The organism is Nocardioides sp. (genome assembly GCF_964229035.1).
In the GTDB taxonomy this organism is placed as follows: domain Bacteria; phylum Actinomycetota; class Actinomycetes; order Propionibacteriales; family Nocardioidaceae; genus Nocardioides.
The window spans coordinates 1-84200 of the sequence record NZ_CAXRAZ010000055.1; the positions used below are offsets into that span (position 1 = coordinate 1).

General features: G+C 73.4%; 71 protein-coding genes, 2 tRNA genes, 1 other RNA gene and 1 pseudogene. 48 read left to right on the top strand and 27 right to left on the bottom strand.

What is annotated here, in order from left to right; translation table 11 throughout:
- From ACERUN_RS16605 to ACERUN_RS16620, 4 genes and pseudogenes are all read left to right on the top strand, one after another.
- A pseudogene (locus ACERUN_RS16605) lies at positions 1–892 on the top strand (type VII secretion integral membrane protein EccD); the annotation flags it as partial.
- On the top strand, positions 892–2328 hold the full coding sequence (gene eccB / locus ACERUN_RS16610; RefSeq protein ID WP_370291153.1) for a type VII secretion protein EccB: 1437 nt from the start codon (positions 892–894) through the stop codon (positions 2326–2328). The pseudogene ACERUN_RS16605 and the gene eccB, both read left to right, overlap by 1 nt.
- Complete coding sequence (locus ACERUN_RS16615) at positions 2325–3623, top strand: S8 family serine peptidase (protein WP_370291154.1); 1299 nt, start codon at positions 2325–2327, stop codon at positions 3621–3623. Before eccB ends, ACERUN_RS16615 begins: the two co-directional genes overlap by 4 nt.
- 12 nt (positions 3624–3635) lie before the next feature.
- Complete coding sequence (locus ACERUN_RS16620; RefSeq protein ID WP_370291155.1) at positions 3636–5429, top strand: acyl-CoA dehydrogenase; 1794 nt, start codon at positions 3636–3638, stop codon at positions 5427–5429.
- Between the two features lie 149 nt (positions 5430–5578).
- On the opposite strand, the gene ACERUN_RS16625 is transcribed toward ACERUN_RS16620, so the two are convergent.
- Positions 5579–6772, bottom strand: a complete 1194-nt coding sequence (locus ACERUN_RS16625; RefSeq protein ID WP_370291156.1) for a zinc-binding dehydrogenase — start codon at positions 6770–6772, stop codon at positions 5579–5581.
- Positions 6773–6874: 102 nt separating this feature from the next.
- On the opposite strand from ACERUN_RS16625, the gene ACERUN_RS16630 reads away from it, so the two are divergent.
- Positions 6875–7780 (top strand): alpha/beta fold hydrolase, encoded by a 906-nt coding sequence (locus tag ACERUN_RS16630; protein ID WP_370291157.1) that lies wholly within the window; start codon positions 6875–6877, stop codon positions 7778–7780.
- 72 nt (positions 7781–7852) lie between these two features.
- Here the strand turns inward: ACERUN_RS16630 and ACERUN_RS16635 are convergent.
- Positions 7853–7941, bottom strand: a tRNA-Ser gene (locus ACERUN_RS16635).
- A 139-nt stretch (positions 7942–8080) separates the two neighbouring features.
- Between ACERUN_RS16635 and ffs the strand changes: the two genes are divergently transcribed.
- The 7 genes from ffs to ACERUN_RS16670 all read left to right on the top strand — a co-directional run bounded on the left by ffs (position 8081) and on the right by ACERUN_RS16670 (position 14835).
- An RNA gene (gene ffs, locus ACERUN_RS16640) (signal recognition particle sRNA small type) lies at positions 8081–8171 on the top strand.
- Between the two features lie 87 nt (positions 8172–8258).
- Positions 8259–10571, top strand: a complete 2313-nt coding sequence (locus ACERUN_RS16645) for a DNA polymerase III subunit gamma and tau (RefSeq protein WP_370291158.1) — start codon at positions 8259–8261, stop codon at positions 10569–10571.
- 86 nt (positions 10572–10657) lie between these two features.
- The gene (locus ACERUN_RS16650) at positions 10658–11089 is read left to right on the top strand and encodes a YbaB/EbfC family nucleoid-associated protein (RefSeq protein WP_370291159.1); all 432 of its coding nucleotides are present in this window, start codon (positions 10658–10660) and stop codon (positions 11087–11089) included.
- A gap of 1 nt (position 11090) precedes the next feature.
- Positions 11091–11687: a recombination mediator RecR gene (gene recR, locus ACERUN_RS16655; RefSeq protein ID WP_370291160.1), complete on the top strand. Its 597-nt coding sequence runs from the start codon at positions 11091–11093 to the stop codon at positions 11685–11687.
- Positions 11684–12373: a DUF5063 domain-containing protein gene (locus tag ACERUN_RS16660; RefSeq protein ID WP_370291161.1), complete on the top strand. Its 690-nt coding sequence runs from the start codon at positions 11684–11686 to the stop codon at positions 12371–12373. Before recR ends, ACERUN_RS16660 begins: the two co-directional genes overlap by 4 nt.
- A gap of 119 nt (positions 12374–12492) precedes the next feature.
- Positions 12493–13785 (top strand): aspartate kinase, encoded by a 1293-nt coding sequence (locus tag ACERUN_RS16665; protein ID WP_370291162.1) that lies wholly within the window; start codon positions 12493–12495, stop codon positions 13783–13785.
- Positions 13786–13788: 3 nt separating this feature from the next.
- On the top strand, positions 13789–14835 hold the full coding sequence (locus ACERUN_RS16670; protein ID WP_370291163.1) for an aspartate-semialdehyde dehydrogenase: 1047 nt from the start codon (positions 13789–13791) through the stop codon (positions 14833–14835).
- A gap of 135 nt (positions 14836–14970) precedes the next feature.
- Here ACERUN_RS16670 and ACERUN_RS16675 read toward each other — a convergent pair whose 3' ends face one another.
- The 3 genes from ACERUN_RS16675 to ACERUN_RS16685 all read right to left on the bottom strand — a co-directional run bounded on the left by ACERUN_RS16675 (position 14971) and on the right by ACERUN_RS16685 (position 17411).
- Positions 14971–15576: a hypothetical protein gene (locus ACERUN_RS16675; RefSeq protein ID WP_370291164.1), complete on the bottom strand. Its 606-nt coding sequence runs from the start codon at positions 15574–15576 to the stop codon at positions 14971–14973.
- 700 nt (positions 15577–16276) lie between these two features.
- Positions 16277–16350, bottom strand: a tRNA-Pro gene (locus ACERUN_RS16680).
- 122 nt (positions 16351–16472) lie between these two features.
- Complete coding sequence (locus ACERUN_RS16685; protein WP_370291165.1) at positions 16473–17411, bottom strand: metallophosphoesterase; 939 nt, start codon at positions 17409–17411, stop codon at positions 16473–16475.
- 37 nt (positions 17412–17448) lie between these two features.
- Between ACERUN_RS16685 and ACERUN_RS16690 the strand changes: the two genes are divergently transcribed.
- Together ACERUN_RS16690 and ACERUN_RS16695 are read left to right on the top strand one after the other, a co-directional pair.
- Complete coding sequence (locus ACERUN_RS16690; RefSeq protein WP_370291166.1) at positions 17449–17907, top strand: GatB/YqeY domain-containing protein; 459 nt, start codon at positions 17449–17451, stop codon at positions 17905–17907.
- A gap of 15 nt (positions 17908–17922) precedes the next feature.
- Positions 17923–18051, top strand: coding sequence for a hypothetical protein (locus ACERUN_RS16695; RefSeq protein ID WP_370291167.1), 129 nt, complete (start codon positions 17923–17925; stop codon positions 18049–18051).
- A 41-nt stretch (positions 18052–18092) separates the two neighbouring features.
- On the opposite strand, the gene ACERUN_RS16700 is transcribed toward ACERUN_RS16695, so the two are convergent.
- Positions 18093–20489, bottom strand: coding sequence for a transglycosylase domain-containing protein (locus ACERUN_RS16700; RefSeq protein WP_370291168.1), 2397 nt, complete (start codon positions 20487–20489; stop codon positions 18093–18095).
- Positions 20490–20832: 343 nt separating this feature from the next.
- Here ACERUN_RS16700 and ACERUN_RS16705 point away from each other — a divergent pair, with 343 nt between their 5' ends.
- Positions 20833–21114 (top strand): WhiB family transcriptional regulator, encoded by a 282-nt coding sequence (locus ACERUN_RS16705; RefSeq protein ID WP_370291169.1) that lies wholly within the window; start codon positions 20833–20835, stop codon positions 21112–21114.
- 162 nt (positions 21115–21276) lie between these two features.
- Here the strand turns inward: ACERUN_RS16705 and ACERUN_RS16710 are convergent, their stop codons facing one another.
- Together ACERUN_RS16710 and ACERUN_RS16715 are read right to left on the bottom strand one after the other, a co-directional pair.
- Positions 21277–22551, bottom strand: coding sequence for an ArsA family ATPase (locus tag ACERUN_RS16710; protein WP_370291170.1), 1275 nt, complete (start codon positions 22549–22551; stop codon positions 21277–21279).
- A gap of 2 nt (positions 22552–22553) precedes the next feature.
- Positions 22554–23552 (bottom strand): ArsA-related P-loop ATPase, encoded by a 999-nt coding sequence (locus tag ACERUN_RS16715; RefSeq protein ID WP_370291171.1) that lies wholly within the window; start codon positions 23550–23552, stop codon positions 22554–22556.
- Positions 23553–23630: 78 nt separating this feature from the next.
- Between ACERUN_RS16715 and ACERUN_RS16720 the strand changes: the two genes are divergently transcribed.
- From ACERUN_RS16720 to ACERUN_RS16740, 5 genes are read left to right on the top strand one after another with little or no spacing between them, the layout of a single operon-like run.
- Positions 23631–24107 carry an SRPBCC family protein gene (locus ACERUN_RS16720; RefSeq protein WP_370291172.1) on the top strand — a complete coding sequence of 159 codons (477 nt, stop codon included), beginning with the start codon at positions 23631–23633 and terminating at the stop codon, positions 24105–24107.
- A gap of 9 nt (positions 24108–24116) precedes the next feature.
- Positions 24117–24278, top strand: coding sequence for a hypothetical protein (locus ACERUN_RS16725; RefSeq protein ID WP_370291173.1), 162 nt, complete (start codon positions 24117–24119; stop codon positions 24276–24278).
- 4 nt (positions 24279–24282) lie between these two features.
- Positions 24283–24762: a RidA family protein gene (locus tag ACERUN_RS16730; RefSeq protein ID WP_370291174.1), complete on the top strand. Its 480-nt coding sequence runs from the start codon at positions 24283–24285 to the stop codon at positions 24760–24762.
- Positions 24762–25649: an NUDIX hydrolase gene (locus ACERUN_RS16735; RefSeq protein WP_370291175.1), complete on the top strand. Its 888-nt coding sequence runs from the start codon at positions 24762–24764 to the stop codon at positions 25647–25649. Before ACERUN_RS16730 ends, ACERUN_RS16735 begins: the two co-directional genes overlap by 1 nt.
- Positions 25646–26506, top strand: coding sequence for an MBL fold metallo-hydrolase (locus ACERUN_RS16740; RefSeq protein WP_370291176.1), 861 nt, complete (start codon positions 25646–25648; stop codon positions 26504–26506). Before ACERUN_RS16735 ends, ACERUN_RS16740 begins: the two co-directional genes overlap by 4 nt.
- Positions 26507–26611: 105 nt before the next feature.
- Here ACERUN_RS16740 and ACERUN_RS16745 read toward each other — a convergent pair whose 3' ends face one another.
- The 5 genes from ACERUN_RS16745 to hppD are packed head-to-tail and all read right to left on the bottom strand — an operon-like array spanning position 26612 to position 32469.
- Positions 26612–27859 carry a Glu/Leu/Phe/Val dehydrogenase dimerization domain-containing protein gene (locus ACERUN_RS16745; protein ID WP_370291177.1) on the bottom strand — a complete coding sequence of 416 codons (1248 nt, stop codon included), beginning with the start codon at positions 27857–27859 and terminating at the stop codon, positions 26612–26614.
- Positions 27856–29133 carry a fumarylacetoacetase gene (gene fahA / locus ACERUN_RS16750; RefSeq protein ID WP_370291178.1) on the bottom strand — a complete coding sequence of 426 codons (1278 nt, stop codon included), beginning with the start codon at positions 29131–29133 and terminating at the stop codon, positions 27856–27858. The genes ACERUN_RS16745 and fahA overlap by 4 nt, the downstream gene beginning before the upstream one ends.
- Positions 29130–30047 (bottom strand): hypothetical protein, encoded by a 918-nt coding sequence (locus tag ACERUN_RS16755; RefSeq protein ID WP_370291179.1) that lies wholly within the window; start codon positions 30045–30047, stop codon positions 29130–29132. The genes fahA and ACERUN_RS16755 overlap by 4 nt, the downstream gene beginning before the upstream one ends.
- Complete coding sequence (locus tag ACERUN_RS16760) at positions 30044–31249, bottom strand: homogentisate 1,2-dioxygenase (RefSeq protein WP_370291180.1); 1206 nt, start codon at positions 31247–31249, stop codon at positions 30044–30046. Before ACERUN_RS16760 ends, ACERUN_RS16755 begins: the two co-directional genes overlap by 4 nt.
- On the bottom strand, positions 31249–32469 hold the full coding sequence (hppD, locus tag ACERUN_RS16765; RefSeq protein WP_370291181.1) for a 4-hydroxyphenylpyruvate dioxygenase: 1221 nt from the start codon (positions 32467–32469) through the stop codon (positions 31249–31251). Before hppD ends, ACERUN_RS16760 begins: the two co-directional genes overlap by 1 nt.
- Positions 32470–32623: 154 nt before the next feature.
- Between hppD and ACERUN_RS16770 the strand changes: the two genes are divergently transcribed.
- The 4 genes from ACERUN_RS16770 (at position 32624) to ACERUN_RS16785 (ending at position 39300) form a co-directional block, all read left to right on the top strand.
- Positions 32624–33136 (top strand): Lrp/AsnC family transcriptional regulator, encoded by a 513-nt coding sequence (locus ACERUN_RS16770; protein ID WP_370291182.1) that lies wholly within the window; start codon positions 32624–32626, stop codon positions 33134–33136.
- Between the two features lie 398 nt (positions 33137–33534).
- Entirely contained in the window at positions 33535–35358 is a 1824-nt protein-coding gene (locus tag ACERUN_RS16775; protein WP_370291222.1) for a phosphoenolpyruvate carboxykinase (GTP), read from the top strand.
- Positions 35359–35647: 289 nt separating this feature from the next.
- Positions 35648–38713, top strand: a complete 3066-nt coding sequence (locus ACERUN_RS16780) for an MMPL family transporter (RefSeq protein ID WP_370291183.1) — start codon at positions 35648–35650, stop codon at positions 38711–38713.
- Positions 38710–39300 (top strand): TetR/AcrR family transcriptional regulator, encoded by a 591-nt coding sequence (locus ACERUN_RS16785; protein ID WP_370291184.1) that lies wholly within the window; start codon positions 38710–38712, stop codon positions 39298–39300. The genes ACERUN_RS16780 and ACERUN_RS16785 overlap by 4 nt, the downstream gene beginning before the upstream one ends.
- Positions 39301–39323: 23 nt before the next feature.
- Here the strand turns inward: ACERUN_RS16785 and ACERUN_RS16790 are convergent, their stop codons facing one another.
- A complete protein-coding gene (locus ACERUN_RS16790; protein ID WP_370291185.1) occupies positions 39324–40901 on the bottom strand; it encodes an adenylate/guanylate cyclase domain-containing protein in 1578 nt (525 codons plus the stop codon).
- 240 nt (positions 40902–41141) lie between these two features.
- On the opposite strand from ACERUN_RS16790, the gene ACERUN_RS16795 reads away from it, so the two are divergent.
- From ACERUN_RS16795 to ACERUN_RS16820, 6 genes are all read left to right on the top strand, one after another.
- The gene (locus ACERUN_RS16795; protein ID WP_370291186.1) at positions 41142–41636 is read left to right on the top strand and encodes a PGPGW domain-containing protein; all 495 of its coding nucleotides are present in this window, start codon (positions 41142–41144) and stop codon (positions 41634–41636) included.
- A 15-nt stretch (positions 41637–41651) separates the two neighbouring features.
- A complete protein-coding gene (locus tag ACERUN_RS16800) occupies positions 41652–42251 on the top strand; it encodes a sugar O-acetyltransferase (RefSeq protein WP_370291187.1) in 600 nt (199 codons plus the stop codon).
- Positions 42252–42324: 73 nt separating this feature from the next.
- Positions 42325–45783 (top strand): exodeoxyribonuclease V subunit gamma, encoded by a 3459-nt coding sequence (gene recC / locus ACERUN_RS16805; RefSeq protein ID WP_370291188.1) that lies wholly within the window; start codon positions 42325–42327, stop codon positions 45781–45783.
- Positions 45780–49211 carry a UvrD-helicase domain-containing protein gene (locus ACERUN_RS16810; RefSeq protein ID WP_370291189.1) on the top strand — a complete coding sequence of 1144 codons (3432 nt, stop codon included), beginning with the start codon at positions 45780–45782 and terminating at the stop codon, positions 49209–49211. The genes recC and ACERUN_RS16810 overlap by 4 nt, the downstream gene beginning before the upstream one ends.
- Positions 49208–51136: an exodeoxyribonuclease V subunit alpha gene (gene recD, locus ACERUN_RS16815; protein ID WP_370291190.1), complete on the top strand. Its 1929-nt coding sequence runs from the start codon at positions 49208–49210 to the stop codon at positions 51134–51136. Before ACERUN_RS16810 ends, recD begins: the two co-directional genes overlap by 4 nt.
- A 53-nt stretch (positions 51137–51189) precedes the next feature.
- Positions 51190–51798, top strand: a complete 609-nt coding sequence (locus tag ACERUN_RS16820; RefSeq protein ID WP_370291191.1) for an ACT domain-containing protein — start codon at positions 51190–51192, stop codon at positions 51796–51798.
- Between the two features lie 85 nt (positions 51799–51883).
- Here ACERUN_RS16820 and ACERUN_RS16825 read toward each other — a convergent pair whose 3' ends face one another.
- Positions 51884–52330, bottom strand: a complete 447-nt coding sequence (locus tag ACERUN_RS16825; protein ID WP_370291192.1) for a nitroreductase family deazaflavin-dependent oxidoreductase — start codon at positions 52328–52330, stop codon at positions 51884–51886.
- A 62-nt stretch (positions 52331–52392) separates the two neighbouring features.
- Between ACERUN_RS16825 and ACERUN_RS16830 the strand changes: the two genes are divergently transcribed.
- The 4 genes from ACERUN_RS16830 to cobB all read left to right on the top strand — a co-directional run bounded on the left by ACERUN_RS16830 (position 52393) and on the right by cobB (position 55486).
- On the top strand, positions 52393–53337 hold the full coding sequence (locus tag ACERUN_RS16830) for a 1,4-dihydroxy-2-naphthoyl-CoA synthase (RefSeq protein WP_370291193.1): 945 nt from the start codon (positions 52393–52395) through the stop codon (positions 53335–53337).
- Between the two features lie 86 nt (positions 53338–53423).
- Positions 53424–53780 (top strand): hypothetical protein, encoded by a 357-nt coding sequence (locus ACERUN_RS16835; protein ID WP_370291194.1) that lies wholly within the window; start codon positions 53424–53426, stop codon positions 53778–53780.
- Between the two features lie 136 nt (positions 53781–53916).
- Entirely contained in the window at positions 53917–54666 is a 750-nt protein-coding gene (locus ACERUN_RS16840) for a ZIP family metal transporter (protein WP_370291195.1), read from the top strand.
- 127 nt (positions 54667–54793) lie between these two features.
- Positions 54794–55486, top strand: coding sequence for a Sir2 family NAD+-dependent deacetylase (gene cobB, locus ACERUN_RS16845; protein WP_370291196.1), 693 nt, complete (start codon positions 54794–54796; stop codon positions 55484–55486).
- A 4-nt stretch (positions 55487–55490) separates the two neighbouring features.
- Here cobB and ACERUN_RS16850 read toward each other — a convergent pair whose 3' ends face one another.
- Positions 55491–56267, bottom strand: a complete 777-nt coding sequence (locus ACERUN_RS16850; RefSeq protein WP_370291197.1) for a TetR/AcrR family transcriptional regulator — start codon at positions 56265–56267, stop codon at positions 55491–55493.
- Positions 56268–56393: 126 nt separating this feature from the next.
- Between ACERUN_RS16850 and ACERUN_RS16855 the strand changes: the two genes are divergently transcribed.
- Both ACERUN_RS16855 and ACERUN_RS16860 read left to right on the top strand, forming a co-directional pair.
- Entirely contained in the window at positions 56394–58586 is a 2193-nt protein-coding gene (locus tag ACERUN_RS16855) for an MMPL family transporter (RefSeq protein WP_370291198.1), read from the top strand.
- Between the two features lie 169 nt (positions 58587–58755).
- On the top strand, positions 58756–59391 hold the full coding sequence (locus ACERUN_RS16860; protein ID WP_370291199.1) for a response regulator: 636 nt from the start codon (positions 58756–58758) through the stop codon (positions 59389–59391).
- A gap of 6 nt (positions 59392–59397) precedes the next feature.
- Here ACERUN_RS16860 and ACERUN_RS16865 read toward each other — a convergent pair whose 3' ends face one another.
- Positions 59398–61644, bottom strand: coding sequence for a sensor histidine kinase (locus ACERUN_RS16865; protein WP_370291200.1), 2247 nt, complete (start codon positions 61642–61644; stop codon positions 59398–59400).
- Positions 61645–61791: 147 nt separating this feature from the next.
- Here ACERUN_RS16865 and ACERUN_RS16870 point away from each other — a divergent pair, with 147 nt between their 5' ends.
- The 4 genes from ACERUN_RS16870 to thpR all read left to right on the top strand — a co-directional run bounded on the left by ACERUN_RS16870 (position 61792) and on the right by thpR (position 66258).
- Positions 61792–63327 (top strand): MDR family MFS transporter, encoded by a 1536-nt coding sequence (locus ACERUN_RS16870; protein ID WP_370291201.1) that lies wholly within the window; start codon positions 61792–61794, stop codon positions 63325–63327.
- Positions 63328–63337: 10 nt separating this feature from the next.
- Positions 63338–64483: an acyl-CoA dehydrogenase family protein gene (locus ACERUN_RS16875; protein ID WP_370291202.1), complete on the top strand. Its 1146-nt coding sequence runs from the start codon at positions 63338–63340 to the stop codon at positions 64481–64483.
- Between the two features lie 435 nt (positions 64484–64918).
- Positions 64919–65701, top strand: a complete 783-nt coding sequence (locus ACERUN_RS16880; protein ID WP_370291203.1) for a VIT family protein — start codon at positions 64919–64921, stop codon at positions 65699–65701.
- 5 nt (positions 65702–65706) lie between these two features.
- Positions 65707–66258 carry an RNA 2',3'-cyclic phosphodiesterase gene (gene thpR / locus ACERUN_RS16885; RefSeq protein ID WP_370291204.1) on the top strand — a complete coding sequence of 184 codons (552 nt, stop codon included), beginning with the start codon at positions 65707–65709 and terminating at the stop codon, positions 66256–66258.
- A 70-nt stretch (positions 66259–66328) separates the two neighbouring features.
- Here the strand turns inward: thpR and pntB are convergent, their stop codons facing one another.
- The 5 genes from pntB to ACERUN_RS16910 all read right to left on the bottom strand — a co-directional run bounded on the left by pntB (position 66329) and on the right by ACERUN_RS16910 (position 71940).
- Positions 66329–67759 carry a Re/Si-specific NAD(P)(+) transhydrogenase subunit beta gene (gene pntB, locus ACERUN_RS16890; RefSeq protein WP_370291223.1) on the bottom strand — a complete coding sequence of 477 codons (1431 nt, stop codon included), beginning with the start codon at positions 67757–67759 and terminating at the stop codon, positions 66329–66331.
- The gene (locus ACERUN_RS16895) at positions 67756–69291 is read right to left on the bottom strand and encodes a Re/Si-specific NAD(P)(+) transhydrogenase subunit alpha (protein ID WP_370291205.1); all 1536 of its coding nucleotides are present in this window, start codon (positions 69289–69291) and stop codon (positions 67756–67758) included. The genes pntB and ACERUN_RS16895 overlap by 4 nt, the downstream gene beginning before the upstream one ends.
- Positions 69292–69430: 139 nt before the next feature.
- Positions 69431–70570, bottom strand: a complete 1140-nt coding sequence (locus ACERUN_RS16900) for a hypothetical protein (protein WP_370291206.1) — start codon at positions 70568–70570, stop codon at positions 69431–69433.
- A gap of 140 nt (positions 70571–70710) precedes the next feature.
- Positions 70711–71355: a uracil phosphoribosyltransferase gene (gene upp, locus ACERUN_RS16905; protein ID WP_370291207.1), complete on the bottom strand. Its 645-nt coding sequence runs from the start codon at positions 71353–71355 to the stop codon at positions 70711–70713.
- 33 nt (positions 71356–71388) lie between these two features.
- A complete protein-coding gene (locus ACERUN_RS16910) occupies positions 71389–71940 on the bottom strand; it encodes a hypothetical protein (protein ID WP_370291208.1) in 552 nt (183 codons plus the stop codon).
- A gap of 104 nt (positions 71941–72044) precedes the next feature.
- Between ACERUN_RS16910 and ACERUN_RS16915 the strand changes: the two genes are divergently transcribed.
- The 7 genes from ACERUN_RS16915 to ACERUN_RS16945 all read left to right on the top strand — a co-directional run bounded on the left by ACERUN_RS16915 (position 72045) and on the right by ACERUN_RS16945 (position 77817).
- The gene (locus tag ACERUN_RS16915; RefSeq protein WP_370291209.1) at positions 72045–72542 is read left to right on the top strand and encodes a tRNA adenosine deaminase-associated protein; all 498 of its coding nucleotides are present in this window, start codon (positions 72045–72047) and stop codon (positions 72540–72542) included.
- A 45-nt stretch (positions 72543–72587) separates the two neighbouring features.
- The gene (gene tadA / locus ACERUN_RS16920) at positions 72588–73019 is read left to right on the top strand and encodes a tRNA adenosine(34) deaminase TadA (RefSeq protein WP_370291210.1); all 432 of its coding nucleotides are present in this window, start codon (positions 72588–72590) and stop codon (positions 73017–73019) included.
- A gap of 253 nt (positions 73020–73272) precedes the next feature.
- Positions 73273–74205: an amidohydrolase gene (locus tag ACERUN_RS16925; protein WP_370291211.1), complete on the top strand. Its 933-nt coding sequence runs from the start codon at positions 73273–73275 to the stop codon at positions 74203–74205.
- Positions 74206–74305: 100 nt separating this feature from the next.
- The gene (locus ACERUN_RS16930) at positions 74306–75418 is read left to right on the top strand and encodes an ABC transporter ATP-binding protein (RefSeq protein WP_370291212.1); all 1113 of its coding nucleotides are present in this window, start codon (positions 74306–74308) and stop codon (positions 75416–75418) included.
- Positions 75415–76083: an ABC transporter permease gene (locus ACERUN_RS16935; protein WP_370291213.1), complete on the top strand. Its 669-nt coding sequence runs from the start codon at positions 75415–75417 to the stop codon at positions 76081–76083. The genes ACERUN_RS16930 and ACERUN_RS16935 overlap by 4 nt, the downstream gene beginning before the upstream one ends.
- Positions 76080–76826, top strand: coding sequence for an ABC transporter permease (locus tag ACERUN_RS16940; protein WP_370291214.1), 747 nt, complete (start codon positions 76080–76082; stop codon positions 76824–76826). The genes ACERUN_RS16935 and ACERUN_RS16940 overlap by 4 nt, the downstream gene beginning before the upstream one ends.
- A 61-nt stretch (positions 76827–76887) precedes the next feature.
- On the top strand, positions 76888–77817 hold the full coding sequence (locus ACERUN_RS16945; RefSeq protein ID WP_370291215.1) for an ABC transporter substrate-binding protein: 930 nt from the start codon (positions 76888–76890) through the stop codon (positions 77815–77817).
- A gap of 84 nt (positions 77818–77901) precedes the next feature.
- Here ACERUN_RS16945 and ACERUN_RS16950 read toward each other — a convergent pair whose 3' ends face one another.
- From ACERUN_RS16950 to zwf, 5 genes are all read right to left on the bottom strand, one after another.
- Positions 77902–78315, bottom strand: a complete 414-nt coding sequence (locus ACERUN_RS16950) for a type II toxin-antitoxin system VapC family toxin (protein ID WP_370291216.1) — start codon at positions 78313–78315, stop codon at positions 77902–77904.
- Positions 78312–78539, bottom strand: coding sequence for a plasmid stabilization protein (locus ACERUN_RS16955; protein WP_370291218.1), 228 nt, complete (start codon positions 78537–78539; stop codon positions 78312–78314). Before ACERUN_RS16955 ends, ACERUN_RS16950 begins: the two co-directional genes overlap by 4 nt.
- A gap of 83 nt (positions 78540–78622) precedes the next feature.
- Positions 78623–79282: a bifunctional 4-hydroxy-2-oxoglutarate aldolase/2-dehydro-3-deoxy-phosphogluconate aldolase gene (gene eda / locus ACERUN_RS16960; protein ID WP_370291219.1), complete on the bottom strand. Its 660-nt coding sequence runs from the start codon at positions 79280–79282 to the stop codon at positions 78623–78625.
- The gene (gene edd / locus ACERUN_RS16965; RefSeq protein WP_370291224.1) at positions 79275–81173 is read right to left on the bottom strand and encodes a phosphogluconate dehydratase; all 1899 of its coding nucleotides are present in this window, start codon (positions 81171–81173) and stop codon (positions 79275–79277) included. The genes eda and edd overlap by 8 nt, the downstream gene beginning before the upstream one ends.
- Before the next feature lie 35 nt (positions 81174–81208).
- Entirely contained in the window at positions 81209–82720 is a 1512-nt protein-coding gene (gene zwf, locus ACERUN_RS16970) for a glucose-6-phosphate dehydrogenase (protein WP_370291220.1), read from the bottom strand.
- Between the two features lie 104 nt (positions 82721–82824).
- Here zwf and ACERUN_RS16975 point away from each other — a divergent pair, with 104 nt between their 5' ends.
- Positions 82825–84114: an ROK family protein gene (locus ACERUN_RS16975; RefSeq protein WP_370291221.1), complete on the top strand. Its 1290-nt coding sequence runs from the start codon at positions 82825–82827 to the stop codon at positions 84112–84114.
- The last annotated feature ends 86 nt before the right edge of the window (positions 84115–84200 follow it).

Consider the following 84200-nt stretch of genomic DNA (forward strand, 5'->3'; position numbering starts at 1 on the left):
GGCCGCGGGCGTCGTCCTCTCGCGGGCGCAGCGCGAGGCGGAGGCGGCGGTGGGCGTGGCGTGGCTCGGCGCCGCCTACGCCGCCGTCGCCGGATTCATGCTCGCCCCCGAGGCCAGCGGCGAGGCGCTGCTCGCCGAGCCCCTCGCCTACGCCGGAGCCGGTGCCGCCCTCGCGGGCGCCATCGGCCTCGTGGGGCTCGGTGCCGGGCGCACCCTGGTGTTCCCGCCGCTGGTGGTCGGCGTGCTCGCGCTGGGCGCGGGCCTCGTGGTGCGCGGCACCGACGCCGCGCCGGCCGACGTCCTCACCGTGCTGCTGGCGCTGGTGGTGATGGCCGGGAGCGTGTTCCCGTGGATCGCGCTCGGTGCCACCGGCACCCGCGTCGACCAGCTCTACACGCCCGCCGACATCACCGCCGACCCCGACGACATCGACCCCGACCGCGTCGCCTCCGACGCGCGCGTGGCCCACGAGATCCTGCTGGCGATCTCCGGCACCGTCGGGCTGCTGCTGGTGCTCGCCGCGCCTTTGGCGGTGAGCCTCGGTGTGGCCGGCACCCTGCTGGCGGTCGACGCCTGCCTGATCGTGATGCTGCGCACCCGCCAGTACCGCACCGGCAGCGAGGTGCTGTTGGGGCTGGCCTCCGGCATCGCCGGCCTGGTGGCCGCTGCCGTGGCGGTCCTCGCGTTGCACCCCGATTGGCGCCCGGCCCTGGCCGGCGTGCTGGCCGCCGGCGGCGCCCTGGTGCTCGCAGCCACCCTCACCCCGGCCGTGCCGTCGGTGCGTCGCGGTCGCTTCGGCGACCTGCTCGAGTCGACGGCGCTGCTGGCGCTCCTGCCGCTCGTGGTGCTGGCCGTCGGCCTGTTCTCTGCGGTGCGCGAGGCGGTCTCCTAGTGGCCACCAAGAAGGACCTCGTCGAGGCCTACTCGTTCAACCGTCGGCGCCTCGTCACCGCCTTCGTCTCCGGCGCGCCGGGTGGTCGCGAGGTCGAGCCGGCCCGCCCGGGGCGCATGATCGTCGGCGGTGCTGCGCTCGCGGTGCTGCTGGTGGCTGGTGCGGCTATCGCCGGGGCGCTCACCCGCTCGGCCCCGGTGAGCTTCGACCAGCCGGCCCTGGTCACCGACGACCGCGGCGCGCTCTACGTGATCCTCGACAAGAACGACTCGCCGGGCGAGCCGACGCTGCGCCCGGTCATCAACGTCACCTCCGCGCAGCTCATCCTCGGCTCGGAGGAGTCCGCCCGCCGCGTGCGCGACAAGGATCTGGCCCGGCCGAAGGGGCCCGCCATCGGCATCCTCGACGCCCCGGCCACCGTGCCCGCCGCCGACCAGCTCATCAACAGCGGCTGGACGTCGTGCACCGGCGCCGGGCAGGGGCTGCACACGGTGGTCCAGACCTCCCCGGCCGTCGACGCCGTCGACCGGCGGGCGTTCCTCGCCACCTCGGCGAGCACCGGCCGCACCTACGTGATCGCCGAGACCTCCGCGCCGGGCCGCCCGCGGGCGGCCTACCGCTACGAGGCGCCGGCGGGCAACGACGCGCTGCTCTCAGCCGTCGCCGACGCCACTCGGCAGGACGCCGTCACGGTGCCCGACGCGTGGCTGGCGCTGATCCCCGAGGGCGGCCCGCTCGATGCTCGGGGGCTCGGTATCGCCGGCCTCGGCCGCCCGGCCGGGCTCCCCGGCTACGCGGGGGCGCTCGTGGGCGACCTCGTCGAGCGTGACGGCCGCAGCTTCGCGATCACGTCCTCGGGCCTGGTGCGGCTCTCGCCGTTCGCCGACCGGGTGCTGCGCTCCACCTCGCTCGGGCCGCGGCTGCCCGAGGTGCTCACGCCGGCCGCGGGCGCGCCCTTCGACACGGTCGGTGAGACCTACGCGAGCGCACAGTGGCCCGACGAGGTCCCGCGAGGCACGGTGGACGACGGTTCCGAGCTGTGCGCGGTGCTCGACACCGGGCGCGACGAGGCGCCGTCGGTGCATCTCGCGCTCGCGCGCGACGGCAGCGACCTGGCCGAGTCGGTCGCCGCCGGCACCAGTCCCGTCGAGGTCGCCTCCGGCCGAGGTGCGCTCGTGCGGGTCGGCGGCTTCGATTCCGCCAGCGCACGGTCGGTCTACCTCGTCGACGAGCGTGGCCGCACCTACCCGCTGGCCGGCAAGCAGGAGCTCACCAACCTCGGCTACGCCGACGTGCCGCCGGTCGTCGTCCCCGACACGTGGAACCGGCTCTTCGCCCCCGGCCCGGAGCTCTCGCAGTCGGCCGCGCTGTGCCCGCCCGGATCCACGCAGGGCGCCCAGGGCGCCGACGGGGCCGCGGGCGGAACGTGCTCGTGAGGCCGCGCTCCCACCGCATCGCCCCGCGCCGCGCCACCCTGCTCCTCGCGCTCGGTCTCGCCGCGGCCGGCACCACGGCTGTGCCCACAGCTCCCGCCCGCGCCGCGGACGGCCTCGACTGCAGCCAGGTCGGGGTCGACGCCGAGCGGCGCCCGGTCACCGCCCCCGACGGCACCGACGACGCCGCCGCGGCGCTGGGCGTGCCCGCCGCCGATGCGATCCTGCAGCGCGCGGGGGTGCGTCGTCCGGGGGCGGGGGTCACGGTGGTGGTGGTCGACACCCCCTCGCCGTCGTTGAAGGCGGGCGTCACCGGCAGCGACGTCAGCCCCCACGGCCTCGTGCTGTCCTCGATCGTGGCCGGGCCCGACCAGCCCAAGCCGAGGGTGGCCGGTGGCATCGCGCCGGGGGCGCGCGTCGTCCAGCGACCCTTCTACGACGTGCCGCGCGGCGAGGGCGGCCAAGGGCGCATCGAGCCCTCGGCGGCCAACCTGGCCCTGCAGCTCGACGCCGTGGCCACCCAGAAGAAGCGCGGCCGCCTCGGCAAGCGCACGATCGTGCTCACGGCCGCGGAGGTGCCGCGCAGCGCAGCGCTCGCGCGCGCCGTGGAGCGTGTGGTCGACGCCGGGGCGCTCGTCGTCGCGGCCGGCGGCGACCGTCCCCCGGCGCAGGGCGACGCCGCAGGATCGGGCGCCACCGGGGGCGACGACGGCGACCTCCTGTCGCGCTTCTCCGGCGAGTCGGCACGACCCGGCGAGGACGCCGGCCCCGTCGTCTGGCCGGCGGCCGACGCGGGCGTACTCACGGTGGGCCTCACCAGCGTCGGCACCGCCGTCGGGCTGCGCAGCTCGGCGATCGACCTCGGTGCCCCCGGCGCGGGCTCGGTCGCGCGGGCGCTCAACGGCGGGTGGTGCGTCGTCCAGACGCCGTCGTCGCACTGGGCGGCCGCGCAGGTCGCCGGGGTCGCCGCTCTGGTGTGGCCGGCGCGCCCCGACGCCGACGCCGCGGCGCGGCGTCGCCGGCTCGAGGCCACGGCGGCGGGCAGCGCCGGCTCCAGCAGCCGCTCCTTCGGGTTCGGCGAGGTGCAGGCGGTGGCCGCCCTCACCCGCGCAGACGACGAGCTCTCGCCGCCGCGCCAGCAGCGCGAGGTCGTGCCGCGCGCCGTCGCGCCGCGGCCCCGGGTCGATCGCCTCGCCGGCGTGCGCGACGACGCCGTCTGGTGGGGCCTCGGCGGCGGTGCCGCGCTCGTCGTCCTGCTGGTGCTGCGCCCGGTGCTCGCGCGTCGGCGCACCCGCTGAGATCCTGGGGCGGTGACCTCGAACCTCGTCTCCGCCCGCAACCTCCGCTTCCTGCTGCACGAGTGGCTCGACGCCGCCGAGCTGACGCGGCGCGAGCGCTACGCCGACCACGCGCCCGAGGACTTCGACGCCCTGCTCGAGCTGAGCGAGCAGCTGGCCAGCGAGCACTTCGCGCCGCACTACCGGGCCAGCGACGAGCAGGAGCCGCAGTTCGACGGCACCGACGTGCACGTGCTGCCGGCCATCGGCGAAGCGCTGCGCCGCTACGCCGAGGCCGACCTGTTCGCGCTGGGGGCACCGGCCGAGCACGGCGGCCTGCAGGTGCCCTCCACGGTGGCGACCGCGGCGTCGATGTGGTTCAGCGCGGCCAACATCGGCACCCTCTGCTACGCCTTCCTCACCCAGGCCAACGCCAGCCTGCTGATGACCCACGCCGCACCCAAGCTCGTGGAGCGCTTCGTGCCGCCCATGCTCGAGGGCCGCTGGTTCGGCACGATGGCGCTCTCGGAGCCGCAGGCCGGCAGCTCGCTCGGCGACGTCACCACCCGGGCGGTGCCGCAGTCCGACGGCACGTACCGGATCTTCGGCAACAAGATGTGGGTCTCGGCCGGCGACCACGACCTCAGCGACAACATCGTGCACCTGGTGCTGGCCAAGCTGCCCGACGCACCGGCGGGCACCAAGGGCATCTCGCTGTTCGTGGTGCCCAAGTTCCTCGTCGCGGACGACGGCTCCCTCGGCGAGCGCAACGACGTCACCATCGCGGGCATCAACCACAAGCTCGGCTCGCGCGGCACGGTCAACACCGCGCCCGTGTTCGGCGACGGCACCTTCACCCCGGGCGGGGAGCCGGGCGCGATCGGCCACCTCGTGGGCGAGCCCGGCCGCGGCCTGAACTACATGTTCCACATGATGAACGCCGCCCGCCTCGGCGTGGGCGCGGCGGCCACGGGCACGGCGTCCGCGGCCTACCTGAAGTCGCTCGACTACGCCCGCCAGCGCCCCCAGGGCCGCCCCCTCGGCGTGCCCGCCACCGAGCCGCAGGTGCCGATCATCGAGCACACCGACGTGCGCCGCATGCTGCTGGCGCAGAAGGCCTACGTGGAGGGTGCGCTCGCTCTGGTTCTCTACTGCGCCCGGCTGCTGGACGACGAGGTGAGCCTCGCCGACGAGGCGGCGCGCGCGGAGGCGGCGACCCTGCTCGGCGTCCTCACCCCGATCGTGAAGTCGTGGCCCTCGCAGTGGGGGCAGGAGAGCACGTCGCTGGCCATCCAGGTGCTCGGCGGCGCGGGCTACACCCGCGACTACGACGTCGAGCAGCACTGGCGCGATCAGCGGCTCAACCCGATCCACGAGGGCACCCACGGCATCCAGGCCCTCGACCTGCTCGGCCGCAAGGTCCTCGCCGACGGCGGTGCCGGGCTCATGCTGCTCGCCGGCCGCATCGAGGCCACGATCGCCCGTGCCCGCGAGGTCGGCGGTCGCGCGACGGTGCACGCCGACGCCCTGAAGGCCCGCCTCGACCGGGTAGGTGAGGTGACGCTCGGCCTGGTCGGCCTCGGCACCCCGGAGAAGATGACCGCCAACGCCACGACCTACCTCGAGGCCGCCGGGCACCTGGTGGTGGCCTGGCTGTGGCTCGAGCAGGAGGTCGTCGCCGGCGCGCAGGAGGGCGACTTCTACGACGGCAAGCGGCAGGCGGCGGAGTTCTTCTTCGTCTCCGAGCTGCCCCGCATCGACCCCATGCTCGACCTCCTCGCCGCCGGCGACCTCACGTCGCTGGAGATGCGCGACGCCTGGTTCTGAGGGTCGGCTGCGGCGCCGCAGTCGCCCGGCGCCGGTGCAGGAATCGCCGGTCGACCGGGGCGATTCCTGCACTGGGCACGCGTTGCAACGCGTGCCAAGTGCCAGGAACGCGTGCCAAGTGCGGGCTAGCAGAGCCGGACGACGCCCGCTCAGGCCCGCGGGTCGACGAGGATCTTGGCGTGGCGCTCGGGATCGCCGAGGTCGGCGAAGGCCTTCGCCAGCCCGTCGAGGCCGACGGTGCCGGTGTGCAGCGGGCGCGGGTCGACCCTGCCGGAGGCGAGCAGGTGCAGCACGTGCGCGAACTCCTCGGGGTCGTAGCCGAACACGTAGCGGATCTCGACCTCCTTGTTGAGGGCGAGGGCGGTGCGCACGGTGTCGGGCTGCATGCACACGCCCACGCCGATCACGCGGGTCATCAGCGGCACGCGCGCGAAGATCTCGTCGAGCACCCCGGGCACGCCGACGCACTCGAAGACGACCGGTCCGGTGGGGGTGGCGCCGAGCGAGTCGCCCAGTCGCATGAGCCGGCCCCACGGCAGCAGCGGCACCGACCGCAGGCGGCCGATGGTGGTGATGCCGAAGCTGGCGTACGCGGTGATCGAGGCGACCGGACCGGGCAGCTCGTAGGCCTCCCACGGCGAGGTCTCGCGAGGGTCGACCACCACCGTGGCCCCGCAGGCGCGGGCGAGCTCGCGACGGGTGGGGGAGTAGTCGGAGGCCACGATCGTGCGCACGCCGGAGGCCTTGAGCATGAGGATGATCGCCAGGCCGATCGGGCCGCAGCCGATCACCACCGCGGGCCGACCCTTCGCGATCTCTGCGCGACGCACGGCGTGCCAGGCCACGGCGAGGGGTTCGGTGAAGGCGGCCACGTCGTCGTCCACGCCGGCGGGGACGTCGAAGGCGAACGCCTCCTGCACCACGACGTACTCGGCGAAGGCGCCGGGGGAGTGCTCGTCGAAGCCGACCATGTGTACGTCGTCGCCGTGACGCACGATCGGCAGCGCCACGATGCGGGTGCCGGGCTTCCAGCGCCGCCGGGTGCGCGGGCCGTAGGCCACCACCTCGCCGACGAACTCGTGGCCGAGGACGACGTCCTGCGCGGGCTGCATGATGCCGGGGTAGCCGAGGTCGTCGCCGAGGGCGGCGAGCTCGTCGGTGTGCTGTCGGGCGTGGAGGTCGGAGCCGCAGATGCCCGCGCGCACCACGCGCAACAGCAGCTGGCCGGGGCCGGGCTCGGGGCGCGCCACCTCCTGCACGCTGAAGGCGCCCTCGCGGACGACGGCCGCGCGCATCGTGCCCGCGCCGGTGCTGGTGCCGGTGGTTCCGGTGCCGGTGGTCACAGGTGACTCCCCTCGTCGCGCTGCTGCGCTAGCGTGGCGCGGCTGCCGCGCGACTGTAGCAACGGTGGCGGCCGATGAGGCGCCCTCCCGAAAGGTCCCACCATGGTCGAGCAGTCCGCCGTCGGCACACCGTCGCGCACCGTCACCACCGCCGACGGGCTCGCGCTCGCGGTCTACGAGGAGGGCCCGGCCGACGCGCCGGTCGTCGTCCTCGTGCACGGCTACCCCGACAACCACCGGGTCTGGGACGGCGTGGCGGGCGATCTCGCCGCCGACCTGCGCGTCGTCCGCTACGACGTGCGGGGCTCGGGCAACTCGCAGGTGCCCGCCTCGCGCGCCGGCTACCGCATGGAGCGCCTGGTCGACGACCTCGGCCGCGTGATCGACGCCGTGAGCCCTGACGCGCCGGTGCACCTGGTGGCCCACGACTGGGGTTCGATCCAGTGCTGGGACGCCCTGCCCGACGACAGCCTCGGCGACCGGATCCGCTCCTACACCAGCCTGTCGGGTCCCTCGCTCGACCACGCGGGGGTGTGGTTGCGCGACCTGCGCCGCGGCCCGCTCCCGCGCCTCAAGCAGCTCGCGGCCTCCTACTACATCTACCTCTTCCTCACCCCCGGCCTGCCCGAGCTGGCCGCCCGCCGGGGCATCATCGACCGGCTCGTCGAGCACTCCGAGTCCATCGCCCGCCCGGACGACGCCCCCGCCGGCGCCGCCGTGGCACGCGGCGAGAAGGAGACCGTCAACGGCATCGAGCTCTACCGGGCCAACGTGCCCGGCCGTCTCTTCCGGCCGAACCCGCCGCGGGTGAGCCTGCCCGTGCAGGTGCTGGTGGCCGACCGCGACGTCCACGTGTCGCCGGCGCTGGCGGCCGGGGCGCCCGCGGCGTTCGTCGACGACCTCACGGTCGAGCACCTCGAGGGCAACCACTGGGTGCTCGCGCAGCGGCCCGCGGTGGTCGCGGGGTTGGTGCGGGGGTTCGTGCAGCGCACGGCGACGGCCGGCTGAGCCGCTCGCGACGCGGAGACGACGAAGCCCCCGGCGCGCGCACGCGCCGGGGGCTTCGAGGACCTGCTCCTATGGCGGAGGTAGGGGGATTCGAACCCCCGAGGGCTGTTAACCCAACCCGCTTTCCAAGCGAGCGCCATAGGCCACTAGGCGATACCTCCGCGGAGGAGGCTACCGGTCGGCGTCCGGTGGCGGGAAATCGCCCTGGGCGGGCGGACGCCTGCGCCTGCGACGCCGGGTGGATGCCCGCAGGTCCCCCGCCGTTCGGCCTGGCGCGCGGCGTCGTCTAGAGTTCGGGGCAACCCCTCGTGCGGCGATACCTCACCCAACTCCCCCAGGGCCGGAAGGCAGCAAGGGTAAGTGGGCTCTGTCGGGTGCGCGAGGGGCCTTTCCTTTTTCCACAGGCTCCCCAGCACGCGGCGTCGACGAGGTCCACCGCGAGGCTCCATGTGTCGGCCGCCCTCGTTACTGTGCGGGTGTGGACTCCCCGCTCGCGCTCTACCGCCGCTACCGGCCCGAGACCTTCGCCGAGGTCATCGGTCAGGAGCACGTCACCGAGCCGCTGCGCGCCGCCCTCGCGGCCAACCGGGTCAACCACGCCTACCTGTTCTCCGGCCCGCGCGGGTGCGGCAAGACCACCAGCGCCCGCATCCTCGCCCGGGCCCTCAACTGCGAGCGCGCTCCCATCGCCGACCCGTGCGGCGAGTGCGAGAGCTGCCGCGACCTCGCCCGCAACGGCCCCGGCTCGATCGACGTCATCGAGATCGACGCCGCCTCCCACGGTGGTGTGGACGACGCCCGCGACCTGCGCGAGAAGGCCTTCTTCGCCCCGGTGAAGAGCCGCTACAAGGTCTACATCATCGACGAGGCGCACATGGTCACCACGCAGGGCTTCAACGCCCTGCTGAAGCTGGTCGAGGAGCCCCCTCCCCACCTGCGCTTCATCTTCGCCACCACCGAGCCCGAGAAGGTCATCCCGACCATCCGCTCGCGCACGCACCACTACCCGTTCCGCCTCATCCCGCCGCGACTGCTCAGCGGCTACCTCTCCGAGCTGTGCGAGCGCGAGGGCGTCACCATCGAGCCGGCCGCGCTGCCGCTCGTCGTCCGCGCGGGCGCGGGCTCGGCGCGCGACACCCTCTCGGTGCTCGACCAGCTGCTCGGCGGGTCCGGGGCCGAGGGCGTCACCTACGCCCTGGCCAGCGGCCTGCTCGGCTACACCCCCGACACCCTGCTGGACGACGTGGTCTCGGCGTTCGCGGCCGGCGACGGGTCCGCGGTGTTCGGTGTGGTCGACAAGGTGGTCGAGACCGGTCAGGATCCACGCCGCTTCACCGAGGACCTCCTGCGCCGCCTGCGCGACCTCGTCATCATCTCCGCGGTGCCCGACGCCCCGGCCTCCGGCCTGATCGACGTCGCCGGCGACCAGGCCGACCGGCTCGTCGCCCAGGCGGCTGCCTTCGGCCGCGCCGAGCTCACCCGGGCCGCCGACCTCGTGGCCGCCGGGCTCACCGACATGCGCGGCGCCACCGCGCCCCGCCTGCTGCTCGAGCTCATCTGCGCACGCATCCTGCTGCCCGGCGCCGACCACACCAGCGACGGTTTCGCTGCCCGCCTCGACCGCCTCGAGCGGCGCATCGCGATCGTCGGCACCACCTCCGCGGAGGCGGCGCCCGCCGCCACCCCGGTCGCGCCCGCCTCCGAGCGCCCCGCCCTCGCCCGTCACGAGAAGGCCGCCCCCGAGCGCGTCGAGGAGCCGCCGGTGGTGGCGTCCGCGCCCACGGCTCCCGCGCCCGCCCCTCCGACGTCCGCACCGCCGGCCGCGCCGGCCGCGCCGGCGGAGCGCGAGCCCCAGAGCCCTCCCACGGCGCCGGAATCGGCGCCTGCGCCCGCTCCGGCGGAGCCGGTTGCCCCGGTCCCGCCCGCGGCACCGCCCGTGCCGGCCATGGCGCCGGCCGCTCCCGAGCCGGTCGCCCCAGCGGCAGCGCCGGCCCCGGCGCCTGCCGCCTCCGCCCCGGCGGCCCCCGCGCCCGGCGGCGGACTGACGCTGGTCGACGTCCGGCGGCTCTGGCCGGCGGTGATCGATCGCGTGAAGTCGGTCAAGCGCGTCACCTGGATCCACCTGACCCAGAACTCCCAGGTGGTCGGCTTCGAGGGCGGCGTGCTGAGCCTCGGGTTCGCCGCCGACGGCCCGCGCCGCTCGTTCGAGACCGGCGGTCACGCCGACATCGTCGCGCAGGCGATCGTCGACGAGATCGGCGCGCAGGTGCGCATCGAGGCGATCATCGACCCGGGCGCGACCCCGGGCGCCGCGCCGCCCCCTGCGGCGCCTGCGGCACCGGCGGCGCCCGCGCCTGCGTCCGAGGCGTGGCCCACCACCGCCCGACCCGGCGGCGTGGACGCCGCACCTCCCGTCTCCTCGCCCCCGGCCGCGCCGAGTGCGCCCGCCCCCGCCGCGCCGGCGGCCCCCGGGCCCGCGGCGCCCGCCCGCGACGGCTGGGTGCCGCCGGACGAGCCCCCGCCCGACGACGCCCCGCCCTGGGACGTCGACGCCGGCCCCTCCGGATCGGCGGCCGCCTCGCTCGGCGCGCCGGCTCCGCCGACGCCGGCCCCCCGTCGTCCACGGGTGGCGGACCTGCAGGCCCAGGCGGCAGCGCACGTCGACGCGCCGCCCGACGACCCCGACGCCCACGTCGACATGGACGACGCCGAGGTCGACGCCGAGTCGAGCGCCGAGCTGCTCGCCCGTGAGCTGGGCGCGTCGGTGATCGAGGAGATCCCGCGCAGCTAGGCGTGCCCACCGCCACGGCACCATCGATCCCGCAGCATCCATCCAGTCAGCCCCGCCAGTTCCGCAGCCCGACCCCAGGAGACACCATGAGCCAGAACCCGTTCGACGCCCTCGGCGGTGCCCTCGGGGGCTTCGACATCGGCGCCCTGATGCAGCAGGCCCAGCAGATGCAGGCCGACCTCCAGGCCGCGCAGGAGCGCCTGGCGAACACCGTCGTCGACGGCACGGTCGCGGGCGGGCTGGTCACCGTGAGCGTCACCGGCGGCGGCGAGCTCACCAAGGTCGCCATCTCGCCCGAGGCGCTCGAGAGCACCGACGCCGAAGCGCTCGCCGAGCTCGGGGACCTCATCGTGGCCGCCGTGCGCGACGCCCGCGCCAAGGTCGACGCGATCGCCGAGGAGATGATCGGCCCCGTCACCGGCGGCCTCCCCGACATCCCCGGCATGCCGGGTCTCCCGGGCCAGGGCGGGCCGGGCGGCGCGGGCGGCTCCGGGCCGCTCGGCTTCGGGGCCCCCTGAGATGTACGAGGGCGTCGTCCAGGACCTCATCGACGAGCTCGGTCGGCTGCCCGGCGTGGGGCCCAAGAGCGCGCAGCGCATCGCCTTCCACCTGCTGCAGGCCGACCCGGTCGACGTCCGCCGCCTCGCCGACGTGCTCATCGAGGTCAAGAACAAGGTGAAGTTCTGCTCGATCTGCTTCAACGTCGCCGAGGACGACCAGTGCCGCATCTGCCGCGACCCGCGGCGCGACCCGGCCGTCATCTGCGTGGTCGAGGAGTACAAGGACGTCGTCGCGATCGAGCGCACCCGCGAGTTCCGCGGCCGCTACCACGTGCTCGGGGGCGCGATCTCGCCGATCGACGGCATCGGCCCCGACCAGCTGCACATCCGCGAGCTGCTCACCCGCCTCGGTGACGGGGCCGTCACCGAGGTCATCTTGGCCACCGACCCGAACCTCGAGGGTGAGGCCACCGCCACCTACCTCACCCGCCTGCTCGGCCCGCTGGGGTTGCGCGTCACGCGTTTGGCGAGTGGACTGCCGGTAGGCGGCGACCTCGAGTACGCCGACGAGGTCACCTTGGGCAGGGCATTCGTGGGAAGGCAGGCGGCGACATGAGTGGAGACGACACGGGGGTCCTCGATCCGTCCACCGGCGAGACGCTCGTCCCCGGTGAGCGTCGTCCCGGGTTGGAGGCGCTCGACGCGCTCCTGCAGGTCGAGGCGGAGACGGCCGCGCTGGCCGGCGACGTCGCGACCTCGGTGCGCACCTTCCTCGACGGGCTGCGCGCCGTCGCCCTCGAGGCCACCGGCGGCCAGGCGGTCTCGCTGCTGCTGCTGCAGATCAGCCAGATCGCGCTCACGGGCGCGCGGCTCGGCGTCCAGCGCGACTTCGCGCCGCGCGAGCAGTACCAGCCGGACGACGGCCCCGACCCCGATCTCGACGCGCTGCGGCTGCGCCTGGCCGGTCTGCTCGGCGGCGCCGACGCCTACACCTATGTCTTCGACCCCTACCAGCCCGAGCTCGTGGAGGGCCTGCTCTCCGACGACCTCGCCAGCATCGCCACCGACCTCGCCGTGGGCCTGCGTCACCACGACGCCGGGGAGGTCGAGGAGGCGCTGTGGTGGTGGCAGTTCTCCTACGTCTCCTCCTGGGGTGCGCTGGCCGGTGCCGCGATGAAGGCGCTGCTGTCGGTGGTGGCCCACGACCGCCTCGACGCCGACGCGCTCGACCCCACCGACCTCGACCCCACCGACATCGAGATCGAGCTCCTCGCCGCCGGCCTCGACCGGGCCGACGGGTAGACCCGCCTCGCCGGGTGGGACGACGCGAGCCGCGGCGGAGCGGCTCTCGTAGAATCGTGGTGGTCCACGGCGCGCGCTGCGGGCACGTCCCCTTCCCCTGAGCCAGGAGTTGAGCCCCCGTGGGCATCGTTGTGCAGAAGTACGGCGGCTCGTCGGTCGCCGACGCGGCCGGTGTCAAGCGCGTCGCCCAGCGCATCGTCGAGACGAAGAAGGCCGGCCACCAGGTCGTCGTCGTGGTCTCGGCGATGGGCGACACCACCGACGAGCTGATCGACCTCGCCAACGAGGTCTCGCCGCTGCCGCCTGCCCGCGAGCTCGACATGCTGCTCACCGCCGGCGAGCGCATCTCGATGGCGGTGCTCGCGATGGCCATCCAGAACCTCGGCCACGAGGCGCGCTCGTTCACCGGCTCGCAGGCCGGCGTCATCACCGACGCCGCGCACGGCAAGGCCAAGATCATCGACGTCACGCCGAGCCGCATCCAGGCCGCGATCGACGAGGGTGCGATCGCCATCGTCGCCGGCTTCCAGGGTGTCTCGCAGACCACGAAGGACATCACCACGCTCGGCCGCGGCGGATCCGACACCACCGCGGTGGCGCTCGCCGTCGCGCTCGGCGCCGACGTGTGCGAGATCTACTCCGACGTCGACGGCATCTTCACCGCCGACCCCCGCATCGAGCCGCGCGCCCGCAAGGTGCCGCGCATCTCCTACGAGGAGACGCTCGAGATGGCCGCGCAGGGCGCCAAGATCCTGCACCTGCGGTGCGTCGAGTACGCCCGCCGCTACGACATGCCCATCCACGTCCGCTCCTCCTTCTCCGCGAAGGAGGGCACCTGGGTCGTCAAGGCCGCAGATGTCGCGGACGTCGTCGCCAACGAGGGGAACACCATGGAAGCCGCCATCATCACCGGCGTCGCCCACGACCGCAGCCAGGCCAAGATCACCGTGGTCGGCGTCCCCGACAAGCCGGGCGAGGCGGCCGCGATCTTCCGCGCCGTGGCCGACACCCAGATCAACATCGACATGATCGTGCAGAACGTCTCGGCCGCGGCCACGAGCCTCACCGACATCTCCTTCACCCTCCCGCGCGGCGAGGGCCAGGTGGCCATGACGGCGCTCTCGCGCCTGCAGGAGTCGGTGGGCTTCGACAACCTTCTGTACGACGACAGCGTCGGCAAGGTCTCCATCGTCGGTGCCGGCATGAGCTCCTCGCCGGGCATCTCCGCGCGCTTCTTCGAGGCGCTCTCGGCCGCGGGCGTGAACATCGAGATGATCTCCACCTCCGAGATCCGCGTGTCGGTGGTCGTCGCCGAGGCCCAGGTGCAGGCGGCCGTCAACGCCGCCCACGCCGCCTTCGACCTCGGCTCCGACGAGACCGAGGCCGTGGTCTACGGCGGAACGGGGCGCTGAGCGATGGCGAAGATCAACATCGGCGTCGTCGGCGCCACCGGTCAGGTCGGCGTCGCGATGCGCCAGATCCTGCTCGAGCGCGACTTCCCCGTGGGCGACGTCCGCTTCTTCTCCTCCCCGCGCTCGGCCGGCACCGTGCTCGCCTTCGGTGACCGCGAGGTCGTCGTCGAGGACGCCGAGACCGCCGATCCCGCCGGCCTGGACGTCGCGCTGTTCTCCGCCGGCGCCACCGCCTCGCGCGCCCTGGTGCCCCGCTTCGTGGACGCCGGCGTGATCGTCGTCGACAACTCCTCGGCCTTCCGCAAGGATCCCGACATCCCGCTCGTCGTCTCCGAGGTCAACCCCGAGGCGGCAGCCGGCGTGATCGAGGCCGGGCGCGGCATCATCGCCAACCCCAACTGCACCACGATGGCCGCGATGCCGGTGCTCAAGCCCCTGCACGACGAGGCCGGTCTCGTCCGCCTCATCGCCTCCACCTACCAGGCCGTCTCCGGCTCCGGCATCGCCGGCGTGGAGGAGCTCGCCACCGGCATCGCCGCCGCCGGCGACAAGGCCCGTGAGCTGGCCTACGACGGCGAGGCCGTCGACTTCGGCGAGCCCGGCGTCTACCGCCGCACGATCGCGTACAACGTGCTGCCCTTCGCCGGCAACCTCGTCGACGACGGTCTCGAGGAGACCGACGAGGAGCAGAAGCTGCGCAACGAGTCGCGCAAGATCCTCGGTCTGCCCGACCTCCGCGTCTCCGGCCTGTGCGTGCGCGTGCCGGTGTTCACCGGTCACTCGCTGGCGATCAACGCCGAGTTCGAGCGTCCGCTCACCCCCGCCCGCGCCCGCGAGATCCTCGCCGACGCCCCCGGAGTGAGCCTCGTCGACATCCCCAACCCGCTGCTCGCCGCGGGCAAGGACCCCTCCTACGTCGGCCGGATCCGCCAGGACCCCGGCGTCGACGACGACCGCGGCCTCGCCCTGTTCATCTCCGGCGACAACCTCCGCAAGGGCGCGGCCCTCAACACCGTGCAGATCGCGGAACTCGTGGCCGCCGCTCGCTGAGGCCGCCGGCGGCGGATTCACCGGCCGGCCGGTGAAACTGGCACTGGGACGACGGAACTCCGTCGTCCCAGTGCCAGTTTTGTCGTCCCAGTCGCCGTGGACGCCGCGGGTACCGGCGTCCGGCTCAGCCCGTGCTCAGAGGTCGTCGGCGTCGACGAAGGTGTCGGTGACCCAGGCGGAGGCCATGTAGGACCCGACGCTGAGGGGCGGGATGAGAACGATCGCGACCCACGAGTCCAGCAGATCGATCAGGAAGAGCAGTGCGATCACGGCCACGATGCCGACCGCGAGGAAGCTGCTGCTGCCGGGATCGGGGATGGTGAAGACCTTCAGCAGCGCGCTCCCGAGCAGGACCGACAGGGCGAACGTCGCGACGAGGAGCAGGAAGCCGGGGCCGCCACCGCACGACGTCGTGCCGCGCACCGCCTCGCACCCGCGCAGCGACAGCCAGGTGAGCGCCACCATGGCCGCACCCACCACCAGGCCAGTGAGGGCGGCCGCGCGGTAGATGCTGAGCAGGGGCGCCTTCGGCTCAGCGGCGAGCGCCGCGATCTCGGCGTCCTCGAGCGCGGACGCATCCACCGGCTCGGGAACCACGTCGACCGGCGCGGGGCGCGGCTGGGTGGCTGCGGGCATCGTCAGTGTCGGCTCGTCCTCGCGAGCAGCCTCCGGCGCGAAGCGTGAAGGCTTCTGCTCTTCTGCGGCCGCAGTGGACGACGCGACGCTCGCTGCAGGCTTCACCGGGGCCGTCTCGACAGCCGGGGACGCAGGCTCCGCCGGCGCAGCCTGCTCCGTCGGGGCCGCAGGCGCTGCGGAGGCCGTGGGCGCTGCGGAGGCCGTGGGCGCCGCCTCCGCGACCGGGGCGGGTGAGGGCGCCTCGGCGGGCGGGGTGACGGAGGATCGGGCGACGGCTTCCGCCGGCTGCTCTGCGGCCGGCACCGGCTCCGGCCGGGCGGAAGGGGGCGTCGCCGCGTCGGGGGACGCGTCGTCCGCCTGCTGCGGGGAGGCACTCGTCGCCGGGGCCGAAGGTGCGGTGGCTGGCGGCCGGGGCGCCTCGGGCTCTGCGGGTGCCTGAGCGGTTCGCTCGGAGACGGGAGTCGGCTGGTCGGCGGTGGGTGCCGTCGTTGCTGGAGACGGCTCGGGCCGCTCGGCCGGTTCCGACCGCTCGGGCGGTGCTGAGGAGGCGGGCGGCGCGGAGGCGTCAGGGGAGCGTCGGGCCGGTCGCTGGGGAGCGGCGTCCTTCTTCTTGCGCCCGAACAGGCGCGGCGGCTCCAAGCTGAGCTTCAGCTTGTCCTGCTCGTCAGACATGAAAGGAAGTGTGACATGAGGCGAGCCCCCAACCGCGACGGCGGCGCCGCTGCTGGACGACGCCTCCGTGCGGCTGGTGAGCGGGTGGAGAAGCAAGAAGGCGGGTCACCGTGGTGACCCGCCTGCTGCACTGTCGGGCTGACAGGATTTGAACCTGCGGCCTCCTCGTCCCGAACGAGGCGCGCTACCAAGCTGCGCCACAGCCCGCCGCTCGACCGTCGGTGCGCGACCGACGATCCATCAGCGCTGGGAGCATAGCCGAGCCGGGCGACGCACCGGCAATCGGGGCAGCGCGGTGCAGGGCGTCGACCGAGCGAGGCTGGTGGTCCTCAGCCGCGCTCGCGGGGCACCAGCGTCAGCAGGGCGGCCTCCGGGCGGCACGCGACGCGGATGCGGACGTAGGGGTTCGTGCCGAGCCCGGCGCACACCTCGAGCCACGCCGAGCCCGGGTCGCCGGGGGAGGAGTCGGCCGGGTGCCGGTGCAGGCCGCGCGCGCGGGCCGGCTCGAGATCGCAGTTCGTGGCGAGCGCTCGCGATCCGCCGGGCCAGGGGAGCCGGACCTGGCCGCCGTGGGTGTGGCCGGCGAGGAGCAGGTCGTAGCCGTCGCCGGCGAGTTGGTCCAGCACCCGCAGGTACGGCGCGTGCGCAACGCCGATCCGCAGGTCGGCGTCCGCATCGGCCTGCCCCGCGACGGCGGCGAGGTCGTCGTAGCCCAGGTGCGGGTCGTCGAGGCCGGCGAACGCAAGCCGGAGGTCGCCGACGTCCAGGGGGCTGCGGGTGTTGGTGAGGTCGAGCCAGCCGGCGCCGGTGAGCCCCGCGGTGAGGTCGCGCCACGGCAGCTGCGGCTTGCTCACGTAGCGGTGCCCGCTGTCGGGCATCAGGTAGCGCAGCGGATTGCGCATGCCCGGCTCGAAGTAGTCGTTGGAGCCGTGCACGAAGGCGCCGGGGAGGTCGAGCAACGGTCCGAGAGCGTCGAGGACCGCCGGTACGGCCTCGCGGTGGGCCAGGTTGTCGCCGGTGTCGATCACCAGGTCGGGCTCGAGAGCGGCCAGGGATCGCACCCACTGCTGCTTGCGGCGCTGCCCCGGCGTCATGTGGAGGTCGGTCAGGTGGAGCACCCGCAGGGGGCGGTGGCCGGGCGGCAGCACGGGCACCTCGAAGCGGCGCAGCGTGTAGGCCCGGGCCTCAGCCGCGGCGTAGCCGGTCAGCGCCAAGCCAGCGCCCACGGCACCGCCCGCAGCCAGCGCCGCTCCTCGCAGCAAACCCATTCGACACTCCCCACATCGCGACGGGCAGAATCGTGCCATGAGCACCCTCAAGGACCGTCTGCGCAGCGACCTCACCACCGCCATGAAGGCGCGGGACGACGTCCGCTCCTCGACCCTGCGGATGATCCTGACCGCGGTCACCAACGCCGAGGTCGCGGGCAAGGTCGCCAAGGAGCTCACCGACGATGAGGTGCTCACCGTCCTCTCCTCCGAGGCCAAGAAGCGGCGCGAGGCCGCGGTGGCCTTCGAGGAGGGCGACCGCCCTGAGAGCGCCGCGAAGGAGCGCGCCGAGGCGGCGGTCATCCAGGACTACCTCCCCGCCCAGCTTAGCCCCGAGGAGATCGCCGACGTCGTCTCGGCCGCGGTGGAGAAGCTCGGGGTGGCGGGCGCGGGACCGCAGGCCATGGGCAAGGTGATGGGCGTCGTCACGCCGCAGGTCAAGGGCCGCGCGGACGGCGCTGCGGTGGCCGCCGAGGTGCGCCGCCAGCTGGCCTGAGCCGACGGGGCCGCGGTGTCCGTCTCGGGCGGCACGGCGCTGGCACACCTGGCGCCGTCGCGACCGGTCGCGGTGCTGATGTGGTTGCTGGGCGCGCTCGTCCTCCCCGTCCCGTTCGTGATCGCGACGATGAGCTCGCGCTGACGACTCAAACGGATCTTCTGGTCGAGGATCCCGAGGCGGCCTCAGCCTCGGCCGTTGCCGTTCCCGCCGGCATTGCTGGTGCGGCCGGCATTGCCGTTTCCTCGACCGTTGCCGGGCGCAGCGGGGCTGGCGTCGCCCGCGGGCGCAGGAGCGCCGGCGTTGCGCGCGCGCCCGGTCGAGCCGCTGGAGATCTGCAAGGTGACGGTGTCGCCCGGCGCGAGCTGTGCGCCGGCCTGCGGGAAGGTGGTGGCCACGAGGCCGCGGCGGTAGCGGGAGTCGACGACGCGACCGATGTTGACCTCGAAGCCGAGGTCCTCGAGGTCGGCGCGGGCGTCGTCCACGCTCTTGCCGGCGACCGAGGGCACCGCGGTGACGAGGCCCTGGACGTCGACCGAGGACGGCCGCGTGAAGTCGTCGTCGGGGAGGAACTGCGCGATCGCCTTGAAGGTGTCGCCCCAGATCGGGCCCGCGGTGGTGGAGCCGGAGGTCGTGCCCCGCACGAAGCCGCCGATGGACTTGCCGTCGAGGGTGACCTGGTTGCCGTTCTTCGCGATACCGGCGACCACGGCGGCACCCGCGAGGTTCGGGGTGTAGCCCGAGAACCACACGGCCTTGTTCTCCGAGATGGTTCCGGTCTTGCCGGCGGCGGGCTGGCCCGGGTTCAGCGCCGCGCCGAACCCGCCGGGGGCGACGACGCCACGCAGGACGTCGTTGACGGCGTCGGCGACCGGACCGGAGAGGACCTGGCGGCACGACTTGGGGTACTTCTTCAGCACCGTGCCCTGGGCGTCCTCGATGCTCAGCACGGGCCGGGCATCGCAGTGCAGGCCGCGACCGGCGAAGGTGGCGTACGCGCCGGCCATGTCGAGCGGGCTGACGTCCTTGACGCCGAGGGTGAAGGAGGGGCGCTGGTCGTCCTTGGTGAGCACCGTGATGCCCATCTGTCGGGCCAGCTTCCACGGCTCACACAGGCCCGTCTCCTTCTCGAGGTTGACGAAGAAGGTGTTGACCGACTTCTGCGTGCCCTCGTAGAGGTTGGGGTTGCGCGAGGAACTCGTGGAGTTCTTCGGCGTCCAGACCTCGGTGCTGGGGTAGTTGCCGTCGCAGGTGGTGAAGTCGCCGAGGAAGAACCGGCCCGGGCTGGGCGCCGGGAAGGTGCGGGTGAGCGGGATGTCCTGCTTGATCGCCGCGGCGAGCACGAACGCCTTGAAGGTGGAGCCGGCCTGGAACCCCGCGGCGTCGCCGTACTGGCGCGGCACGGTGTAGTTGAGGAAGGTCTCGCCCTTGCCCTTGCCCATGGGACGCGACTGCGCGAGCGCCTTCACCTCGCCGGTGCGCGGCTCGACGAGAGCGATCGCGCCGACGGCCTGGTCGTCCTTAAAGACCTGGCCGGCCACGGCGTCCTGGGCCCCACGCTGGAAGCGCAGGTCGAGCGTGGTGTTGATGGTGAGGCCGCCGGAGAACAGCAGCCGGGTGCGGTCCTCGACCGTCTCGCCGAGGGCAGGGTCGGTCTCGAGCCAGCGCACCACGTAGTCGCAGAAGAACTGTGCCGAGGAGCTCACGCAGCCGTTGGAGGTCTCCTGCACCTTGAGGCCGAGTCGGCGAGCCTTCACCTCGGCGGCCTCAGCGGGCGTGATGACGCTGAGCTGCGCCATCCGCTCGAGGACGACGTTGCGCCGCACCTTGGCACGCTGCGGGTTGCGCGTGGGGTTGTAGGCCTCGGGGCTCTGGACGAGGCCGGCGAGCAGCGAGGCCTGGCGCAGGTCGAGGTCCTTGGCGTTGACGCTGAAGTAGTGCTGCGCGGCGGCCTGAACGCCGTAGGCGCCGTCGCCGAAGTAGGCGGTGTTGAGGTAGCGCTCGAGGATCCAGTCCTTCGAGTGTCGCTTCTCGAGCGCGATCGCGTAGCGCAGCTCGCGCAGCTTGCGCCCGTAGGTGTCGTCGATGGCGGCCTTGCGCTCCTCGGCGGTGTCGGCCTGGTTGAGCAGCGTGAGCTTCACCAGTTGCTGGGTGATCGAGGAGCCACCCTGGACGACGCCCGAGGCGGCCTGGTTGGTGAACAGCGCGCGCAGCGTGCCCTTCGGGTCGAGCGCGCCGTGCTGGTAGAAGCGGTAGTCCTCGATGGCCACGATCGCCTCGACCATCGTGCGCGAGATCTGGCGCAGCGGGACGTACACGCGGTTCTGGTCGTAGAGGGTCGCGATGACCTTGCCGCCGGCGTCCTTGATCTCGGTGCGCTGCGGGAGCGCCTCGGTCTCGAGCTCCTGCGGCAGCTCGTCCACCGTGTCGGCCACATTGCGGGCGCCGAAGCCCAGCACGCCCGCGAACGGGATGGCGAGGCCGGACACGACGACGCCGAGCACCACCGAGACGATGAGCATCACGCCCAGGTGGGAGGCGATCTTGCGCGGCGGGAGTCGGTCGGACCGGGTGCTGGCCATGGGCTCAGGGTACGGGAGGGTCCCGATCCTTCCCGCCTTCGCGAGCCGACCCTGCGCACCGGTCACGACCGTATCCTGAGAGCCGCCTGAGACCACGCTGAGCGGGCGGGTGCGTCGTCCACGATGGGGTGGAGGTCGGATCGGGCGCGGTGGTGGCCACAGGGGCGGCGCCACCCGTCGGGACCAGTCCCAGGGACCGGTGATAGTCACGAGTGACTACCCAGGTTGGGTCTGATGAGCGATGTTGAAGGTTCACAGACTCCTTTAAGTTTTACCTACGACCGGATCCGAAGCGCTGTGGGGGTGCTGACCGGTCGTTGTGGGAATCATCAGGGGACCATCCATGTGGGTTGACGACTGGGCACCGCGCGCTGCGTGCCGCGACCAGGCTCCGGACCAGCTGTTCGTCCGAGGCGCCGAGCAGAACAAGGCGAAGCAGGTGTGCTCGGGGTGCCCCGTGCGCACCGAGTGCCTCGCCGAGGCGCTGGACAACCAGATCGAGTGGGGTGTCTGGGGCGGCATGACCGAGCGCGAGCGCCGTGCGCTGCTGCGCCGTCGTCCCGACGCCTCCTGGCGCAAGGTGCTCGAGGACGCCCGCGAGCGCGGCGGCGTCGTCAACGCCTGAGGTTCGGCCTCACCCTTCCGCCCTCACCCGGGCGATGCTGGTCGCGGTCGTCGCGATGTGCCTCCAGCGCCTGTGAGGCGCGCCTGGCCTGACGTCGGTCGCCGGACTGGGACGACGTTTCTGGCGCTTGGACGACGGAGTTCCGTCGTCCAAGTGCCGGATTCACCGGCCGGCCGGTGAATCCGCCCCCGGCCCGCCCGCCGCACCCCGGGCGATCAACTCGCCCACGCGGCGCAGGCCGCCGAGGTCGTGGACGTCGCCGGCGAGGGCGGGGATGACGGCGGTGGCGACCTGCGGGTGGGCGGCGGCGAAGCGCTCGCGCAGCACGCGCTCGCGCTCGACCAGGCGGACGTGGTCGGCGTGCAGGCGGAGCAGCCCGGCGGTGACCTGCGGCCCTGTCGCACCATCGGCAGCACCCGCCGCGCCGCCCTCGGCATCGGCGCTGGCGCCGGCCGCGCGCAGGCGCTCGGCCGCCGCGGCCGACTCGTCGGCCGACAGCGTGCCGCGCGGCTCGGGGGTGGCGCGGTTGATGACGAGGCCGGCGAGCGGCATGGCGTCCTCGCTGAGGCGCTCGACGAAGTAGGCGGCCTCGCGCAGGGCGTCGGGCTCGGGGGCGGCGATGACGAGGAACGCGGTGCCGTCGTCCTTGAGCAGCGAGTAGGTCTGCTGCGCGCGCTGGCGGAAACCGCCGAAGACGGTGTCGAGGGCGGCGACGAAGGTCTGGAGGTCCTTGAGGAACTGCGCCCCGAGGATCTTGGTGAGGGCGTTGGTGATGATGCCGAAGCCGGCGGTCATCAACTTCGCCGGGCCGCGGGCCGGGGCGAGCAGCAGGCGCACGAACTTGCCGTCGAGGAAGCTCGAGAGACGCTCGGGGGCGTCGAGGAAGTCGAGCGCCGAGCGCGACGGCGGGGTGTCGACCACCACGAGGTCGTAGGTGCCGGCCTCGCGGGCGTCGCGGTGGATCTGCCCGAGCTTCTCCATCGCCATGTACTCCTGCGTGCCCGCGAACGAGCTGGAGAGTGCGACGTAGAAGGGGTTGGCCAGGATCTGCTCGGCCTTCTCCGGGCTGGCCTGGGCGAGCACCACCTCGTCGAAGGTGCGCTTCATGTCGAGCATCATGGCGTCGAGGGAGCCGCTGCCGCCCGCGATGCCCGGCACGGGCCGCGGGGTGTTGTCGAGCTTCTCGATGCCCATCGACTGCGCCAGGCGCCGCGCCGGGTCGATCGTGAGGACAACGACCTTGCGCCCGCGCTCGGCCGCGCGCAGCGCCAGGGCTGCGCTGGTCGTGGTCTTGCCAACGCCGCCCGAGCCGCAGCACACGATGATGCTGGTGCCGGGGTCGTCGAGGAGGGCGTCGACGTCGAGGGCGCCGGCGCGCTGCGAGACCGGGCTCGCGGGGCCGACGCGGGAGGAACGCTGGGTGCTGCTGCGGGCCATGCTCACGCCATCCCAAGGTCTCGGAGGTGCCCGGCGAGCTCGTAGAGGGCGCCGATGTCGACGCCTCCCGCCAGCCGGGGGAGTTCGTAGGTGGGGACGCCGATGCGGGCCACCAGGTCGCGCTGGGAGTCCTCCAGCGCGCGCCGTTCGGCGTGGTCGGCGGCCTCCTCGAGCAGGCCGTCGACGAGGCCGTCGGCCACCGTCACGCCCGCTCCCACCAGATCGCGCTCCAGCGCCTCGCGGTCGAGCGTGCCCGCCCGCGCCGCGGCCAGCGCGTCGGCGGGAAGGTCCTGCGGGCGCACCAGGTTGACCACCACGCCGCCGACGGGCAGCCCGATCGAGCGCAGCTCGGCGATGCCGTCGGCCGTCTCCTGCACCGGCATCTCCTCGAGCACCGTCACGAGGTGCACGGCGGTGAGCGGCGACTTGAAGACCTTCATCATCGTCTCGGACTGCGACTTCATCGGCCCGACCTTCGCCAGCCCGGCCAGCTCGTTGCTGACGTTGAGGAACTGCGCGATCCGGCCGGTGGGCGGCGCGTCGAGCACCACGGCGTCGTAGTCGATCGCTCCCTTGTTGCGGCTGTTGCGCTGCACGGCCTCGTAGACCTTGCCGGTGAGCAGCACGTCGCGCACGCCGGGGGCGATGGTGGTGGCGAACTCGATGACGCCGAAGCGGTCGAGGGCCCGGCCGGCGCGGCCGAGGCGGTAGTAGAGGGCGAGGTACTCCAGCAGCGCGGCCTCGGCGTCGATGTGCAGCGCGTGGACGACGCCCCGGCCGCCGCCGTCCTCGGGCAGGCCCGTGGTGAGGCGACGCTCCTCGTACGGCAGGGGGTCGACGTCGAACATCCGCGCGATGCCCTGGCGTCCCTCGACCTCGCACAGCAGCACGTTGCGACCCTCGCGCGCCAGCGCCAGCGCCAGGGCGGCGGCGACGGTCGACTTGCCGGTGCCGCCCTTGCCGGTGACCACATGCAGACGCACCTTCGACCAGTCGCTCACATCGCGGAGCCTAGCGAGGAGGTCCGCACGCGGTGGGCGGTTCCGGGGGCACGCGTGTGAGCGTGGGTACCGGGCGGCATGAGTCGCACCGAGCGCGTCGTCCACTGCCCGCCCGAGCACGTGTTCGCCGTCCTGGCTGATGGTTGGACCTACGCCACCTGGGTGGTGGGGGCCGCCCGCATCCGGGCCGTGGACGACGGGTGGCCGGCTGTCGGCGCCTCGATCCACCACTCCGTCGGCGGCTGGCCCCTGCTGCTCAGCGACACCACGCAGGTCGAGCAGGTGGAGCAGGCCGACACCGGGGCGCGGCTGCAGCTGAAGGTCCGCGCGTGGCCCACCGGTGCCGGCCGGGTGCGGCTCACGTTGACGCCGATCCCGGACGCCGGCGGCACCGGAGGTGTCGGCACGCGCGTGACGATGGAGGAGGACGCCGTCGCCGGGCCCGCGCGCATGGTGCCTCGCCTGGTGCGCGACCCGATGCTGCACGCCCGCAACGTCGAGGCGCTGCGGCGGTTGGCGCTGCTCGCCGAGGGGCGCGGAGGAGCGGCTGAGTAGGGTGCCTGCATGACCAAGTGGGAGTACCAGGTGGCGCCCGTCCTCAACCACGTCGCGGCGCAGATCCTCAACAACTTCGGCCAGGACGGCTGGGAGCTCGTGACCCTCATCCCCGGCCAGGGCGGCAACGACATCGCCTACTTCAAGCGGCCCGTCGGCTCCGAGGGCTGAGCCCGTGCCGACGCCGCACGAGCGGCTCGCCGAGCTCGGCCTCGCCGTCCCGCAGGTCGTGCCGCCGGTGGCGGCCTACCAGCCGGCGGTGCGCAGCGGGTCGTACGTCTACACCGCGGGCCAGCTGCCGATGCGCGAGGGCAGCCTCATCGTCACCGGCAAGGTGGGCGCGGAGGTCGACGCCGACACCGCCACCGAGTGCGCTCGCCAGTGCGCGCTCAACGCGATCGCGGCGATCGGCTCGCAGGTCGACGACCTCGCTCGCGTGCGGATCGTGAAGGTGGTGGCATTCGTCGCCTCCACGCCCGACTTCACCGGGCAGCCGGGGGTGGCCAACGGCGCCTCCGAGCTCTTCGGTGCCGTCTTCGGCGACCTCGGTGTCCACGCCCGCTCCGCGGTGGGCGTGCCGGTGCTGCCGCTCGACGCCCCCGTCGAGGTCGAGGTGATCGCCGAGATCCTCGACGAGGCGCCCGAGTCGGCCTGATGCGCATCCCGCTGCCGCCCGTCCCGTTGCCCGAGCACCTGGCGGCCACGGCGCTGGAGTACGCGGAGGGTCGCCGCGAGCCTGTGGCGCCGCGCGACGCGGCGACCGTCGTCCTGCTGCGCGAGGGTGTCGACGGACGGCCGGAGGTCTACCTGCTGCGCCGCCAGCTGAGCATGGACTTCGCCGGCGGCATGGCCGTCTTCCCCGGCGGCGGCGTCGATCCGCGCGACTACGACGCCACCGTGGCGTGGGCCGGTCCGTCCCCCGCCGACTGGGCGGCCCGGCTGGGCACGGGCGAGGACGCCGCCCGCGCACTCGTGTGCGCGGCGGTGCGCGAGACCTTCGAGGAGTCCGGCGTGCTGCTCGCCGGCTCGAGCGCCGGCGAGGTGGTAGCCGACACCAGCGGCGACGACTGGGAGGCCGACCGCGTCGCCCTGGAGTCGCGCGAGCTGTCGATGACCGACTTCCTCAACCGTCGCGATCTGGTGCTCCGCACCGACCTGCTGGGGCTCTGGAGCGCCTGGCTCACGCCGGTGTTCGAGCCCAAGCGCTACCGCACGTGGTTCTTCGTCGCTCAGCTGCCCGGGGGGCAGATCACCCGCGACGTGTCGAGCGAGTCGTCCTCGGTGGTCTGGCTGGCCGCCGCCGACGCGGCCGAGCAGGCCGAGGACGGCGCGATCGCCATGCTGCCGCCCACCTACCTCACCTGCCTCGAGGTCGGTCTCGTCGCCGAGCGCGAGGGCGGCACGGCGGCGGTGCAGCGGGTCGCGCACGAGCGGTCGGTGGAGATGTTCACCCCCACCGTCGAGCCGCTCGGCGAGGGCTACACGCTCTCGATGCCCGACCACCTGCGCGCCGAGGTGGCCGCACGGCGGAGCGGCTCGTGAGCGCGCCCGCCGGCCAGCAGGTGCCGCCGTTCGGCGAGTGGCACGGCGGAGCGCACGGGCAGCGCGGGCGGTGTGTGCTCGCCCCCAACCCGGGCCCCATGACCCTCGACGGCACCAACACCTGGGTGCTGCGCGAGCCCGGCGCGCGCCGCTCGTTCGTGGTCGATCCCGGCCCGCTGGACGACGCCCACCTCGACGCCGTCGCCGAGGTGGCCGGCGAGGTGGAGGCCGTGCTCGTCACCCACCACCACCTCGACCACACCGAGGCCGCCCGCTCCTTCGCCGAGCGGATGGGCTGTGGGGTGCGCGGCCTGGACGCCGCCCAGTGCTGGCGCGCCGACCCGATCGTCGACGGCGAGCGGCTCCTGCTCGACGGCCTCGACGTCGAGGTGCTCACCACGCCCGGGCACACGCTCGACTCGGTCTCGCTGCTGGTCGGCGAGGACCGCTCGCTGCTCACCGGCGATCTCGTGCTCGGTCGCGGCACCACCGTGATCGCCCACCCCGACGGCGATCTCTCCCACTACTTCACGTCCCTCGAGCGCCTGCGGGCGCTGGTGGGCGAGGGTCGGGCGGAGTCCCTGTGGCCGGCCCACGGCCCGGTGCTGGCCGACGCGGCCGGCGTCCTCGACTTCTACGTGGTGCACCGCCGCCAGCGCCTCGCGCAGGTGGAGGACGCCGTGGCTCGCCTCGGCCTGCGCCTCGACGCCCTGCCGCCCGACGTCGCCGAGGATCCCGACCTGCCGAGACAGGTCGTCGAGGTGGTCTACGCCGACGTCGACACCTCGCTGTGGCCGGCCGCCGAGCTCTCGGTGCGCTCCCAGTTGGCCTACCTCGCGCGCCGAGCCCGCTTGTAACTACGTGTTAGGTGCTCTACCAGGGCGGTCAACCACCCTGGTAGAGACACGAACACGTAGTTACAAGCGCGGTCGGCCGGATGCGGCCGCGGGCGCCGTCGAGCGTCAGACGAGCTTCTCGAGCGCGATCTCGAAGGCGGTGGCGGCCATCGAGCGGGGCTCGGGGGAGCGGGTGCGGCAGGCCTCGAGGGCGGTGCGGATGGTGGCGGAGACGTCGCCGAGGATCGCCTCGTCGGAGACCTCGTCGATGCCCTCCATGAGCAGGGTGAAGGTGCGGGCCATGCCGCAGTTGGCGATGAAGTCGGGCACCACGGCCACGTTGGCGTCGGCGAGCTCGTAGGTGGGGCCGTAGAAGATCTCGGGGTCGGCGAAGGGCACGTTCGCGCCGCAGGCGATGACCTCGAGCCCGCCCGCCACGAGCCGCTTCACCTGGTCGGCGGTGACCAGGCGGGAGGCGGCGCAGGGCAGGAAGACGTCGGCGCCGAGGTCCCAGACCCGCTCCTCGACTTCGGCCGGGGTGAGCACCTGGTCGGCGACCAGCCGGTTGCCCTGCTTGTCGAGGAAGAGCCGGTGCACGGCGTCCAGGCCCAACCCCTCGGGGACGACGAGCCCGCCGTCGCGGTCGATCACGCCGACGACCACGGCTCCGGCCCGGGCCAGGTAGTAGGCGGCCGCGGAGCCCACGTTGCCCCACCCCTGGACGACGACCCGCTTGCCCTCCGCGCTGCGCCCGCCGGTGTGCGGGTGCTCGCCGTAGACGTCGTAGAAGTGGCGCACGGACTCGGCCACGCCCCAGCCGGTGACGAGGTCGGCCACCGTGTACTTGGCGTCGCGGTCGGGGGTGAAGCGGGGGTCCTCGACGACCTTGGAGACGCCCAGGCGCAGCGCGCCCACGCGCTGGACGACCTCGCGCTGGTCGGCGGCGAAGTGGCCGTTGACGATGCCCTCCTGCGGGTGCCACAGGCCGTAGCGCTCGGTGAGCGGGATGACGTCGTGCAGCTCGTCGACGTTGAGGTCGCCGCCGGTGCCGTAGTAGGTCTTGAGCAGCGGCGTGACGGCCTTGAACCAGCGCTCGAGGACGCCGGCGCGGCGCGGGTCGGAGGGGTCGAAGTCGATGCCCGACTTCGCGCCGCCGATCGCGGGGCCCGACACGGTGAACTTCACCTCCATGGTCTTGGCGAGCGCCTCCACCTCGGAGCGGTCGAGGCCCACACGCATGCGGGTGCCCCCGCCGGCGGCGCCTCCGCGCAGCGAGTTGATGACGACCCAGCCGCGGGCCTCGGTGTCGGAGTCGTGCCACTCGAACACGATCTCGGGGGCGGCCGCCTCGAAGCGGGCGAGCAGGTCCTTCATGACGTCTCCTGGAGGGTGCGGTCGGTGGCGTGCGGGGCGGGGTGCGCGGCGGCGCGGGCGCTCGGGGGCGGGTCGATCGCGGGGACGACGCGCCCGCGCGCCTCGCCGAAGCCCAGGCGGGTGCCCCCCGGGCCGGGCGCGGTGGCGCGGAGGACGACCTCGTCGTCGTCCTCGAGGAAGGTGCGCTGCTCGCCGGCGACCTCGACGGGCTCGGCGCCGCCCCAGGTGAGCTCGATGAACGCGCCGCGCTGGTGGCGCTCGGGGCCCGACACCGTGCCGGAGGCGAACAGGTCGCCGCTGCGCGTGGGTGCGCCGTTGACGGTGAGGTGGGCGAGCATCTGCGCGGGTGACCAGTAGGTGGTGGCGTACGGCGGGCGGCTGACGACCTCGCCGTTCCACTCGACCTCGAGCTCGATGTCGAGGCCCCAGGGGCGCTCCATCGCGAGGTAGGGCAGCACAGGGTCCTGTCCGGGCACGTCGACGCGGGCTGCGCGCAGCGCGGCCATCGGCACGATCCACGGCGAGATCGTGGTGGCGAACGACTTGCCGAGGTGGGGGCCGAGTGGCACGTACTCCCAGGCCTGGATGTCGCGCGCCGACCAGTCGTTGAGCAGCACGACGCCGAAGAGGTGGTCGTCGACGTCGGCGATGTCGATCGCACGACCCATCGCATTGCCCGTGCCCACCACGAAGCCGATCTCGGCCTCGATGTCGAGGCGGGTGGAGGGACCGAAGGTCGGGGCCTCGGCGCCCGGAGGACGCCGCTGGCCGCACGGGCGGACGACGTCGGTGCCCGAGGCCACCACCGAGGCGGCCCGACCGGTGTAGCCCACCGGCAGGTGCTTCCAGTTGGGCATCAGCGCCTCGCCGTCGGGGCGGAAGAGCCGCCCGAGGTTCGTGGCGTGGTGCTCGGAGGCGTAGAAGTCGACGTAGTCGGCCACCGTGAAGGGCAGGTGCATCCGCACCTCGTCGAGGCTGCGGCCGAGGCCCGCGGGCACGCCGTCGGCGAGCGCGGACGCCAGGCGGGCGCGCGCGTCGTCCCAGGTCGGGCGACCGGCGGCGAGGAAGGCGTCGAGGCTCGGCTGCTCGAAGAGCGGGGCCAGGTCGCCCACCAGTGCGGCGATCTCGACCACCTCGTCGCCGAGGCGCGTGACGGGTCGCGGCTCCGCTCCGTCGGCCGAGGCCACGCCGTAGGGCAGGTTGTGCAGGCCGTAGAGCGCCGCGCTGTCGGGGCTGTCGGGGCTGTCGGCGCTGTCGGGGGTGCGGGCGGTCATCGGGGCTCCTCGAGCAGGCCGAGCGCGACGAGCTCGGCGACGGGTTCGGCGATGCTGCAGGTGCCGAACGAGGTGAACGGTCGTGCCGGGGGCGAGCCGGCCGAGGCGGCCGGGTCGCCCCCGCGCGTGGCGGCGAACCGGTCGCGGACGACGTCGGCCCGCTGCTCGCGCAGCAGGCCCGCCACCTCGTCGGCCTCGGCGCCCGCCGCCGCAGCCTCGGCGGCCAGCAGCAGCGTGACGAAACCGTGCTGGACGACGCCGAGCGCGGGGTCGGCGGTGGGGAGCGCGTGGTGCAGGCCCGCGGTGGCCTTGAACGGAACCTCCGCGCGCGCCAGCGCGACGACGGCCGCGGCCAGCTCGGCGGCGTCGGGGAAGAGGTCGGCGGTGAGCCCGCCAGTGCGCAGCTTGGCGCGCAGGCCGGTGCCGGCGAGCGCCTCCACCAGGTGGGGGCGCCGGGCGTCGCGCGGCAGCTCGACGCTGATGGCGAGGGAGGGCGCCAGCTCGGCGATGGCGTCGAGGTGGCGCAGCGCGGCACGCGCACCGGCCGCCCCGGCGACCCCGGCTGGACCCTCATCCGTCGCCGCCGGCAGCGCGACCTCGAGACTGCGCACCTCCACACCGGCGATCTCGACCGCGCGGGCCAGCGCACCCTCGGCCGCCTCCGGGGAGGGCACGGTGAGGGCGATGGCCAGCGGGTCGTCGTCCACGGCCGGGGTGAGGAGGTCAGCGAGGCGGGGGAGCGCGGTCGCCGGCAGCACGAGCGGACCGACCAGCGCGGCGTGACGACCCCGGCGGTGCTCGCGGTGGGCCCGCACGGCGTCGGGCAGGGGGAGGTCGCCGGGCGGGAACACCGCGGCGTCGTCCAGCAGGCCGGTGAGACGCACCGGCCACGCCGCCGGGGCCACGGTGCTCACTGCACGCCCCGCACCCAAGAGGTCAGGTAGACGCCGTCGTCGCTGGCCCGCCCGGCCTCGCCGAGCTCGAGCGGGCGGAAGGTGTCGACCATGACGGCCGTCTCGTCGACCGCCTCGACGCCGATCGAGCGCTCGTACGCCCCAGGCTGCGGGCCGTGCGGGTGCCCGCCCGGGTGGAGGCTGATCGAACCGACGCCGATGCCCGAGCCCTTGCGCGCCTCGTAGTCGCCGCCCACGTAGAACATGACCTCGTCGGAGTCGACGTTGGAGTGGTAGTACGGCACGGGGATCGCCAGCGGGTGGTAGTCGACCTTGCGCGGCACGAAGTTGCAGATCACGAAGTTCGGACCCTCGAACACCTGGTGCACGGGCGGGGGCTGGTGCACGCGCCCGGTGATGGGCTCGAAGTCCGCGATGTTGAACGCGTAGGGGTAGAGGCAGCCGTCCCAACCGACCACGTCGAAGGGGTGCGCGGGCAGCACGTGCACGGTGCCGGCCAGGCCGCCGGCGCCGGGGCCGCGGTGCTTGATGAACACCTCGACCGGTCCGTCGTCCTCGGACGCCGTCAGCGTGGACGGCGTGCGCAGGTCGCGCTCGCAGTAGGGCGCGTGCTCGAGGAACTGCCCGAAGCGCGAGAGGTAGCGCTTCGGCGGCGTGATGTGGCCGTTGGCCTCGATGCAGTAGAGGCGCAGCGGCTCCTCGGCCCCCGCGGAGGGCACCCAGCGGTGCGTGGTGGCGCGGGGGATCACGACGTAGTCGCCCGCACCGACCTCGAGGGCGCCGAACACGGTCTCGACGACGCCCGTGCCGGACTCCACGTAGACGCACTCGTCGCCGACGGCGTTGCGGTAGAGGGGCGAGTGCGCTCCGCAGGCCACGTAGGAGATGCGCACGTCGGCGTTGCCCATCACCAGGCGGCGCCCGTGCACGGCGTCCACGCCGGCCCAGTCGGCGGCGGTGAGCTTGTGCAGGCGCAGGTGCCGCGGGGCCAGCGGGTGGTTGGGCACCGTGCTCTGGTCGGGCAGCTCCCACACCCGCGCCTCGACCACCGAGGAGGGCAGGTGGCAGTGGTAGAGCAGGGACGAGTCGGAGGAGAAGCCCTCCTCGCCCATGAGCTCCTCGAAGTAGAGCGAGCCGTCGGGGGCGCGGTGCTGGGTGTGGCGCTTGGGCGGCACCTCCCCGACGCGCAGGTAGTGGGCCATCAGAAGTTGCCCCGCCGCGCCTGCTCGCGCTCGATGGCCTCGAACAGGGCCTTGAAGTTGCCCTTGCCGAAGCCGAGCGAGCCGTGGCGCTCGATGAGCTCGAAGAACACGGTGGGCCGGTCGCCGGTGGGCTTGGTGAAGATCTGCAGCAGGTAGCCGTCCTCGTCGCGGTCGACGAGGATGCCGCGGCTCTGCAGCTCGTCGATCGGCACGCGGACCTCGCCGATGCGCGCGCGCAGCTCGGGGTCGGAGTAGTAGGAGTCGGGCGTGCTGAGGAACTCCACGCCCTCGGCGCGCATCGCGTCGACGGTGGCGAGGATGTCGTTGGTGGCCAGCGCGAGGTGCTGCGCGCCCGGCCCGCCGTAGAACTCGAGGTACTCGTCGATCTGCGACTTCTTGCGCGCCACGGCCGGCTCGTTGAGCGGGAACTTCACGCGGTGGTTGCCGTTGGCCACCACCTTCGACATGAGCGCCGAGTAGTCGGTGGCGATGTCGTCGCCGATGAACTCGGCCATGTTGGTGAAGCCCATGACGCGTCGGTAGAAGTCGACCCACTCCTCCATGCGACCGAGCTCGACGTTGCCGACCACGTGGTCGAGCGCCTGGAAGAACCGTCGCGGCGCCCCCTCGCGCCGCGTGTAGGACGACGAGCGCGCGACGTAGCCGGGCAGGTACGGGCCGTCGTAGCGCGAGCGGTCGACCAGCGTGTGGCGGGTCTCGCCGTAGGTGGCGATCGCGGCGGTGCGCACGGTGCCGTGCTCGTCGCTGACGTCGTGGGGCTCGACGAGCACCTCGGCGCCCTGCGCGCGGGCGTGGGCGATGCACCGGTCGACGTCCGGCACCTCGAGGGCGATGTCGACGACACCGTCGCCGTGGCGCCGGTGGTGGTCGTGCAACGGGCTCTCGGGCGATACCCCGCCCTGGACGACGAAGCGCACCCCGCCGCTGCGCAGCACGAAGGACACATGGTCGCGCTGGCCGGTCTCGGGGCCGGCGTAGGCGACGAGCTCCATGCCGAGAGCGGAGACGAAGAAGTGCGTGGTCTGCGTGGCGTTGCCGACGACCCACACGACGGCGTCCCAGCCGGTGACCGGGAACGGGTCGCGGGCGTCGTCGTGGTCGACGAGGCCGACGAGCCGGGTCAGGGTGTCGAGGTCGAGGTCGGCGAGCCGCTCCTCGCTGGTGAGGGTGTCGTGGAGGGACGTGTCGTGGACGGCCATGGCAGCAGGTGACCAGCCGCGATGTGAGCGGCGCAACATGCGCACGAGGAGGTGGTCATGGTGCCCAGGCTGTCGCGCTGAGGTCTGGTACAGCTGGACAATCTGTCCACTCGCGCTGGACGAGCGTGGCAACCTGCGCCCTAGGCTGGCTGCCATGCCCGGTGCCCTCCCCCTCGACCAGGTCGACCTCGCGTTGCTGCGCGCCCTCACCGAGCACCCGCGCGCGGGCGACCTCGAGCTCTCGCGGGCCACGAGCCTCGCGCGCGCCACCGTGCACAGCCGCCTGCGGCGTCTCGCCGACGCGGGCGTCATCGCCGACTGGGATCCGACCCTCGACGTCGCGGCGGCGGGGTTCGAGGTGCAGGCCTACGTGACCCTCGAGATCTCGCAGGGCGCCCTCGACGAGGTGGCGCGCGACCTCGCCGCCATCCCCCAGGTGCTCGAGGCGCACGTGACCACGGGCTCCTACGACGTGCTCTGCAAGGTGGCCACCCGCTCGCACCCCGAGCTGCAGGCGACGCTCGTGCGCATCGACCAGTCGGCGTCGGTGGTGCGCTCGACGAGCGTGATGGTGCTCTCGGTGCTGATCGCTCCCCGCGTGCTGCCGCTGCTCGCCGCCGCGGAGCCGCCGCCGAGTCCGCGGGCGCCGGCCTACCGGGGCCGGTAGCGGCTGCCCGCGGCCGCTCGCCGGGGCCGGAAAAATTGAAAGCCGCCGCAGGCGTCTCGGGTCACCTGCGGCGGCGGACTCCATCGTGACACCCAGCCGGGGCCGCTGTCTGCCGATCGCGCGACGAAGGGACCCATCGGTCATGTGCTTCCGGTCACACCGGAGCCGTCCGCCCCTCGTAGTCGCCCATTGGATCGATCCACCGGCGAGAGCCCTGCAAACACGGGCGATTCGTCGTCCGCGCCGATGTGCACGAGCGCGGAACGGGTGCCATGGTGTGGCCCACGCGGACGACGGTGTCCACGGATCGACCCGATTCGTAACCCGATCTTGGTCGGGTGGGCTGTGGGGTAGCGTGCCCACACCTTGACAAGGACCGAAAGGCTGGCGAGTTGCAGATGGTTGATGTGGAGCGGACGCTCGACGAGGCGGGATTGACCAACCCCCACGTCCGTGAGTACGTCGCACACTGGGCCAACATCACGGGTGCCGAGCGGATCGAGGTCGTCTCCGCGGCCGACGACGCCCGACTCGTGCAGGAGTGCCTGGACGCCGGCGAGCTGCTGCCGGCCGGCGAGGGCCTCTACTACTCCCGGTCCTACTTCAAGGACACCGCGCGCGCCGAGGAGCGCACCATCGTCGCCACCAGCGACGAGCGCGACAAGGGCATCTACAACAACTGGAAGCCCGCCGCGGAGATGAAGCCGAAGCTCGTCGAGCTGATGACCGGCGCCTCCGCGGGCAAGACGATGTACGTGATCCCTTACCTCATGGCCCCCAAGGGTTCGCCCCTGGAGAAGTTCGCGGCCGGTGTGGAGCTCACCGACAACCGCGGCGTCGTGCTGCAGATGATCCGCATGGCCCGCGTGGGCGTGGAGTACATCAACGACCTCGGCGACTCCTTCGTCAAGGCCGTGCACGTCACCGGCGACCTGGAGAACCTCGGCCAGGGCACCCCCGACGACAAGCGCTACTTCGTGACCGTCGCCGACGAGCGCACGATCCTGCACTTCGGCTCGTCCTACGGCGGCAACGCCCTGCTGGGCAAGATCGCCCACGGCCTGCGCCAGGGCTCCTTCGACGGCTGGAAGAACGGCTTCCTCGTCGAGCAGTTCATGCTCCTGGGCATCACCGACAAGCAGACCGGCAAGAAGTGGAACATCTGCGGTGGCTTCCCGTCGGCCTCGGGCAAGACCAACCTCGCCATGACGCTCGCGCCCGACGCCCTCGGCGACCGCTACTACGTCGAGTTCTACGGTGACGACATCGCGTGGCTGTGGGTCGGCGACGACGGCAAGCTCTACGGGATGAACCCCGAGTACGGCGTCTTCGGTGTCGCGAAGGACACCAACGAGAAGACCAACCCCACCGCGATCGACTCGATCGTGCCGAACACCGGGGCGATCTTCACCAACGTCGCCTACAACACCAAGACCCAGGAGGTCTGGTGGGAGGGTCGTGGCGAGAAGCCGACCGACCTCGACGGCTGGGAGGACTGGAAGGGCGACGTGATCGCCGAGCGCACCGGCGAGGACGTCGACGCTCCCTGGGCCCACCCCAACAGCCGCTTCACCACCACGCTCGCCAACGTGCCGAACGTCGCGAAGGACTTCGAGGACCCCGCGGGCGTCGAGATCCACGGCATCATCTTCGGTGGTCGCACCCGTGACCGCGAGCCGCTGGTGCGCGCGATCAAGGACATCGCCGAGGGCGTGTACGACGGCCTGACCCTGGGCGCGGAGGCCACTGCGGCCGCCGACGGCCTCGAGGGCGTGCTGCGCTACGACCCCATGTCGATGCGCCCCTTCATGTCCTACGCCGAGGCCGACTACGCCGCGCACTGGCTCGAGGTGCTGGGTCGCACCACCACCAAGCCGATCTTCGCCCACGTCAACTGGTTCCAGCGCGGCGACGACGGTCGCTTCCTGTGGCCCGGCTACCGCGAGAACCTGCGCCCGCTGGTGTGGCTCATGCAGTACCTCGAGGGCGAGGTCACGGGCGTCTCGACGCCGGTCGGCGTCCTCCCGGCCCGCGACGAGCTGCTGCTCGAGGGCCTCGACGAGCAGGCACTCGCCGACCTCGACACCGTGCTGAGCATCGACACCGCGCGCTGGCAGCAGGAGATGGGCTACCGCGAGAAGCACCTCGCGCAGTTCGAGGGCCTGCCCGAGGCGATCTGGGAGGCCCACCGACGGGTGTCCCAGGCGCTCGACAACGCCTGAGCCGCATCCGACCTGCGCTGCCCCGGGCCTGATCCGGGCCTGATCGGAACCTCCGCACGACCCCGGTCCCCTCGTGGGACCGGGGTCGTGTGCTGTTGGGGAGGGAGTGCGGGCGCATGGTCGCCCGCCCGCCCGCCCATCGGCCGGCCGGTGTGAGCGGGCCCACGCGGGGATTCGCCCGATTTCCCTGCCAGTGGCAAGCGCGCGCCCCTACCGTCACGGTGACGTCCGCTTGCCACTGGCAATGAGGCCCGTGGTGAGGGGGCGTCGTCGACCCCGAGGAGCAGCCGTGGCCACCGAGACCCCGCACCAGCCCGACGACCACGCCGGTGCGCCCGCCGAGGTCCCCCCGGTCAGGGTCGCGCGCTGGGCGAGGATCTCGGTGCGTCGTCCGCTGTGGGTGGTGGCGTTCTGGGTGATCCTCACCGTGGCGCTCAACGTCGCCGTGCCCCAGCTGGAGGAGATCGCAGGTCGCGACTCCAGCCCGGTGGTGCCGCCGGCCGCACCCTCGCAGGTGGCCGCCGACACGATGGACCGCGCGTTCGGCAGCGGCGAGAACGGCGACAGCGAGAGCGTCGTGGTCGTCGCCATGGAGCGCACGAGCGGTCTGAGCGCGGCCGACACCCGCTACGCCGAGTCGCTCGTGTCGACCCTGCGCGCCGACACCGAGGACGTCGCGTTCGTCCAGGACATCCGCGACCCCCAGCTGCGCGAGGCCCTCACCAGCGACGACGACCAGGCCCGCTACTTCCTCGTCGGCATCACCGGCGCCACCGGAGCGCCGTCCTCGTTGCGGCAGGTGGAGGCCGTGCGCGAGCTGATCGCCGAGGATCGGCCGGAGGGCCTCACGGTGGCGGTGACGGGACCGACCGCCACGGTGGTCGACAACACCATCGCCTCCGAGAGCAGCGTCCTGCGGATCACGCTCGTCACGGTCGTGCTCATCGGCGCCATCCTGCTGCTCATCTACCGCTCCCTGACGATCCCGCTGCTGACCCTGGCCGTGGTCGGCCTCGGCCTCGGACTCGGGCGCGCGGTGGTCGCGCTGTGCGGCATGGAGGGCCTGTTCACCGTGTCGACCTTCAGCGGGACCTTCCTGACCGCCATCGTGCTCGGGGCCGGCACCGACTACGCGGTCTTCCTGGTGGCGCGCTACCACGAGCAGCGCCGCCTCGGCGTGGGCGTGGAGGAGGCCATCGGCGTGGCCACCACCCGCGTCGGAGGCGTCGTGGCGGGCTCCGCGGTCACCGTCGCCCTGGCGACGCTGACGATGGCCCTGGCCCACATCGGCTTCTTCACCACCACCGGTCCGGCCGTGGCCGTCAGCATCGCGGTCAACCTGCTCGTGGCCCTCAGCCTGACCCCGGCACTGCTCCTGCTCGTGGCGCGCCGCGGGCGCGCGGAGCCGCGCGCCACCTCGGCCGCCCCGTTCTGGACGCGCGTCGCGGGTCTGGTCTCGGCCCACCCCGTGCGCGTCGGGGTCGCCTCCCTCGTGCCGCTCCTGGCACTGGCCGCGCTGGCACCCCTCATCACCCTCAGCTACGACGTGCGCGAGCCGCTGCCCGACGGCGTGGAGAGCAACCAGGGCTACGAGCTGCTCGCCCGCCACTTCCCCGTCAACGAGGTGCTGCCGGACTACGTGGTCATCCGGTCCGACCGCGACCTGCGCACCAGCAAGGACCTCGCGCTGATCGAGCGGGCGGCGGCCGCCGTCGCGCAGGACGACGACGTCGACCTGGTGCGCACCGCCACCCGCCCCGACGGCGCTCCGATCACCGCCGCCTCCCTGGCCGGGCAGGGAGCCAAGGTGGGTGACGAGCTCGCCGAGGCCGGTCGACAGGTGTCCGACGGAGCCGACGGCGCCGGCCAGCTGGCCGCCGGAGCCGGCGAGCTCGAGGACGGCGCGGGGCAGCTCGCCGACGGCGCCGACACCGCCGTGGCGGGGGCCCGTCGCATCGCCGGTGCCAGCGCGCGCCTGACCGCCGGACTCGGGCGCCTGCTCGACGGTGCCGAGCAGGCGGCGTCCGGGTCGGCCGAGCTGCGCGGCGGCGCGCGCGAGCTGGCCAGCGGTCTGACGACGGCGGCCGACCAGGTCGCACTCGCCGTCGACGGGCTCGCGCTCGTGGTCGACGCCTTGAACACCAAGACGCTCCTGTGCGGGCTCGACCCGGCCTGTGCGCAGGCTCGTCAGGGACTGCAGCAGATCTACGAGGGCCAGCGCGACCAGCTGCTGCCCGGCCTGCGCCAGGCCGCGGCCGGTGCGCGCGCGCTCGCCGGCGGCACGGGCCGGCTCTCCGAGGGCCTCGACCAGCTGCGTGACGGGCTCGACCGGGCCCGATCCGGCACCCGCCAGCTGGCCGACGGCCAGCAGGTGTTCGCCGAGCGCCTCGGCGACCTCGCCGACGGTGCCGACCAGCTCGCCGAGGGCACCACCGCCGTCCGCGGCGGGACCGAGGAGGTGGCCTCGACGCTGCCCGAGCTGGAGCAGGGTCTCAGCCAGGCCGCCCGGGTGCTGCGCAGCACCGACCGTGCGATCGGCGACGACCCCGCCACGAGCGGCTTCTACCTGCCTCCGGCCGCCCTCAGGAACAAGGACTTCCGCTCGGCGGCACGCCTGTTCATCTCCGACGACGGCCGCGTGGCGCGCATCGCCGTGCTGGGCGCCACCGACGCCTTCGGGACGCAGGCCCTCGACCGCTCACGCGAGCTGCGCGACGTCGTCCGCACCTCGTTCAACGACACCCCGCTGGAGGATGCCGACGTGTCGGTCGCCGGCGTCGCGGCGGTGAACGCGGACCTGCGCGAGTACGTGCACGAGGACCTGCGCACCATCGCCCTCGGCTCCATCCTCGCGGTGTTCCTGGTGCTGCTCGTCGTGCTCCGCAGCCTCGTGGCCTCCCTCGTGCTCATGGGCACGGTCGTGCTCTCGTGGGGCGCCGCGATGGGGGCGTCGATGCTGCTGTGGCAGGGCGCGCTGGGCATCCCGCTCGACTGGACCGTCGCCGCGGTGTCGCTGGTGATCCTCGTGGCGGTGGGCGCCGACTACAACCTGCTGCTGGCCAAGCGGATCCACGAGGAGGCCCCCGACGGCGCGCCCGAGGGCGTCGCACGGGCCACCGCCGCCACCGGTGGCGTGATCACCACCGCCGGCGTCATCTTCGCCGTCAGCATGCTCGCGCTCCTGGCGGGTAGCGTCACCACGCTCGGCCAGGCGGGGTCAACGATCGCGATCGGCCTGCTGCTCGACACCTTCGTCGTCCGCTCGCTGCTGGTGCCCGCGCTCGCCACCGTGCTCGGGCCGCGGCTGTGGTGGCCGCAGCTGCGCGCCGGTCATGGTGCAGGATCGGCGGGGTGAGGTACCCCGACCTGCGGCACCGGCTGCTCCGCGCCGCTGAGCAGGAGATCATGGCCAACGGTCTGGCGCGCACCAGCCTGCGGGGCATCGCGCGCCGGGTCGGGGTCTCGCACCAGGCCACCGCCCACCACTTCGACGACCGGGCGGGCCTGTTCACCGCCCTCGCGGTGGAGGGGTTCACCACGTTGGTCGAGCGCACGCGCGAGGCGATCGCGCAGACGCCTGAGCCGGGCGGCCACCAGGTGAGTGCCGCCGCCGTGGCCTACCTGGAGTTCGCCCGCCGCCACCCGACCACCTTCGACGTCATGTTCCGCCCGGAGCTCCTCCACGTGGACGACGCCGCGCTGGTCGCCGTCCGCACCGAGCACCTCGAGCTCCTGCTCGCCACGATGGGGGCCGCGCGCGGCACCGGGTGGGGGCCCGACCTGCCCGTCGAGCAACTGCACGCCCTGGGATGGGCCACGGTGCACGGGCTCGCGGTGCTGCAGCGCGACGGCCAGCTCACCGACGTCCACCCGGACGTGGACCCCGCGAGCGTGCTGCTGCAGGTGTCGCTGGCCCTCGAGGGGCTGGGGCGCGGCGGCTGAGCGCGCCCGGCTGATGGGGGCGCTCAGGCGAGGACGGCGGTGCGGGTGGGCGCGGACCGCCCGCGGAGCACGACCTCGCCGTGCGCCTTCCAGTGCGCGGCCTCGCCGGACCCCGAGTCCTCAGCCGCCGTGAGGCACTCCCACGAGGCCAGGACGCAGCCCGGCGCCTCCTTGGCGAGGTCGGTGAGCCGGGCGGCGGAGTTCACCGCGTCGCCGATGACGGTGTACTCGAAGCGCTGCTGGTGCCCGACGTTGCCGGCCACCACCTGGCCGGTGGCCACGCCGATGCCCGCCCCCACCTCGGGCACCTCGGCGGCCAGCCGTGCGGCCATCGCGCGCGCCGCCGCCAGCGCTGCGGCGGCGTGGTCGGGGTGCTCCACGGGAGCTCCGAAGACGGCGAGCACGGCGTCCCCGATGAACTTGTTGACCAGCCCGCGGTGGCGGTCGACCTCGTCGACCACCACGGCGAAGAAGCGGTTGAGCACCGCCACGACCTCGGCCGGCGAGTGCTGGGTGGCGTAGGTGGTGGAGCCGACGAGGTCGACGAACAGCACCGAGCAGATGCGGGTCTCGCCGCCGAGCTCGATCTCCCCGGCCCCGAGCGCGGCGGCTGCGGCGGCGACCTCCTGCCCGACGTGGCGACCGAAGAGGTCGCGGATGGTCTCGCGCTCGCGCAGACCGCTGACCATGGCGTTGAAGCCGCTCTGCAGCTGGCCGAGCTCGGTGCCGTCGTAGACGTCGACGTCGGCATCGAGGTTGCCGCGCTCGACGGCTCGCAGCGCATCGCGCACCGAGCGCACGGGGTCGGCCACCGAGCGGGCGTTGAGGATCGTGACCAGGAACCCGAAGACGAGCACGATCGAGCAGATGATGATCGTGACGACGGCGAGCTGGGTGATGGTGGTGTCATCGCCCACGGGGGTGAAGGTCAGCACCGCCGCGGTCACCAGCCCGAGGAGCGGTGCGCCCGTGCCGAGCACGTAGAAGATCGTCATGCGCGGTCCGAGGCCGACGCCGCGGATGCGGCCGGTGACCCGGGTGTCGGCCAGGGCGCGCGCCGCGATCGGGCGCAGGGAGAACTCGGTGAGCAGGTAGGAGACGCCAGCCACCACCACCGCGCCGATGCCCACGGTGAGCCCGGTGCCGACCGCGCGCGAGGGCTGCAGCAGCGAGGTGAGCAGCGTGACCATCGCCGTGGCGACGAGCCACATGGTGAGCTGCATCTTCGTCAGCGAGATGGGCACCCGCAGCGCCCGCGTGCGCTCCTGGGCCGTCGGCTCCACGCCGCGCCGGGTGGCCCAGCGCAGCGCCTTGAGCGCGGTGGTGGTGCCCCAGAAGGTGCCCACCAGCACGGCCAGCAGCACGTAGACCGGGATCGAGATCGCCAGGGCGATCGTCATCGCCCGGTTCGGCGAGGGCGACGGGATCGCCCAGGTGCCGATGGCGAACACCACGAGCGCCCCGATCACGTTGGTGCTGAGCAGCAGCACCGTGAGGAGCACCTGGATGCGGATCCGCAGGCGGCGCGGGCTCTGGTCGCGCGGCCCCAGCAGGCGCGAGCCGAACGGGGCGCGCCGGCCGGCGGCGGAGGTGGCGGACACGTCGCCACCCTAGTGTCGCGCCCGCGGCCTGTGGCGCCGATCACCGCTGATCACCGCCGATCACTCCCGGGGGGGCCGGTCCTCCGCCCGGGCCCGCTCCGCCGATCAGGTGTCGGCAGTTGGTGCGTTCTGGTTGGATCTGCCCATGACAGGCTGCGCCGTCACCTCCGCCGACGACGTCCATCGCGTCCATCGCGCCCCCGCCCCCCGAGCAGGCGCCCACCGCCGGGAGACCGGCCGATGGTGACCGGGGCGGCCAAGCGCGTCGTCCTCGAGACGCTGGGCTGGCTGCTGCTCCTCGTCGGGATCGCCGCGCTGGTACTCCCCGGGCCGGGGCTGCTGCTCATGGTGGCCGGCCTCGCCGTCCTCTCCCAGCAGTACACCTGGGCCGAGCGGGCGCTGGAGCCGGTGCGGCTGCGGGCGCTGCGCGCGGCCGCCGAGGGCGTCGAGACGTGGCCGCGCATCATCGCTTCGTGCCTGGGTGCCTTCACCGTCGCGGCTGTCGGCATCGTGTGGATCATCCAGCCCCCGGTGCCCGAGTGGTGGCCGATCGCCGAGCGCTGGTGGCTCCCGGGTGGCCTCTGGACCGGCATCACCATGATCGGCTCCTGCTTCATCGCGCTGGCCCTGATCGTCTACTCCTACCGTCGCTTCCACGACAAGCCCGAGGCCGTGGCCGCGCTCGAGGGCGAGATCGACCGCGCCGACGACGAGCGCCCGCACGCGCGCGGCTGATCCGGCGGCTCGCAGATGACGCACGCCGTCACCCCGCCCGAGGACGACGGCCGCTCGCCGTGGGAGCGGATGGTCGCCGGCGAGCTCTACCTCGCCGACGACCCCGAGATCGTCGAGGCCAACCGGCGCGGCGCCGATCTCGCCGCCGCCTACAACGCCACGACGGCTCGCGATGTCGAGCGGCGTCGCGAGCTGCTGGAGCAGCTGCTGGGCAGCGTCGGTGAGGGTGTCGAGATCCGGCCGCCGCTGTTCGTCGACTACGGCTCGCAGTTGCACGTCGGCGACGGCGTGTTCATCAACGTCGGTCTGGTGGCCCTCGACGTCACCCCGATCCGGATCGGTGCGGACTCCCAGATCGGGCCGAACGTGCAGCTGCTGACGCCCCAGCACCCGCTGGACGCCGACCTGCGCCGCGCCAAGTGGGAGGCCGCTGCTCCGATCACCATCGGCGAGAACGTCTGGCTCGGCGGCGGGGTGATCGTGTGCCCGGGCGTGACGATCGGCGACCACGCCGTGATCGGTGCCGGTTCGGTGGTCACCCGCGACATCCCCGCCGGGGTGCTGGCGGTGGGCAACCCCGCGCGGGTGATCCGGACGCTGGTCGACGGCGCCTGACCGCGGTGCCGGACGGGTGCCCGCGGGGTGCCGTGGTGTTCTGTCGGACGCTCCTCCTAGTCTCGGGCGGACCATGACGCTCCACCTCCACCGTGCCCCGCGCACCGACCAGCTCGCCGACGGCCTCGGTGAGCTGCTGGCCACGCCGCTCGACGACCCGTTCGCCGAGGAGGTCGTGGTGGTGCCCGCCCGCGGGGTGGAGCGCTGGCTCACGCAGCGGCTGTCGCACCGCCTCGGTGCCGGCCCGCGCGGTGGCGACGGCGTCTGCGCGGGCGTGCGCTTCACCCAGCCGGCCTCGCTCGTCGGCCTGCTGCTCGGTCGCGAGCGCGACGACCCGTGGCACCCCGAGCAGCTGGTGTGGCCGCTCCTCGCGGTCACCGACGCCCACCTCGGCCAGCCCTGGTGCGAGGCGCTCTCCGCCCACCTCGGCCACGGGGTCGACGGCGAGGAGGGCGAGCTGCGGCGCAGTCGGCGCTGGTCCGTCGCCCGCCGGCTCGCCGAGCTCTTCGCCTCCTACGCGGTGCAGCGCCCGCAGGTGCTCACCGACTGGCGGGAGGGCCGCGACACCGACGGACGCGGGGAGCCGCTCGCCGCCGATCTCGCCTGGCAGGCCGAGCTGTGGCGTCGGCTGCTGTCCCACCAGGCTGCGGCGGGCCACGCCGAGCCGCCCGACCTGCGCCACGAGCGCGCCTGCGCCGCCCTGCGCGCCGGCGGCGAGGCCGTCGAGGGGCTCGACCTGCCCGGGCGCCTCTCCCTCTTCGGTCACACGCGCCTGCCCTCCACCGAGCTCGACCTCCTCGCCGCCCTCGGCGCGCACCGCGAGGTCCACCTGTGGCTGGCGCAACCCTCGGCCGCGCTCTGGGAGGCGGTGGCGGCCGCGGGAGCCGGTGGCTCCGGCGTGCTGCCCGAGCGCCACGCGGACGACGACGGCGACGCCGGCCTCGCAGGTCTCGTCGAGCATCCGCTGCTCGCCGGGCTCGGTCGCGACTCCCGCGAGCTCGCCGCGGTGCTCTGCGCCCGGGTGAGCGCCGGTGAGGCGGTCGACGCCGGGCCTGTCGCGGGTTCGCGGGAGGGTGCGCACGGCGCTGCCGCGCAGCGCGACTCGCTCCTCAGCTGGCTGCAGCACGACCTGCGGGCCAACCACGCCCCCACCGCCGCCGAGCGCGCCGATCGCGTGCTCGCCGCCGGCGATCGGTCGGTGCAGGTGCACGCCTGCCACGGCGCGGCGCGGCAGGTCGACGTCCTGCGGGAGGTGCTGGTGGGGCTGCTGGCCGACGACCCCACCCTCGAGCCGCGCGACATCGTCGTCCTGTGCCCCGACATCGAGACCTTCGCGCCGCTGATCTCGGCCGGCTTCGGTCTCGGCGAGCTCATCGACGACCGCGCGGCGGGCGCCGTCGTGCCGGGCGAGGCACTTCATCCGGCCCATCGGTTGCGTGTGCGCCTGGCCGACCGCGCGGTCAGTAGCACCAACCCGCTGCTGGCCGTGGCGGTCACGCTCGTCGAGCTCGCGGGCGGGCGGGCCACGGCCCCCGAGGTGCTCGACCTCCTGGCGCGCCCGGTGTGCCGGCAGCGCTTCGACCTCACCGACGACGACCTCGCCCGCATCTCCGGCTGGGTGGCCGAGGCGGGGGTGCGGTGGGGCATCGACGCCCGCGGTCGCGAGTCCTTCGGTCTCGGCGCCTTCGAGCACAACACCTGGCGCGTGGGCCTCGACCGGCTCCTGCTCGGGGTGGCCATGAGTGGCGACGACCACCGCCACCTCGGCCGCGGGCTCCCGCTCGACGACGTCGGCAGCGGCGAGATCGAGCTCGTGGGCCGGCTCAGCGAGGCAGTGGCGCGCCTCGGCTCGTGCCTCGAGCGCCTCAGCCGGGCCCGCACTGCCGCAGACTGGTTCGACACCCTCGCCGACGGCGTGCGCGACCTGTGTGCCGTGAGCGACGACGACGCGTGGCAGCTGCCGCAGCTCGAGCGCGAGCTCGCCCGGGCGCGCGCCAGCGCCGACGACGCCGGCGGCGAGGTGCCGCTGCGGCTGGCCGACGTCCGCGCCCTCCTGCAGGCCCGGCTGGCCGGGCGACCCACCCGCGCCAACTTCCGCACCGGCACCCTCACCGTCTGCACCATGGTGCCGATGCGCTCGGTGCCGCACCGGGTCGTGTGCCTGGTGGGTCTCGACGACGGCGTCTTCCCGCGCGTGCAGAGCATCGATGGCGACGACGTCCTGGCGCGTCGTCCGGTGGTGGGCGAGCGCGATCGCCGGGCCGAGGACCGCCAGCTCCTGCTCGACGCCCTGCTCGCGGCGGGCGAGCACGTCGTCCTCACCTACACCGGCGCGGCCGAGAGCACCGGCGCGCCGCGTCCGCCGGCGGTGCCGCTCGGCGAGCTGCTCGACGCGCTCGACCGCACCACCGCCGCGCCGGTGCGCTCGCAGGTGCTCGTGCGCCACCCGCTGCAGCCGCACGACCCCCGCAACCACGAGCCCGGAGCGCTCGGGGTGCCCGGGCCGTTCAGCTTCGACCGGGCCACCCTGGCCGGCGCGCGCGCGGCCGTCTCCGAGCGCAGCCCGGTGCCCCCGTTCCTCGCCGATCCGCTCCCCGCCGCACCGCCCGCCGACCTCACCCTCGACGAGCTCCGCCGCTTCCTGCGCCACCCGGTGCGGGCGTTCCTGCGCGGCCGACTCGAGGTCGCCACCCCCTTCGAGCCCGACGAGATCGACGACGCGCTGCCCGTCGAGCTCGATGCCCTCCAGCGCTGGCAGATCGGCGACCGCCTGCTCCGCGAGGTGCTGGCCGCCGACGACCCCGACACCGCCGCACCGGCGGTGATGCTCGCCGAGCAGCTGCGCGGCTCGCTGCCGCCCTTCGAGCTCGGACGCCGCGCGCTCACCGGCGTCGTCCAGGAGTGCTCGGCCCTCTTCGCCCGCAGCGCCGAGCTGCGCGCGGCGCCGGCGCGCAGCATCGACGTCGACGTCGACCTCGGCGGTGGTCGCCGCCTCACCGGCACCGTGCCCCGGGTGCACGGCACGCAGGTGGTGTCGCTGTCGTACTCCCGGCTCGGCGCCAAGCAGCGACTCGACTCCTGGGTCGACGTCCTCGCCCTCACCGCCACCGACCCCGATCGCAACTGGACGGGCCATGCGGTCGCCAAGGCCAAGGCCGGCCCGCAGCGCGCGCTCGTCGGCCCGCTCGACCACCGCGCCCACGGCTGGCTCGCCGACCTCGTCGCCCTCCACGACGAGGGCATGCGGCGCCCGCTGCCCCTGCCGGTCAAGACCGCCCTCGCCTGGGCCGACGCCCACCTCAAGGTGCAGCGCGGCATGGACGTCGAACCCGCCGCCGTCGCCGCCTCGGAGTGGACCACCGATCCCTTCCACCCCCACGGCATCGTCGGCGAGGACGACGACCCCGTGCACCGCCGCGTCTTCGGCCCCGGCGCGCCCGTCGAGGTGCTCCTCGCCGCGGGCATGGGCGAGCTCGCCCTGCGCGTGTGGGAGCCGCTGCTCACCGGCGCCGAGCGGGTGGGTGCGCTGTGAACGCGCCGACGCCCGCTCTCGCCGAGACCCCCTTCGACGTCTGCGCCGAGCTCCCGCGCGGCACCACCCTGCTCGAGGCCAGTGCCGGCACGGGCAAGACGTGGACGATCGGTGCGCTCGTCACCCGCTACGTGGCCGAGCAGGGGGTGCCGCTCGAGCAGATGCTGGTCGTCACCTTCGGACGCGCGGCCAGCCAGGAGTTGCGCGAGCAGGTGCGCCGTCAGCTGGTGGAGGCCGAGCGTGCCCTGGCGGTCGACCCCCTCGACCCGGCCGACGGGGCGGGGGAGGCCGACGGCGCGGGGGAGCCCTCGCCGCTGCTCGAGCACCTGTGCGCCGTCGACGACGCCGAACGCGCGCTGCGGCACCGGCGCGTCGTCCGTGCGCTGGCCGACTTCGATGCCGCCACCATCGCCACCATCCACCAGTTCTGCTCGATGGTGCTCGACTCCCTCGGGGTGGCCGGCGACACCGACGCCCGCGCCCGCCTGGTCGAGAACCTCGACGACCTCGTCGCCCAGGTGGTCGACGACCTCTACGTGCGCGCCTTCGCGCGCGACACCGCCGATGCCGGGCCGACCTTCACCCACGCCGAGGCACTGGCCATCGCCCGCTCCGCAGTGGGCGATCCGCAGGCCCGCCTCGAGCCCGCCGACGTGCCCCGCACCGAGCCGGCCGGACGCCGCGTTGCCTTCGCCCGCGCCGTGCGCGAGGAGGTCGACCGCCGCAAGCGCGCTCTCGGCGTCCTCTCCTACGACGACCTCCTCGCCCAGCTCGCCCACGCGCTCGAGCCCGCCGACTCCCCGGCCCGCGTGCGGATGCGCGAGCGGTGGCGCATCGTGCTGGTCGACGAGTTCCAGGACACCGACCCGGTGCAGTGGCAGGTCTTCGACCGCGCCTTCAGCGGCCACAGCGACATGGTGCTGATCGGCGACCCCAAGCAGGCCATCTACGCCTTCCGCGGCGGCGACGTCACCACCTACCTCACCGCGGCGGCCACGGCCACGCGACGCCAGACCCTCGGCGTCAACCGGCGCAGCGACGCCGGCCTGCTCGACGCCGTGCAGCAGCTGCTCGGCGGCGCCGCGCTGGGCGACGAGCGGATCGTCGTCCACGACGTGACGGCGCACCATCGCGAGCCGCGGCTGGCGGGCGTGCCGCGCCCGGCGCCCCTGCGGGTGCGGGTCGTGCGGCGCGCGAGCCTCGGCGGCGGGCGCAGCAAGCCGCTCGCGGTGCCGAAGGTGCGGCCCCACATCGCCGACGACCTCGCGCACGACATCCGCGCGCTCGTCACCTCGGGGGCCACCTTCGAGGGTCGTGCGCTCCGGCCCAGCGACGTCGCGGTGATCTGCTACCGCCACGCCGACCTCGCCGCCGCGCGTTCCGCGCTGGAGCGGGTCGGCGTGCCGGCGGTGATCGCCGGCGGCGGCAGCGTCTTCGCCACCCCCGCGGCCGCCGAGTGGATGGTGCTGCTCGAGGCGCTGGAGCAGCCCCACCGCACGGCGCGGGTGCGGGCGGCCGGCATCGGTTGCTTCGTCGGACTCGACCCCGCCGAGCTCGACGCCGGCGGCGACGACCTCACCGACGACCTCGGCGACCGGCTCCGCTCGTGGGCCGAGGCCCTCACCCGCCGCGGTGTGGCTGCGGTGGTGGAGGCGGCGGTGGCCGGCGGCCTGCCGGCCCGACTGCTCGCCCGCGTCGGCGGCGAGCGCCTGCTCACCGACGTGCGCCACATCGGCGAGGTGCTGCACGAGGTGGCGCAGACCGAACGTCTCGGCGCCACCGCACTCCTCGCCTGGCTGCGCCGCCAGGTGCTCGAGGCGCGCGACGGTCGCGGTGCCGAGCGCACCCGTCGGCTCGACTCCGACGCCGCGGCCGTGCAGCTGGTCACCATCCACGCCAGCAAGGGCCTGCAGTACCCCGTGGTCTACCTGCCCTCGCTGGCCGATCGGTTCGTGCCCAAGCCCACCCGCCCGCTCTTCCACGACGCTGAGGGTCGCCGCTGCCTCGACGTCGGCGGGTCCGGACCGTCGTGGGGCGAGCACTGCCGTCGCTCGGCGGAGGAGGAGGCCGGCGAGTGGCTGCGCCTGCTCTACGTCGCGCTCACCCGCGCGCAGAGCCAGGTCGTGCTCTGGTGGGCGCCCACGCGCAACGCCGAGGCCTCGCCGCTGCACCGCATGCTGATGCGCCGCGTCGACCCCGGTGGCGCCCTGTCGTCCGCCGTGCCCCCGGCGCCGCCCGTTCCTGACGAGGACGGCGTCGCCGCCCTCTTCGCCCACTGGCGTGATCGCGGCGGCCCGGTGCCGGAGGTCGCCGAGATCGCGGTCGGCTCGCCGCCCGTCGAAGCCCCGCCCGCTCCCGAGCTCGACGCCCGCGTGTTCGCGCGCACCGTCGACACCCAGTGGCGCCGCACCTCCTACTCCGCGCTCAGCGCTGCCGCCGAGGCCGCCGTCGTCGGCGCCGGTCCGGGGGTCGCGAGCGAGCCCGAGGTCGAGCCCAAGGACGACGAGCGCCTGCCCGAGGGCGTGGCGGCGGTGCCGGCCGCGGTCGGCACCGCCGCCGAGCCGCACGGCACCGACGTGCCCTCGCCCATGGCCGCACTGCCGGTCGGGGCGACCTTCGGGTCGCTGGTGCACGCCGTCCTCGAGCACGCCGACCCGGGAGCGCCCGACCTGGCCGCCGAGCTGCGCGCGCACATCGAGGAGCAGCTCACCTGGTGGCCGGTCGCGCTCGACAACGACGAGCTCGCCGCGGCCCTGGTGGCCGTGCTCGACACCCCGCTCGGCCCGCTGCTCGGCGACGCCACGCTGCGCACCATCGGCCGGCGCGACCGACTCTGCGAGCTCGACTTCGAGCTGCCGCTGGCCGGGGGCGACCTCGCCCCGCCGGTGGCCGACGGCGGGGCCGACGAAGTGCTGCTCGGCGACCTCGCGGCCCTGCTGCGTCGCCACCTCCCCGAGGGCGACCCCGTGCGTGCCTACGCCGATGCCCTCGACCTCCCCGCCCTCGGCGGGCAGGTGCTGCGCGGCTACCTCACCGGGTCGGTCGACGTCGTGCTGCGGCTGGCGTCCTCCGCCGGTGCGACTCGCTACGTGATCGTCGACTACAAGACCAACTGGCTGGGCCCGCGCGACGCCGACCTCACCGCGCGGTCCTACGACCCCGCCGCGCTGCGGGAGGCGATGGGGCACTCCGACTACCCGCTCCAGGCGCTGCTCTACGCCGTGGTGCTCCACCGGTTCTTGCGCTGGCGTCAGCCCGGCTACGACCCCGAGCGGCACTTCGGCGGGGTCGCCTACCTCTACCTGCGCGGCATGTGCGGCCCCGACACGCCGGTGGTCGACGGCGAGCCGTGCGGCGTCTTCTCCTGGCGCCCGCCGGTGGCCCTGGTGGAGCAGCTGTCCGACCTCCTCGACGGAGCGCGCCCATGACCGAGCTCTTCGAACCCTCCTCCGTGCACGACCACCGCGTGGCGCGCTCGGCCTCGGGCCTGCTCGGGATCGCCAACGCCGCGGGGCTGGTGGAGTCCGCCGACGTCCACGTCGCCGAGCGGGTGGCCGCGCTGGCCGGGGAGGGCGACGAGCGGGTGCAGCTGGCGGTGGCGCTCGCCGTTCGCTCGGTGCGGGCCGGATCGGTGGGCCTCGACCTCACCACGCTGCCAGCGCTCCTCGCCGCGCCGCAGGAGTCGGTCGACGGGCCCTTCGAGACGCCGGTCGACGGGCCGGCGTCGCCCGCCACAGAGGCCCTCGCCGCGCTCCGAGCGGCCCTGCCGCCCACCGACGAGTGGCGCGTCCTCATGGCGGGGTCGCGACTGGCCGCCGAGGGCGTCGTCCACGTGGAGTGGGGGCTGGTCTACCTCGACCGCTACCACCGCCTCGAGTGCCAGGTCGCCGACGATCTCGCCGCGCGCGAGGCGCTCGGCCCACCCCCGGTGGACGACGCCGAGCTCGCCGCGACGCTCGAGCGGGTCAGCGGCCGCCACCTCAGCGGCGAACAGCGGGCCGCGGTGGAGCACGCAGTGCGGCACCGCACCAGCGTGCTCACCGGCGGGCCCGGCACGGGCAAGACCACCACGGTCGCGCGCATCCTGGTGGCGCTGGCCGACCAGTTCGGGGCCGCGCACGAGCGGCCGATGGCGGTGGCGCTCGCCGCGCCCACCGGCAAGGCGGCCACGCGCCTGCATGAGGCGGTGCGCGCTGAGCTGGGGCCCGAGGGTCTGGGCGTGCTCGCCGCCGACGGGTCTCCGGGGCTCGCCGCACCCGAGGCGCTCACCCTGCACCGGCTGCTCGGGTGGCGGCCCGACAGCACCACCCGCTTCGTGCACGACCGCTCCAACCGGCTCAAGTACGACCTCGTGGTGGTCGATGAGGCCTCGATGGTCGACCTCACGATGATCGCGCGGCTGCTCGAGGCGGTGCGCCCGGAGGCGCGGCTCGTGCTCGTGGGCGACCCTCGTCAGCTCACCTCGGTGGGGGCGGGCGCCGTGCTGTCCGACCTCGTGGTCGGGCTCGGGGCGCGCACCGATCCGCCCGTCGCCTCACTGGTCGAGAACCACCGCTCCACCGAGCAGATCAAGGATGTCGCGGCAGCGCTGCGCGGTGCCGACGGTGGCGCGGGCGGCGACGGCGCCGCTGCGGCCGCCGGGGCCGAGCCGGATGCTGAGGAGGCGGCTGACGCCGTGCTCGCCGCCCTGCGCGCCGGCACCGGCGAGGTCACCTACCTCGAGACCGACGACCCCGTCGAGGCGCTCCGCGAGCTGTGCACGCAGGCGGCACTGCGGGTGCGGCGCGCGGCGCTGGAGGAGGGGCCGGCCGCCGCGCTCACGGCGCTGGAGTCCTTCCGCCTGCTCTGCGCCCACCGCGAGGGCCCGCGTGGTGTGCGCGCGTGGAACCGGCAGACGGAGGAGTGGCTGGCCGCCGAGCTCGGCGGACCGCTCGGCCCCTTCGGCACGCCCTGGTACGCCGGGCGCCCCCTGCTGGTCACCAGCAACGACTACACGCTCGACGTCTACAACGGCGAGACCGGCGTCGTGGTCCCCGACGAGCGGGGCCGACCGCGCGCCTGGATCGCCGGCGCCGGGGAGCCTCGGGCCTTCGCGCCCGCCCGCCTCGATGGCGTCGAGACCATGCACGCCATGACCATCCACAAGTCGCAGGGCAGCCAGGCCGGCACGGTCGTCGTCCTGCTGCCGGAGGCGGGTTCACGGGTGCTCACGCGCGAGCTGTTCTACACGGCGCTCACCCGTGCGCAGGAGCGCGTCGTGGTGGTCGGGTCGGAGGCCTCGGTGCGCGCCGCCGTCACCACGACCGCCCGCCGGGCCACCGGCCTGCGCCAGCGGCTGGCCGCGCACCCGTGATCGGTGGGCGAGTCGGCAACCCGCACGAAATCGCCGCCGACTAACCTCGGCCCATGCCGTTCCTGCTGCGTGTGCTGCTGCCCGACGTCCCGGGTTCGCTCGGCCGCGTCGCGACGGCCATCGGTATGGCGGGCGGCGACATCGAAGCGATCGAGATCGTCGAGAAGCGCGACGACGGCACGGTCGTCGACGACGTGCTGCTCGAGGTCGCCGAGGGCACGATGCCTGACTCGGTGGTCTCGGCCTGCAGCGGCATCGACGGCGTCGAGGTGCTGTGGATCAGCCGCTACCCGGCCGGCGGCAGCCTGGTGATGGACCTCGAGGCGGTCGAGGCGCTCACCTCCTCACCCGCCGAGGCCTACGACAAGCTCGTCGACCTGCTCCCCGCCACGTTCCGCGTCGACTGGGCCGTGCGGCTGCACCGCGCGCGGGGCGTCGTCCACGCCACCAGCGCGGCGCCCGACGACCTCGAGTTTGTCGAGATCGAGTCGCCCGTGCGTCTCGAGGTGCCCGACGACGACGTCACCCTCTACGCCGCGGCCCGCCTCGACGGCAACGAGGTCGTGGTGATGGGCCGCCAGGGCGGCCCGGAGTTCGCCGACTCCGAGATCGCCCGCCTCGGCCACCTCTGCGGCCTCGCGGTCACGATCACCACCGCCTGATCTCCCGCGCTCACCGCACCCCCAGCCACATCGTCGTGATCCGGCGGATCGACGACGATCCGGCTGGGGGTCTCGGCCGGCCGGCTCAGCCCTCGACCGGCTCCAGCACGAACACGGGGATCTCCCGGTCGGTCTTGGTCTGGTACTCCGCGTACGTCGACCAGGTGGCCACGGCGAGCTCCCACCACTGCCGGCGCTCCTCTCCCTCGACGAGGCGAGCGCGGTAGGGCTTCGGCTCCGGGCCGTCCTGGACGTCGACCAGCGGGTGCGCCACGAAGTTGGCGTACCAGCTGGGGTTCTCGGGCGCCCCGCCCTTGGAGGCGATGGCCACGTAGACGCCGTCCTTCTCCACGCGCATGACGGGGTTCTTGCGCAGCTTGCCCGACTTCGCCCCCACCGAGGTGATGACGATGATCGGGTCGTCGGTGCCGGGCAGGGTGTTGGCCTCGCGGCCGCCGGTGGCCTCGTAGGTGGCCACCTGATCGCGCACCCAGGCGCTCGGGCTCGGAACGTACTCGCCGGTGAGGGTCATACCTCCACAAGAGCACGAGACGCCCGACTTGTTCCAGACCCGTGCCGACTACGGTTCGCTGCATGAGTGCGATCGAGGGCGTGAGCGAGACGTTCGACGCGAGCCGGTGGGACGTCGTCCCCGGGTTCGAGGACCTGACCGACCTGACCTACCACCGCGCCAAGGAGCACGGCACGGTGCGCATCGCCTTCGACCGCCCCGACGTGCTCAACGCCTTCCGCCCGCACACCGTCGACGAGCTGCTGCGCACCCTCGAGCACGCCCGCACCTCCGGCGACGTCGGCTGCGTGCTGCTCACCGGCAACGGCCCGAGCCCGAAGAACGGCAAGCGCTCCTTCTGCACCGGCGGCGACCAGCGCATCCGCGGTCGCGCCGGCTACCAGTACGAGGACGTCGCGGCCGGCGCCGGTGACACCGGCGCCGAGGAGCCGAGCCCGATCGACAAGGCCAAGCTCGCGCGCCTGCACATCCTCGAGTGCCAGCGACTCATCCGCTTCATGCCGAAGGTCGTCATCGCCGTCGTCCCGGGGTGGGCGGCCGGTGGCGGCCACTCGCTCTTCGTCACCTGCGATCTCGCGCTCGCTTCGGCCGAGCACGCCCGCTTCAAGCAGACCGACGCCGACGTCGGCTCTTTCGACGGCGGCTACGGCTCGGCCTACCTCGCCCGTCAGGTGGGCCAGAAGTTCGCTCGCGAGATCTTCTTCCTCGGCCAGGAGTACTCCGCCGACGACGCCGTGCGCATGGGCGCCGCCAACCGTGCCGTGCCCCACGCCGAGCTCGAGGACACCGCGCTCGAGTGGGGCCGCCTCATCAACGGCAAGTCGCCCACCGCCCAGCGCATGCTCAAGTACTCCTTCAACCTCCTGGACGACGGCCTGGTCGGCCAGCAGCTCTTCGCCGGTGAGACCACGCGGCTGGCGTACATGACCGACGAGGCGCAGGAGGGCCGCGATCAGTTCCTCGAGAAGCGCGAGCCGGACTGGTCGCCGTACCCCTGGTACTACTGAGCCGCCGACCGCCGGCGGAGCCGGTCCGCCCGAGCCGCGCGGAATCCGATCGCTGGCGCCGGGCCGCGCCGTCCACACTGACGGGCGTGACGCCTCTGCCGCTGCGAACCCGCCGCCTGCCTCCGCCGGCCCACATCGTGTGGGACGACCTCGCCCGCCCCGCGACCACCGGCCCGCGCGTGTGGCTCGACCTCGTGGACGACGAGGTGCCGCCGCGAGTGCTCGGGGGCGAGCGTCCGCACCGGCTCGTCTGGTCGTCGCTGTGGCCGAGTCGACCGAAGGATCGGATCGACTTCGAGCTCACCGCCGACGGGCGCGACACTCGGGTCGCGATCACGCTCCTCGCAGCCGGCGACCCGCCGGACGACGAGACGCTCCGCCACCTCCGCCACCGGCTGAGCGAGCTGCTCTGGCGCGACCTGCGGCACTCCTACGGCCAGTAGCCGCGGCGCCCCGTCGTCCACGCACCAACGGATTTCGTCCTCTTTCGCGAGAATCGCGACGAAATTCGTTGGTGAACCGCAGACCACGCCAGCCCCCGGGTATCGGGTGGCGGACGCGTCGAGGTGAGGAGGCGGCATGCCGGTGTGGATCGAGGCGGGGCTGTGGGGCCTGCTGGCGGGCGGGGCGCTGGTGATCGGCGCGCTGATCGCCTGGTTCGTGCCCGTGCCGCGGCCGTTGGTCTCGGCCGTCATGGCGTTCGGTGCCGGCGTCCTCATCTCGGCGCTCAGCTTCGACCTCGTGGACGACGCGGAGAGGGGCGGCGGTCTGCTCGCCACCACCGTCGGCTTCCTCGGCGGCGCGATCGCCTACGTCGGGGCGAACGTCGTGCTGGCGCGGCGGGGTGCACGGCACCGCAAGCGCTCGGGCGAGGAGCAGTCGAGCGAGGCCGAGCAGGCCGGCAGTGGCACGGCGATCGCCGTCGGCGCGCTGCTCGACGGCGTGCCCGAGTCGGTGGTGCTCGGCATCTCGCTGCTCGGCGGCGGGGGAGTGGGGGTGCCCGTGCTGGCGGCGATCTTCATCTCGAACCTTCCCGAGGGTCTCTCGAGCGCGGCCGGCATGAAGGCGAGCGGACGCAGCGCGCGCTACGTCTTCGGCGTGTGGACCTCGATCGCGGTCGCCTCGGGCCTGGCCGGTCTGCTCGGCTGCCTGCTGCTGGAGGGCGCGCCCGACGAGCTCGTCGCGGCGATCACCGCCGTGGCCGCCGGAGCCATCCTCGCGATGGTCGCCGACACGATGATCCCCGAGGCCTTCGAGCGCACCCAGCTCTACACCGGCCTGATCGCCACCGTCGGCTTCATCAGCGCGTTCGCGATCAGCCGCGCGTGAGTGGACGAGGCCCCCAGCCGATCTGCTGTGATTCGGCCCGATCCACGACAGATGCGCTGGGGGCCTCACGCGACCGCCGGCGGACGGACCAGGACTCCGCGGCGCCGGACGGGTAGCCTCGCCAGACGTGCCCCAGATCGTCGTCCTCACCGGTGCCGGGATCTCCGCGGAGAGCGGCGTGCCGACCTTCCGCGACAGCGACGGCCTGTGGGTGGGCCACCACATCGACGACGTCGCCACCCCCGAGGGTTTCGAGCGCGACCGGTCGCTGGTGCAGCGCTTCTACGACGCGCGACGGGCCTCGCTGAGCGGCGTCGAGCCGAACGCCGCGCACCGAGCGCTCGCCGAGCTCGAGGAGACCATGGGTGAGGCGCTGCTGGTGGTCACCCAGAACATCGACGACCTGCACGAGCGGGCGGGCTCGCGCAACGTGATCCACATGCACGGCGAGCTGCTCAAGGCCCGCTGCCGAGCGTGCGGCGCCGTGGTGCCGTGGCAGGGTCCGCTCATCGACGAGCCGGCCTGCCCGCTGTGCGGCACCCACGACCTGCGCCCCGACGTGGTGTGGTTCGGTGAGATGCCCTACGAGATGGAGCGCATCGCGGACGCGCTCTCGCAGGCCACGCACTTCCTGTCGGTCGGCACCTCGGGGGCGGTCTACCCGGCCGCAGGCTTCGTGCAGCACGCCCGCCGCCACGGCGCCCGCACCCTCGAGCTCAACCTCGAGCCCAGCGAGGGCAGCCACTTCTTCCACGAGTCGCGCCTCGGGCCCGCGGGCGAGCTCGTGCCGCAGTGGGCCCGCGAGATCCTCTGGAGCTGAGGGCTCAGCCGGCCGTGCCGGCACCTGAGCGGGCCGCGGCCAGCTCGTCGTCCACGATCGCGAGCAGGCGCGAACGCTCGGCCTCGAGGCCGAGCGGGCCGATCCAGTCGGCGATCGTGGCGCGGAACAGCTGGCCCGAGGCGAGCACCCGCGGGTCGCAGTGGCCGGTGGACTCCAGCGTGACCACGCCGTAGAGCGCCGACCAGGAACGCATGTAGATCCACAGGATCCCGCGCTCCTCGGGGGCGATGTGCTCGGTGCGGGCCGGGATGAGCGGCTCCAGCACCGCCTCGCGCACGGTCTCGTCGAGGTCGTCGAGGCGGGGGTAGGGGAAGCGATAGCGCTCCTGCACGGCCCAGAGCAGGTCGGTGAAGTAGCAACCGGACGTCGACACGGTGAGCAGCTCGCGCCGCTCGGTCTCGTGCTCGGCCACCGGGTTGGCGAACACCAGCTGGAACTCGCGGGGCCGTTCGAGGGCCCACTGGCGAAAGCGCGTGCAGGCCACGACCAGGCGCGCGGCCGGGTCGGACTCGTCGAAGCGCTCGGCCGCCTCCGCCCAGCGGGCCGTGGCGGCGCGGTCGAGCTCGAAGGCCACGAGGTCGACGAGCTGCTGGTAGTTGGCGACGTAGCGGTAGAGCGCCGGTGCCGTCATGCCCATGCGTGCGGCGACCGCGCGCAGCGAGAGGTCCTCGCCCTCGTCGAGGAGCGCGGCCGAGGCCGCGACGATCTCGTCGTAGGTGGCCTCGCGCTGGCGTTCGCGTCGGCTGACAGGTGCGCGCATCTGGCGCAACGGCACTCCTGGGGCGGTGGGCGGCGGGGTGGTGACGTCCCTTGACGCGATGAGTTTACACCGTTTACCGTTAACGCCGTTCACTCTCGGGACGACCATTCACGAAAGGTGTCCGCGATGATGCAGCGATGGGGTGCGCTGGTGGTGCGCCAAGCCGTGGTGGTGCTGCTGGTGGGCCTTGCGCTCACCGCGCTGGCCGGTGTCGTCGGCGCCGGTGTGGAGGACAGGCTGAGCGCGGGCGGGTTCGACGACCCGAGCTCGGAGTCGGCACGCGAGCTCGACCTCGAGCGTGCCACCTTCGGCAACCGTTCGGTCGACGCGGTCGTCATCTTCACCGCGCCAGCGGGGGAGAGCGCCACCTCGCCCGCGGTCGCCGCCGAGATCAGCGAGACCCTCGCCGACGTGCCGGCCGGCACCATCGCCTCCGCCGCGACCTACGCCGACACCGGCGACCCCGGCCAGCTCAGCACGGACCGCCGCTCCACCGCCGTCTACGTCTCCTTCGAGGGCAGCACGCAGAACGACTACGTCGAGGCGTTCCGGCGCCTGCGACCCGCGGTCGAGCAGAGCACGCTGGACGTCGCGCTGGCCGGCCCCTACGCCGTCTACAGCGACGTCAACGAGCAGACCAAGGCCGACCTCCTGCGGGCCGAGCTCCTCTCGGCGCCGATCGTGCTCCTCCTCTCGCTGCTCATCTTCCGCAGCGTCGTCGCGGCCCTGCTGCCGGTGCTGGTGGGCGTGATCGCCGTGCTCGGGGCCCGCGCGGTGGTGTCGGGCCTCAACCAGGTCGTCGACGTGTCGATCTTCGCGCCCAACATCATCACGCTGCTCGGGCTCGGCCTCGCCGTCGACTACGCGCTCTTCGTCGTCTCGCGCTACCGCGAGGAGCTCGCGCTGCGTCCGGGCGACACCGCCCACGCCCTACGCCGCACCCTCGACACGGCCGGCCGCACGGTCGCCTTCTCGGGCCTCACCGTCGCCGCGGCGATGAGCTCGCTGCTGGTCTTCCCCCAGACCTTCCTCAAGTCGATCGGCTACGGCGGCATCGCCGCCGTCCTCATCGCGATGGTGGCCGCCCTCACCGTGCTCCCCGCCGCGCTCGCGCTCCTGGGCACCCGCGTGGACGCCGGCCGCCTGCCCTTCCTGCGCGCCTCGGAGGCCCCGGGCGAGGGCGACGGTCGCTGGGCCGCCCTGGCGCGCGCGGTGATGCGCCGCCCGGTCGCGGTCGCGGCGGTGGTGGTCGTCGTCCTGCTCGCGCTCGCCTCGCCCCTGCTCGGCGTGCGCTGGGGCAGCGTGGACTACCGCGTCCTGCCCGCCGACACCGACGCCCACCGCGCCTCCGAGCTGCTGAACGACGAGTTCGGCCCCGAGCGCTCCATCGCCAACGTCCTGGTGCGCGACGCCGGGCCGGCGGCCGTGCAGGACTACGCGGCGGCGCTCGGCGAGGTGCCGCGCGTGCTGGACGTGCGCCCCGTGGCCGCCGAGGGGCGCACGACGCTGCTGCGCGTGGCGTGGGAGGGCAACAGCCAGACCGACGCCTCCCAGGACGTCGTCCGTGCGCTGCGCGCGGTCGATGCTCCTGCGGGCTCGCAGGCGCTCGTGGGCGGGCTGAGCGCCGACACCCTCGACCTGGCCTCCTCGATCCGCAGCCACCTGCCCGCGATGGCGCTCATCGTGGTCGGCGTGATGCTCGTGCTGCTCTTCTGGGCCTTCGGCTCGGTGGTGCTGCCCCTCAAGGCGATCGCGATGAACGCCCTGTCGATCACCGCCTCGTTCGGGGTGGTCACCTGGATCTTCAGCGACGGCCATCTCGCCGGGCTGCTCGGCTTCACCCCCCAGGGCTTCCTCGACCTCACCAATCCGATCGTCATGCTGGCCGTGCTCTTCGGCCTCTCGATGGACTACGAGGTCTTCCTGCTGTCGCGGGTGCGCGAGCAGTGGGACGCCACCGGCGACAACGAGCGCGCCGTCGAGACCGGGGTGCAGAAGACCGGGCGCATCATCACCAGCGCCGCCCTGCTGCTCGCGGTCGTCATCGGCGCCTTCGCCACCAGCGGGGTCGTGTTCATGAAGATGATGGGCATCGGGATGCTCGTGGCGATCCTCATCGATGCCACGGTGGTCCGTGCGCTGCTGGTGCCGGCCACGATGAAGCTGCTCGGCCGCTGGAACTGGTGGGCGCCCGCCCCGATGGCGCGGTGGTGGAGCCGCTACGGCCTGCGCGAGGAGGGGCGGTCCGAGGACGACGCGCGCCCGCGCGGCTCCGGCGAGGACGCCGACTCGGCGGAGCCGGTCGCCGCCGGGCACTGACCGGTCCGGCCCGCGCTGGGCAGGGGTGGCGGGGTTGGCGAGGTGATCTGAACAGTCCCCTTGTCTGAATTTCGGCTGTTCCCCTGTGCCCGACTCGCCGACGGCCCTACGGTGCTGCTGCAGTCGGTCGGTCGTCGGGTGACCACCGGGTGGAACATGGGGGTTCACGATGACCACGATCACGGTGGCGGCGGTCGACAATCATCCGATCGTGCTCGAGGGGGTCGGTGCCGCGCTCGCGCGCACGGCGCCCGACGTCGAGCTGGTTGCGATCGCAGGCTCGGTCGACGACCTGCTGGCGGGCCCGGGCGCCGGGGCCAAGGTCGTGCTGCTCGACCTGTCGATGCCCGGTCAGCATCCGGCCGAGGTGTCCGTGCGACGGCTGGTGGAGCGCGGCACCAAGGTGCTCGTCTTCACCTCCGAGGAGCGACCGGTGCCGGTGCGCCGGGCGATCGAGGCCGGCGCGAGCGGCCTGCTGCTCAAGGTCGACCCGATCGAGACCATCGCGCAGGCCGTGCGCGACGTCGTCAACGGCGAGCTCGCCTGCTCCGGCCCGCTCGCGGCCATGCTGCTCACCGACGCCTCCCTCGACGCCCGGCTCTCCCCGCGTCAGATCGAGATCCTCACCGCCGTGTCGGAGGGCCTTCCCTACCGGCTCGTCGCCAAGCGTCTCGGCGTCGCGGAGGTGACCGTGCGCGAGCACCTCAACCGCGCCGCCCAGGCCTATCGCGACCGCGGTGTCGAGACGGGCAACGTGCACGGCCTGCTCAGCCGCGCGCGGGCGGACGGTCACCTCACCGCCTGAGCCTGCTCAGCGCCGGGCGTCCTCGTCGGTCCGGGTGGGGCGGTCCGCGAGGACGACGGGCGCCGGCGTGCCCTCGGGCCCGGGCCCGGTCCCGGTCTCGGTCTCGGTCTCGGTCTCGGGGGCGCTCCACCCGAGCACGACGGCGTCGTCGAGCGCCTCGAGCGACCACCCGTCGTCCAGGAGGGGGGTGAGGGCGGCCACCCGCTCGACGGGGGGTGCGGGGATCACGACGACGCTGACCCGGTCGGCGAAGGTCGTGAGGGTGACCTCGCGAGGCGCTCCGGCCCGCACCTGCGCCAAGAGCTCGGCCAGGCGTCGGCTCGGCCCGGGCGCTTCGCGGTTGGTGGCCCGGACGACGACGCCGTCGGCGCGCAGCGCCCCGAGCTCGTGGCGCAGGGCCGCGTGGTCCTCGCCGCGGAGGTAGAGGCAGTCGCGAGCGGCCTGTGCCAACCGGGCGGCGCGCGGCGCATCGAGGCGTCCGGCCACCTGGTCGCCGAGGGCTGCGGAGATCGCGCCGTACTCGCCGCCCAGGAGCGTCCGCAGTCGCAGGGGCAGGTCGGTGACGGCCGAGTCGTCGTCGCGGGCGTCGAGGATCGCTCGACCCGCTCGGCGCAGCATCGAGGCGATCAGTGCGACGAAGACGACGTTGAGCGGTTGGATGAGCAGCAGATGAGGCACCTCGGCGCCCGCGATGCCGGCGAGCAGGGCCACTGCGACCAGCACCAGCGACGACGGCAGGAGTGCCAGTGCGAGCCGCCGCGCGGTGCTCGTCCACGCGGTGGCCACGATGGGCAGCGACGACAGCTCGATGATCCACGTGTGGAGTGTGCCGAGATCGCTCGGTCGGTAGGCGGGAAGGGCGATCGCCAACGCCAGCGCCGGCCCGACGGCGGCGGCGGTCAGCCAGCGCTGCCCCAGTGGACCGCGACGCTGGGCCCAGCACAGGGCGCCCGTCAGCAGCAGGATCGGGCCGGCGACCGCCATGGATCCCGCCGGACTGCGGCCGTCGACGAGCAGCAGGAGGGCCGAGACCAGGTAGCCCGCCGCCAGCCAGCCGCACACCGTCGACACCGCGCGGGCGGGGCTGCCGACGGCCGTGCGGAGCAGCAGGTCGTTCTCCTCCACCAGGCTCCGGCGGCGCGCCAGACCGGTCGCCGTCCACCCCAGGCGCACCTCGGTGCCGGAGCCGGGGCGACTCAGCACCAGCGCGGTGCCGCCGACGGCGGTCATCCGCTCGATGATCGACGTGCGCAGACCGACTCCCTCGACGCCCGGATCGAAGCCCCGCCCGTCGTCGCGGACGACGACCTCCACCGACCAGGGGCCCTGGACGACCTGGACGTGGGCGGCGTCCTGGCCGCTGTGACGGGCCACGTTGCGCAGGGCCTCGCCCACCGCTCCCTCGAGGGCCGCCCGCACCGGGTCGGGCAGGACGAGCGGACCCGAGGCACCCACCACGTGCACCGTGACGGTGATGCCCGCGCGGGCCGCGAGCTCGGGAAGCGCCACCTCCAAGCGGGCCACCGGCACCGACGTCCGCGGTCGCACCAGTCGCCGCAGGGCCCGCTCGGCCGCTCGGCGGGTCTCGGCACGCTCGGGTGCCATCGAGCCGGCCAGCAGGGTCGGCACCAGTTCGTCGTGGATGAACGCGACCGCCTCGAGGTCGGTGCGCCGGCGTCGGTCGGAGACCGTGGAGCGCTGGCTCTGCAGCGTCGCCTCGGCGCGCTCGGAGGCCGCCCGCAGGCCGGTGACCAGCACGAAGACGGCCACCGCGACCCCGGTGAGGAAGGACGTCTCCTGCAGCCCGGCCAGGGCGCCGTCGGTGCCGCCGAGGGCGCGCAGCCCGATGTAGGTCAGGTTGACCGTGAGCACGGTGAGGGAGAAGAAGGCGCGCCCACCCACGACCACGCTGAGGAGGAGCGGTTCGGCCAGGTGGATGATCGGCGACTCCGCCGCCCCCGCCTCCGCCGTCGACGCGTCAGGCAGCAGGAAGGCCAGCACCATCGCGACCGAGCACAGCGTGACGTCGAGCCGACCCGCTCGTCCGACCAGACAGCGAGCCCCCGCCACCGCCACGAGGACGACGATCACCACCGCCACTGCCAGCTGCAGGTCGCTCGGTGCGTCCCACGCGCCGGCCGCCAGCACGAACACCAGCGTCTTGGCCAGGATGACGCCGCCGATCGCGTACTGCAGGCCGCGCTCGATGGACGCGGCGAACGACGTCCGATCGCCCGGACCGACCTGGAACACCCCGGGACGATAACCCGGGTCGATGGGCGCGGGGGCCGGGATCGGTGCATCGAGCGGTGCGGGCAGGCCCACCTATCGGAAGTGAGGACAGGTGGGGGCGTCGACGGCTCGGGAATGTCGCCGGGGGAGGGCCGGTTGTCGTCAGGCGTGACCTCCACCACCTCGGCTCCCACCCGCGCCAGCGTCGGTCTGAGGAGCGAGCGGGGCCCGGTGCTGGCCTCGGTCATGCTGAGCATCGCGCTGGTGGCGATCGACACCACGATCCTCGCCACCGCAGTGCCCTCGATCGTGGAGGACCTCGGCGGTTTCACCCAGTTCCCGTGGCTCTTCTCGGCCTACCTGCTCGCCCAGGCGGTCACGACGCCCATCTACGGCAAGCTCTCCGACGTCGTCGGACGCAAGCCGCTGATGCTGCTCGGCATCGGTCTGTTCGTCCTCGGCTCCGTCTTCTGCGGGCTCGCCTGGAGCATGCCGGCCCTGATCGCCGCCCGTGCCGTGCAGGGCCTGGGCGCCGGCGCCATCCAACCGGCGTCCATGACGATCATGGGCGACCTCTACTCGGTGGAGGAGCGGGCGGTCGCCCAGGGCTACGTGGCCAGCGTGTGGGCGAGCGCCGCGGTGATCGGCCCCACGCTCGGCGGCCTGTTCGCCGAGCACGCCTCCTGGCGCTGGATCTTCTGGATCAACGTGCCGCTCGGCCTGGTGGCCGCCGTCGTGCTCCTGCGTTCGTTCAAGGAGCGTCCGACGGAGCGGGAGGGCGGTCGTCGTCCACTGGACCTCGCGGGTTCGGCGCTGCTCGCCGGTGGTGCCGGTCTGCTGCTGCTCGGCCTGCTCGAGGGCGGCGTGCGGTGGGCCTGGTGGTCCCCGGCCGGCGTCGGTGTCCTGGGCGGCGCGGTGGTCCTCCTGGTGGCCTTCGTGCTGGTCGAGCGGCGTGTGCCCGACCCCGTGCTGCCCCTGTGGGTCTTCCGCGACCGCGTGCTCAACGCCGCGACCCTCGGCTCGCTCGTCGTGGGCATGGCGATGCTCGGCGTCACCTCCTACGTGCCGGTCTACGCCCAGCGGGTGCTCGGCGCGGGCGCCGTGACGGCCGGTCTGGCCGTCGCCGCCCTCGCGATCGGCTGGCCGATCGCCGCCAGCACCGCTGGGCGCTTCTATCTGCGCGTCGGTTTCCGCCCGTGCCTGCTGGCCGGCGCACTCCTCGGCCTCGCCGGCACGGGCATCCTCGTCGCGGCCGGCCCCGAGAGCCCGGTGCTGCAGCTCGCCCTCGGCTGCTTCCTGCTGGGTCTGGGGCTGGGGTACGTCGCCAGCCCCGGCATCGTGGCCGCCCAGTCGGTGGTCACGTGGCAGCACCGCGGCGTCGCCACCGGCACCAACGTCTTCGCCCGCTCGGTCGGCAGCGCCGTGGGGGTCGCCATCTTCGGTGCCGTCGCCAACGCCGTCGTCGCGACCCGCCTCGGTCGCGAGCAGGCGGGCAGCGTCGACCTCGACGCCCTGCCGGTCGGCGTCCTCGAGCCGGCCGTGCACGCGGTGTTCGTGGCGGTGGCCATCACCGCGGTCGCCCTGCTCGTCTCGGGGCTCGTCATGCCGTCGGGTCGCCTCACCGAGCGCCTGCGCGAGGACGACGCGCAGCCGGCCGGCGCTTCACCCTCGGGAGGGAGAGACGCCGTACCTACCGGCGAGTAGACTCAGGCCCATGAAGCGAGAGATCTACGACGAGGACCACGAGGCCTTCCGCGCGTCGGTGAAGGAGTTCGTCGACCGCTCGATCCTGCCGCACAGCGAGGAGCACATCGCCGCCAAGGCGCTGCCCCGCGAGTTCTGGCTCGACGCCGGCAAGCAGGGCCTGCTCGGCCTCGAGGTGCCCGAGCAGTACGGCGGTGCGGAGGCGGGCGACTTCCGCTTCAACGCCATCCTGCAGGAGGAGCTGGCCAAGGCCGGCGCCGCCTACCCCACCTGCCACGGCATCCACGCCGACATCACGGCGCCCTACATCGTCGAGTACGGCACCGAGGAGCAGAAGCAGCGCTGGCTCCCGGGCGTCGCCTCCGGCGAGATCCTGCTGGCCATCGGCATGACCGAGCCCTCCGGTGGCTCCGACCTCGCCGCCCTGAAGACCACCGCGGTGCGCGACGGCGACGAGTGGGTCATCAACGGCTCCAAGACCTTCATCACCAACGGCTACTCCTGCGACATGGTCGTCACGGCTGTGCGCACCGACCCCGAGAAGGGCCCGAAGGGCATCACCCTCTTCGGCATCGAGGCCACCAAGGCCGGCTTCTCGCGCGGTCGCAAGCTCGACAAGGTCGGCATGGAGGAGTCCGACACCGCCGAGCTGTTCTTCGAGAACGTCCGCGTCACCGACGACGAGATCATCGGCGAGCTCAACATGGGCTTCATCCAGATGATGCAGATGCTCCCGCAGGAGCGCCTCGGCTGCGCGGTGGCCAACGTGGCCCACGCCAAGCAGATCCTGCTCGAGACCATCCAGTACGCCAAGGAGCGCCAGGCCTTCGGCGCCCCGATCGGCACCTTCCAGCACAACAAGTTCCTGCTCGCCGACCTCGTCACCCGCATCGAGGTCGCCGAGGCCTACATCGACAAGTGCGTGCTCGCGCACTCGAACAAGGACCTCACCGCCGTCGAGGCCGCCAAGGCCAAGTGGTGGAGCAGCCAGGTGCAGAGCGAGGTGCTCGACCACTGCGTGCAGATCCACGGTGGCTACGGCTTCATGAACGAGTACCGCGTGGCCCGCGCCTGGCGCGACGCCCGCGTCACGAAGATCTGGGCCGGCTCCAACGAGATCATGAAGGAGCTCATCGGTCGCGAGCTCGGCCTCTGAGCCCAGCGACACCGGCGTCGCACAGGGCCGCTCCCGGATATCCGTTCCGGGGAGCGGCCCTGTCGCGTCTGTGCGTGGCGGGCGGGCGGTCGTCGTCCGCGCGGGGGCCGGTCGGCTGGCGGCTGGACCGCGGGTTGTAACACGCCGTCCACCGCTCTACCTGTCGCGGTTCAGTCGCTTGAGGGGTCGATCGGCTCGATTTCGGACTGACAACCGACAGGTAGTCGGGTGGACGACGTGTTACATGCCGCGCGGCTGCCCGGGCCCGCCCGATCGTGGACGACGCGCGCCCGCCCGCCCGTGGACGACGCCCGCCCGGGCCCACCTGCCCGCCCGCCCGCGGACGACGCTCGCCGATCGTGGACGACGCCTGCCCGGGTGCGGGCAGCCTTGCCTCGCTTTCGAGCAGCCCGCCGCTTTGGGAGGATGGAACCCATGAGCACTGACGCGGCTGAGAACCCGGCGGTCGAGAGCCCGGCCGTGAACCCCGTGGTCGACGGCGTCGAGATCGCCTCCCACGTGCACGAGCCCCACGACGACAGCTTCAACAACCGCCTCAACTTCCTGCGCGCCGGCGTGCTCGGCGCCAACGACGGCATCATCTCCACCGCCGGCATCGTGATGGGTGTCGCGGGCGCCGACCCCACCAACACCAGCGCGATCGCCATCGCGGGCGTCGCCGGTCTGGTGGCTGGCGCGATGAGCATGGCGGCCGGCGAGTACGTGTCGGTCAGCACCCAGCGCGACTCCGAGGAGGCGCTGCTCGACAAGGAGCGGCGCGAGCTCGTCGAGGAGCCCGAGGAGGAGCTGGCCGAGCTCGCGAGCCTCTACGTCGACAAGGGCCTGGAGCCCGGGCTCGCACTGGAGGTGGCCAAGCAGCTCACCGCGAAGGACGCCCTGGCGGCTCACGCCGAGGTCGAGCTCGGCATCGACCCCGAGGACCTCACCAGCGCCTGGGGTGCGGCGTTCACCTCGATGATCTCCTTCACCATCGGTGCCCTGCTGCCGCTGCTCACGATCGTGCTGATGGTCGCCGACCTGCGCGTGCCGGTGACGGTGGTGGCCGTCGTCCTCGCGCTGGCGTTCACGGGCTGGGGCAGCGCCCGCTTCGGCTACGGCCCGGCCAAGAACGCCGTGATCCGCAACGTGCTCGGTGGTCTGCTCGCCATGGCCGTCACCTACGGCGTGGGTCAGCTCGTCGGCGGTGTCGCCCTCTGAGCGGGATGCGCCTCTTCGTCGCACTGATCCCCTCCGAGGACGCCGTCGAGCACCTCGACGCCTTCCTCGAGCCGCGCCGCAGCGCGGCCGAGTTCCGCTGGACCCGACCCGAGCACTTCCACATCACGCTCGCCTTCATGGCCGATGCAGCCCCGGCGCGCGTCGACGACCTCGTCGACCGGCTGGCCGAGTCGCTCGACGACATCGCGCCCGCGGACGCCGTCCTCGCCGGCGCCGTGGTCTTCCCGAACGCCGCCGAGGGCCGCATCCTCGCCACCGACGTGGAGGGCGAGGTGCCGCTCGAGCGGCTGGCCACCCGCACCCGCAACACCGCCGTCGCCAGCGGCATCGAGGTGGACGGCGCCCGGTTCCGGCCGCACCTCACGGTGGCGCGCACGGGTGGTCGCGCGGTCGAGCTCACCAGCTGGGTGCGCCTGTTCGAGACCTATCGCGGGCCGGCGTGGTCGGCCGACGGCGTGGAGGTCGTCGCCTCGCACCTCTGCGAGGGGCCACGGCGCACGCCGCGCTACGAGACGCTCGCCCGCATCGAGCTCTGAGGCGCCGGAGAACGCCGAGAGGCCGGCCCCCTCGCGGGTGCCGGCCTCTCTGCTGGTTGCAGGGCGGGGATCAGCCCAGTGCTCGGACGATGTCCTCGACGCGGTCCTTGGCGTCGCCGAAGAGCATCTGGCTGTTCTCGCGGAAGAACAGCGGGTTCTGCACACCGGCGTAGCCCACGGCCATCGACCGCTTGAACACGATGACGTCCTTGGCGTTCCACACCTCCAGCACCGGCATGCCGGCGATGGGGGAGGTGGGGTCCTCGGATGCCGCCGGGTTGACGGTGTCGTTGGCGCCGATGACGAGCACGACGTCGGTCGAGGGGAAGTCGTCGTTGATCTCATCCATCTCGAGGACGACGTCGTAGGGCACCTTCGCCTCGGCCAGGAGCACGTTCATATGGCCGGGCAGGCGGCCGGCGACCGGGTGGATGCCGAAGCGCACGTCGACGCCCTTGGCGCGCAGCTTGGCGGTCAAGTCGGCCACCGGGTACTGCGCCTGCGCCACGGCCATGCCGTAGCCCGGCGTGATGATCACCGAGGAGGCGTTGGCGAGCAGCTCGGCAGTGGCCTCCGCGTTGATCTCGCGGTGCTCGCCGTAGTCGACGTCCGCGCTCGCGGGCGCTTCGACGCCGAAGCCGCCGGCGATCACGGAGATGAACGAGCGGTTCATCGCCTTGCACATGATGTAGCTCAGGTAGGCACCCGAGGAGCCCACGAGGGCGCCGGTGACGATGAGCAGGTCGTTGCCGAGCAGGAAGCCCGAGGCGGCCGCGGCCCAGCCTGAGTAGCTGTTGAGCATCGACACCACGACGGGCATGTCGCCGCCGCCGATCGAGGCCACGAGGTGCCAGCCGAGGAACAGCGCCAGCACCGTCAGCACCGCGAGGACGACGTCCTGGGTCGTCGAGCCCTCCTCGACCGCGATGTAGACCACCGTCAGCACGGCGAAGACCACGAGCGAGCCGAGGTTGATGATGTTCTTGCCGGGCAGCATCAGCGGCGCGGACTTGATCTTGGCCGAGAGCTTGAGGTTGGCCACGATCGAGCCGGTGAAGGTGACGGCACCGATGAAGATGCCGATCGAGACCTCGGCCTCGTGGATGTTGCGCAGGCTGGCCAGTGAGTCGTGGCTGCCCTCGATGTGGCCGTTGATGCCGATGGCCACGGCCGCGAGGCCCACGAAGGAGTGCAGCAGGGCGATCAGCTCGGGCATGCCGGTCATCTCGACGATGCGGGCGCGCCAGATGCCGATGGCGCCACCGACGACGACCGCTCCGACGAGCAGGGCGATGACCAGTCCGCGGTCGTCGAGGCCGTCGCTGGTGTCGACCGTCTTGGCGATCGTGGCGACGAGCGCCAGCGCCATGCCGACGATGCCGTAGGTGAGGCCGCTCTTGGCGGTCTCGTGCTTCGACAGGCCGGCGAGGCTGAGGATGAACAGCAGCGCGGCGACGATGTACGCCGCATTGCTCACGGAAGTGATGTCCACGGCGCTCAGGCCCCCTTGCTGAACATGGCGAGCATGCGGCGCGTCACCGCGAAGCCGCCGAAGATGTTGATGGAGGCCAGCAGGATCGCGACGGTCGACAGGCCCACGATGAGCTTGTCCTCGCTGGAGATCTGCAGCAGCGCGCCCACCACGACGACGCCGGAGATGGCGTTGGTGACCGACATCAGCGGCGTGTGCAGCGCATGCGCCACCTTGCCGATCACGTAGTAGCCGATCACCACCGAGAGCATCAGCACGGTGAAGTGCCGGCGCAGCTCCTCGGTGGGGGCGAGGGCGTTGATCAGGCCGAAGAGCGCGATCGCACCCAGCACCAGGCCGACCTTGGCGCCGGCTGAGAGCGGAGCCTTCTCCACCTTCGCCGGGGCGGCAGCGGCGGGAGCGGCGCTCGGAGCGGCCGACACCTGCACCGGCGGCGGGGGCCAGGTCGACTCGCCCTCGCGCACCACGGTGATGCCACGCTGCACGACGTCGTCGAAGTTGAGCGTGAGGACGCCGTCCTTCTCGGGCGTGAGCAGGTTGAGCAGGTTGACGATGTTGGTGCCGTAGAGCTGCGAGGTCTGCGCGGGCAGTCGGCCCGGCAGGTCGGTGTAGCCGAGGATCGTGACGCCGTTGTCGGTCACGACCTTCTGGTCGGCGACGGTGCCCGCGGCGTTGCCGCCGTTGGCCGCGGCCATGTCGACGATCACCGAGCCGCCGCGCATGGCGGCCACGGTCTCGGCGGTGAGCAGCGAGGGGGCCGGGCGGCCGGGGATCAGCGCGGTGGTGATGACGATGTCGGCCTCGCGGGCCTCGGCGTCGTACATCGCGGCCGTGGCCGCCACCTGGGCCTCGGTCATCTCCTTGGCGTAGCCGTCGGAGGAGACCTCCTGCTCCATCTCGACGTGCACGAACTGCGCGCCCATCGACTCGACCTGCTCGGCCACCTCGGGGCGCACGTCGAAGGCGCGCACGACGGCGCCCATCGACGAGGCCGCGCCGATGGCGGCGAGGCCGGCCACGCCGGCGCCCACCACGAAGACCCGCGCGGGCGGGATCTTGCCGGCGGCGGTGACCTGGCCGGTGAACATGCGACCGAACTCGTGGGCGGCCTCGACCACCGCGCGGTAGCCCGCGACGTTGGCCATCGAGGAGAGCACGTCCATCGACTGCGCGCGCGAGATGCGCGGTACGGCGTCCATGGCGAGCGCGGTGACGCCCTGGGCCTGGAGCTTCTCGACCAGCTCGGGGGAGCGGGCCGGAGCCATGATCGAGATGATCGTGGCGCCGCGGCGCAGACGGGCGATCTCGTCGTCCGTGGGGGCGTTGACCTTGACGACGACGTCGGCGGCCCACACCTCCTCGGAGCTGCCGACGCGCACACCAGCCGCGGTGAACGCCTCGTCCGGCTGGTCGGAGGCGGCACCGGCTCCGGACTCGACGACGACGTCGTAGCCGAGGTTGGTCAGTTGGGCGACGGTCTTGGCAGTCGCCGCAACCAGGGTCTCGCCCGCTTTGGACTCGCGGGGGATGCCGATCAGCACGGGGCCTCCAGGCGTAGGGTGGACACAGCCCGGTCAACCTACACAGCGGCGACCCCCGTTGGCGGGGCGTCTTATGTGACGTGTGTCTACGCCCCGCCCGAGGGGTGGACGACGATCGGCCCGGCGTCCATGTGGGGTCTCAGTGCCGCGGGTGCTCCCCGGGGAGTCCGGGGCCCGCGCCGTCGACCGGCGGGTCCTCGTGCTCGGGGCAGTCGTCGTCGCCGTCCTCGGCCCCCGGCTCGTCGTCCCCGTCGGTCGGGGTGCCGTCGCCCTCGACGGGCGCGAGGCTGAGCTCGTCGAGCACCACCGTGCCGTCGTCCAGCACGTCCTCGACGCTCAGGTCGAGCACCTCGCGGCCGGGAGTGAGGTCGGCGGCGTCGCCGTCCTCGCGGTCGCGACCGCGGCGGTGGGCGCCCTCGACCTCGATGTCGGTCTCATCGGTGACGAGGTAGTTCTCCTCGCCCGCCGAGGTGTCGAGCACGAGCGCGCCGGTGGCCTCGTCGAAGGAGGCGATGGTGCCGACGAGGTCGTCCTCGTCCTCGTCGGGGATGCCGTCGCCGTCGGTGTCGACGACGCAGACGTCCTCGACACCGTCCTCGAAGCCCTCGTCGGTGGCATCAGGCTCCTCGGCGTCGGGGTTCTCCTCCCACCAGCCGTCCCACCAGGCGTCCCAGAACTCCTCGTCCTCGTCCTCGTTGTCGCGTCCGTCGCCGTCGGAGTCCTCGCTGCCGTCGCTCACGCCGTCGCGGTCGGTGTCGGCCCGGGCGGCCGAGGTGCCGAGGTCGTTCTCGTCCTCGTCGGCCACGTCGTCGCTGTCGCGGTCGTCGTCGTCGGCGACGCACGGCTCGAGGGCGTCGTCCTCGTCCTCGTTGGCGACCCCGTCGCGGTCGGTGTCCTCGTCGCCGTCCAGGACGCGGTCGCGGTCGGTGTCGGCCGTGCGGGGCTGGGTGGCGCGGGAGCCGTCGCGGACCTCGTCGCCGTCGTCCATGCCGTCGTTGTCGGTGTCCTCGTCGCCGGGGATCGTGCGCAGGCGGTACTCCTGCAGGTTGGTGAGGCCGTCGGTGTCCTTGTCGAGCTTGGCGTCCTTGACCCGCGGGTTCAGGCCGTTGGCCTGCTCCCAGCGGTCGGGCATGCCGTCGCGGTCACGGTCGCGCGGGCGGGCGGCGTCGGCGGGGGAGGTGGCGGCGATGCTCAGCGCGAGCGACGCCCCGGCGAGGACGGCGAGTGCGCGGCGCGCGCGGGCCGCGTGGCCGGTGGGGCGAGGACGGGCAGCGGACATGGGCGGGACCTCCGTGCAGTGCGGACCCCGCCCGATCAGGGGGACGACGGCGCGTCGTCCCCCTCGCGTTCGGCGCCCGCTGCGGCGTCCTGAGGTGGAGCCCCGAATTCGGGTCGGGGTCCCCGGGGAGAGAAGGGGGGTCAGGCGCCCGCGATGCCGTAGAGCCGGTCGCCGGCGTCGCCGAGACCAGGCACGATGTAGCCCTTCTCGTTGAGCCGCTCGTCCATGGCGGCGGTGACGACCGTGACGGGCACGTCGAGGTCGGCGAGCGCCTGCTCGAGGCGATCGCAGCCCTCGGGTGCGGTGAGCAGGCAGACCGCGGTGATGTGGTCGGCACCGCGGTCGACGAGGAAGCGGATGGCGGCCGCGAGCGTGCCGCCGGTGGCGAGCATCGGGTCGAGCACGTAGCACTGGCGGCCCGACAGGTCGTCGGGCAGGCGCTCGGCGTACGTGGTGGCCTCGAGGGTCTCCTCGTTGCGCACCATGCCGAGGAAGCCGACCTCGGCGGTGGGCAGCAGGCGCATCATGCCGTCGAGCATCCCGAGTCCGGCGCGCAGGATCGGGACGACGAGCGGGCGCGGCGTGGCCAGGCGCACCCCGGTGGTCTCGGCCACCGGCGTGTGGATCGTGGTGGTCGCGACGCGGACGTCGCGCGTGGCCTCGTAGGCCAGCAGCGTCACGAGCTCGTCGGTGAGCGAGCGGAAGGTCGGCGAGTCGGTGCGCCGATCACGCAGCACGGTGAGCTTGTGGGCCACGAGCGGGTGATCGACGACGTGCGTGCGCATGGGGCGAGCCTATCGGCGTCCGAGCCTTCGGCCTCAGCGCGGCGGCGGGATCGGGTCGGCCGGCTTCGGCGGTCCGATCGTCTCGTGCTGGCGGGCGCGGACCGCGAGCTTGATCTGCTCGATGTTGTTGCGCAGCAGGTCGGAGATCAGCTCGTCCATGCGAGGGTCGCCCAGCATCTCGACCAGCACGCGCAGGGTGGTGTCGCTGACCTCGTCCACGATCGTGTCGAAACCGGGGATCTTGTTGACGATGCGCGTGGACCGGTCCTCGCGCACCTTCTCGGCCACGAGCGCCTTGAGCTCGAGGCGGTTCTCGAGGATCGCGTCGGAGATGTTCTTCGTGTAGTGGCCGGTCTGGATGACGTCCGCGACCTCGTCGAGGACGGCGATGGTGATCGGCCGCTTGACCAGCGAGATCGCCCGGTCGCGGGCCCGGTTGACCAGGCGGATGACCCACGGCGTCCGCAGGCCGCGCTGCACCAGCACCCGCGTGAGCAGTGCCGCCACAACCGACAGGACGACGGCGCCGAGCAGCACCCACAGCACGAGCTGGGAGGTGGAGACGCCGAGGATCTGGGGCAGCACGGGGCCAGTGTGCCAAGGCCCGCGGCACCGCCACGTGTCAGCGCGCCCGAGCCGGCGCCGTTACGCCCTAGCCCCCGTGCGGGGACGCATGTCACGCTGGTGCCATGCCCGCCACCTCGAGCACGGCCTCCGAGTCGGTCGACTTCGCTCTCGCCGCCTACCGCGAGGACGGCCGGTGGCAGGTCGCTGAGCTCACCCCCGACCGCGCCACCGACGTCGAGACCCTCGCCGCGGCGCTGCGCCGCTTCCCCGGCGAGGGCGGCACGCTCGGCATGGTGGCCGTCGAGGAGGACTTCTTCGTGCTGGTGCGCGTCGCCGGCCACCAGACCCGCGTGATGATCTCCGACATCACCGCGGCCACCGAGTGGGAGATCGCCGCCGACGTCGTCGAGCACCTCGGCCTCGGCCCGGTCGAGGACGACGACGACGCCGAGCCCGGCGGCGACCTCGAGCTGCTGCGCGACCTCGGGGTCGGTGCCGTCGACATCGCCGAGATCCTCGACGACGACGAGCTCTACCCCGACGAGATGCTCTCCGAGGTGGCCCGCGCCCTCGGCTTCGGCGAGATCTTCGACGACGTCGTGGGCCTCACCTCCGCGTGATCTCGGCGTGAACCCCGCGTGACCCCCGTTCCATGGGAGCCCGCCATGCGCGCGGCTCTCGACCAGGCGCGCCTGGCCCCGGCGTCCGGCGACGTGCCCATCGGCGCCGTCGTGGTGGACGACGCCGGCGCGGTGCTCGGTGTCGGCCACAACATCCGCGAGCGCGACGCCGACCCCGCCGGCCACGCCGAGGTGGTGGCGCTGCGCGCTGCCGCCGCCGCACTGGGGGAGTGGCGCCTGGCCGGCTGCACCCTCGTCGTCACCCTCGAGCCGTGCACGATGTGTGCCGGCGCCAGCGTGCTCGCGCGCGTGGACCGCGTCGTGTTCGGCGCCTTCGACGAGCGGGCGGGCGCGGTCGGGTCGCTGTGGGACGTCGTCCGCGACCGTCGCCTCAACCACCGCCCCGAGGTGGTGGGCGGCGTCCTCGCCGACGACTGCGCCGCCCTCCTCGACGCCTTCTTCGCCCAGCGCCGCTGATTCGGGGGAGTCGGCGGTCGGGATTCACCGGTTGGCCGGTGAATCTCGTGCTTGTCGACCGAAGTTTCAGCCGACAGGCACGAGTTTCAGCCGAGTAGCCGGGTCTGGCTGACCGACCAGCTGAGATTCGCCGGTTGGCCGGTGAATCTCGTGCTTGTCGACCGAAGTTTCAGCCGACAAGCACGAGTTTCAGCCGAGTAGTGGCGCCGGCCCGCACCGCGCCGCGCGGACGAGCGGCCGTAGTGTCGGCGCCATGAGCGGCGCGATCGACCTGCACCAGCACTGGTGGTCGCCGCGGCTGCGCGAGGTCCTCGGCGAGATCGGGCTCCTCCACGACGGCGTGCTGCACCTCGACGGCGAGCCGCCCTACCCGCTCGACCTCGCCGACCACGACCTCGCCGCCCGCCGTGCCCAGGACGGCGCCGACGGCATCGATGTCGTCCTCTACTCCCTCTCCAGCCCGCTCGGCCTCGAGACCCTCGAGCCGCGGCGAGCCCGCGACGTCCTCACCGCGTGGCACGCCGACGCGAGCGACCTTCCGCCGGGCACGGGCCTGTGGGCCGCGGCGGGCCTGATCGAGCCCGACCCCGCGCAGCTGGCCGAGGACCTCCGCCGGCCCGGCGTGGTCGGCCTCCAGGTGCCGGCCACGGCGCTCGCCACGCCGCAGGCACTCGAGCGCCTCGCGCCCCTGCTCGCCGTCCTCGAGGACGACGACCGCCCGCTCCTCGTGCACCCCGGCCCCGCGCGGCCGTCGCCCGCCGCCGACCTCGCCGCGCTGCCGGGCTGGTGGCCGGCGCTCACCGACTACGTCGCCCAGCAGCAGGCGGCGTGGTTCGCCTGGCGGGTGGCGGGGCGTGCCCTGCTGCCCCGGCTCCGGGTCGGGTTCGTGGCGCTCGCTGGCCTGGCGCCGCTGCTGCACGAGCGGTCGGTGCAGCGGGGCGGCCCGGCGCCGGTGGACGACGAGGGCGTGTTCTACGAGACGTCGTCCTTCGGGGCGGTCGGGGTCGGTGCGCTGCTGAACGCCGTCGGCGTCGGGGCGATCGTGCACGGCACCGACCGGCCCTACGCCGCGCCGCTCGACCTCGGCGCCACCGCACCGGAGGCAGCGGTGCGCACGCACAACGCGAGGCGATTCCTCGGTCCTGCGGCGCTGGCGCAGGTGGTCGGCGCGCCCGCGATTCTCTAGTGTTCCGATAGTCATTCGGTCACCGTCGGTCGGTGGCACCTGCCATGATGGCGCGATGTTCGCCGCTGCGGCGGAGACGACGAGCAACGAGTGAGGCCCGATGGCGATCGAGTTCGACCAGGTGTCCAAGCGCTATCCCGACGGCACCCTGGCCGTCGACGACCTCACGCTCACCGCGCCCAGCGGCGCGATCACGGTGTTCGTCGGCCCCTCCGGCTGCGGTAAGACCACGTCGCTGCGCATGATCAACCGCATGGTCGACCCCACGTCCGGGGCGATCCGCATCGACGGTGTCGACGTCACCGCCCAGCCGGCCGCACAGCTGCGCCGCCGCATCGGCTACGTCATCCAGCACGCTGGGCTCTTCCCGCACCGCACGGTCGTCGACAACGTCGCCACGGTGCCGGTGCTCGAGGGGGTCTCGCGTGCGGAGGCCCGCAAGCGCGCCTACGAGCTGCTCGAGCGGGTCGGCCTGTCCGCGGCCCTCGCCGAGCGCTACCCCGCGCAGCTCTCGGGCGGTCAGCAGCAGCGGGTGGGCGTGGCCCGGGCACTGGCCGCCGACCCGCCGGTGATGCTGATGGACGAGCCCTTCTCAGCCGTCGACCCCGTGGTGCGCGAGAGCCTCCAGGCCGAGTTCCTGCGGCTGCAGGGCGAGCTCGGCAAGACCATCGTCATGGTCACCCACGACATCGACGAGGCGATCAAGCTCGGCGACCACGTCGCCGTCTTCGCCGAGGGCGGCCGCCTCGCCCAGGTCGCCACCCCTGAGCAGCTGCTCGCCGCGCCCGCCGACGACTTCGTGGCGGGCTTCGTCGGGCGCGACCGCGGCTACCGCGGCCTCTCCTTCGCCACCGCCGCGGAGCTCTCCGTCGAGCCCGCCGGCACCGAGGTCGCCGGCCTCACCCTCGTCGTGGACGACGGCCGCCCGGTCGGCTGGCGCGACGGCACCGGCCGCGTCCTGGCCTCGGCCGGGGCGTTCACCGCCGCCGACACGCTGCGTGCCGCCGCCGACCTCGCGCTCCTCTCGCCTGCGGGCGCGGCCGTGCGCGTCGGCGCCGACGGCCGGGTCGACGGCATCGTGCGGCACGCCGCGATCGCCGAGGTGATCCGGCGCCGCCAGGTGGAGCGCATCGCCGTGGAGGGTGCGGGTGCCGACGACCGGTCCGACGTCGAGGGCTCGAGCGAGCTGGGCGAGCGGGTGAGCGGGGCATGAGTCTGCCGGGCGACATCGCCGACTACCTCTCCGTCAACGGGGAGGCCGTGCGCGACTCCCTGATCCAGCATCTGTGGCTCGCGCTCGTGCCGGTGGTGATCGCCTTCGTGCTCTCGCTGCCGCTCGGCTGGGCGGTGGTGCGCTTCGGCTGGGTCCGCCTGCCGATCCTCGCGGTGAGCAGTGTCGTCTACACGATCCCGTCGCTCGCGCTGTTCCTGCTCCTGCCGGGCCTGCTCGGCACCTCGATCCTCGACCCCCTCAACGTGGTGGTCGCCCTCACCGTCTACAGCCTGTCGCTGCTGGTGCGCTCCACCGCCGACGGCCTGGCCTCCATCGATCCCGCGGTGGTGGCCTCGGCCACCGCCATGGGCTACCGCCCGCTGCGGCGCTGGTTCGCCGTCGAGCTGCCGCTCGCGCTGCCGGTGGTGCTCGCCGGCCTGCGGGTGGCCACGGTGGCCAACGTGAGCATGGTGAGCGTGGCGGCGCTGATCGGCATCGACAGCCTCGGGCAGCTGTTCACGCGCGGCTTCCAGCTCAACTTCTACGCCGCCCCGATCGTGATCGGCCTCGTGCTCAGCGTGGTCGTGGCGTTCGTGTTCGACCTCGCCATCGTCGTCGCCCAGCGCCGGCTCACCCCGTGGACGCGGGCGGGAGCCTCGCGATGAACCTCGACTTCCTCCTCGACGGCGCCAACTGGTCGGGTCCCGACGGCTTCCCGCAGCGCATCCTCGAGCACCTCGGCTACTCGGCCGTCTCGGTGGTCATCGCCATGATCATCGCCATCCCGATCGGCCTGCTGATCGGCCACACCGGGCGCGGCGCGCTGCTGGCGATCAGCCTCGGCAACGCCGGGCGCGCGCTGCCGTCGCTAGGCGTGGTGATCCTCGCGATCGCGGTCTCGAGCGTCGGACTCGGGCCGGTGATCGCGGCGCTCGTCGTCCTCGCCGTGCCGCCGCTGCTCACCGCCACCTACGCGGGCCTGCGGGCGGTCGACCCGGCCGTGGTCGACGCCGCGCGCGGCATCGGCCTGCGCGAGAGCCAGATCGTGGCGCGCGTCGAGGTGCCGATCGCGCTGCCGGTGATCCTCGGCGGCGTGCGGTCCGCCGTGCTGCAGGTCGTGTCCACCGCCACCCTCGCCGCCTACGTCGGCCAGGGCGGGCTCGGTCGCTACCTCTTCGACGGCCTCGCGCTGCGCGACTACCCCCGCATCGTCGCGGGGGCCGTGGTGCTCGCCGTCCTCGCCGTCATCGTCGACCTGCTGCTCGCGCTCGTGCAGCGCCTCACCGTCTCGCCCGGTGTCGACGGGCGCGCCGCCCGAGCCCGCGGTCGAGGCGCCGTCGCGGCCACCGATCCCGCCACCGTGCCCGCAGCCGGCACCGACCCTGCTCCGGCCGAGACCGCCGCCTGAGCCGTCCCTCCGATCCCGTTCCCGCTCCCCTGCAGTACTCACCAACCGAGAGGTCACCCTCATGTCCCGACGCACCACCACCGCCCTCATCGGGCTCGCCACCGCCGCCGCGCTGAGCCTGAGCGCCTGCGGCTCCGACGAGGAGTCCACCCCCTTCAGCTCCGGCGGCGACACGGGCGACACCATCGTCGTCGGCTCGGCGAACTTCCCCGAGAACGAGCTGCTCATGAACATCTACGCCGGCGCGCTCGAGGCCGAGGGCGTCAAGGTCGAGACGAAGCCGAACATCGGCGCTCGCGAGATCTACCTCAAGGCCTTCGAGGACGGCGACATCGGCCTGCTGCCCGAGTACAACGGCGCGCTGCTCGCCTACCTCTCGGGTGAGGCCGGCATCCCCGAGGGCGTCAGCTCGCCCGAGCAGGTCGCTGAGGCCCTCACCAAGGTGCTGCCGGAGGGCTCCGAGGTGCTGAAGCAGTCGACGGCCGAGGACAAGGACACCCTCACCGTCACCAAGGAGACGGCCGAGAAGTTCAACCTCGCCTCGATCGAGGACCTCAAGGCCGTGGCCGGCCAGCTCGTCGCCGGCGGCGGCCCCGAGTTCAAGGAGCGCACCCAGGGCCTCGTCGGCCTCAAGTCGGTCTACGGCATCGAGTTCAAGCAGTTCAAGCCGCTGGACGCCGGCGGCCCGCTCACCATCGCCGCCCTCGGCGATGGCTCGATCGACGTCGGCAACGTCTTCTCCACCGACCCCAACATCGCGGAGAAGGGCTGGATCAGCCTCGCGGACCCGAAGAACCTCTTCACCGCCCAGAACGTCGTGCCGCTCATCAAGTCCGACCTCGTCACCGACGAGGTCACCAAGGCCCTGGACGGTGTCTCGGACGCGCTGACCACCGAGAACCTCACCGAGATGATGGCCTCCATCGTGCTCGAGAAGGCCGACCCGAAGACGGTCGCCGAAAAGTTCCTGGCCGACAACGACCTCGACTGAGGTCCCTCGGTCCAGCGAGGCCCCCGTCGCTCCGGTCCTCTCGGGTGCGACGGGGGCCTCGTCGTTCTGCTCGATCCCTGGGCGTCATTGCCCCCACGGATCGAGCAGGGCGACGCCCAAGGGCTCGAAGTGCCGTACATTCCTCGTCACCACGATCAGGTCCCGCGCGTCTGCCACTGCGGCGATCAGCGCATCGTCGTACGGTGCGTGCTCAGGGACCCGGTAACCGGCCACCACCCGAGCGGCGTCGAGGTCGAACGGAAGGACTCGACCTGCGAAGGCGGGCAGCACCCTCTCCTCGAACCATCGGCGCAGGATCAACCCTTGACTGCTGTCGTTGCGTTCCTTCGCCACGACGCCCCGCTCGATCTCGGCGACCGTCAGTGCGCAGATGTGCTGTTCGTGGAGCGGTACCGATGCCGCCCACGCCGCGACGGGTGGATGGCGATGGGGTAGCCGCAGCGCCGAGACGACATTCGTGTCGAGCAGGTAGGTCACAGCTCTTCGGAGCGTGCGGTGAGACCGAGCCGTCCGGGCTCGAAGTCGATCTCATCGCCGTCGTCGGCGGCGAGCAGGTCGACCAGGGTGGGCGGTCGCTGCTGCAGGGCGGCGGTGAGGAGGTCCCTCGCCTCCGCCTCCGCTGACCGACGGTGCTGTTCAGCGCGGGCGCGCAATGCCGCCTTGGTGCCGGGCGGCAGGTTGCGGATGAGGATCTGTTCCACGAGCACCTCCGATATCATCACAACGATATCACTGTCGTGATGCCGCTGGGGACGAAGCGGAGTGCTGCGGTGTGGGCGAGCGATCAGCGCAGGGCGGCAGCCTCCGCCGCGAGGTCGCGGATGCGGCCCCAGTCGCCCGCGGCGACGACGTCGGCGGGAGTGAGCCAGCTGCCTCCGACACAGCCGACGTTGGGCAGCGCCAGGTAGCTCGGCGCGGTGGCGGGTGTGATGCCGCCGGTGGGGCAGAAGCGCGCCTGCGGCAGCGGACCGGCCACCGACCTCAGGTACGGCGCGCCGCCGGCGGCCTCGGCCGGGACGAACTTCATCTCGCTCAGGCCGGCCTCAAGCACCGCCATCACCTCCGACACCGTCGCCGTGCCCGGCAGGAACGGCACGCCGGTGGCGAGCAGGGCGGCGAGCAGGTCGGGCGTGAGGCCCGGGGAGACGAGGAAACCGGCGCCGGCGGCGACGGCCGCCTCGGCCTGCGCCGGGGTGGTCACGGTGCCTGCTCCCAGCGCGATCTCGGGCACCTCCGCGGCGATGAGACGCAGGGCCTCGAGCGCGGCGGGGGTGCGCAGCGTCAGCTCGATCGCCGGCAGTCCGCCCTCGACGAGTGCGCGGGCGAGCGGCACGGCGGTGGCGGCGTCCTCGATGACCACGACCGGCATCACCGGCACGAGGTCGAGCACGGAGCCGGCGACGGCGCGCGAGCCGGCGGCAGGAGCGGTGGTGGTCTCAGACAAGGACGGCCTCCTCGGGCGTCGCGGCCGCGGCGGCCTGCTCAGGGGCGGGGACGCCGAACACCGACGCCCCCTCGTCGGCGGGGCCGACGCTGCGGCGGAACACCTCGAACAGCTCGCGGCCGGTGCCGGCCCACGTGCCCGGTGCGGCGGCGCCGCCGGTGGCCGCACGCGCGGCGAGGTCGACGGGCGTCTCGGGGTCGAGGGCGTCGTCGATCAGCAGCAGTCCGCGGTCGGCGTCCACGGTGATGACGTCGCCGTCGCGCACCTTGCCGAGCGGACCGCCGTGGGCGGCCTCGGGGGTGACGTGGATGGCGGCGGGCACCTTGCCCGAGGCCCCCGACATCCGTCCGTCGGTGACGATCGCGACCCGCTGGCCGCGGTCCTGCAGCACGCCGAGGGCGGGGGTGAGCTTGTGCAGCTCGGGCATGCCGTTGGCGGCCGGGCCCTGGTAGCGGATCACCGCCACCACGTCGATGCCGTCGAGCTCGCCGGCGGCGAAGGCGTCGAGGAAGTCGGCCTGGTCGTCGAAGACCCGCGCCGGCGCCCGGACGACGCGGTGCTCGGGTGCCACGGCGGAGGTCTTGACCACCCCGGTGCCCAGCGGGCCGCGCACGACCTTGAGCCCGCCGTCGGCGGTGAAGGGATCGTCGGCGGGGCGCAGCACCTCCTCGTCCAGGGTGGTGGCGGTGCCCGGGCGCCAGGTGAGCGGGCCGTCGGGGCCGTCGAGCAGCACGGGCTCCTCGGTGTAGCGGCGCAGGCCGTGGCCCGCGATCGTCTCGACGTCGTCGTGCAGCAGACCGGCGTCGAGCAGGGTGCGCACGAGGAAGCCGATGCCGCCGGCGGCGTGGAAGTGGTTCACGTCGGCCGCGCCGTTGGGGTAGATCCGCGCCAGCAGCGGCACCACGGCCGAGAGGTCGGCGAGGTCGTCCCAGGTGAGCAGGACGCCGGCCGCGCGGGCGATCGCCACCAGGTGCAGCGTGTGGTTGGTCGAGCCGCCGCTGGCCAGCAGCGCCACGCAGGCGTTGAGCACCGCGCGCTCGTCGACGATCTCGCCCACGCCAGGCGCGCCCTCGCGAGCGCGCCGGGTGGCGGTGGCCGCCGCCTCGCGGGTGAGGGCCTCGCGCAGCTCGGTGCCGGGGTTGACGAAGGACGAGCCCGGCAGGTGCAGGCCGAGCACCTCCATGAGCAGCTGGTTGCTGTTGGCGGTGCCGTAGAAGGTGCAGGTGCCGCGCGAGTGGTAGGAGGCGGCCTCGGCGGCGAGCAGCTCCTCGCGCCCGACCTTGCCCTCGGCGAAGAGCTGGCGCACGCGCGCCTTCTCCTTGTTGGGCAGACCCGACGGCATCGGCCCGGCCGGCACCCACACCGACGGCAGGTGGCCGAACGAGAGGGCGCCGATCAGCAGGCCCGGCACGATCTTGTCGCACACGCCGAGCAGGAGCGCGCCGTCGAACATGTCGTGCGAGAGGGCGATCGCGGTGGCCATGGCGATCACGTCACGGCTGTAGAGGCTCAGCTCCATGCCGTCGCGTCCCTGGGTGACGCCGTCGCACATCGCCGGCACGCCGCCGGCCACCTGGGCCAGACCGCCGGCACGGATGACCGCCCGCTTGAGCACCGGCGGGTACTCGCCGTAGGGCTGGTGGGCCGAGAGCATGTCGTTGTAGCTCGTGACGATCGCGAGGTTCGGCTTGGCACCGACGCTCTGGCGCGCCAGCTCCGGCTTCTCCTCGGGCTCGGCGGCCGCGAAGCCGTGCGCGAGGTTCGCGCACGCCAGGCGACCGCGCGCCGGGCCGGCCACCCGTGCGGCGCGCAGCCGCTCGAGGTAGGCGGCTCGGGTGGCCGCGCTGCGGCGCACCAGCCGCTCGGTCACCTCGGCGAGCACGGGGTGCAGCGCCGCGTCGTCCTCACCCGGCCGGTCGGACGACGTCACCGGCCGGGCTCGATCCAGGAGCGACCCTCGCGGCCGAGCAGCGTGCGCGCGCTCGCCGGGCCGTCGGTGCCGGGGTGGTAGCGCACCGGCTCGATGCCGACCTCGTCCCACCGGGCCAGGATCGGCTCGACCCAGCCCCAGGCCGCTTCGACCTCGTCCCGCCGCATGAACAGCGTCGGGATGCCGCGCATGACGTCGAGCAGCAGGCGCTCGTAGGCGTCGGGGCAGCGCTCGTCGAAGGCGGTGGCGTAGCTGAGGTCGAGCGAGGCGGGGTGCAGCCGGATGCCGCCCGGCCCGGGGTGCTTGGTCGTGAGGTGCAGCTGCATGCCCTCGTCGGGCTGCATGCGCAGCGTGAGGCGGTTGGGCGTGCTGGTGCCGTGCGCGGCGGGGAACATGCCGTGCGGCGGCTCCTTGAACACCACCTCGATCGTCGAGGTCTGCGCGGCCATCCGCTTGCCCGTGCGCAGGTAGAACGGCACGCCGGCCCAGCGCCAGTTCTGCACCTCGGCGCGCAGCGCCACGTAGGTCTCGGTGGTGCTGGGGTGACCGAGCTCGGTGCCGTACGACACGTACTGTCCGCGCACGGTGTCGCGGTCGACGTCCACGCCCTTCAGCGGGCGCAGGGCGCGCAGCACCTTGAGCTTCTCGTCGCGCACCGAGTCGTGGGCGTCGCCGCCGACGTAGGTGGGCGGCTCCATCGCCACGAGGCACAGCATCTGCAGCAGGTGGTTCTGCACCATGTCGCGCAGGGCGCCGGAGCGGTCGTAGTAGTCGCCGCGCTTCTCGACGCCGAGGGTCTCGGCCACCGTGATCTGCACGTGGTCGACCCAGCGGGAGTTCCAGATCGGCTCGAGGAAGGTGTTGGCGAACCGCGTGACCAGCAGGTTCTGCACGCTCTCCTTGCCGAGGTAGTGGTCGATGCGGAAGATCTGGCTCTCCGCGAACACCCGACCGACCGCGTCGTTGACGACGCGCGAGGAGGCGAGGTCGGACCCGATCGGCTTCTCCAGCACCACGCGGCTGCGCTCGGAGACGACGCCGAGGTCCTCGAGGCGGTCGCAGATCGGGCCGAACAGGTCGGAGTGCACCGCGAGGTAGAACACGGTCGTGCGCGGCTCCTCGCGACCGTCGGCGCCCTCCTTGATGAGGTGGTGCAGGCGGTGCCAGCCCTCGCCGGTGGTGGCGTCGAGCTCGAGGTGGTGCAGGCGGCTCACCAGGCGGTGGACGGCGCCCGCCTCGAGGTGGTCGGGAGCGACGTGCTCGAAGAGCGCGTGGCTGACCAGCTCGCGGTAGCCCTCGTCGTCCAGGGGAGAGCGGGAGACGCCGATGATGCGCGTGTCGGGGTGCAGGTTGCGGTCGCGCTCGCGCTGGTAGAGGCCGGGCAGCAGCTTGCGGAGCGCGAGGTCGCCGGTGGCGCCGAAGACGGTGAAGTCGCAGGCGGGGAGTGCGAGATCGGCGGTCGGCTCGACGCTGAGCGAGGTCGGAACGTTCTCGGTGGTGACGGTCACAGGTCCACCGTAATGCCGAAGAGTGTCTGACAGAAGCCCTACTTATGACTTTTTCGGATCGAAGTAGGGACGGATAGGCCTGGCGGATGGCCTACCATCGGCGCATGGCGGAGACGGTGGCGGAGATTCCGGGACTCGAGGGGCCGGCCTCGGGCGGGTCACGGGCCGGCGAGCGGGCCGGCGAACGGGTGAGTGATCGACCGCGCGAGTCGACCACTCCCGGCGACCTGCTGGCCCTCATCCGCAGTGGCCACGCTGCGACGCGCTCCGACCTGCGGGTGCTTACCGGACTCTCGCGCACCGCGGTGGTCAGCCGCGTCAACGTGTTGGTCGATGCGGGCCTGCTGCGCCCCGGCATCGAGCTGGCCTCCACCGGCGGTCGGCCGCCGGGGAGCCTGGTGTTCAACACCCGGGCGGGCATCGTCCTCGCCGCCGCGGTCGGCCGCTCGCGCTCGCAGGTGGCGGTCTTCGACCTCGCCGGCGACGAGCTCGCCTCCTCGGCCCTCGACCACGAGGTCGGCGCCGGCCCCGACGAGGTGATGCCGATCGTCGCGCGCCAGCTCGCTCGGCTGCTCGCCGACCTCACGGGGGACGACGCTCCCCTCGGCGCCGTGCCCCCGCCGGTACTCGGCGTCGGGCTCTCCCTTCCGGGCGTCGTGGACGACGAGCGGGGCGTCAGCGTCGACACCCCCGTCATGGCCGGCTGGGACGGCGTGCTCCTCGCCCCCTACCTCGCCGAGGTCACCGCGGCGCCCCTGTTCGTCGCCAACGACGCCGACACCCTCGCCCGCTCGGAGTACCTCGGCCACGCCCGCGAGATCCCCGACCTCATCGTGCTCAAGGCCTCCACCGGCATCGGACTCGGCCTGCTCGCCGACGGCCGCATCGTCACCGGCGCCCGCGGTGGCGCCGGCGATCTCGGCCACACCAAGGTGCCCGAGGCCGCCGGTCGCCCCTGCCGCTGCGGCGACGTCGGCTGCCTGGAGACCATCGCCGCCGGCTGGTCGCTCGTGGCGCGGCTGCGCGAGCAGGGCCGCGACGTCGGCCACATCCGCGACCTCGTCGCCCTCGCGCTCGGTGGCGACGCGGAGGCCAAGCAACTGCTGCGCGAGAGCGGGCGGCAGGTCGGCGAGCTGCTCGCCGTGGCCATCAACCTGCTCAACCCGGCGGCCGTCGTCCTCGGGGGCGACATGGCCGGCGCCTACGACGTTTTCGCCGCCGGCGTGCGCGAAGCCGTCTACTCCCGCGCCTCGGCCCTCGCCACCCGCGAGCTCAGCTTCCTGCCCTCCACCTTCGGCGACCGCGCCGGCCTCGTCGGCTGCGCGGCGCTGGCCCTCGACGCCGTCCTCAGTCCCGCCGCCGTCGACGCCCGCCTCGCGTCGTCCGCGCGGTAGGCGCGGGCGCCCCTCCCGCTCTCTCCCTCTCTCGCCGCGCCGGCGTCCACGCCGGGCTCCTGGGTCGGGGGGTTGGGGGGGGGGGG

What these genes read in the sequence shown, in the direction of transcription:
- ACERUN_RS16735 (WP_370291175.1), top strand. Translation starts at nt 24,762, where the DNA reads ATGCGCATCCCGCTGCCGCCCGTCCCGTTGCCCGAGCACCTGGCGGCC.
- ACERUN_RS16690 (WP_370291166.1), top strand. Translation starts at nt 17,449, where the DNA reads ATGAGCACCCTCAAGGACCGTCTGCGCAGCGACCTCACCACCGCCATG.
- recD (WP_370291190.1), top strand. Translation starts at nt 49,208, where the DNA reads ATGACCGAGCTCTTCGAACCCTCCTCCGTGCACGACCACCGCGTGGCG.
- recC (WP_370291188.1), top strand. Translation starts at nt 42,325, where the DNA reads ATGACGCTCCACCTCCACCGTGCCCCGCGCACCGACCAGCTCGCCGAC.
- ACERUN_RS16850 (WP_370291197.1), bottom strand. Translation starts at nt 56,267, where the DNA reads ATGCGCGCACCTGTCAGCCGACGCGAACGCCAGCGCGAGGCCACCTAC.
- thpR (WP_370291204.1), top strand. Translation starts at nt 65,707, where the DNA reads ATGCGCCTCTTCGTCGCACTGATCCCCTCCGAGGACGCCGTCGAGCAC.
- ACERUN_RS16975 (WP_370291221.1), top strand. Translation starts at nt 82,825, where the DNA reads ATGGCGGAGACGGTGGCGGAGATTCCGGGACTCGAGGGGCCGGCCTCG.
- fahA (WP_370291178.1), bottom strand. Translation starts at nt 29,133, where the DNA reads ATGACCGCCCGCACCCCCGACAGCGCCGACAGCCCCGACAGCCCCGAC.
- ACERUN_RS16685 (WP_370291165.1), bottom strand. Translation starts at nt 17,411, where the DNA reads ATGGGTTTGCTGCGAGGAGCGGCGCTGGCTGCGGGCGGTGCCGTGGGC.
- hppD (WP_370291181.1), bottom strand. Translation starts at nt 32,469, where the DNA reads ATGGCCGTCCACGACACGTCCCTCCACGACACCCTCACCAGCGAGGAG.
- ACERUN_RS16875 (WP_370291202.1), top strand. Translation starts at nt 63,338, where the DNA reads ATGAAGCGAGAGATCTACGACGAGGACCACGAGGCCTTCCGCGCGTCG.
- ACERUN_RS16820 (WP_370291191.1), top strand. Translation starts at nt 51,190, where the DNA reads ATGCCGTTCCTGCTGCGTGTGCTGCTGCCCGACGTCCCGGGTTCGCTC.
- ACERUN_RS16830 (WP_370291193.1), top strand. Translation starts at nt 52,393, where the DNA reads ATGAGTGCGATCGAGGGCGTGAGCGAGACGTTCGACGCGAGCCGGTGG.
- ACERUN_RS16705 (WP_370291169.1), top strand. Translation starts at nt 20,833, where the DNA reads ATGTGGGTTGACGACTGGGCACCGCGCGCTGCGTGCCGCGACCAGGCT.
- ACERUN_RS16825 (WP_370291192.1), bottom strand. Translation starts at nt 52,330, where the DNA reads ATGACCCTCACCGGCGAGTACGTTCCGAGCCCGAGCGCCTGGGTGCGC.
- ACERUN_RS16860 (WP_370291199.1), top strand. Translation starts at nt 58,756, where the DNA reads ATGACCACGATCACGGTGGCGGCGGTCGACAATCATCCGATCGTGCTC.
- ACERUN_RS16940 (WP_370291214.1), top strand. Translation starts at nt 76,080, where the DNA reads ATGAACCTCGACTTCCTCCTCGACGGCGCCAACTGGTCGGGTCCCGAC.
- ACERUN_RS16670 (WP_370291163.1), top strand. Translation starts at nt 13,789, where the DNA reads ATGGCGAAGATCAACATCGGCGTCGTCGGCGCCACCGGTCAGGTCGGC.
- ACERUN_RS16855 (WP_370291198.1), top strand. Translation starts at nt 56,394, where the DNA reads ATGATGCAGCGATGGGGTGCGCTGGTGGTGCGCCAAGCCGTGGTGGTG.
- ACERUN_RS16725 (WP_370291173.1), top strand. Translation starts at nt 24,117, where the DNA reads ATGACCAAGTGGGAGTACCAGGTGGCGCCCGTCCTCAACCACGTCGCG.
- tadA (WP_370291210.1), top strand. Translation starts at nt 72,588, where the DNA reads ATGCGCGCGGCTCTCGACCAGGCGCGCCTGGCCCCGGCGTCCGGCGAC.
- ACERUN_RS16800 (WP_370291187.1), top strand. Translation starts at nt 41,652, where the DNA reads ATGACGCACGCCGTCACCCCGCCCGAGGACGACGGCCGCTCGCCGTGG.
- ACERUN_RS16630 (WP_370291157.1), top strand. Translation starts at nt 6,875, where the DNA reads ATGGTCGAGCAGTCCGCCGTCGGCACACCGTCGCGCACCGTCACCACC.
- ACERUN_RS16760 (WP_370291180.1), bottom strand. Translation starts at nt 31,249, where the DNA reads ATGGCCCACTACCTGCGCGTCGGGGAGGTGCCGCCCAAGCGCCACACC.
- ACERUN_RS16745 (WP_370291177.1), bottom strand. Translation starts at nt 27,859, where the DNA reads ATGAAGGACCTGCTCGCCCGCTTCGAGGCGGCCGCCCCCGAGATCGTG.
- ACERUN_RS16710 (WP_370291170.1), bottom strand. Translation starts at nt 22,551, where the DNA reads ATGGCCCGCAGCAGCACCCAGCGTTCCTCCCGCGTCGGCCCCGCGAGC.
- recR (WP_370291160.1), top strand. Translation starts at nt 11,091, where the DNA reads ATGTACGAGGGCGTCGTCCAGGACCTCATCGACGAGCTCGGTCGGCTG.
- ACERUN_RS16945 (WP_370291215.1), top strand. Translation starts at nt 76,888, where the DNA reads ATGTCCCGACGCACCACCACCGCCCTCATCGGGCTCGCCACCGCCGCC.
- ACERUN_RS16795 (WP_370291186.1), top strand. Translation starts at nt 41,142, where the DNA reads ATGGTGACCGGGGCGGCCAAGCGCGTCGTCCTCGAGACGCTGGGCTGG.
- ACERUN_RS16900 (WP_370291206.1), bottom strand. Translation starts at nt 70,570, where the DNA reads ATGTCCGCTGCCCGTCCTCGCCCCACCGGCCACGCGGCCCGCGCGCGC.
- ACERUN_RS16650 (WP_370291159.1), top strand. Translation starts at nt 10,658, where the DNA reads ATGAGCCAGAACCCGTTCGACGCCCTCGGCGGTGCCCTCGGGGGCTTC.
- ACERUN_RS16700 (WP_370291168.1), bottom strand. Translation starts at nt 20,489, where the DNA reads ATGGCCAGCACCCGGTCCGACCGACTCCCGCCGCGCAAGATCGCCTCC.
- ACERUN_RS16925 (WP_370291211.1), top strand. Translation starts at nt 73,273, where the DNA reads ATGAGCGGCGCGATCGACCTGCACCAGCACTGGTGGTCGCCGCGGCTG.
- upp (WP_370291207.1), bottom strand. Translation starts at nt 71,355, where the DNA reads ATGCGCACGCACGTCGTCGATCACCCGCTCGTGGCCCACAAGCTCACC.
- ACERUN_RS16720 (WP_370291172.1), top strand. Translation starts at nt 23,631, where the DNA reads ATGAGTCGCACCGAGCGCGTCGTCCACTGCCCGCCCGAGCACGTGTTC.
- ACERUN_RS16775 (WP_370291222.1), top strand. Translation starts at nt 33,535, where the DNA reads ATGGTTGATGTGGAGCGGACGCTCGACGAGGCGGGATTGACCAACCCC.
- ACERUN_RS16660 (WP_370291161.1), top strand. Translation starts at nt 11,684, where the DNA reads ATGAGTGGAGACGACACGGGGGTCCTCGATCCGTCCACCGGCGAGACG.
- ACERUN_RS16915 (WP_370291209.1), top strand. Translation starts at nt 72,045, where the DNA reads ATGCCCGCCACCTCGAGCACGGCCTCCGAGTCGGTCGACTTCGCTCTC.
- ACERUN_RS16840 (WP_370291195.1), top strand. Translation starts at nt 53,917, where the DNA reads ATGCCGGTGTGGATCGAGGCGGGGCTGTGGGGCCTGCTGGCGGGCGGG.
- ACERUN_RS16770 (WP_370291182.1), top strand. Translation starts at nt 32,624, where the DNA reads ATGCCCGGTGCCCTCCCCCTCGACCAGGTCGACCTCGCGTTGCTGCGC.
- ACERUN_RS16880 (WP_370291203.1), top strand. Translation starts at nt 64,919, where the DNA reads ATGAGCACTGACGCGGCTGAGAACCCGGCGGTCGAGAGCCCGGCCGTG.
- ACERUN_RS16930 (WP_370291212.1), top strand. Translation starts at nt 74,306, where the DNA reads ATGGCGATCGAGTTCGACCAGGTGTCCAAGCGCTATCCCGACGGCACC.
- ACERUN_RS16935 (WP_370291213.1), top strand. Translation starts at nt 75,415, where the DNA reads ATGAGTCTGCCGGGCGACATCGCCGACTACCTCTCCGTCAACGGGGAG.